The 115,343-nt window shown below is 40.8% G+C and carries 107 protein-coding genes and 1 pseudogene (1 of these 108 running past the window's edge); 52 read left to right on the top strand and 56 right to left on the bottom strand.

Features of this window, described 5'->3' with window-relative positions; genetic code table 11:
- Window positions 1-1,187: the 3' portion of a hypothetical protein gene (locus V7K41_RS07920; protein WP_334847013.1), read on the top strand. The gene continues 325 nt to the left of window position 1, outside the view; the window shows 1,187 of its 1,512 coding nt (coding positions 326-1,512); its start codon lies beyond the left edge, outside the window; the stop codon is at window positions 1,185-1,187.
- 237 nt (window positions 1,188-1,424) lie between these two features.
- Here V7K41_RS07920 and V7K41_RS07915 read toward each other — a convergent pair whose 3' ends face one another.
- A complete protein-coding gene (locus V7K41_RS07915; protein WP_334847011.1) occupies window positions 1,425-1,691 on the bottom strand; it encodes an NIL domain-containing protein in 267 nt (88 codons plus the stop codon).
- Between the two features lie 307 nt (window positions 1,692-1,998).
- Here V7K41_RS07915 and V7K41_RS07910 point away from each other — a divergent pair, with 307 nt between their 5' ends.
- The 5 genes from V7K41_RS07910 (at window position 1,999) to V7K41_RS07890 (ending at window position 5,169) form a co-directional block, all read left to right on the top strand.
- Entirely contained in the window at window positions 1,999-2,136 is a 138-nt protein-coding gene (locus V7K41_RS07910; protein WP_334847009.1) for a hypothetical protein, read from the top strand.
- A 109-nt stretch (window positions 2,137-2,245) separates the two neighbouring features.
- Window positions 2,246-2,551, top strand: a complete 306-nt coding sequence (locus V7K41_RS07905; protein ID WP_334847007.1) for a hypothetical protein — start codon at window positions 2,246-2,248, stop codon at window positions 2,549-2,551.
- Between the two features lie 247 nt (window positions 2,552-2,798).
- Complete coding sequence (locus tag V7K41_RS07900; protein WP_199784771.1) at window positions 2,799-3,359, top strand: methylmalonic aciduria and homocystinuria type D protein; 561 nt, start codon at window positions 2,799-2,801, stop codon at window positions 3,357-3,359.
- Between the two features lie 111 nt (window positions 3,360-3,470).
- Window positions 3,471-3,641 (top strand): hypothetical protein, encoded by a 171-nt coding sequence (locus V7K41_RS07895; RefSeq protein ID WP_334847005.1) that lies wholly within the window; start codon window positions 3,471-3,473, stop codon window positions 3,639-3,641.
- 409 nt (window positions 3,642-4,050) lie between these two features.
- Window positions 4,051-5,169 carry a glycosyltransferase family 4 protein gene (locus V7K41_RS07890; protein WP_334847003.1) on the top strand — a complete coding sequence of 373 codons (1,119 nt, stop codon included), beginning with the start codon at window positions 4,051-4,053 and terminating at the stop codon, window positions 5,167-5,169.
- A 220-nt stretch (window positions 5,170-5,389) separates the two neighbouring features.
- Here the strand turns inward: V7K41_RS07890 and V7K41_RS07885 are convergent, their stop codons facing one another.
- Together V7K41_RS07885 and V7K41_RS07880 are read right to left on the bottom strand one after the other, a co-directional pair.
- The gene (locus V7K41_RS07885) at window positions 5,390-5,662 is read right to left on the bottom strand and encodes a DUF3143 domain-containing protein (RefSeq protein ID WP_334847001.1); all 273 of its coding nucleotides are present in this window, start codon (window positions 5,660-5,662) and stop codon (window positions 5,390-5,392) included.
- A 99-nt stretch (window positions 5,663-5,761) separates the two neighbouring features.
- A complete protein-coding gene (locus V7K41_RS07880) occupies window positions 5,762-6,286 on the bottom strand; it encodes a J domain-containing protein (RefSeq protein WP_334847106.1) in 525 nt (174 codons plus the stop codon).
- A gap of 139 nt (window positions 6,287-6,425) precedes the next feature.
- Here V7K41_RS07880 and V7K41_RS07875 point away from each other — a divergent pair, with 139 nt between their 5' ends.
- The gene (locus V7K41_RS07875) at window positions 6,426-6,785 is read left to right on the top strand and encodes a type II toxin-antitoxin system Phd/YefM family antitoxin (RefSeq protein WP_334846999.1); all 360 of its coding nucleotides are present in this window, start codon (window positions 6,426-6,428) and stop codon (window positions 6,783-6,785) included.
- Window positions 6,782-7,069 (top strand): type II toxin-antitoxin system RelE/ParE family toxin, encoded by a 288-nt coding sequence (locus V7K41_RS07870; RefSeq protein WP_334846997.1) that lies wholly within the window; start codon window positions 6,782-6,784, stop codon window positions 7,067-7,069. Before V7K41_RS07875 ends, V7K41_RS07870 begins: the two co-directional genes overlap by 4 nt.
- A gap of 70 nt (window positions 7,070-7,139) precedes the next feature.
- Here V7K41_RS07870 and V7K41_RS07865 read toward each other — a convergent pair whose 3' ends face one another.
- Together V7K41_RS07865 and dnaK are read right to left on the bottom strand one after the other, a co-directional pair.
- Window positions 7,140-8,135: a J domain-containing protein gene (locus tag V7K41_RS07865; RefSeq protein WP_334846995.1), complete on the bottom strand. Its 996-nt coding sequence runs from the start codon at window positions 8,133-8,135 to the stop codon at window positions 7,140-7,142.
- A 118-nt stretch (window positions 8,136-8,253) separates the two neighbouring features.
- Complete coding sequence (gene dnaK / locus V7K41_RS07860) at window positions 8,254-10,335, bottom strand: molecular chaperone DnaK (RefSeq protein WP_334846993.1); 2,082 nt, start codon at window positions 10,333-10,335, stop codon at window positions 8,254-8,256.
- A gap of 318 nt (window positions 10,336-10,653) precedes the next feature.
- Here dnaK and V7K41_RS07855 point away from each other — a divergent pair, with 318 nt between their 5' ends.
- Complete coding sequence (locus tag V7K41_RS07855; protein ID WP_334846991.1) at window positions 10,654-11,502, top strand: M28 family peptidase; 849 nt, start codon at window positions 10,654-10,656, stop codon at window positions 11,500-11,502.
- A gap of 109 nt (window positions 11,503-11,611) precedes the next feature.
- Here V7K41_RS07855 and V7K41_RS07850 read toward each other — a convergent pair whose 3' ends face one another.
- Window positions 11,612-12,526, bottom strand: a complete 915-nt coding sequence (locus V7K41_RS07850; RefSeq protein ID WP_334846989.1) for a bestrophin family protein — start codon at window positions 12,524-12,526, stop codon at window positions 11,612-11,614.
- Between the two features lie 473 nt (window positions 12,527-12,999).
- The gene (locus V7K41_RS07845) at window positions 13,000-13,404 is read right to left on the bottom strand and encodes a VOC family protein (RefSeq protein ID WP_334846987.1); all 405 of its coding nucleotides are present in this window, start codon (window positions 13,402-13,404) and stop codon (window positions 13,000-13,002) included.
- A 587-nt stretch (window positions 13,405-13,991) separates the two neighbouring features.
- Between V7K41_RS07845 and V7K41_RS07840 the strand changes: the two genes are divergently transcribed.
- Entirely contained in the window at window positions 13,992-14,210 is a 219-nt protein-coding gene (locus V7K41_RS07840) for a hypothetical protein (protein WP_334846986.1), read from the top strand.
- Between the two features lie 87 nt (window positions 14,211-14,297).
- Here V7K41_RS07840 and V7K41_RS07835 read toward each other — a convergent pair whose 3' ends face one another.
- From V7K41_RS07835 to V7K41_RS07820, 4 genes and pseudogenes are all read right to left on the bottom strand, one after another.
- A complete protein-coding gene (locus V7K41_RS07835; RefSeq protein WP_334846984.1) occupies window positions 14,298-14,819 on the bottom strand; it encodes a lecithin retinol acyltransferase family protein in 522 nt (173 codons plus the stop codon).
- Between the two features lie 338 nt (window positions 14,820-15,157).
- Window positions 15,158-16,018, bottom strand: a complete 861-nt coding sequence (locus V7K41_RS07830; RefSeq protein ID WP_334846982.1) for an SIMPL domain-containing protein — start codon at window positions 16,016-16,018, stop codon at window positions 15,158-15,160.
- Between the two features lie 289 nt (window positions 16,019-16,307).
- Window positions 16,308-16,685, bottom strand: a complete 378-nt coding sequence (locus V7K41_RS07825; protein ID WP_334846981.1) for a hypothetical protein — start codon at window positions 16,683-16,685, stop codon at window positions 16,308-16,310.
- Between the two features lie 607 nt (window positions 16,686-17,292).
- Window positions 17,293-17,643 (bottom strand): annotated as a pseudogene (locus V7K41_RS07820) (FAD-dependent oxidoreductase); the annotation flags it as partial.
- A gap of 134 nt (window positions 17,644-17,777) precedes the next feature.
- Between V7K41_RS07820 and V7K41_RS07815 the strand changes: the two are divergent.
- From V7K41_RS07815 to V7K41_RS07790, 6 genes are all read left to right on the top strand, one after another.
- Window positions 17,778-18,620 carry a hypothetical protein gene (locus V7K41_RS07815; RefSeq protein ID WP_334846979.1) on the top strand — a complete coding sequence of 281 codons (843 nt, stop codon included), beginning with the start codon at window positions 17,778-17,780 and terminating at the stop codon, window positions 18,618-18,620.
- Window positions 18,602-19,969 carry an O-antigen ligase family protein gene (locus V7K41_RS07810; protein ID WP_334846977.1) on the top strand — a complete coding sequence of 456 codons (1,368 nt, stop codon included), beginning with the start codon at window positions 18,602-18,604 and terminating at the stop codon, window positions 19,967-19,969. Before V7K41_RS07815 ends, V7K41_RS07810 begins: the two co-directional genes overlap by 19 nt.
- Window positions 19,970-20,249: 280 nt before the next feature.
- A complete protein-coding gene (locus tag V7K41_RS07805) occupies window positions 20,250-20,762 on the top strand; it encodes a hypothetical protein (RefSeq protein ID WP_334846976.1) in 513 nt (170 codons plus the stop codon).
- 304 nt (window positions 20,763-21,066) lie between these two features.
- Window positions 21,067-21,588, top strand: a complete 522-nt coding sequence (locus V7K41_RS07800) for a Ycf51 family protein (RefSeq protein ID WP_334846974.1) — start codon at window positions 21,067-21,069, stop codon at window positions 21,586-21,588.
- Window positions 21,589-22,297: 709 nt separating this feature from the next.
- Window positions 22,298-23,488, top strand: coding sequence for an iron-containing alcohol dehydrogenase family protein (locus V7K41_RS07795; protein ID WP_334847105.1), 1,191 nt, complete (start codon window positions 22,298-22,300; stop codon window positions 23,486-23,488).
- Window positions 23,485-24,717: an aspartate aminotransferase gene (locus V7K41_RS07790; RefSeq protein WP_334846972.1), complete on the top strand. Its 1,233-nt coding sequence runs from the start codon at window positions 23,485-23,487 to the stop codon at window positions 24,715-24,717. Before V7K41_RS07795 ends, V7K41_RS07790 begins: the two co-directional genes overlap by 4 nt.
- Before the next feature lie 710 nt (window positions 24,718-25,427).
- Here the strand turns inward: V7K41_RS07790 and V7K41_RS07785 are convergent.
- Window positions 25,428-25,832, bottom strand: a complete 405-nt coding sequence (locus V7K41_RS07785; RefSeq protein WP_334847103.1) for a hypothetical protein — start codon at window positions 25,830-25,832, stop codon at window positions 25,428-25,430.
- 196 nt (window positions 25,833-26,028) lie between these two features.
- Between V7K41_RS07785 and ppsA the strand changes: the two genes are divergently transcribed.
- From ppsA to V7K41_RS07740, 9 genes are all read left to right on the top strand, one after another.
- A complete protein-coding gene (ppsA, locus tag V7K41_RS07780; protein WP_334846971.1) occupies window positions 26,029-28,527 on the top strand; it encodes a phosphoenolpyruvate synthase in 2,499 nt (832 codons plus the stop codon).
- Between the two features lie 12 nt (window positions 28,528-28,539).
- Window positions 28,540-28,977 (top strand): element excision factor XisH family protein, encoded by a 438-nt coding sequence (locus V7K41_RS07775; protein ID WP_334846969.1) that lies wholly within the window; start codon window positions 28,540-28,542, stop codon window positions 28,975-28,977.
- Window positions 28,947-29,306: a XisI protein gene (locus V7K41_RS07770; protein WP_334846967.1), complete on the top strand. Its 360-nt coding sequence runs from the start codon at window positions 28,947-28,949 to the stop codon at window positions 29,304-29,306. The genes V7K41_RS07775 and V7K41_RS07770 overlap by 31 nt, the downstream gene beginning before the upstream one ends.
- Before the next feature lie 147 nt (window positions 29,307-29,453).
- Window positions 29,454-30,077, top strand: a complete 624-nt coding sequence (locus tag V7K41_RS07765; protein ID WP_334846966.1) for a GNAT family N-acetyltransferase — start codon at window positions 29,454-29,456, stop codon at window positions 30,075-30,077.
- Between the two features lie 342 nt (window positions 30,078-30,419).
- Window positions 30,420-31,952: a dolichyl-phosphate-mannose--protein mannosyltransferase gene (locus tag V7K41_RS07760; RefSeq protein WP_334846964.1), complete on the top strand. Its 1,533-nt coding sequence runs from the start codon at window positions 30,420-30,422 to the stop codon at window positions 31,950-31,952.
- Window positions 31,953-33,434: 1,482 nt separating this feature from the next.
- Window positions 33,435-34,160, top strand: coding sequence for a helix-turn-helix domain-containing protein (locus V7K41_RS07755; protein ID WP_334846962.1), 726 nt, complete (start codon window positions 33,435-33,437; stop codon window positions 34,158-34,160).
- Window positions 34,054-36,774 (top strand): peptidase domain-containing ABC transporter, encoded by a 2,721-nt coding sequence (locus V7K41_RS07750; protein ID WP_334846961.1) that lies wholly within the window; start codon window positions 34,054-34,056, stop codon window positions 36,772-36,774. Before V7K41_RS07755 ends, V7K41_RS07750 begins: the two co-directional genes overlap by 107 nt.
- Before the next feature lie 65 nt (window positions 36,775-36,839).
- A complete protein-coding gene (locus V7K41_RS07745) occupies window positions 36,840-38,363 on the top strand; it encodes an HlyD family efflux transporter periplasmic adaptor subunit (protein WP_334846959.1) in 1,524 nt (507 codons plus the stop codon).
- Window positions 38,364-38,451: 88 nt separating this feature from the next.
- Window positions 38,452-39,213: a peptidylprolyl isomerase gene (locus V7K41_RS07740; protein WP_334846957.1), complete on the top strand. Its 762-nt coding sequence runs from the start codon at window positions 38,452-38,454 to the stop codon at window positions 39,211-39,213.
- 177 nt (window positions 39,214-39,390) lie between these two features.
- On the opposite strand, the gene V7K41_RS07735 is transcribed toward V7K41_RS07740, so the two are convergent.
- The 9 genes from V7K41_RS07735 to trmB all read right to left on the bottom strand — a co-directional run bounded on the left by V7K41_RS07735 (window position 39,391) and on the right by trmB (window position 46,155).
- The gene (locus V7K41_RS07735; RefSeq protein ID WP_334846955.1) at window positions 39,391-39,573 is read right to left on the bottom strand and encodes a hypothetical protein; all 183 of its coding nucleotides are present in this window, start codon (window positions 39,571-39,573) and stop codon (window positions 39,391-39,393) included.
- Between the two features lie 29 nt (window positions 39,574-39,602).
- Complete coding sequence (locus V7K41_RS07730; protein ID WP_334846953.1) at window positions 39,603-39,812, bottom strand: hypothetical protein; 210 nt, start codon at window positions 39,810-39,812, stop codon at window positions 39,603-39,605.
- 1,018 nt (window positions 39,813-40,830) lie between these two features.
- Window positions 40,831-41,001, bottom strand: a complete 171-nt coding sequence (locus tag V7K41_RS07725) for a hypothetical protein (RefSeq protein WP_334846951.1) — start codon at window positions 40,999-41,001, stop codon at window positions 40,831-40,833.
- Between the two features lie 488 nt (window positions 41,002-41,489).
- Window positions 41,490-42,587 carry a T3SS effector HopA1 family protein gene (locus V7K41_RS07720; RefSeq protein WP_334846949.1) on the bottom strand — a complete coding sequence of 366 codons (1,098 nt, stop codon included), beginning with the start codon at window positions 42,585-42,587 and terminating at the stop codon, window positions 41,490-41,492.
- A gap of 26 nt (window positions 42,588-42,613) precedes the next feature.
- Entirely contained in the window at window positions 42,614-43,774 is a 1,161-nt protein-coding gene (locus V7K41_RS07715) for an aminoglycoside phosphotransferase family protein (protein WP_334846947.1), read from the bottom strand.
- Window positions 43,775-43,950: 176 nt separating this feature from the next.
- Window positions 43,951-44,172, bottom strand: a complete 222-nt coding sequence (locus V7K41_RS07710) for a hypothetical protein (protein ID WP_334846945.1) — start codon at window positions 44,170-44,172, stop codon at window positions 43,951-43,953.
- A gap of 42 nt (window positions 44,173-44,214) precedes the next feature.
- Window positions 44,215-44,652: a nitrogen fixation protein gene (locus V7K41_RS07705; RefSeq protein WP_334846943.1), complete on the bottom strand. Its 438-nt coding sequence runs from the start codon at window positions 44,650-44,652 to the stop codon at window positions 44,215-44,217.
- A gap of 127 nt (window positions 44,653-44,779) precedes the next feature.
- Complete coding sequence (locus tag V7K41_RS07700) at window positions 44,780-45,052, bottom strand: hypothetical protein (RefSeq protein ID WP_334846941.1); 273 nt, start codon at window positions 45,050-45,052, stop codon at window positions 44,780-44,782.
- Between the two features lie 434 nt (window positions 45,053-45,486).
- Window positions 45,487-46,155, bottom strand: coding sequence for a tRNA (guanosine(46)-N7)-methyltransferase TrmB (gene trmB, locus V7K41_RS07695; protein WP_334846939.1), 669 nt, complete (start codon window positions 46,153-46,155; stop codon window positions 45,487-45,489).
- Window positions 46,156-46,553: 398 nt separating this feature from the next.
- Between trmB and V7K41_RS07690 the strand changes: the two genes are divergently transcribed.
- The 3 genes from V7K41_RS07690 to V7K41_RS07680 all read left to right on the top strand — a co-directional run bounded on the left by V7K41_RS07690 (window position 46,554) and on the right by V7K41_RS07680 (window position 48,759).
- Window positions 46,554-47,282, top strand: a complete 729-nt coding sequence (locus V7K41_RS07690) for a MotA/TolQ/ExbB proton channel family protein (protein WP_334846937.1) — start codon at window positions 46,554-46,556, stop codon at window positions 47,280-47,282.
- Between the two features lie 42 nt (window positions 47,283-47,324).
- Complete coding sequence (locus V7K41_RS07685; RefSeq protein ID WP_334846936.1) at window positions 47,325-48,005, top strand: ExbD/TolR family protein; 681 nt, start codon at window positions 47,325-47,327, stop codon at window positions 48,003-48,005.
- A 391-nt stretch (window positions 48,006-48,396) separates the two neighbouring features.
- Window positions 48,397-48,759 carry a phage holin family protein gene (locus V7K41_RS07680; protein WP_289798955.1) on the top strand — a complete coding sequence of 121 codons (363 nt, stop codon included), beginning with the start codon at window positions 48,397-48,399 and terminating at the stop codon, window positions 48,757-48,759.
- Between the two features lie 75 nt (window positions 48,760-48,834).
- Here the strand turns inward: V7K41_RS07680 and psb29 are convergent, their stop codons facing one another.
- Window positions 48,835-49,542: a photosystem II biogenesis protein Psp29 gene (gene psb29 / locus V7K41_RS07675; RefSeq protein WP_334846934.1), complete on the bottom strand. Its 708-nt coding sequence runs from the start codon at window positions 49,540-49,542 to the stop codon at window positions 48,835-48,837.
- 208 nt (window positions 49,543-49,750) lie between these two features.
- Between psb29 and V7K41_RS07670 the strand changes: the two genes are divergently transcribed.
- Window positions 49,751-50,353, top strand: a complete 603-nt coding sequence (locus V7K41_RS07670; protein WP_334846932.1) for a chromophore lyase CpcT/CpeT — start codon at window positions 49,751-49,753, stop codon at window positions 50,351-50,353.
- Between the two features lie 87 nt (window positions 50,354-50,440).
- Here V7K41_RS07670 and V7K41_RS07665 read toward each other — a convergent pair whose 3' ends face one another.
- Entirely contained in the window at window positions 50,441-50,809 is a 369-nt protein-coding gene (locus tag V7K41_RS07665; protein ID WP_094351701.1) for an STAS domain-containing protein, read from the bottom strand.
- A gap of 242 nt (window positions 50,810-51,051) precedes the next feature.
- Window positions 51,052-52,092, bottom strand: a complete 1,041-nt coding sequence (hemF, locus tag V7K41_RS07660) for an oxygen-dependent coproporphyrinogen oxidase (protein WP_334846930.1) — start codon at window positions 52,090-52,092, stop codon at window positions 51,052-51,054.
- A 450-nt stretch (window positions 52,093-52,542) separates the two neighbouring features.
- On the opposite strand from hemF, the gene V7K41_RS07655 reads away from it, so the two are divergent.
- From V7K41_RS07655 to V7K41_RS07620, 8 genes are all read left to right on the top strand, one after another.
- Window positions 52,543-53,067, top strand: coding sequence for an SRPBCC family protein (locus V7K41_RS07655; protein ID WP_334846929.1), 525 nt, complete (start codon window positions 52,543-52,545; stop codon window positions 53,065-53,067).
- Between the two features lie 296 nt (window positions 53,068-53,363).
- Window positions 53,364-54,434 (top strand): Mrp/NBP35 family ATP-binding protein, encoded by a 1,071-nt coding sequence (locus V7K41_RS07650; RefSeq protein ID WP_334846927.1) that lies wholly within the window; start codon window positions 53,364-53,366, stop codon window positions 54,432-54,434.
- A 152-nt stretch (window positions 54,435-54,586) separates the two neighbouring features.
- Window positions 54,587-55,900 carry a rod shape-determining protein RodA gene (gene rodA / locus V7K41_RS07645; protein WP_334846925.1) on the top strand — a complete coding sequence of 438 codons (1,314 nt, stop codon included), beginning with the start codon at window positions 54,587-54,589 and terminating at the stop codon, window positions 55,898-55,900.
- 159 nt (window positions 55,901-56,059) lie between these two features.
- Window positions 56,060-56,257, top strand: a complete 198-nt coding sequence (locus V7K41_RS07640; RefSeq protein WP_100898602.1) for an NAD(P)H dehydrogenase subunit NdhS — start codon at window positions 56,060-56,062, stop codon at window positions 56,255-56,257.
- 134 nt (window positions 56,258-56,391) lie between these two features.
- Window positions 56,392-57,048, top strand: coding sequence for an HAS-barrel domain-containing protein (locus V7K41_RS07635; protein WP_334846924.1), 657 nt, complete (start codon window positions 56,392-56,394; stop codon window positions 57,046-57,048).
- Between the two features lie 144 nt (window positions 57,049-57,192).
- The gene (locus tag V7K41_RS07630) at window positions 57,193-59,331 is read left to right on the top strand and encodes a cation:proton antiporter domain-containing protein (RefSeq protein WP_334846922.1); all 2,139 of its coding nucleotides are present in this window, start codon (window positions 57,193-57,195) and stop codon (window positions 59,329-59,331) included.
- 469 nt (window positions 59,332-59,800) lie between these two features.
- The gene (locus tag V7K41_RS07625) at window positions 59,801-60,751 is read left to right on the top strand and encodes a UDP-glucuronic acid decarboxylase family protein (protein ID WP_334846920.1); all 951 of its coding nucleotides are present in this window, start codon (window positions 59,801-59,803) and stop codon (window positions 60,749-60,751) included.
- A 147-nt stretch (window positions 60,752-60,898) separates the two neighbouring features.
- Window positions 60,899-62,290: a UDP-glucose dehydrogenase family protein gene (locus V7K41_RS07620; RefSeq protein WP_334846919.1), complete on the top strand. Its 1,392-nt coding sequence runs from the start codon at window positions 60,899-60,901 to the stop codon at window positions 62,288-62,290.
- A 169-nt stretch (window positions 62,291-62,459) separates the two neighbouring features.
- Here V7K41_RS07620 and V7K41_RS07615 read toward each other — a convergent pair whose 3' ends face one another.
- Window positions 62,460-63,254, bottom strand: a complete 795-nt coding sequence (locus V7K41_RS07615; RefSeq protein WP_334846918.1) for an LmeA family phospholipid-binding protein — start codon at window positions 63,252-63,254, stop codon at window positions 62,460-62,462.
- Between the two features lie 331 nt (window positions 63,255-63,585).
- On the opposite strand from V7K41_RS07615, the gene V7K41_RS07610 reads away from it, so the two are divergent.
- Entirely contained in the window at window positions 63,586-64,323 is a 738-nt protein-coding gene (locus V7K41_RS07610) for a hypothetical protein (protein ID WP_334846917.1), read from the top strand.
- 107 nt (window positions 64,324-64,430) lie between these two features.
- On the opposite strand, the gene V7K41_RS07605 is transcribed toward V7K41_RS07610, so the two are convergent.
- The gene (locus tag V7K41_RS07605) at window positions 64,431-64,625 is read right to left on the bottom strand and encodes a type II toxin-antitoxin system HicB family antitoxin (protein WP_334846915.1); all 195 of its coding nucleotides are present in this window, start codon (window positions 64,623-64,625) and stop codon (window positions 64,431-64,433) included.
- Window positions 64,626-64,738: 113 nt separating this feature from the next.
- On the opposite strand from V7K41_RS07605, the gene V7K41_RS07600 reads away from it, so the two are divergent.
- On the top strand, window positions 64,739-65,020 hold the full coding sequence (locus V7K41_RS07600) for a DUF6883 domain-containing protein (protein WP_334846914.1): 282 nt from the start codon (window positions 64,739-64,741) through the stop codon (window positions 65,018-65,020).
- Entirely contained in the window at window positions 65,010-65,264 is a 255-nt protein-coding gene (locus tag V7K41_RS07595; protein ID WP_334846912.1) for a hypothetical protein, read from the top strand. The genes V7K41_RS07600 and V7K41_RS07595 overlap by 11 nt, the downstream gene beginning before the upstream one ends.
- A 64-nt stretch (window positions 65,265-65,328) precedes the next feature.
- On the opposite strand, the gene V7K41_RS07590 is transcribed toward V7K41_RS07595, so the two are convergent.
- From V7K41_RS07590 to V7K41_RS07565, 6 genes are all read right to left on the bottom strand, one after another.
- Window positions 65,329-66,579, bottom strand: coding sequence for a competence/damage-inducible protein A (locus V7K41_RS07590; RefSeq protein WP_334846910.1), 1,251 nt, complete (start codon window positions 66,577-66,579; stop codon window positions 65,329-65,331).
- An 84-nt stretch (window positions 66,580-66,663) separates the two neighbouring features.
- Complete coding sequence (glyA, locus tag V7K41_RS07585; protein WP_334846908.1) at window positions 66,664-67,947, bottom strand: serine hydroxymethyltransferase; 1,284 nt, start codon at window positions 67,945-67,947, stop codon at window positions 66,664-66,666.
- A gap of 528 nt (window positions 67,948-68,475) precedes the next feature.
- Window positions 68,476-68,727, bottom strand: a complete 252-nt coding sequence (locus tag V7K41_RS07580; RefSeq protein WP_334846906.1) for a hypothetical protein — start codon at window positions 68,725-68,727, stop codon at window positions 68,476-68,478.
- 2 nt (window positions 68,728-68,729) lie between these two features.
- Window positions 68,730-69,593, bottom strand: a complete 864-nt coding sequence (locus tag V7K41_RS07575) for a hypothetical protein (protein WP_334846904.1) — start codon at window positions 69,591-69,593, stop codon at window positions 68,730-68,732.
- 166 nt (window positions 69,594-69,759) lie between these two features.
- The gene (locus V7K41_RS07570) at window positions 69,760-70,536 is read right to left on the bottom strand and encodes an RNA polymerase sigma factor SigF (protein WP_104905652.1); all 777 of its coding nucleotides are present in this window, start codon (window positions 70,534-70,536) and stop codon (window positions 69,760-69,762) included.
- Window positions 70,537-71,300: 764 nt separating this feature from the next.
- On the bottom strand, window positions 71,301-72,137 hold the full coding sequence (locus tag V7K41_RS07565; RefSeq protein WP_334846902.1) for a photosystem II manganese-stabilizing polypeptide: 837 nt from the start codon (window positions 72,135-72,137) through the stop codon (window positions 71,301-71,303).
- A 785-nt stretch (window positions 72,138-72,922) separates the two neighbouring features.
- Between V7K41_RS07565 and V7K41_RS07560 the strand changes: the two genes are divergently transcribed.
- Window positions 72,923-73,270, top strand: a complete 348-nt coding sequence (locus tag V7K41_RS07560) for a hypothetical protein (protein ID WP_334846900.1) — start codon at window positions 72,923-72,925, stop codon at window positions 73,268-73,270.
- Between the two features lie 117 nt (window positions 73,271-73,387).
- Here V7K41_RS07560 and V7K41_RS07555 read toward each other — a convergent pair whose 3' ends face one another.
- Window positions 73,388-78,436, bottom strand: a complete 5,049-nt coding sequence (locus V7K41_RS07555) for an nSTAND1 domain-containing NTPase (protein WP_334847101.1) — start codon at window positions 78,434-78,436, stop codon at window positions 73,388-73,390.
- Between the two features lie 105 nt (window positions 78,437-78,541).
- Window positions 78,542-79,873 carry a P-loop NTPase fold protein gene (locus tag V7K41_RS07550; RefSeq protein ID WP_334846899.1) on the bottom strand — a complete coding sequence of 444 codons (1,332 nt, stop codon included), beginning with the start codon at window positions 79,871-79,873 and terminating at the stop codon, window positions 78,542-78,544.
- Between the two features lie 903 nt (window positions 79,874-80,776).
- Between V7K41_RS07550 and V7K41_RS07545 the strand changes: the two genes are divergently transcribed.
- The 3 genes from V7K41_RS07545 (at window position 80,777) to ftsZ (ending at window position 84,256) form a co-directional block, all read left to right on the top strand.
- Window positions 80,777-81,610 (top strand): cell division protein FtsQ/DivIB, encoded by an 834-nt coding sequence (locus tag V7K41_RS07545; protein WP_334846897.1) that lies wholly within the window; start codon window positions 80,777-80,779, stop codon window positions 81,608-81,610.
- 981 nt (window positions 81,611-82,591) lie between these two features.
- The gene (locus tag V7K41_RS07540; protein ID WP_334846896.1) at window positions 82,592-82,879 is read left to right on the top strand and encodes a hypothetical protein; all 288 of its coding nucleotides are present in this window, start codon (window positions 82,592-82,594) and stop codon (window positions 82,877-82,879) included.
- 60 nt (window positions 82,880-82,939) lie between these two features.
- Complete coding sequence (gene ftsZ / locus V7K41_RS07535; RefSeq protein WP_334846894.1) at window positions 82,940-84,256, top strand: cell division protein FtsZ; 1,317 nt, start codon at window positions 82,940-82,942, stop codon at window positions 84,254-84,256.
- Window positions 84,257-84,498: 242 nt separating this feature from the next.
- On the opposite strand, the gene gshB is transcribed toward ftsZ, so the two are convergent.
- The 14 genes from gshB to V7K41_RS07465 all read right to left on the bottom strand — a co-directional run bounded on the left by gshB (window position 84,499) and on the right by V7K41_RS07465 (window position 98,143).
- On the bottom strand, window positions 84,499-85,473 hold the full coding sequence (gshB, locus tag V7K41_RS07530; protein ID WP_334846893.1) for a glutathione synthase: 975 nt from the start codon (window positions 85,471-85,473) through the stop codon (window positions 84,499-84,501).
- Window positions 85,474-85,706: 233 nt separating this feature from the next.
- A complete protein-coding gene (gene grxC, locus V7K41_RS07525) occupies window positions 85,707-85,979 on the bottom strand; it encodes a glutaredoxin 3 (protein ID WP_196512997.1) in 273 nt (90 codons plus the stop codon).
- Window positions 85,980-86,598: 619 nt separating this feature from the next.
- On the bottom strand, window positions 86,599-88,344 hold the full coding sequence (gene hflX, locus V7K41_RS07520; RefSeq protein ID WP_334847100.1) for a GTPase HflX: 1,746 nt from the start codon (window positions 88,342-88,344) through the stop codon (window positions 86,599-86,601).
- A 195-nt stretch (window positions 88,345-88,539) separates the two neighbouring features.
- Window positions 88,540-88,683 carry a DUF3368 domain-containing protein gene (locus V7K41_RS07515; RefSeq protein WP_334847099.1) on the bottom strand — a complete coding sequence of 48 codons (144 nt, stop codon included), beginning with the start codon at window positions 88,681-88,683 and terminating at the stop codon, window positions 88,540-88,542.
- A 355-nt stretch (window positions 88,684-89,038) separates the two neighbouring features.
- Window positions 89,039-89,293: a UPF0175 family protein gene (locus V7K41_RS07510; RefSeq protein WP_334847097.1), complete on the bottom strand. Its 255-nt coding sequence runs from the start codon at window positions 89,291-89,293 to the stop codon at window positions 89,039-89,041.
- 26 nt (window positions 89,294-89,319) lie between these two features.
- On the bottom strand, window positions 89,320-89,598 hold the full coding sequence (locus V7K41_RS07505) for a hypothetical protein (RefSeq protein WP_334846890.1): 279 nt from the start codon (window positions 89,596-89,598) through the stop codon (window positions 89,320-89,322).
- 181 nt (window positions 89,599-89,779) lie between these two features.
- On the bottom strand, window positions 89,780-91,384 hold the full coding sequence (locus V7K41_RS07500; protein WP_334846888.1) for a tetratricopeptide repeat protein: 1,605 nt from the start codon (window positions 91,382-91,384) through the stop codon (window positions 89,780-89,782).
- Entirely contained in the window at window positions 91,381-92,565 is a 1,185-nt protein-coding gene (locus tag V7K41_RS07495; protein ID WP_334846886.1) for an ATP-binding protein, read from the bottom strand. Before V7K41_RS07495 ends, V7K41_RS07500 begins: the two co-directional genes overlap by 4 nt.
- 559 nt (window positions 92,566-93,124) lie before the next feature.
- Window positions 93,125-94,105, bottom strand: a complete 981-nt coding sequence (cofG, locus tag V7K41_RS07490; protein WP_334846885.1) for a 7,8-didemethyl-8-hydroxy-5-deazariboflavin synthase subunit CofG — start codon at window positions 94,103-94,105, stop codon at window positions 93,125-93,127.
- A 113-nt stretch (window positions 94,106-94,218) separates the two neighbouring features.
- Window positions 94,219-94,980 (bottom strand): beta-carotene ketolase CrtW, encoded by a 762-nt coding sequence (gene crtW / locus V7K41_RS07485; RefSeq protein ID WP_334846883.1) that lies wholly within the window; start codon window positions 94,978-94,980, stop codon window positions 94,219-94,221.
- A gap of 634 nt (window positions 94,981-95,614) precedes the next feature.
- Window positions 95,615-96,058 (bottom strand): SRPBCC family protein, encoded by a 444-nt coding sequence (locus V7K41_RS07480; RefSeq protein ID WP_334846882.1) that lies wholly within the window; start codon window positions 96,056-96,058, stop codon window positions 95,615-95,617.
- A 19-nt stretch (window positions 96,059-96,077) separates the two neighbouring features.
- Window positions 96,078-96,266 (bottom strand): CPXCG motif-containing cysteine-rich protein, encoded by a 189-nt coding sequence (locus V7K41_RS07475; protein WP_012411100.1) that lies wholly within the window; start codon window positions 96,264-96,266, stop codon window positions 96,078-96,080.
- Between the two features lie 11 nt (window positions 96,267-96,277).
- Window positions 96,278-97,924, bottom strand: coding sequence for a B12-binding domain-containing radical SAM protein (locus V7K41_RS07470; RefSeq protein WP_334846880.1), 1,647 nt, complete (start codon window positions 97,922-97,924; stop codon window positions 96,278-96,280).
- Window positions 97,925-97,945: 21 nt separating this feature from the next.
- A complete protein-coding gene (locus V7K41_RS07465) occupies window positions 97,946-98,143 on the bottom strand; it encodes a SemiSWEET transporter (RefSeq protein WP_292862738.1) in 198 nt (65 codons plus the stop codon).
- On the opposite strand from V7K41_RS07465, the gene V7K41_RS07460 reads away from it, so the two are divergent.
- Window positions 98,070-98,222, top strand: a complete 153-nt coding sequence (locus tag V7K41_RS07460; RefSeq protein WP_334847113.1) for a hypothetical protein — start codon at window positions 98,070-98,072, stop codon at window positions 98,220-98,222. The two genes, V7K41_RS07465 and V7K41_RS07460, sit on opposite strands and share 74 nt — an antisense overlap.
- Window positions 98,223-98,529: 307 nt before the next feature.
- On the opposite strand, the gene V7K41_RS07455 is transcribed toward V7K41_RS07460, so the two are convergent.
- The 4 genes from V7K41_RS07455 to psbA all read right to left on the bottom strand — a co-directional run bounded on the left by V7K41_RS07455 (window position 98,530) and on the right by psbA (window position 102,795).
- Window positions 98,530-99,150, bottom strand: coding sequence for a hypothetical protein (locus V7K41_RS07455; RefSeq protein WP_334846878.1), 621 nt, complete (start codon window positions 99,148-99,150; stop codon window positions 98,530-98,532).
- A gap of 147 nt (window positions 99,151-99,297) precedes the next feature.
- On the bottom strand, window positions 99,298-100,323 hold the full coding sequence (locus V7K41_RS07450) for a hypothetical protein (RefSeq protein WP_334846876.1): 1,026 nt from the start codon (window positions 100,321-100,323) through the stop codon (window positions 99,298-99,300).
- 128 nt (window positions 100,324-100,451) lie between these two features.
- On the bottom strand, window positions 100,452-101,540 hold the full coding sequence (aroC, locus tag V7K41_RS07445; RefSeq protein ID WP_334846874.1) for a chorismate synthase: 1,089 nt from the start codon (window positions 101,538-101,540) through the stop codon (window positions 100,452-100,454).
- 172 nt (window positions 101,541-101,712) lie between these two features.
- Window positions 101,713-102,795, bottom strand: a complete 1,083-nt coding sequence (gene psbA / locus V7K41_RS07440; protein WP_334846872.1) for a photosystem II q(b) protein — start codon at window positions 102,793-102,795, stop codon at window positions 101,713-101,715.
- Between the two features lie 309 nt (window positions 102,796-103,104).
- Here psbA and V7K41_RS07435 point away from each other — a divergent pair, with 309 nt between their 5' ends.
- A complete protein-coding gene (locus tag V7K41_RS07435; protein ID WP_334846870.1) occupies window positions 103,105-103,470 on the top strand; it encodes a VOC family protein in 366 nt (121 codons plus the stop codon).
- 23 nt (window positions 103,471-103,493) lie between these two features.
- Here V7K41_RS07435 and V7K41_RS07430 read toward each other — a convergent pair whose 3' ends face one another.
- Both V7K41_RS07430 and murG read right to left on the bottom strand, forming a co-directional pair.
- Window positions 103,494-104,840 carry a hypothetical protein gene (locus V7K41_RS07430; RefSeq protein WP_334846869.1) on the bottom strand — a complete coding sequence of 449 codons (1,347 nt, stop codon included), beginning with the start codon at window positions 104,838-104,840 and terminating at the stop codon, window positions 103,494-103,496.
- Window positions 104,841-104,900: 60 nt separating this feature from the next.
- Window positions 104,901-105,974: an undecaprenyldiphospho-muramoylpentapeptide beta-N-acetylglucosaminyltransferase gene (murG, locus tag V7K41_RS07425; protein ID WP_334846867.1), complete on the bottom strand. Its 1,074-nt coding sequence runs from the start codon at window positions 105,972-105,974 to the stop codon at window positions 104,901-104,903.
- Between the two features lie 84 nt (window positions 105,975-106,058).
- Between murG and V7K41_RS07420 the strand changes: the two genes are divergently transcribed.
- From V7K41_RS07420 to V7K41_RS07400, 5 genes are all read left to right on the top strand, one after another.
- Window positions 106,059-106,898: a nuclear transport factor 2 family protein gene (locus tag V7K41_RS07420; RefSeq protein ID WP_334846865.1), complete on the top strand. Its 840-nt coding sequence runs from the start codon at window positions 106,059-106,061 to the stop codon at window positions 106,896-106,898.
- 129 nt (window positions 106,899-107,027) lie between these two features.
- Entirely contained in the window at window positions 107,028-107,801 is a 774-nt protein-coding gene (locus tag V7K41_RS07415; RefSeq protein WP_334846864.1) for an SDR family oxidoreductase, read from the top strand.
- A 249-nt stretch (window positions 107,802-108,050) separates the two neighbouring features.
- Window positions 108,051-108,521: an N-glycosidase gene (locus V7K41_RS07410; protein WP_334846862.1), complete on the top strand. Its 471-nt coding sequence runs from the start codon at window positions 108,051-108,053 to the stop codon at window positions 108,519-108,521.
- A gap of 554 nt (window positions 108,522-109,075) precedes the next feature.
- The gene (locus V7K41_RS07405) at window positions 109,076-111,817 is read left to right on the top strand and encodes a GAF domain-containing sensor histidine kinase (RefSeq protein ID WP_334846861.1); all 2,742 of its coding nucleotides are present in this window, start codon (window positions 109,076-109,078) and stop codon (window positions 111,815-111,817) included.
- 630 nt (window positions 111,818-112,447) lie between these two features.
- Window positions 112,448-113,218, top strand: coding sequence for a hypothetical protein (locus V7K41_RS07400; RefSeq protein WP_334846859.1), 771 nt, complete (start codon window positions 112,448-112,450; stop codon window positions 113,216-113,218).
- 78 nt (window positions 113,219-113,296) lie between these two features.
- On the opposite strand, the gene V7K41_RS07395 is transcribed toward V7K41_RS07400, so the two are convergent.
- A complete protein-coding gene (locus V7K41_RS07395) occupies window positions 113,297-113,485 on the bottom strand; it encodes a hypothetical protein (protein ID WP_292769464.1) in 189 nt (62 codons plus the stop codon).
- A 127-nt stretch (window positions 113,486-113,612) separates the two neighbouring features.
- Between V7K41_RS07395 and V7K41_RS07390 the strand changes: the two genes are divergently transcribed.
- Window positions 113,613-113,990, top strand: a complete 378-nt coding sequence (locus tag V7K41_RS07390; protein ID WP_334846857.1) for a hypothetical protein — start codon at window positions 113,613-113,615, stop codon at window positions 113,988-113,990.
- A gap of 173 nt (window positions 113,991-114,163) precedes the next feature.
- On the opposite strand, the gene V7K41_RS07385 is transcribed toward V7K41_RS07390, so the two are convergent.
- On the bottom strand, window positions 114,164-115,018 hold the full coding sequence (locus V7K41_RS07385) for a phosphate/phosphite/phosphonate ABC transporter substrate-binding protein (protein WP_334847095.1): 855 nt from the start codon (window positions 115,016-115,018) through the stop codon (window positions 114,164-114,166).
- Window positions 115,019-115,343: the final 325 nt, after the last annotated feature.

Genomic DNA, 115,343 nt, shown 5'->3' with positions numbered 1-115,343 from the left:
CAAGTCTAGTACCTTTGTTAACGGTTGGCGTTTACTATACTGTTTCACAGCCTTGGCATCTTACTCAAGTGGAAGCACTGGTTAGTTTTCCTTTGTTCATTTGTCTTTGGCTGACTTATCAATCTTTCAAATATGAAGGAAAGCAAAGATTCTTTCTACTTTTACTGTCAGGTTTTATTGGTGGAATTGTCCTCATTTTTAAATTAATACTTCTGCTAATATTAATTTCATTTTGGCTAACTATTTTGATATATTCTATGCTAATAAAGCAAGAAAAAATTCAAAAAGTTTTTGTAGAAATATTTATTCCAATTTTAATGGGGATTATATTTCCTATTTTAATTATTGTTAGCTATTTTGCCTGGTTTAATAGTTTACCAATTTTGTATCAAACATTCTTTTTATATCCACCTCGAATTGTTGCTAATTCCCAATTTGACCCAAGTGGGCTTTTGGCAGGAATAAAATGGTTTTTAAATCATTTTTACCCTCTACTTTTAGCCGCTACTGTTGCAGTAGACGTATCATTGCGTAAGTCTAAGAATATATTGACTTTGCTACTTGTGATTTGGTGTATTTTTGCTTGGGGCGTAATTGTTCTACAACGTGGGGCATTTTGGGAATACCATTATTTACTATTGTTTGTACCTTTAGGTATTTTAGCAACTAAAGGATTAGATATTTTATGGGAGTCTTTAAAAAAATTGAGTTCCCCATTTACTACAATACTGCTGATATTTTTGTTTTTCTTGCCTTTATCGAACACTCTTATAAAAAAGAGTGTTGTTCTGGTTAATAATAACTTTGCTTTAGCTGAAGATACACGATTTAAATATCAGACTGTTTTTAGAGAAAAATATCCATCTTTTCGTTCAGAGGCTGAATTTATCTCCCAACCAGGAAATCTTCCTGGTAAGATTTATGTAGCTGGCGATCCATCTATTTACTACTTCTCCAATCGGACTCAGGCAACATCAATACGTGGTTGGGCACTTGAATATTTTCTGCCTGAGCAATGGACAAAACTTCTAGAAGAGTTAGATTCATCTAAGCCTCCTTATATCTTTATTGATTATATTCAGCAGCCTACTATCAACAAAAATTTTCCAAGAATGCTAGAATTTATTGAGGGAAGATACCGCATTTTACATCAAAATAATAACGGGATTTGGTATATTCTTTTGTAGACAAACCACTACAGCAATCCTGAATCATTGATGAGAAACAAGATCCCCGACAACTTTTACGAAGTCGGGGATTTGCGGGTTTAGAGGCAGGAGGCAGGATAGTGCAGCGGTAGCGAGTCCGCGAGCGTCGGCAACAGGCAGAGGTAGGAACTGTTTATATCTGATTTGGAGTTCTGCATTTTGTACTTCATTTGCTTGCAAACTGCTATAAGTAAACTGTTTGTGTTGCTATAACCCCTACCAATCATTTGTTTTAGGATCATCCCAGACTTCCAATTCCAAATCGCGGAGATAAGTTAATCCGCTTTGAATTTGTGCATCTGTTCCTTGTAGTTCAAGGTCAAACCAACCATCTCCAACAGCATTGGCTCCCAAAATCGCTGCCGTGATATTCACAATCAGTCCATAGTCAGACACCAGGCGAGAAATAACAGGTTCCTGGTGATAATCTTTAGGAATTCTGAGTCGAATCCGTTTTTTGGTAAGTGTATTGTCAGTAGCCATATCTGAATTATTTCAATTCCTAATCGGGATAGGTACAGAACTACTTTTAACCCTAACGGTAATTTCCTGATAGGTACTAAGTAGATCGTACCATGTCCCATGATTTGCTTGTATCCTATTCAAAAGATAGGCGTTGCTGAATAAAAGTATGAATCATGCGATCGCCTCAAGCTTGAATTCATACTTCAATTATGCAACGCCAAAAGATAACTATAATCGCTTGATTTTTCACTCTCACTTACTGGGGAATGGAGAGTTCCCAAAAGTTGGGGGGATGAGTATCTCTACTTATCACCTTCGGTTTTAAATGCTACCGTTTCGGCTACTGTGTCAGGTAGCCCGCGCTGTAGTAGCGCGATCGCAATTACGAATTACAATTCATCAGGCGTTTCAATCGGGATTCAGATATCGTGCCCGATCGCAGTTTCAATTTTTCTCATCTTGAAAACTCGTTCCAATTCTGGAGTACGTAATCTGGGGTCAACATCCTCGATGTGATTGCGATCTTTAGCGATCGCCGTAACTAATAACTAATAACCAATGACCAATGACCAATGACTAAACTAAAAACCTCAGAACTAGAATCAGCTAGACTTTTAGCCATCCTTGAGCTAGAGGGACTAATAGAATTTATCCGCACAACAAACCCAAGCTTAAATCTCGCTCAGGTCTGGACGCTAGCAGCATTTACATTGAATCAAATGCCACAGCTATTCCGAGAGAACCCCGAACTGTTCAACAAGCCTTGGTGGGAGATTCCAGAAAATATTAAGGATGCTATCACCTTAAAAGACGCTTCACAAAAATTACACTTGCACTATAACATCGTAAAATTACGAGTAGATTTCGATGTAGCTTAAATACACTTACCTCGATCGCTTGTCTACCACAAGCTGCATCTCTGCCAATGCCTACAGCGATCGCAGCAAATTCCATCAGAACAGGTTAATAAAGGATAAAATTCGGATTAAAATTCTCAAATTATTAGTAATTGCTTCCAAAAAAAGTAACATAATTATAGGAAAATGATGATTTTTCTTAACTTTTAAGAGCTATCATCTATACCGTAGATTAAATCAAAAAACTTGTATAAGCCGAATCAATTTAGTGAACTATCCCAAAGTTTACACTTCGGAGCAAGCCTGTCCCATTAATTTAGTTGGCGAAACAGGACAAGCGGTTCAAATTTCAATTCATGCTCCCAGTCAATATATCTGTGCCAACTGCGAACGGATATTACCAGATTGGAAACGGCAGCAGCCATTTTTACGAGTAGTGATTGTTTTACAGCAATCGCGTTATCAATTAGTCGAAAAGACAGCAGAAGTAGAGTTAGAGAAAGAACGCTTACGAGAAAAGTTTATGAGATTTGGCTGTGATTTAGCATTTAATTTGCGCGATCGCGGCTATTTAACTGACCTGATTGACCCTCGTACAGGCTACCCTTTACTCTCCCATCCAGGAGCAATTCCTCACGACGACACAGCAGTTGTCAAAGCTTTGCTCAACTATCCAGTGATTAAAAATCAATGCCGTGTGTTAATTCATCCCGATTGGGGTGCAGCAGTTTATCCTGGTATTTTGATATCAGAAGCTCCCCCAATTGCGATCGAATGGGTTACAAAAGGTATAGCATCCATGCATGGGTGGAAAGAAATTAATTATTAGTCATTGGTCATTAGTCATTAGTCATTGGTCATTGGGTATTGTAAAGACGTATATCAGCACTTGTATTTCCAAATAAATAGCTAGAACAGTCGAAGCCTCTGATAATACGGCTTGTTACTTCCTCTCATAAGTGGACGCTACGAAGTCAAGCCGGGAATGATAGCTTTTGGTTTTTGTTTGGGTGAAACTCAGGCCGATCGCCAGGTATTTCAAATTGATGATAATTTTACACACTACTGTCAGACTAAACTTTTAGCCGGTGCAAAGAGAATGGTACTTTAGCAGCATCTACGGGAATTATATAACTATCGGGAAAAATCCTTTTCCCAACTTTCTGCATATAAGTAGATGGGTGGAAAAATTTATAACTATAGCCGTAGTCCCACAGGTTAGAACATTTTGAAAGCATGAAAGCTAGGAATAGTAATACTTTTACCTCCTGCCTCCTGCCTCCTGCCTTCTGCCTCCTGCTATATGTCCGTCGCAGTGTTCGCAAAGAGTGTCTTGTTGGGACTCAGCGAAGTGAAGCAATCACAGGGGTTTCAAGCTTTTTATATCTCGTTAGATAGTTAGATTTATTTGTGCTTACCTAACTTAGAAACCAAATTGATTCTGAGCAAAGTGAAATACTTGTTTCATCGTTATGCTCAACCACAATTCCCATAAATACAAAATTTCCCATACCTGATGTATGAAAATATTAATTCAACACCGTCATTACGACAATGAAATTAGTGGAGTTTTAACTTATATTTATTCTATTATTCCAGAGTTGGAAGCTAGATTAATTGAAGTTAAAACTATTTCTACCAGACAAGATAATATTGCCAAATGGTTTAGTTATATTGTTTGGGCAGATATAGTACACATGAATTCAAATGACTTATTTTTTACTTTGTTATGTAAAGCCTTGCGAAAAAAGATAATTATTAAATACCATTATTCCCTTTATCAATCTACTCATACTAGTTATGAGCAGATGAAGTTGACGCAACGTTTAAAAGCTGAATTTAAACACACATTGCCGAAAGCTAATTATCCATTAAAGTGGAAATTACACACTCTTATCAAATGGGCACGCCTAACCACCCGGCTTTCTACTGCCTTCTTAGCCGATTATCATACAGCTTGTAGTAACTTTTTAGGAGAATCTTCTGCTTTTCCTTGGCCAGTTGATACTTTATATAATCCGATTGAAATCAAGTCGGAAAACCAGCTTAAAACTTTAGAAAATTTATCTCAGCCATATAATTTTATTTTTGTCGGTAGATTAGCTACAGACAAAGGCGTAGATATTTTATTAAAAGCAGCGCAGATTTTACAAGATGAAAATAAAGAATTTAAAATTACTATTATTGGCGATGGCGAACAATTTCAGCAATTAAAACAGCTAACGTCTGATTTAGGAATTGCCAACAAAGTTAATTTTTTAGGTAAAGTTTCTCAAAAAGAAGTACTTCTAAAAGTTCAAGATGCTTTGGCTTTAATTGCTCCGTCTCGTTGGCAAGAACCGGCAGGTTACGTAGTGTTAGAAGCCTCTAGCGTTCAAACCTGCTCAATTGTCTCAAAAATGGGAGGATTGTCAGAAGTGGCAGGACCACACAGCCTATTTTTTGAAAATGAAGATGCAGAAGAATTAGCCAAATGTATGCGATACTGCTTAGATAATCCAGATGAAGCAATTAACCGGGGTTTTCAGTCCAGCCAATACGTTGCAAAAAAGTTTTCAGCTGCGCGTGCTGTTGCTCGACTGCTGGAAATTTGTAGTGAACTTACTCCTAAAGCATTGGTAACAAAATCTGATACATAATTCTTGTTATAGGGCAGCAACCCTGTAACGGAGTTATTAGAAGCTCTACCAGCTAGAACCCCTACTTTTTGGTTTAATCTAATATAGGACTTACGCACACTCTACGATTCTTCTCTCAAAGACGCTACGCATTGGTGGAAGCATATTGCAGATCGGGCGATTCGATAAATTAAGCTTTTTGGGGATTTTTGCGTAAGTCCCATAATACATTAGCAGTTCCTTATGGCCCAGAAAACACAGCTTGTTCTACATCATTTCGACTAAGAGAATACTTGAATGAGCGTTGGATATCTTGTCCATTTTCCCCAGATTGAACATATCGCACTATAATTTGCTCAACATCGAGCCATAATTCAGCTTGCCAACTAGGTCGCTGTACGCGCCAGCAATGCCTTTGTGTTTCGTCTTGTTGACAGCCTTGATCTTTTAGCCACTGCTCAATTTGTGGCAGGGGATGATTATATAGCGGAGTATCAGAAGGAAGAAGAGCCATAGGAATTTTAGATTTTGGATTTTGGACTTCGTTGTGAGTGCGGTTCAACTGAGCGCTCGCCGAACGTCTCAGTCGAATGATTTTGGATCGGGGAATTGTTTAATTTTTAATTCTCAGATAGGTAATTAGTTGCGACATATAGGTAATCTGCTGTTGTACAAATGCAGCTGATTGCAGCTTATGGGAATGGATCGCAGCCTCACCACGAGTTAAGCCAATGGCAACTGCTAATAACAGACAACCTACAAATGTTAACACCAGCATAAATAAAGCAAATATTTCGCCAGATGATAAGGGGCGATCGCTCGCATCGAGGTAAGCTGATTTTGACCAGTTATACGAACGCGAGACGGGATGATTCAAATCAGGGGGTGGTTGAATTACTCCAAAGCGGGAATAGCCAATTTTTAAATCGTAGTGGAAGCGCCGTTCTGGATGGCTAAGGGTGGCGTAGGCTTCGTTGATTTGCTGAAATTTCAGAGTGGCGATCGCAGTCGGCAAGTCTGTAGTATCAGGATGATAGCGTTTGCTCAGTTGCCGATAAGCGCGACGAATGTCAATTACCGATGCCCAAGGATGCAGTCCTAGCAGGGAGTAATAAGTTGGTTCGCTGCTTTGTGGCATTGCCCCGTTTTGATTCACATCTGTTTGAGTCACTTTGCTCAAAGATATTTTTTCTATTTTAAATCCTTTGTGAATTGGAGAAGACATAGCAGGTCTAGCATCTGATAAGATATCTTAATAAAGCATTTAATTAGATGCGATGCAGATCAAAATTAATCTTGAAAATATTCAAACTCTTACCGACTTCAAGCGCAATGCCAAAGATTATGTAGAGCGGATCAAGGCAACAAAGTCCCCGCTTGTACTAACTGTGAATGGGAAAGCTGAGGTTGTGGTGCATGAGGCACAGGCATTTCAGCAGATGATAGATGAACTCCAGCGCCTTGAGGAAGAACTGCAAAAACTCAAGTTAGAAGCGTTACACAGTCAGATTGACATTGGTATTAAGCAACTTGATAGCGGACAGTATAGTGAATATAACAACGAGTCACTTCCAGCTTTTTTTGCAAATATTAAAGCACGAGGACAGCAAAATTTGGCTAACAGCGATTCTCTATGAGTCGATTTCGGATTTCTACTCAAGCAGCGCGAGATATTGAGGATATATGGAAATATCTTGCCCCAAATAACTTAAAAGCTGCTGACACACTTTTTGATACTCTGCGAGAAAGCTTTCCAAAACTGGCCAAATTCCCTAAAATGGGCAGACTACGAGATGAATTGGCTCATTTGTTGCGGAGTTTCCCGGTGAAAAATTATTTAATTTTTTATCGTCCAATAGACGAAGGCATAGAAATTGTACGTATCTTGCACAGATCACAAGATATAGAAACTATTTTTTAAGATGACGAAGACTAATTAGAAATTAGTCATTGTTCTGGTCAATAGCTTCATTAAAATTGATATTTTATCCCTAACGTATTAAATCAGCACGGGGTTTAAAGGTTTCAATTTGCCGTAACTTTTCGTAAAGCTCCCGTTCTTCTTGACTAATATTTTTCGGTGTAACTATTTGAATTTCTACTAGTTGATCGCCACGTTTCCCGGCATCGTTAGGATAACCTTTATTGCCTAGTCGAAATTTTTGACCAGACCTAACTCCGGGAGGGGTGGTCATTTTCACAGGCCCGTCAAGAGTAGGTGCTTCTACCTGTCCTCCTAAAACTGCTTCGCTAGGAGTAACAGGTACTTGGCAGACGATATTTAAACCTTCTAGCTTAAATAATCGATGAGGTTCAACAGTAATTTTTAAGTATAGATCGCCACCACCAACGCCTTGGTTCCGCAAACGGATGGTTTGACCTGTTACCATCCCTGGAGGCATATTAACTTCTAGCGATCGCCCATCTTCCAAACGAATGCGTTCATTACCACCTTGATAAGCTTTTTCTAGTGGAAGCGTTAATCTGGCTTCTATATCTCGACGGGTTGTGCGAGGTGGAGTGTTAACTGTGTAGGCAACTTTTGTTCTGGGGGTACGAAACGGATCGCTAGTATTGCCATTACTAGAATTACTTGCTGCACTCTTATTTTTGACACCGATAACTTGATTAATAAAGCTTTCAAAATCGGAGAATTGGCTGGGATCTACGTCTTGATTGCCATTGCGATCGCTAGCACTACTCTGCCAAGTTTTAGCCTTTGGCGTTTGTTTGTTGCCTGCAAAGCCTTTTTGCTTCCAGTAGCGGCTAAACTGGTCGTACTGCGATCGCTTGGCTGGATCGGAAAGAACTTCATAAGCTTCGCCAATATCCTTAAATTTTTCCTCAGATTCTTTGTTACCCGGATTCAGATCGGGGTGATATTGCCTTGCTAACCGCCGATAAACCTTTTTAATTTCCTCACCAGAGGCATCTTTAGATATTCCTAAAATCTCGTAGTAATCGCGAAAGTTCGGCAAATTTTGCATAGTTCAGTTATTTAAATTTTCGATTTTCGATTTTGGATTAATTAGGAGTTAGGAGTTATGAGTTGAAAGATTTAATTTTTAACTCCTCACTTCTCACTCCTAACTTTTAATAAAAGTACTACAACCAATCATTGTCTTCTTCATCATCCCAGTTATCTTGGTAGCTGGGGCGGGATTTACGTGGAGGACGGCTTTCATAAGAGGAAGAACGATTATCGCGGCTATAATCTCTGCCATAGTCTCTGCCGTAATCTTTGCCATAGTCTTTACTGTATGAGTCGCGTTCTCGATATGTATCTCTGGGAGATTCGCGTTCTCGTTCTTTATCACCGCCAGTAAAGATGTCGCGGATAGTACCAAACAAGTCATCGTCTTCATCTTCAGCATAAGTCTGGCGAACTTCCCGATTTAGCTCATAGAGAGCATCTTGCAAGTCGGCGTAGGCTTGATCGATACCGCGATCGCTATTTTCCTGAAGACTTTCTCGTAGTTGTCGGCAAATATTATCAATTCTTTGGCGACGGCTGCGGGCAAACTGCATACCAAATTCCAGCGCGACTTCTCTAAGCTGTCGTTCTGCTTGGAAAATCAACGCCTCAGAACGAGTCCGCTTTTCTATTCTCTCTTTACGTTCGCGATCGACATCAGCATATTTTTGAGCATCTTGAATCATCCGATTCACTTCCGACTCGTTCAAGGTGGAAGCGCCTTGAATGGTGATACTCTGCTCTCGCCCAGTGGTTCTATCTAAGGCTGTTACCTGTAAAATACCATTAGCATCAATATCAAATGATACCTGAACTTGAGGAATTCCTCGTGGCGCTGGTGGAATACCATACAGCTTGAACCGTCCTAAAGACTTGTTGCTTGCTGCCATTTCCCGTTCGCCCTGAACTACGTGAATTTCCACAGTATTTTGGTTATTTTCAGACGTAGAAAAAATGTCAGAACGACGTACGGGGATGGTGGTATTGCGGGGAATAAGTTTTTTCATCACACCGCCGATGGTTTCCAATCCCAAAGAAAGGGGTGTGACATCTAAAAGCAGCACATCTTTGAGTTCGCCTGCGAGAATGCCTGCTTGAATTGCTGCACCCACTCCTACCACTTCATCGGGATTGACGTTTTCATTGGGTTCCATACCAATCAAGTCCCGCACTAGCTGCTTCACCATTGGCATCCGTGTAGAACCGCCAACTAACACAACTTCTTCAATGTCTCTAGGTGAAAGTCCGGCATCTTTGAGCGCTCGTTTCACTGGTGTCCGCAAGCGCCCCACCAAATCACCACACAAACCTTCAAACTGGGAACGAGTTAAACGAGTTTCGAGATGTTTGGGGCCATCTTCTGTGGCAGTGATGAAGGGTAAATTAATGTCGGTGACACTGACAGCAGAAAGTTCTTTTTTGACTTTCTCTGCTGCTTCCATCAAACGTTGTAAGGCTTGGCGATCGCGTCTTAAGTCTACCTCTTCTGTTTCCAGAAATTGCTCTGCTAGCCAATCTACAATTTTTTTGTCAAAGTCGTTACCACCAAGTTGCGTATCTCCACTGGTAGCTTTGACTTCAAATATGCCATCGCCAACTTCCAGAATCGATACGTCAAAGGTACCGCCACCCAAGTCAAATACTAAGATAGTTTCCGTCTCACCTCGATCAAATCCATAAGCTAAAGATGCAGCAGTTGGTTCATTGAGAATCCGCAGCACCTCTAAACCGGCAATTCTGCCAGCATCACGGGTTGCCTGCCGCTGAGAATCGTTAAAATAAGCGGGTACTGTAATCACTGCCCCTGTGACTTGTTCACCCAAATAGCGACTAGCATCGTCTGCCAATTTCTTCAGCACCATTGCCGAAATTTCTTCTGAGGCGAAATCCTTATTGAGACGGGGACAGGCAACTTTAATATTACCTACTTCATCTTTGCGGATGGTGTAGGGTACACGCTTGGAATCTGGACTAAGTTCGCCATATTTGCGCCCAATGAAGCGTTTAACTGCAAAAAAAGTATTTTGGGGATTGAGGACAGTTTGTCGCCGTGCCATTTCCCCAACCACCCTTTCACCTTCTTTGCTGAAGCCAACTACGGAGGGGGTTGTTCGCTCTCCTTCTGCATTGGCAATCACCACCGGCTTGCCACCCTCCATAACGGCGACTACTGAGTTGGTTGTACCCAAGTCGATGCCGACTACCTTGCCCATGCGTTACTCTTCTCCTAAAGTGTCTTATATATTTATTATGATTGGGCGGAACTACCTCTAGCTTTGTGCTACAAGATAAAAACACCTCAATGTATAATACTCATCATTAAAGCAGTAAGCTAAGAAGTGCAGCTAGAGGAGATAGTTGCAAGACTAGGATAGCATTGAGATGGTTGGTGTGCCCAAGCAGCCTCAATTCTTGTTATCCGCCTACTTCTGTTTACGGTATCTGCAAATTGCTAAATTCACTTTAATGATGCTTGCTCTGCTTTTTTGAGTACCTGAAAATTCTAATATTATTGCTACTACTTTAAAGATTTGAATTTAACAGAGCGATTACAAACTTCCCTGAATGAGATAGCGCGAGAACGCGATCCTTACATGGCAACGGCTGGACATTTTTTTGTCCAAGAATACATCCGGCAGCAATTTTCCCAATGGGGGAGTGTGGAAATCCACACCTTTAAAGTCAGAAGTAAAGCTTGTAATAACTTGATATTAAATTTACCCTCCCAAGCGAGAGGGCAAAAAAAGGATTTACTACCAATTTTAATTGGTGCTCATTATGATGGCGTTCCGGGAACACCAGCGGCTGATGATAATGCTACAGGTGTGGCGGTGTTGCTGGAATTGGCAAGAAAGTTTGCTGCCGAACCTGTCAGATATCCCTTAAGGCTGGTTGCTTTCGATATGGAAGAATACGGCTTATTGGGTAGTGCTGATTATGCAGCCCTGTTGCATCAACAAAAGCAACAGCTACGCTTAATGATCTCCTTAGAAATGCTGGGCTATAAAAATTCTACACCTGGTTCCCAAAGTTACCCCGCTCCTCTAGAACGCTTCTACCCAGATACAGGTGATTTTATTGCTTTAATTGGCAACTTGCGGACATTGCCTGACTTAATTGGGATGAGCCGTAATATTCGTAAAGCTGGCGTATCTAGTCAATGGCTACCCGTGCCAAATCGAGGTTTAATAGTTCCCCAAACCAGACTTAGCGATCATGCACCTTTTTGGGATTTGGGTTATCCAGCAATGATGGTGACAGATACGGCATTCTTGCGAAATCCACATTATCACAAAGCTAGTGATGCGATCGCTACTTTGGATTTAGATTTTCTTACTCGTGTATGTGAAGGTTTAGAGATGGCGATTCGGCGGTTGTGAAAAGATATTTTATATTATATCTGATGCGTAAGTCTTGCATTTTTCACCTCACTTACTTGTTGCAAACTGCTGTATATTATTTTTTATTAATCAATCTCCTCAACTTTTTTCAATTGGTTATACTATCTTGCTGATGCGATCGCGTATTGGGAGTCAAAGTAATTAAATCGTCAATATTGCGCTTCATTGTCTCGCAAATTGCATCTAATGGTAAATCATTAGCGTCATAACCAAAAGGGTTTTCTATCTCTAAGCCAATGGCTTCAATCCCAAACACAGTGAACCCAACCAAAGCAGAAATTAAACCTGTCCACCAACCGAGTTCTTTTACTATTTGAAATGGTAGCAGAAAGCAATATAGTATTAGCAACTGCTTCAAATGAATAGCATAAGCAAGCGGCATAGGCGTTTTTAAAATACGTTCGCAAGCACCTAAATTATCCACAAGATTATTCAATAATTCTTGCATAGATGTTAGTTGGTAGCTATTAAGGCAATTACGATTATACTGCTCCTGTAAATAATCTCCTATCCAAAAGGCAACCTCTATGGGAGGATTATTCATAATCTTCAGTTTTATATACTTAGTAGATGGCATTAAATTTTCTAACTCGCTATTGACAGCTTCTCCTCGCAAATGTAATTTAGTTGTTATAGCAAAAGCTGCTAATAAGTTTAATGCTGTAATTTTCTTGTCTTTATCTTCTGGTGAAATTTCATCAACTGATACCCAAATTTGCCGCGCTAGATTTCGGACGTTATTTACTATAGATCCCCAGCATTTTCTCCCTTCCCAAAATCGCTCATAAGCAGTATTTGTACGAAAGACAAGTAATAAACCTAAAACAATGCTAGGAATAACACTTCCTAGACTAGGATGGGATACAGGTTTGTCAAAATGGTAAAGCAAAGAAATTAAAAATCCGAAAGCTCCACACCATAAAATATGTTTGAAAATTGCTTTCATTACTGAACCTTTAAATTGTAGTGCTGTGCGTAACAATTTGATTTTTTCGATTATCATATATTCACCCTAATAAATATGATTTATTGAATCGATACATTTAGCGTTTGTTACGCTTAAAAATAATCATTATAAAAGTAGCACAATTAGCAAAAAGATACTTGAAAAACTATTCTTGCTAAGAACATGATATCCTGACGGTTATGTATTGTATTCTAGTTTCTGTTATACAATTTCAAGCCTGGTTAAATACTTATTATTAGTACTGACACAAAGAGCTTTTTGATCGTCAATTAGGTAAATTTTATATAAAAGTCAAAAGCGATGCCTACATGGCAATTGTAAATAAATGTAAAAAAATTTACGTGGCTGCATAAACTCCACATTTCATTCCGATAAATCTATGGAAGAAAAGGTATATTCCTATCGATAATGTTCATACAGCATTAGTCGGTATCATGTACCCCAGTAAATCAAAAAGTTCTAGCCTGTAAAAATCCTGCCCTGTAAATTAAACGTCTAGACATAACTTATTAGGTTATGTCTTTTTTGTTGTCGTTAATCTCGAAACGTTGAATTTCAATCAAATAACCATCAGGATCGCGGAAAAAACAATGATAAATGTTGTACTTTTGATTTAATGTAGGAGGCTTTTCAAATTCGACGCCACGTTTTTTGAGATATTCAAACCATTCATCCACCTGCTGTGTTACTAGGGTAAAAATAACACTTGATTGCTTATCGGTTGGAGGAGCCGATGTTTCGCTTGCTTGACAAAATCCTAAGTATCCAGAACCACTAACAGTATAAATTCGGCAGGTTCCTTGGTCAAGCCATAACTCCAAGCCTAGCTTTTGTTCGTAGAATTCTGTAGATACATTGAGGTTATGGGTAGAAAAGAAGGTAACTTGTTGGTCGATTTGCGGATGAGTAGACATAAAACACATTTGAGTATATACCCTAACGACATTGGGCGATCGCATAGGTAAAAATTAATTGATGTTAGAAACCTGTTACTGCTCCAGAATGCCTTAAGTGCATCTGGAGTTTCTTTTTGGAATAAAGCCATAAAAATTTTCCCAATCATCCTGATATGGCAAAACATGGTTGAATAAGGATGCATACTGAATTATCTATATTTAACACGGGCATCACTTATTGATGTACCCTGCCTGCCAAACAACTCTCGCAAAACAGCCTCAGCTTATCTGGGGCTGTTTTGCGTTACTTGTAACAGAGAAGGAGTTTAAACGAGAATCCTCAAATACTTTTATCTACATTTGAGTGTATACCCTGATGACGTAGGATTTTCTCAGGGTGAAAATTTGGTATAGGTAAATGCGTATCTTTCCTGACTCCAGATTTGTCACAAACATTTCTGGAGTTTTTTCATTACTGAAGTTTGAAATCAGTAATCTAGTCTAGACTCAAGTAAATATTTTATTTTGATTATAAACACGCATATTATAGCTGTGCAGTAAGATAAATATAAATTAGGAATTGTTATAAAAATTACTGAGAAAGTATGGAAATCTCCAATTCTACTCCTCAGAGAGATATGCCACAGCTACAAGCTTCGGAAACACTTGTACAAACGAAGAGTATCAGCCGTCGGGAGTTTATGAAATTGTCATTAGAAGAACGGCGATGCATATTGGCAGCACAAGCTGAGTTAATGTTATTACATTACGAGCAAGATAGAGAATGGCAGGAGTTGCAGACAGGAGACTTGATTGATTATTAAATATCCATCTCCTAAACGGGGTAATATTCGGCTTGCTATTTCCGATCCTACAGTGAGAGCAGAAATTAAAAAAAGTTTGCCCTATTTTTAAAGTAATGTAAAAAAATTATTATCACTGTCATCGTCATCTTTATTTTTCCAAAAATTTAATGTATTCTCGATACTTTTATGTATATTATGTATAGATTTTTTACTTGTATCGGTTGCTGATTGGAAGAACTTGAAAACATTATCAGCGACAGCAATACCATTATATCCTATGAATTCCTTAGCCTTTTCTACTTGCAGACTACTTGGTTCGCCTATTTTACAATAACGTGCAAAATGTTCACAGTTATTAAAACAAAGATTGTAGCTTTTCTCTCCTAACTTTCGTTTTGCTCTCATGAAAACAACTATCGGAGGGTCGCATTTATCATATTTCTCAATATAAACTTTCCTATTTTTAGCAAACTCAGTCATGGAAACCCAGAGGATTATTGCATCCTTCTCCTGTTTATAATTCTTTTGGTAATGAATAACAGTGTCGTTACCACAATCGATTCCATGATGATAGGGAAAATTATCATTATGATAAACACTACAGTATATATGATCTCCTTGTGCCATTATTTATCTCCAGATAGAACTATATCTTTTGTAATCTGTTAGGCTCATTTTATTAAAAGCATTATTTATTTGTCAGTAGTAAAAGCCGTAAAAATTTACTATATAGTTAGAGCAAACTATTCAAGTATACAGTTGTAAATACTAGAATTTTACCTAAGTAAATTTTGGTTTATATCAAGAAAAAAATATGAAACCTTATAAAAAAATTGCAAAATATGAAGTCAATAAGAAGTGCGGTCGCACCTATCTTTATTTATTCGACTCAGAAGAAAAATAGTTAAGCGATCGCATTTCTAATTTTGACTAAATCAAAGTGCGATCGCACTAAATATAAATGTTTATTTCGTTGTGTATGTCACAAAAATATCCTTTTTCATTTCAACTTCTGCTGGAGCATCTGGATTATAAACTGGTGATAATAAAAAACTAGCAAATGATGGTAAAGCAACTCCAGTTTTAGAACTACATGAGGGATAAAATAATGTGTAAAATGGCTCGGCTACAGAAGGAGTACTAAGTTTAACTTCCATCGCAGTTGCTAAAGCCTGAGCGCGGCTTTGAGCATCTTTCATCGCTGATTGATAAACTGAACTCTGCAAAGCCTGACAGTCATTTACTGCATATTCAACACCCACACTCTTGACAGAAAGGTTTTCAATTTGGCTTGTGGACTTGTTCGCTGTACCAACAATTTCCTGGACGCGATCGCGCGTTGGTTTTTCTAGTCTCACCAATATCTTGGCGTTATTTTCACTGGAATTAGGGTTAATTTGCACTTGAATTTTATCAGCACTAATGCCTTTAGCAACGAGGCTATTAACTATAGGCTGAAGAGTTGCTTTAGTTAGGGATTTTTTACTTGGTAAAGATTCTGCTGCTGTTTTGTAATTTAAAAGTAGAGTTTGTGAGGATATGCGGCGGGTTTGGGGGAGAGATGATGGTTGCGTTTGTAACTCATCATTGCTACCTCCGCTACTGAATACCAATTCAATATCCGCTGTATCTGCTGGCACTCTTACTACCCCTTGACCGATTACCATTAATGAATGGCGATCGCTTGCTGGTGGGTAAAATAATTGGGCGTTAGTGACTTTGGGTGTTAATGTCCCTATCCCAACAGTCACACTAATATTTACCAGTATTAAAGCAGTTATTTTTTTCATATCCTGGGAATGTCCTTTGAACTTAGTAATTGTCAAAGTTTACACCTCAAGAGGAATACACTGAATCCTTTATCCAAATAATTGACTAAAAAAGGTACTGGTGATTGGGAATTGGGGATTAGGGGCTGGGGAAGAATTATTCTAATCCTCATCCCTAATTCTACGTATAGTGCCAACCATCAAAGAAGGGTTGCGCTTTGACAAAAAATATTGAACCAATCCCACGTTTTTTACACTGACTTTAGTCGTGAGATTAGCTCAATATTCAAAAATTAACTGCGGACATGATTATATCTCAGCAGAGAGCCAAATTTTATTAGAGATATTAACCAAACCAGTGGGAAGGTTCACAAGCTGGTTCAACTGTTTCACAAACATGATGGTTAATCCAATCTGACTTTTCTTGAACGATTAGACAAATGCCTTGGTGAATCAAATTCTGTAAGTGTAGCTGTTGCTCTAAGGGTTTACGAGACAATTTGTAATAAGCCAAGCTTCTTTGTTCAGCCTCCGTTAGCGGAATCTGTTCGTCAGACATGACGCTGTAAAAGGAGGGAATGCGGTTGAGGACAAAAGTAATTAGCTCTTGGCGTAAATTAGGAATTGCAAAGGCTTGTTGATATGGATGGGATGGATATGTATTCAAAACACTTTCAATTTCTTCCACTATTGATTGTTGTGTTAAATTGACTACCGTTTTCATGATTTTTAAACTCCTTTTTTAATCAAGTCAATGCTTAGTTGAGAAAATAACTTTTTTAGATGGCCATGTCCTGATGACAACCAGTCAAATTACTTTTAGCTGATAGATGCAATCAACTCTGAAACTAGCCTCTTATCTTGGTACAATATCAGACATTTGGCTTTGCTTATTTTAGTTAAATTTTATACTGTTTCACAGTATCAATTATTAAAATAGCATCCAACAATCTGGTAAGTTTCCGACATTTTATATTTATAATCTTAATTATTTCAAATTTCTGCCTTTTTGGCAGAAATCTACATAAAACGCAGCATAAAAGCTAAGGGATCAAGGTTAACAGCAATAAAATAACTTGAATTAGGAAGAAGCTTTGAATGAAGTTAAGCTTTTTGAGTAATTGACATCACTTTTTAGGCTTGGGGCAAAATTTGCTATTTCATCTAAAAAACTTATTTGTTGCACTTTGATTTAGTCAGTCAGAAAAGTGACGACTCACTATAGTGCAGAATCAGTCTAGCGACAGATGAAATGAACAAGCAAAAACGTTTAAAAAGTTCACATTCTCGAAAGGGAGATGACGCAACTGATTGTTAATTTCATCAGCCGCAGCTAATCCAGAAAGCATCGCACTCATTCCCCCAGGTGCAACATAATGCGGACTGCGGTTATTGGGTTCAGAGAAAGGAACACCTGTTGTGAGTTCGTAAACCTCATCTGTCCAAATTTCGAGGATATTGCGCGATCGCAATATCTCCACAAAACGTTTCAATAATTCACTCTTTGGCTTCAGGTAACAAGCCCCACGATCTGCCAAAGTTCCATGCAAGCGGCGTGTAGCTAGTCTCCCTCCCAAACCACGCGACTTTTCCACCACTACCACCGAATATCCAGCTTGACTTAACTGCTGGGCGCAGACTAAACCGGCAATTCCGGCACCAATCACTGCAATATCAGTCATGAGTCAATAGTCCCTAGTTAATTATTGGTCATTAGTTATTGGTTATTATCAAAGGACAAAATTACTACTAATGACTGCTGAAAGCTAATAGTAGAATAAGGTACAGAAAGCTGCACGGAAGGGAGGAAGGGAAATTGGATGAAATGAGGGCGGCGCTAGAGTTAGCGACCGAAGAAGAATTGCAAGACTTAACGGCAATTCTATTTAGTCGTAAGTTCAATCCCTTAGACTATGTACACACACCCGAACCCATCGAAGTACAAAGCCAAGACCGCAAAGCTTGGTTAGATGCACTAGAGGGCCGCTTTCGTTTTTTGGCGGCAGATGGGATGACAGTATTACGGGGACGCACAGGGCAGGTAACTTACCGACAAGCGTTAGTTCAAGTATGTAAGTATCTAAAAATTCCCTATTCTCATCAGCTGGCAACTATTGATTTAGAAGCAGAAGTATTTTTGCATTTGTTAGGACAGGTGTGGAAAAAATTGCCGGAACAGGAAAAGCAAAAATTGACTATACAGGTGCAGCGTCAGCTGCTGAAATCAGAACTAAAACAACCCCTACCACTTTTATTACAACGCGATCCCTTGGGATTGCTTTTCAAAGGCGGTAGTGCGATCGCGGTTACTTCTCTTCTCCAGCCACTTGTACTTAAGCAAATTGCCCGTCAATTTGCCATCCACTTTGCTACTTATGAAGTAGCCAAACAAGCGGCAATTACAGGCTCAGAAGCAGCTGCAACCCAATTTCAAAGTTATGTAACGATGCAAATGGCGCAACGGGGTATGACAGTAAGTGCAGCTCGTTATGGGGCAGCCCGCACGATGTTTGCCGTGATTGGGCCGATGATGTGGACTTGGTTTATTGCGGATTTAGGCTGGAGAGCGATCGCTACTAACTATGGTCGAATCATCCCCACTATCTTCGCCTTAGCTCAAATTCGCCTCACTCGTGAGGAATGTTGGGAGCCAGCTTGAACAAGGTTTTTGACTATTTCAAATCTCGTTGGCAATCTTCTTGGAACTACTCTCTATGGGCACTGTTAATCTTCCCATTGAGTCCTTTGGTGGGGGCTGTGACTGTAGGTTTTGTCTCATTAATAACTTGGCTGAAACAATCCCGCAAAATTAATCGCCGCCCCCTCAACTGGGGATTTGCCCTATTGAGTGTATTACTGATCGTGAGTGCTGGGTTTGCCCAAGACAAAACAGCAGCTTTCCTCGGCTTATTTAATTTATTACCATTCTTTTTACTTTTCGCTGCCCATAGCGCTCTGATTCAAACATTTACCCAATTGCGGCAAATGGCTTGGGTTTTGGTGATTGGTTCCATGCCAGTAGCAATTATGGGTTTGGGACAGTTATTTTTAGGCTGGAGTTTCAAGTTCCAGTTTGTGTGGGTTGTGTTTAGTTGGACAATCAGATCAGGCGGAAACCCGCCAGGTCGTATCGCTTCACTTTTCTTGCACGCTAACACCTTCGCAGCTTATCTAGTAATAGTTTTCATCCTTGGTCTAGGGTTGTGGATCGAACAATGGCGATTGAATATAAAAGGCAGAGGGGCAGAGGGGCAGAGGGGCAGAGGGGAAAGACTTACTGCGCCCCAGTCCCCAGTTCCCTTTATCTTCCTAACCCTGGCGGTGATTACGAATTTTATTACCTTGATTTTCACCAACTCACGCAATGGGTGGGCGATCGCTATTTTTGCCTGTTTAGCTTATGCACTCTACCAAGGTTGGCGCATTCTTGTAGGTAGCGTTGCTGCGATCGTCTCTAGTGTGTTTTTGGCAGCTTTTGCTCCCTCATCAGTCGCTCAAATTTTTCGCTTGGTAGTTCCTGCATTCTTTTGGGCAAGGTTAAATGACGATATGTATCCAGATAGACCAATCGCTTTAATGCGAACAACTCAATGGGAGTTTGCCTGGTCTTTAGCTCAACAACATCCTTGGACTGGCTGGGGGTTACGCAGTTTTAGTGAACTTTACAAAGCAAAGATGCAGATTCCCTTGGGTCATCCCCATAACTTGTTTTTGATGTTATCTGCTGAAACTGGTTTTCCCAGTACTTTTTTATTTTGTGGCTTACTAGCTTGGATTTTGATTACAAGTGTCCAATTACTGCAAAAGTCAAAATATATAAATACAGGAGACAAATTGATATTTTTCAGTTATCTTCTGTCCTTTATTGGGTGGATTTTATTGAATACAGTAGATGTAACCCTCTTCGATTTTCGTTTGAATGCGCTTTCATGGCTAATTTTGGCTGCGATTTCTGGAATAGTACATCGTTATCACGAAAAAGACAGGCTTGCATCTCATCAAAATTAGCTATTAATTTTTTCAGTGTATGCACTGGGGACATTGAGAGTTTTAAGTTAATAAGATTGTTACATTCACGTCTGTGAGTGTGACTAATACCTAATTAGTCACTGTTGCTGATTGTTGGGAAGGTGTAGGAACAACCCTTTGGGGTTTTCCTGCATGACGGGCATCTCTTGTAGATGCCCTTTTGTATGTTTATTATTTCTCTTTAGTTAAACACTATCTTAAAAATATTGAATTTGACCAATATCTGAAAAATTTTATCTTTGATAAAGGAACATAAAACATGATTGCCGAAATTAAACTAGGTCTTTGTAACCCACCAGAACCTATTTATTTATATGTGAAAAAAGGAGAATTAAGTGGGGAATCATACTTGTGGTATAACTACAATAATGATAAAACTATTCCTGTACAACAAACAGGGTTGACTGGGTATATATCTGAACTTAAATTAACGACGAAAGAATTTAAAGAAAAAGACAACAATAAGTTAGATATCGTTGTTAGAGCGGATGAAGTTTATATTGTTAGGACTGGGAGAGAAACGAACTTTGCCAAAAGTTTTCTTTTAGCTGCATCACTAATCCAGGACTTTTCCAAGCCCTTGATTATCGCTGCAACTGCTGGAGAAGAGAATGTGGTTTTTTGTAACCTCTATGACGCAGCAACTAAAACCAGGATTCACTCTGAATGGAACAGAGATGCTGATTGGCTAGCAATAATTGATAGTATTCAAACTAGATTGCAGACATCAAAAAATTCCCATATCGTCTCTGGTGAACCAATACTGTTCTAGGAAAACTAGGGAGACGGGGAAGTTAGTTAAGGAATTTATTTTCCAGATTTATTAGCTACAACTGTTCTGAGGTTGGCTCCATTCACCGCTAAACTTAGGCTAAACACAAGTTGAAACTTTATTATGACCGATAACCTTTATGGTGTAGTACCAATTCTTTGTGAAACTGCACAAAATTAGGCTTAGTGATACCAGAGGCTTGAGCAAGTTGTTCTATCTATGCAACCTCACAGATAATCGATGTAAGCTCTCGGTAAAATGGGTGTGTCGGTAACGAAAAAAAGACACTTCCATAACCAACTTTATGCTCACAACAGCTAACTTTCTTCAGTACACCCAATGGTCAGGCATCGCTACCTTGGTATTTGCTGCCTTAACATTTTTGGCTTTTATTCTCAAATGGGGCATCCGCTTTCGTCTGGTGGGTACGACTGGCTTTATGCTGGTGCTGACTGCTGGTTTATTTGGACTCTCAATAGTCCCCTTGAGCCGGACTGTGATTCCAGGAGCAACCAAGTACACTTTAGTTTATGACAATGGCTCAACACAAGCGGTGATTTCTACATCACCCCAAATTACACCCACACAATTAGAAGCAACTTTACGTCAAGCAGCTAGTAATCTGTTTTCTTATGGTCGCTCAGGTACACGGGAAGACGACAAGTTGACAGTTCGCGCCCGTACCATTCTCCACCCAGAACCAGGGGTTTCTGTACCAGTTTACTTAGGTGAGGCCAAGCGATCGCTCATTTCTCATCAAAATTCCCCAGTAACAGTCAAAATTTACACAGACAATTTTACCAAATTGCCAAAACCCAACGCTTAAGAAGCAGGGAGCAGGGGGAGCAAAAGAGAAGAGAGCAGGGGAGCAGGGGAGCAGGGGGAGCAGAGGAGAGAAAGAACCAATGCCCCATGCCCTATGCCCCATGCTCAGAGAAAAAAAGTAATTTACCTGTTATCAGGATGACAAAAATTATTTTGTATTTACTGATACATTATTGGTTATTTTTAGATTAAGATATTCACACTTTAGTGGTTATACTGTGGGAAAAAGTTAATCAGCGTGGGGTAATGGGTACTAATAGTTGTAATTTGTCATGTTGTTATCCTAATTGCCCCTGTTGCCATTTTCAAAATTCTTTGCAGCAAATCAAGGGGTTGCAGGGGCATATATTTGCATACTTTACATATATATCTGTAGCTAAAAATTGCATGAAATAGCACGATCGCCTACACATTATCAATTCTCGATTGCTTTTCTTGAGAATCTGACGATGGTAATGTTAATTAATTATACGGTTATTCAAAACTTTGATAGTTCGGAATTTCAGGTCAATGGGTATTTATAGATTCAAGCAATGTCGTCAAACTACCCAATCAGTCGGCAACAGGACTTGTCTATTTAATTGCTTGGCTAAAATCTAGATAAGGCGGGCGGAAGATTGGAGCCATCCAAAAACCAGCTTGGCAACAAGTATCCTCGATCGCTAGTCTATTTGATTAAGAAATATCAAGGTTTTGGTAAACGAGATTATATGCCCAATAATTTTTCTACTCAACCTTCTTTGTCTACTCAAACCTCTAGTTCATTATTTACGCTCACAGTTTCCCCTGCAAAAGTAATCCGTGGTTCTGGGGTGTTGCAAACAGCGGCAGCAGAAATCGCCTGTTTGGGAAGTCGTCCTTTAATTGTGGCAGGTAAGTCTACTCTCGGCATCAGCCAACAAAATTTACAACCAATTTTAGAAGCGCAGCAGTTAGATACTGTCCAAGCTTCTTATGGTGCAGATTGCTGCGAAGCTAGTCTGAAATCTTTACAGAAGAAGGCAAAAGAACATAAAGCTGATGTAATTATCGGTGTTGGTGGCGGCAAAGCCTTAGATACAGCGAAATTAGTCGCACAGCAGTTACAGCTGCCAGTGGTGACAATTCCCACTTCCGGGGCTACTTGTGCAGCTTGGAGTGCCTTATCGAATGTTTATTCGGAAGATGGGGCTTTTCTCTACGATGTGGGGCTATCTCGTTGTCCCGATTTATTGATACTCGATTATGACTTGATTAAAACTGCACCACAACGTACCTTAGTAGCTGGAATTGGTGATGCGATCGCTAAGTGGTACGAAGCCTCAGTTAGCAGTGGACATTTGCAAGACACTTTAATTATTGCTGCGGTGCAACAAGCACGAGTTTTGCGAGATATCCTCTTGCAAAAGTCAGCCGCCGCCCTCGAAGAACCAGATTGTGAGGTTTGGCGAGAAGTGGTAGATGCCACTGTTTTACTCGCTGGGGTAGTTGGGGGACTTGGGGGGGCACAATGTCGCACAGTTGCCGCCCATGCCGTGCATAACGGTTTAACTCATATTTCAGGACATGGCAGTATTCATGGCGAAAAAGTTGCTTTTGGGATTTTGGTGCAACTGCGTTTAGAAGAAATGCTACAAGGCAATCAACTTGCTGCATCGGCACGGCAACAGTTGTTAAAGTTCTACACAGAAATTGGACTACCACAAAAATTAAGCGATTTGGGATTGGGCAATATTACATTAGGCGAATTGCAAACAGCCGCCGAAATGGCTCTAGTTCCTAATTCTGACATCCATCGACTACCGTTTAAAGTCGCGCCAGAACAGCTGATGGCGGCAATGGTTTCTACCACTGCACCTATAGATAGTAGAGATACTACAAATCGAGTTTCGCCCAAGGGAATGAGTGACGAGGTTTTATGAGTTTAAATTGGATTGTCCCAGCAGAACGCATACAAAAACTACCACCTTATGTATTTGCCCGTTTAGATGAACTGAAAGCTAAAGCACGGGAACAAGGGTTAGATTTGATTGATTTGGGTATGGGAAACCCCGATGGTGCAACGCCAGCACCAGTAGTAGAAGCGGCGATCGCAGCTTTAAAAGATCCCGCTAATCACGGTTATCCACCCTTTGAGGGCACAGCTAGTTTCCGCCGTGCCATCACTAACTGGTATCGTCGCCGTTATGATGTGGTTCTCGATCCTGATAGCGAAGCCTTGCCACTTCTCGGTTCTAAAGAAGGATTAACCCATTTAGCACTCGCCTACGTTAACCCTGGTGATTTAGTTCTGGTTCCTTCCCCAGCTTATCCAGCACATTTTCGCGGTCCGGCGATCGCTGGTGGGAAAATCCACAGCTTGATTCTTAAACCCGAAAATGACTGGTTAATTGATTTAGCTGCCATTCCTGACGAGGTTGCTAGACTTGCCAAAATACTCTATTTCAACTATCCTAGCAATCCCACCGCCGCCACCGCCCCGCGCGAATTTTTTGAAGAAATCGTCGCCTTCGCCCGCAAATATGAAATTTTGCTGGTGCATGATTTGTGTTACGCCGAGTTAGCTTTTGATGGTTATCAACCCACTAGCTTGCTAGAAATTCCCGGTGCGAAAGATATTGGTGTGGAATTTCACACCTTATCTAAAACCTACAATATGGCTGGTTGGCGCGTCGGGTTTGTCGTGGGTAATCGCCATGTAATTCAAGGTTTACGGACACTGAAAACTAACTTGGATTATGGCATTTTTGCCGCATTACAAACAGCAGCCGAAACAGCTTTGCAACTGCCAGATGTGTATTTGCACGAGGTACAACAACGTTACCGTACCCGCCGCGATTTCCTCATTCACGGGTTAGGAGAGTTGGGTTGGGATATCCCCAAAACCAAAGCGACGATGTATCTTTGGGTGAAGTGTCCCGTTGGCGTTGGTTCTACAGATTTTGCCCTGAACGTGTTGCAACAAACAGGTGTTGTGGTTACTCCAGGTAATGCCTTTGGGGTTGCAGGTGAGGGTTATGTCAGGATCAGTTTGATTGCAGAGTGCGATCGCTTGGGTGAAGTTTTACATCGCTTCAAGCAAGCTGGCATCCGCTATCAGCCTGAAGCTGTAGTCCCTGCTTCAGAGGCGATCGCCGATCTCGTTAGTTGATTATAGAAAGGAAAACCAATATTACATGACTAAAATTTTTGCTGACGATCTTTGAGATCGTGTAAAAAAGTAGAAAAAGTTAACAATGATTGGTACTAATATTTACATCAGTTAAGAAACTCAAGAATCTTGAGTTAAAGCGGCTGCTTTAAAAAAAGTATCTGTTAAAAAACTAGTTTTTTCTCTTTTGAGAGAAAGTATTCAAAAAAGTTTTGGGCAAATTCGCTATTAGACCTCTTGCAAAAATCCTTGAATCACCCCTCCCCAACCCTCCCCAACACAAGGGGAGGGGGCAAGATTTTAAGTTTCCCCCCTTTATAAGGGCAGGGCTGTTTCATTCCATTTCAAACAGGATTTGTCAAGATGGTTAGCGAGAAAATTGTAAGTAAGGGTGGCGATGAAATGAACATTTAATCACTGAGATATCAGTAAAATAGTTTATTTTTTCGGCACGCTGGTAACAAAATAACCAATTTTTAATTGCTATAACCCTTGATTTTTAAAGCTCTTTGGGGAATGAAACAGCCCTGCTTTATAAGGGGGGTCTATTCGACTTATGCAAGAGGTCTAATATCTAATTTTTTTGCTATGGTAATCCCAAAGGAATTATTAAGTGCTTACGAGATGTAAATTAAGTAATTAACTACTTAGTAAGTACATTAAAATACAAGTCAACGTAAGTAAATTATAGATAAAATACATCTTTATTATTACTTAGTGGGTTGAGTAATACGCATTTCAATATCTTCCAATGTTTGTAACAATAAACGATTTGCCTGCAATTTCCAACCCCATTTCTGAATTCTGTAAGCTAATACAGTTCCAACTACAGACGCTAACAAGCCTATGGGTTGATTTAAAGAAATTCCGAGTAACAAACCTAATCCAGCAATTCCCCAAAATGGTAAGGCTACTGCTTGTCTTTGTTCTTCCACAACTTGGGTAATTATATTAGATTTCATCGTAGCCAGTAATGCCTCTTTGACCTGCTGCTGTTCTGTTAGCGACACTGTTAAACTTATTTTACGGCGTAGTTTTTCTATTTTGCGGGCATCAGTGCTGTATTCAGTTAGTTCATCTTCTGCCATTTTTAGGAGTCGTTCTAGCTGCGCCATCATGTATTACATCCGGTATTTTGATCGAGTTATTAAACTGAATAATGGTTAATTTTTATTGCTTATAGTTTTGTATTTCATCGCCAAATATCAAACTACGCGACAGAACCAAAAATCTCAAGTTGAATATGGCAAAAATAAATATAGTAGGAGTTATGCACTTACAAGTTGAGTATAAACTTAAAAGGTAATATTTATGACTATAGTATCTAAAAGCACTTTGTCTCTATTTGCCCAAGAACGATCGCTCATTCTCTGGTTTGATGAAATTGGTATTGCTGATATACCAGTAGTTGGTGGTAAAAATGCCTCACTAGGGGAAATGATTCAACAGTTAACACCTAAAGGCATTAACGTTCCCACAGGATTTGCTACTACTGCTTACGCTTATCGTCATTTCATTCAATCAGCGGGGTTAGAAGCAAAACTACGTAAACTCTTTGCTGACTTGGATGTTGAAGATGTCAAAAATTTACGAGAACGCGGAAAAAAAGCGCGATCGCTATTAATCCACACACCATTTCCTGTAGAATTGCGCGAGGCGATCGCCACAGCATACCATAGTCTCTGCGAACGATACCATGCAGACACAGATGTGGCAGTCCGTTCCAGCGCCACTGCTGAAGACCTTCCTGATGCTAGTTTTGCTGGACAGCAGGAAACTTACCTCAATGTTGTCGGTGTCGAAGGAGTTTTAGCAGCTTGTCATAAATGCTTTGCTTCTCTATTTACCGATCGCGCTATTTCTTATCGCCACGTCAAGGGATTTGACCACTTTAGCATTGCTCTGGCTGTGGGTGTGCAAAAAATGGTGCGCTCTGACTTAGCAACCTCTGGGGTGATGTTCTCCATTGATACAGAAACAGGTTTTAAGGATGCAGCACTAATTACAGCCGCCTACGGTTTAGGTGAAAACGTTGTCCAGGGGTCTGTCAATCCCGATGAATATTATGTTTTTAAACCAACTTTAAAAGCTGGTTTCCGCCCAATTATCGATAAAAAATTGGGCAGTAAAGAACTGAAAATGATTTATGATGACGGCTCAAAATTTACGAAAAACGTTTCGGTTTCGCCCAGCGAAAGAGGTAAATTCGCTCTGAGTGATGAAGAGATTTTACAACTAGGAAGTTGGGCATGTTTAATTGAAGACCATTATTCTCAAGTCCACGGCATTTTCACTCCAATGGATATCGAGTGGGCAAAAGATGGGATTACTAACCAACTTTTTATTGTGCAAGCGCGTCCCGAAACCGTCCAATCGCAGAAGACGGGAAATGTGTTGCGGAGTTATCGGTTGGTATTGGGGAATAGAGAATGGGGAATAGGGAATGGGGAAAATTCCCACTCCTCACTTCCTGATTCCCAATCCCCAACCCCTCTGGTTACGGGACGTGCGATTGGGGAAGCAATTAGTCAGGGAAAAGTACGCCTAATTTTAGATGTTCAGAAACTAGAACAGTTCCAAGTTGGGGAAGTTTTGGTGACAGAGAGAACCGATCCCGATTGGGAACCAATTATGAAACGCGCCAGTGCAATTGTCACCAATTCTGGAGGCCGCACGTGCCATGCAGCAATTATTGCGCGAGAATTGGGTGTACCTGCGATCGTCGGATGCGGCAATGCTACGGAAATCTTGAAACCTGGTCAGGAGGTAACAATTTCTTGCGCTGAAGGGGAAGAAGGAAAAGTTTATGCAGGCTTATTACCTTTTGAAGTGGAAGAAGTTCCTTTAGAAAATTTGCCCCGCACCCGCACTCAAATTTTAATGAATGTGGGTAATCCTCAAGAAGCATTAAGTTTATCGGCAATTCCCAACGATGGCGTAGGTTTAGCGCGGACAGAATTTATCATCGCTAACCAAATTCAAATTCATCCAATGGCGTTGATTCACTATGACTTGTTAAAAGATGAATTTGTCAAAGCTAAAATTGCTGACATTACCGCACTTTACGAGGATAAACCCCAATATTTTGTAGATAAATTAGCCCAAGGTATAGGTAGAATTGCGGCAGCATTTTATCCCAAACCAGTAATTGTGCGAATGTCAGATTTCAAAAGTAATGAATATGCCAATTTGTTAGGTGGGCGACAGTTTGAACCCCATGAAGAAAACCCAATGCTGGGTTGGCGAGGGGCGGCACGTTACTATGATGAAGGCTACAGAGAAGCTTTTGCCTTAGAATGTCATGCCATCAAACGGGTACGGGAAGAAATGGGTTTAACGAATGTTATTCCGATGATTCCCTTTTGTCGCACTCCCGATGAAGGGCGTTTAGTTTTGGCAGAGATGGCAAAAAATGATTTAAAGCAAGGTGTTAACGACTTGCAGGTTTATGTAATGTGCGAGTTGCCGAATAATGTGATTATGGCTGAGGAGTTTGCTGATGTATTTGACGGCTTCTCCATTGGTTCCAACGACCTAACTCAGTTGACACTGGGGATAGACAGGGATTCGGCGTTAGTGGCACGCTTATTTGATGAGCGCAGTCAGGGTGTAAAGCGAATGGTGAAAATGGCCATAGAAGCGGCGAAAAAATGCGATTGCAAAATCGGCATTTGTGGGCAAGCTCCCAGCGACTATCCAGAATTTGCCCAGTTTTTGGTGGAACAAGGAATTGACTCGATTAGCCTGAATCCAGATTCAGTTTTAAAGACGATGCTGGAAGTGGCAAAAGTCGAGGGTACTAATTCGTAATTCGAGTAATTTATGCCAGTTAGAGACCGTTACCACGAAAACTTGAAGAATGCCCTAATTAAAGATGGCTGGAATGTTACCGACGATCCCTTTCATCTCAAGTGGGGAAAAAAGGATCTTTACGTGGATTTGGCAGCCGAAAAGTTGCTCATAGCAGAAAAAGGAACGCAGAAGATTGCTGTAGAAATCAAAACCTTTAGTGGCGACTCAGAAGTAGCAGACTTAGAACAGGCTATTGGTCAGTACTTTACCTACCTTGCTGTCATAAGCCGCAATTATCAAGATAGGGTTTTGTATATCGCAGTTCATGAGGATGTTTTTACTGATATTTTTGAGGAAGAGCCGCTTGGTAAACTTATATTGGAAGACTACAAAATTCCTCTAATTGTTTTTAATCCAAAGCGGGAGGTTATTGTCCGATGGCTAATCTGGAGCAATACAGGCAGCTAATTTGCAGCATTCTTACTGAACACACAAAGATTCCTTACTCTTACGGCAATATTCAGCATGAAACTATCTTTGATCGAGAACAGGATCGATATTTGGTAATGATTCTTGGTCGAGAGCCAGTGCCAGAACTTTCTCCAACTGCAACGCGCCGCGTTCACGGCTGTCTGATTCACATTGATATTATTGATGGCAAAATTTGGATTCAACGTGATGGCACTGAAGAGGGGGTAGCAACGGAATTGGTGAGGGCAGGTATACCAAAGGATCGGATTGTGTTAGGGTTCCGATCTGAAGAACTGCGGAAAGATTCAGAATTTGCGATCGCATAACCAACGGTAGTTGAACTTCTGGATAACTGCCGTTGGTTATGCGATCGCCATATTTTGTTTGTGTAATTGTCTATAAAACTTTTGACTGCTCAACCATAAATATCTTAGTATTTTGCAGAATGGCGATTTATTTTAGCCAAAAGCAAGATGACAAATCTTTTGCAAACCGAACGCTTGATCGTTCGCAGTTGGATACCCGAACGCGATGCCGAACAAGCGTTTGTAATTTATAATGACCCTGAAGTTACGCACTTTCTTGGTAAAGCTTCTCGCGTCACTAGCATTGAGTCACAGCGTCAGCGCTTGATTGAAAACAGCGATCGCTCCCACCGACGCAATAATGGTACTGGATCTTGGGCAATTGTCGAAAAGGAAACTACAACAATTGTGGGAACTATTCTTCTGTTACAATTGCCCGACAAAGATGGTTTACCCACTCTAGATTATGAGGTAGGCTGGCACTTGAGGCGAGCTTCTTGGGGTAAAGGGTATGCAACAGAAGCAGGACAAGTTATGCTCAACTACGGGTTTAGTGTGCTGAACTTGCCAGTGATTTATGCCGTAGTGAAGCCAGAAAATCATGCTTCAATCCGTGTAACTCAAAGACTGGGTATGAAACCAATAGGGCGAACAAACAAGTATTACGGTATTGAACTACTCTTGTTTCAACTAGATGCACTTAAAGAGTGCAGGGAGAACAAGGGAGCAGTTCTTGAGCAGAGGGTAGGGGGGCAAAGGAGTGGAGTTCAAAGACTCGTCGGCGAGTATTAAAGACTCATTCACGAGTATCAAAGACTCATCGGCGAGTATCAAAGACTCATTCACGAGTATTAAAGACTCATCGGCGAGTATTAAAGACTCATTCACGAGTATCAAAGACTCGTCGGCGAGTATCAAAGACTCATTCACGAGTATCAAAGACTCATTCACGAGTATCAAAGACTCATCGGCGAGTATCAAAGACTCATTCACGAGTATCAAAGACTCATCGGCGAGTCTCAAAGACTCATCCCCTATTTCCCATGCCCCATGCCCAATGACCAATGCCTAATGACAAATGACAAATGACAAATGACAAATGACAAATGACAAATGACAAATGACAAATGACAAATGACTAAAAAATGGTTCCGAATTGGGATGGTGAGTGTATTTCTTCTCTCACTCGCTTTACGGTTTTGGGGACTGGAGCGATTCAACACTCTGGTATTTGATGAAGTTTACTTTGCCAAATTTGGTAATAATTATCTTACGCATACGCCATTCTTTAATGCTCATCCGCCGCTAAGTCAATATATGATTGGTATCGGCATTTGGATTGGCAGTCACATTCCTTTTTGGCACGATACGGTGAATGGGCTGACAGGTTCATTGCGATCGCCTTGGACTTATCGTTGGTTCAATGCCCTCACCGGCTCATTTATTCCTGTAGTTGTGGCTGCGATCGCTTATCAGTTAAGTTATCGTCGTACCTTTGCAATACTTGCAGGATTATTCACAGCTTGTGATGGTATTTTTTTAGTTGAGTCTCGGTATGCTCTAAGTAATATTTATATCGTCATTTTTGGTTTGTTAGGGCACTGGTTTTTATTATTGGCATTAGATAACCAAAATCGGCGACGTTCTTTTTGGTTAGTTTTTGCTGGCATTGGTTTTGGTGCCTCAGTCGGTACTAAGTGGAATGGTTTATGGTTTCTATCAGGTGCTTATCTAATTTGGATAGTAGCTTGGGTAATTCATTTAACATATTCTTTTGCTAACCTCAAACTATTTTTTACATCCCCCTTATTAGAGCAGAAGGCAGGAGGCAGGAGGCAGGAGGCAGAAGTCAGGAGTCAGGAGTCAGGGGTTAGTATTTATTCTCCTTCATCTCAGACACCACTACAAAACTTGACTCAGCTCAATATTTTTCAGATGCTGTTTTATCTAGGAATCATCCCAGCTTTTATCTACAGTATCATCTGGATTCCTCATCTTCAACTAGATAAAACTTATGGATTTATTGCAGTACATCAGCAAATTTTGAAGTTTCACTTACATTTAGGGGGAAATAGTCCTAACGTACATCCTTACTGTGCTGCCTGGTATAAATGGCCTTTGATGACTCGACCAATGGCATATTATTATCAAACGGCTGAAAGTATCACTGAACCATTACCTGTGATGGGCCCGCCTTTACCTGCCGGTGCTGGACAAGTTATTTATGATGTCCATGCAATGGGCAATCCATTTTTGTGGTGGTTTGGTGTCGCTGCTATGTTGTTTTTAATAGGGATGCTGGTGTTACAAGCGGTAATTCCTTGTGTGAAAGAAAAGCGTTTTTCTATGCCTGCAACCCTGAGTGTTGATACTTGGATTGCCTTATATTTAGTTATAAATTATGCTGCTAACTTATTACCTTGGGTGAAAGTGACAAGGTGCGTTTTTATCTACCACTATATGTGTGCAGTAGTGTTTGTCTTTTTAGCGATCGCTTGGTTTGTCGATCGATGTCTTTGCAGTTATTATCAACAACTCCGGGCGCTAGGTGTCACCATTACTTTTATTATTGTGGCTGCTTTTATTTTCTGGATGCCCATTTATTTGGGTTTACCCCTCTCTCATGAGGGTTATAAATTGCGGATGTGGTTCAACTCTTGGATTTGATGAATCAACTACTATTGATACATTTTACTGTCAGAAGTAGCATTAATACTGTTAAGTTGTCCGATAGCACCGATGACGGTTTCAACAAAATCTTTAAAAGTGTCAGTTCCAATTGCACTTTTTTGGATAACCACTGGTCGGATTATTACAGGTTGTCCTAAACTGCTGTAGTCAACAACATCGTTACTATTTCCACCAGTAATCGTATCATTACCTGCACTGTACTTAATTCTGGGCTTTAAGTCCCTCTTTTTGAAGCAGATTTAGAGTAACGCTTTCCTAAGGAACAAGGCAGGAGGCAGGAGGCAGGAGGCAGAAGGCAGAAGGGAAGAGGATTTGACTTGTTTCTTCCATCCATAACGGAAGCGAGCGCGTCCGTAAACAGCTTCCATCACTCTCTCCAGAGTAAAAAACAATAATTCCTGCTAAATAAGACTTTCAGGCAAAACTGATGATTTTAGCCATAATGTTAGAAAACAAAGCTCTAAACCTATGGCGGTTCTCGTTTGAGTGCAGTACAGTTTTGACCTCACTTCCATTCCTCTCTCCTAAGAGGAGAGAGGCTTTGAATCTTACTCCCCTTCCCTGCTAGGGAAGCAGGGTGGTTTCATACAAGCAAAGAAAAATTAAAACTGGGTTTCAAAGCCTCTCCCCCCGTGGGGGAGAGGAATGGAAGTGAGGGAAAAAGCCATGCCACTTTCACGAGAAATCAAGACTTATGTATTTTTCTTTTTTCGTATGAAACCACCCTGCCCTTCCCTGCTAGGGAAGGGGTTGGGGGTTAGGTCTGTATTGGACTCAACTGCAAACCGCTATATATAGGAATCCTATCTGATTTCTGAACAGGATTTCAGATGAAACCCTTATAAAACAGACTTTTTAGTCTCAGTATTTTTTAAAAACTCAAATCGGAGTCCGATCATTCGTGAGAATTAAGGTCAGGTACTATTTGTCAATAAGCAATAATACTTAAAATATCGCTAGAATCGGGCTAAAATTGGGGTTGAAAACACAATTTTTGAGCAGGCGATGCCTACGGTTTTTGCTAGCCTACGCGTAATTTTGATACGCATCTTTTATTCTTATTCCATTGGTTCAGTACAAGAGTTAACTTCATACCTCTGCTTGTTCCAAATTTTCAGCATAATTTTTAATTGACAAACGTAATATTATTTTAACCTCTCACCGATGGAGTCTTATATATCCTTTTGAATTACAAAAGTATTTTACTTGTAAAGAAAATGTACAGTGATTGTCGTATTCAGCCTAACATTTCATAAAAGTTTTACGGTTAATTTACCGAATTCACATATATGATTTGTAGCTTGATATATACCTGCCATACAATACATATAATACATAAAAATTGTGCGTTATTAGGGTAATCACTAGCCCCTAAATAAATTGGTTTGTGAGTGCTTGAGAAATTATATCCCAAGCACAAGGCTTTTATGCGTTTACAAAACTAACAATTTTACGTTTATGTCTGACTACCAAGGTAAACCTGAAACTAACTACTTAAGTGGATGTACTGGTAAGTATTTAACAGCGTTTCAGCGGAAACTGTTATTACAAAATTTGCAAAAAAGTTTACTTGAATCCTACCGCCAACGCATTGAAATCATCTTGTTGGCAGATGAGGGAAAAACTCAAACGGAGATTTGTCAAAGCTTGGGATGTTGTGCAGCAACAGTACGACATTGGACACACATAGCCCGAACTGGGATGGCGCACCAATGGCAAGATTGCCCCCTTGGTCGCCCGAAGACAGTAAATGACGAGTATTTACAACGTTTGAAAGAACTGATTAATAGTAGTCCCCGCGATCATGGCTATTCTTTTCGACGCTGGACAGCAAACTGGCTAGGCAAACATCTAGCAAAAGAATTTGGGATTGAAGTGAGCGATCGCCATATCAAGCGATTGCTCAAACAGATGGGATTATCCACACTACCAAAACCCAGCAATTCGGAAGCAAACAGCAACAAACAAGCTCAGGGTTCCAAAATTTTGATTAGTGACCTCAAATCCGCAGTTCTTCCCGATGATACCGAATTTTTACCTATTAACTTTGCAAAATTAGGAAAAGATTTAGACATTTATGGCGCAAGATATATCCACTCAGTTAGTAACTCTGCAACTGTTCAACAATACTCTGGGTTATTCTCTTTCGACAGAGGAATTTCAACACTGTCTTCAACAAATTAAATTTATCAATCCGAAAGTTGGCAAGTTCTGGCAAGGAAGCGATGCCAAAGTGGGTATTTATATTGCGATCGCTGGTAAGGTCAGATTGCTAGATAGCGCCGATGAGTTAATTGCCACTTTGGAGGCAGGTGACTCATTTGGGGAATTTACCTTATTTAAGGAGGGTGACTTTAAACCTTACGCTGCCAGGGCTTCAGTAAACTTGCAACTATGCTTTGTTCCGGGTGAAGTATTGTGGCCATTAATGGCTAAATATCCCCAAATTCGAGAGCATTTATGGGCTAAGGCGCTATCTCGTAACCCTCAACAGGTGGACTCAGATAATTCCCCATCTGACTCAAAACGTGTGCATGAAACGAAGATTATGTCAACCCCAGCAGTAAAGCCACGCGAGAAAAAGATTAGCAAAGCCTATTTTCCCAATTCCACGCAGCGAGTGGGGCATTTATTACAGCGTGTGATTCGGCGCTATCCGTTTTTTGCCCAACAGAGTGGATCGGATTGCGGTGCAGCTTGTTTAGTGATGGTGTCTCGCTATTGGGGGAAAAACTTTAGTGTAAATCGCCTGCGGGATATCGCCAATGTTGACCGCAATGGCTCGTCACTGCGGGGGTTATCGGCGGCGGCGGAAAGTATTGGGTTTGCCACGCGACCGGTGAAAGCGAGTCTTGACCAATTGGCGAAGCAAAAATTGCCTGCGATCGCCCACTGGGAAGGCAAGCATTACATCGTTGTCTACGAAATCACTCCTAAACAAGTGATTGTGGCAGATCCTGGTATTGGTCAACGCACCCTCACCCACCAGGAATTTAAAGCCAACTGGACTGGCTATACACTGCTGCTGCAACCCACAGCCTGGTTAAAAGATGCCAAAGAGACTACAACTCCTTTTTGGCAATTCTTTGAGTTAATCAAGCCTCACTCTTTAGTAATGCTGGAAGTGTTTGTTGCTTCCTTATTTATCCAGATTTTTGGACTTGTTACTCCCCTATTTACCCAGTTAATTTTAGACCGTGTAGTGGTGCAGCGTTCTGAATTAACCTTAACAGCAGTGGGGTTAGGGTTACTGATTTTTAGTTTATTCCGTGTAGGGATGACGGGGTTGCGGCAATATCTGTTAGACCACACGGCGAATAAGCTCGATTTAGCACTGATTGTAGGATTTATTCGCCATACCCTGCGGCTACCCTTGAGTTACTTCGAGTCGCGTTATGTGGGGGATATTATCTCTCGTGTACAAGAAAACCGCAAAATTCAACGCTTCCTCTCCGGTGAGGCGTTGTCCATCCTGCTGGATTTAGTCACTGTCTTTATCTATTTAGGATTGATGTTTTGGTACAGTTGGAAAATGGCACTGCTGGTGTTAGTGATTATACCGCCTTTTTTGCTGCTGGCATTGATTGCCACACCTTTTTTACAAAAGATTTCTAGAGAAATCTTTAATGCTGTTGCTAATGAAAGTAGCTATCTAATTGAAGCCCTTTCTGGTGTGCGAACGGTTAAATCCACAGCAGTAGAACAGACAGTGCGTTGGCATTGGGAAGAGTTATTAAGTAAGGAAATAAAAACTAACTTTTCCGGGCAAATTATCAGCAATCGCCTGCAAATATTCAGTAACACAATTGAAGCAGTGGTAACTACAGTATTGCTGTGGTTTGGGGCGTACCAAGTGATTCACAACGAGTTAACTATTGGGCAATTGGTAGCATTTAATATGCTGCTGGGAAATATTATTAGACCCTTCCAACGATTAACAGTTTTGTGGAATCAATTGCAAGAAGTAGTGATTGCGGTGGAACGGATTAATGATGTGTTGGATGCGGAACCAGAAGAGGATTTGCAGCATCAGGCGCGGCAATCTTTACCACCCATTCAAGGTAACATTCGCTTTGACAACGTGACGTTTCGCTATCACCCTGAAAGCGATATCAATGTTTTGGAAAATCTCAGTTTTGAAGTCCACAGTGGGCAAATGGTTGCCCTGGTGGGACGGAGTGGTTCGGGGAAAACCACGATTTCTAAGCTGGTTTTGGGGTTATATCCGCCCACAGATGGCAAAGTGTTGATTGATGGACAGGATATTACCAGTCTTTCGTTGCGTTCTCTACGCGAACAAGTTGGGGTAGTTGACCAAGATACCTTTTTGTTTGGCGGAACGATTCGGGAAAATATTAGCTTGGCACATCCTGGGGCAACTTTAGCAGAGATTATTGAGGCGGCGCGATTGGCGGGTGCTGATGAGTTTATTAAAAAGTTACCTATGGGTTATGAAACCCAGATTGGTGAAGGAGGGGGGATGTTGTCTGGAGGACAGCGACAAAGAATTGCGATCGCTAAGGCGTTGTTAGGTAATCCCAAGCTGTTGATTTTGGATGAGGCGACTTCCCATCTGGATGCAGAGTCAGAAAGGATTATTCAGACGAATTTAAACACCATTCTTAAGGACAGAACCACCTTAGTAATCGCCCATCGTCTTTCAACTGTGCGTCATGCAGATTTGATTTTGGTACTGGATCGCGGCGTGTTGGTTGAGAGTGGGACTCACCAAGAGTTGATGGCAAAGCGGGGACATTATTTTTATCTCAATCATCAGCAGATGGATATTGCGGGGTGAAAGAAGAGGACAAAGAGGAAGCTTTTCTTGTCTCCCAAAATCCAAAATTGATATCAGGAAAAATTATGCCAAACACATTAAATGGAAGGGTTCAAACCCAAATCTATGAGGTAGAACAGCACGAGGAAATTTTAAGCGAACAAACACCAGCTAGAGCAACTGATGATTGGGCTTACGCAACCAAGGATTTACTTGATAGCTTACCTCAAGTTTGGACAAGGGGATTACTGTATTTTTTGGTGGTGTTTGTGTCGATTATTTTACCTTGGGCGATGCTATCTAAGGTGGATGAAACGGGTACGGCAAGAGGACGACTTGAGCCAAGGGGAAAGACAGTTAGGCTAGATGCTGCTGTAGCCGGCACTGTTGCCGAAATTCGGGTAAAGGAAGGTGATTCAGTTAAAGTTGGGCAGACTTTGTTGGTGTTGGAATCGGAATTAGTTAAAGCGGAATTGCGGCAGGTACAGGATAAATTGGAGGGACAATTAAATCGACTTTCTCAGTTAAATTCATCTAAAAGTCAGTTAGTTGTATCTTTGACAACGCAGCAGCAACAAAATCAATCTCAACAGTTAGAAAAGCAGGCTCAAATTGACCAAGCGCGACAGAATATGAATACTCTTAGGAATTCTTATGATTTACAAAAAGACGAAAAATTAGCTCAAGTCAATCAGGCACGGCAAACTCTTGAGCATAGTCAAACAGCTAATAAGTTAGTAAACAGTAGTTTAGCGAGTACCGAGCGAGAAGTTGAACGCTATCGCAGTCTTTGGCAGTCAGGAGTTGTTCCAGAAATTAATGTTGTCCAGAAGCAAGATATAGCTAAAGACAAGCAACAGTTATACGAACAAAATCAGTCAGATATTCAGCAGGCTAAACTACGTTTGGTAGAACAACAGAGTAGTTATGAGCGGACTATTCGGCAAGCAAATGCAGATATTGAGCAGGCACAGTTGCGACTGAAAGAACAGGAAAGGAGTTATCAGACTTTAACTCGTTCCAGCAAGCTGGCTCTGCTAAAAATCGACGAACAACAGAAGAATTTAGAGACAGAAATTACTACGCTTCAGGCAGAAATTGCTCAGAGTAAGAGTCAAATTGTCTCCTTAAAGTTTCAGTTAGGACAACGAGAGTTAAGAGCCACCGTAAATGGTAGAGTGTTTCAGCTACCGATACAACGGGCTGGGTCTGTGGTGCAGCCTGGAGCAATGATTGCGGAGATTGCACCCCAAGGTTCGCCTTTAATAATTCGGGCGCAAATGGCGACATCTGAGAGTGGTTTTTTGCGAAGAAAATTGCCAGCAAAGTTAAAATTTGATGCTTATCCGTTTCAGGATTATGGAATAGTAGAAGGAGAATTGTTAGAAATTTCTCCTTCTACTATAGAGGTGGAAACAGCTAATGGAAAGGTAGCAGCTTATGACTTGGAAATTGCCCTAAAACAAAATTGTATTCCCTCAGCTAATAAATGTATTACCTTGCGGCCTGGGGATACAGCGACAGCTGAAGTAATCGTGCGCCAGCGTCGGATTATTGATTTTCTGCTTGACCCATTTAAGCAGTTGCAGCAGGGTGGGGTGAAATTGTAGAGCGATCGCGGTAATTATGCATTTCTAAACCTAACGTCCCTTTTTTATTTCACGTTTAATTTCGTCTACTTAATTTAGGAGTAACATGATGTCACAAACTATCACGATTACTAGCGAAGATATTCTTGCTCAAGTCAAGCTATCCTGCAAAATTCCTGAGATAATTGAAGAGATTGTTAACCGCAAGTTTGTTGAAAAAGCCGCAGATGAGGCGGGTATCAAAGTAGAGATTGAGGAACTTCAGCAAGCAGCAAATAAATTCCGATTAATGAATCAACTTATAAATGCTGACGATACCTGGGTATGGCTGGAAAAACATCGTCTTTCTTTAGATGATTTTGAAAGAATTGTCTACAACAGCCTTATTTCTACCAAATTAGCTGCTTATCTGTTTGCGGATAAAATTGAACCCTACTTTTTTGAAAACAAACTGAGCTATGCTGGTGTGGTTATGTATGAGGTTGTCTTAGATGATGAAGACTTGGCAATAGAACTCTTCTACGCCATTCAAGAAGGTGAAATGAGTTTCTATGATGTTGCTCACAAATACATCCAGGATACGGAATTACGCCGAAAAGGGGGATATCAAGGAATAGTCAAGCGCAAGGAGTTGAAACCGGAAATTTCTGCTGCTATTTTTACTGCTAAACCACCACAGTTACTCAAACCAGTTGTGACATCTTCGGGAGTACACCTAATTTTGGTAGAGGAGATTATTCAAGCAGACTTGAATAATTTATTACGCCATAAAATTTTTTCAAACTTATTTTGCGACTGGCTAAAGCAGCAAATTGCTCAAGTTGAGATTGTCAGCAACATTGACTCTATCAATCAGGTTTTTGGCATTTAGTTGTTCTTGAGGTGCATAAAGAATGGGTGTCTGCACCAGTTTAGCAAACAGTTTGCTTGTGCTCAAGCCGATAATAAGCAGACCAAGACAAAAAATCTTGGTCTGCACTTTCAAGGGTTTCTTATGGATGCTTAAAAGTGATAGTAACTTTTAGTTGCTAATAAATCACATCTAGGATTACCAATACAGGCATATCCCACTCCATAGAAGTACGATTCCACCATTTGCTTGTCCAGGTGCAATAGCTCCTCCAAAAATGTCTCCTATTTCCTGTTCTTTTAGGTCATTGAAAAAGCTTTCGGAATCCATAAATAGGTTGCTACCAACGGGACATAGGTTAGAGATTGTAATGTTAGTCATTTGCAAATTACCTCTTAAGTAAAGTTGTTTCAGTTAAATATTTTGTCTATTGCTATTACGACTAACAATCCACATGCTTCTGAAGAGGCAATAGCATACTCTGCTGCAACATAAAGAGCAGGCGTAATTCCTCCTTGGATATTAAGCTCTTCATCAGATAAATCTTTCATGTAGCTCTCATAGTCAAAAAACAGATCATAACCAGTGGGACGTAGGTCAGAGATTGAAATGTTAGCCATACTCAAATGTACTCCTAAATCAATATCTTTAAGTTGTGATTAGACTGTGAATCACCTTTTTCTATTATCTATTATTTAATTTATTATTTTAATATTGTATTTTTTAAAAAAGGATAGAATTAATGCATTTATACACCAGCTTTTTATCAAATTTACTATATTATTTTCAAAAAGATAGATGTCCAGCATTTTATTAGTAAAAAAACCAGCTATTGGATGATTAATATGAAATAATTATGTCTCTTTTTTTTGATTTATTGCTGATTTTATTTCTACCAATTAGAAAACCCAATAAAAAATCAGTCCAAGAATCCTCTTAGACTGAACGATAAAAATTTAGGGCTATTTTATTCTGACGATAAAAGCAAACCCCATGCTATTCGCTACAATATGTCTCACTCAGGTGAGATGTGCCGCAAACTGCGCGATCGCTTTCCACAGCCGCTCTAAAATTTACTCTCTCGTCAATCCCTGAGAGTCGCAGACGCTCTGCGTTGGTATTCAAACTATAGACTGATCGCAACTCCTAAATGGTTACATTGGCAAAAATGCGTAGGCGTTGGCGTAGCTTCTCGTAAATAAGCCCGTCGTAGACATCGCATCAATTGTGTCAATTATATGAGTCTAATATACTCATATTGTACTTACCAAGCTAATTCCTAGTTATGAGGTAACATGACTACGCTAATATCATCTAATCCAGAAATGGTAGAAACCAAGCGGCAGAACTTTAACATTACTCCAGAACAAAAAGCAAAGCTCAACTGGCTACGTGATGCGATCGCGATGTTATAACAGTCAACGAAGTAATCAAATTCTCAATGATTTGTTTGATGAGTGGATTAAGCAACAAATTTAGCTAGTTTAATTGGTGAGGAATTTTTACTCATATAGTTAAATAGATGGATTTACAAGTTAATTTAAAAAGTCAGTTTGACTTACTGAATTTACTCTTTTAATGTTATCAAAAACCCCTCAAATTTGCTGAGGGGTTTATTAGTCTAGTTTGTATCTCCCTTTAACCTAGTATAAATGGAGTTAAAGTTATAATAATAATAGGTGTTATTCCGCCTTTAATGCTGAGAGCATCGCTTTCTGACAATTCTGTTAAGCGATCCAAATAGCTTTCGGAATCAGAAAAGAATTCGCTGCCAGTCACGGATAAGTTATCGATTTTGATTGTAGCCATTGGTTTATCTCCTTTGAGATTTTCTATTATTATGTTTAACAAGTATTAGCTTATATTTTGCCTAACTCCTGTAATTATATACTTGCACTTAAAATCTTTAAAAGCAACTTTTGGAAGTATTTTTTGAGGACATAATTGTTTTAATTTTGACCCAAGATAAAATAAAAAATGTTTGATATTATTGAAGTCGCTAATGTTAGTTTTAACATAAAATAATTATTTGTAGTTATATAGTTTTTCATTATTGTATTGATTGAAAATACTAAAAATTTTCTTAATTAAGTAGGTAAGAATAAATCAATGTATGTTGGCTTATTATTGAGGTCAATTTTAAAGATCCGCGCTGCGTTATCTGGATTAGGATACCCCGTGTATTCTCCTACATATAAAGCATCATCAGGGTCAGATACGATCGCATCTGACCCTGATTACATTCCAATAGTTACAACTTTTTCAACATTTTTTTAGTTTACTTTGGAATGAAAATTTTACAGTTCTAAAAGTGTATAAATATCTTCAGAATTGGCATTAAGATATGAACGCTGCAATTCGATTCCCAAAGAATAAAATTGCTCAATTATAGCCCTCATTCGCCCCTCAATTGACTTATCCCCTTGATACCAAGCTTCCAGCAATCCATTCGCCACAATCTGACAGCGATTCATCCCAAAGCTTTCCTGAACACCAAACTTTTGGTCTGGTTCTTCTGCCAACCCTAACCCTGGTGCAAGTTGCATCGTGAATAGCGGTACTTCTGGCTGAAAATGCGATTGGTTTTCTGCATAGACACCCTCAAGGACTTGCCGGACAGCTTCATAGTTACCTTTTTCAAAGTACAGTACCCCTGAATCGTAACGCTTGTAGTCATCTGGGTTATACAACACCTTAAAGTGGAAGAAAATGGGAATGACATTCAACCGATGCGTCAGGCTACTCATCACTGCCACTGCACCTTCTGGGCTGAAATTAAAGTACACCCGTACCAGATTTTTATGGCTTTCAGATGCAACATTGCTAACTGCCATGTAAAAGCCATTTTGCATCAGATTCTTTGGCATCTTGATAGCCACAGAATCACCTACCACAGCTGCCACTTCAGTAGATTGAAGATGCTTATTCCGTTCAATATGCAGTCTCAAACCGCCTTTAGTCACAGCTAAACTGCCATCACTTTCTTCTCTCAAAACAGACCAACCACGGTCAAAGTAGCCCTCTCCAAAATTACTTTCATGCAATCGCTTATAAAACCCCACATCTACCCCTAAAACAGTATTATTCTCCAAATCTAGGGGCAAACCATTTCCCTCTCCATCTAGTGCCAACGTACTTTGCATAGAACCGTTGTAATAGATACCGTAAAGAAAAGTCCGCAATTGCAGACTCAGATATTTCTGTTGCATCTGGGTTGGCATCTTCTGAAAACGTTCAACTGCCTCAGATGGTAATTCCAAAGGTTTGTAATCTGGATGGTGGATGGAAAAATCAGATTTTATTTCAATTTTTTGAACAATATCTTGCAAAACATCTAGTAATTGCTCAGTTAAACCAGTTTTTACCTGAGTTTGAGGAGAATTTAATAATTGCATAACTACTTTAGTAATAACAAAATGATTTAAACAGCAGAACTACTTAGGTGAGTTAATTCAACAGCAGCAGCACCAAAAATTGTTGGCATTGATTGTACAGGACGGCTTAATAACGTCTTAGCAACCTGAAGCATAGCAATCCCCATATTGCCAAAAGATTTTTGATATTGAATCATCGCCTGAATCTGTTGAATCAAAGCAAAACCTGTAAATTGCACCACGCGTTGCAAGAAATCAGAGCGGTGTTCTAGAATTTCTGGAAAAGTGTTTAAATAAGCTTGGGTTAATGTAGCAATTGAAGGCTGAAGTAGTTCTAAAGGTGTTATTGCCAAGCGTAGAGATTCGTCAATACTCAAAGAATTACTGATAACTAAGCTACCCAGCCAGATTTGTACATAGCTGCCAATAAGTGTTCCCAAATCAAAAGCTGGATCTCCCCAAGCCGAGCGTTCCCAATCAATTAGCTGGATAATATTATTACTGGAATTTTGCCAATCTTTGTACAGGAGAATATTATTTAGTTTCAAATCATTGTGGGTGAGACAAGAAGGCGTTACAGCATTACCTAATTCTGCGATCGCCTGTCCCAAACTATCATAACGTTGATATAAAGCAAAAAACTTTAACCCATCGCCAGGAACTAGACCAAAAATTTCCGGTTCAACCCGTTCTAATCTCCGAATTAAATGTGATACTCGATCAGCCATTGAATTCTCAGAATTTTTAGAAAATAATTCCTGATATTCTTGGCGGTTGAAAGTATCACGATGGATAGTCCCTAAAATATTACCAATTGCCGTAGCAATTTCTGTAGAAAAGCTATTTTCTTTGGTGTAGAAATCCATTAAATCCCGATAGTCATCCAGATATCTAAAGACAATAATGGAATTCTCAGCATCAAAATGCAGTACCTTTGGTAAAAATGAGCGGTAGTTACCAAGGTTTGGAAATCGTTGTAAAAACTCTTGAATTCGCCACTCACTTAAAAACTCACCGGCCGCTTTCCCTTCTTGATTGTGTCGTTCTTGTTTAACTAGAAGTTTGCGATCGCCTGGTAAAGTAACTAATAAATTAAAGTTTTTAGCTGCAACTATTTCTACCTTAATCGGTGGTTGTTCTGACTGATTACATAACCCCTGTTCAACTAAATAATTGACAACATTATGAGAGTTTAAGAGAAATGTCATAACTTTTTTATTTATAAACCAATTTTGATGTAGAGAAAACTGTGGTAGTTGAGCTCCTACCACAGGCTGTTTTTGCAAGGATTATTAAAACTAGTACCGCACATTGGAAATAAACCATCCATTCCAAATTAATCAAATGTCTGCGGTATATAAATTACAAATTACGCGCAGCATTACTAACCCAGTAGATAGCCGCCTAATAAAATTATCGCATCTCTCACATCTGTTGCTACTCCACTACCCGTAATGTTTTTCTGTTCTTCTTCAGACAGTTCTGAGAGCGAGTTTTGTTCTAAAACTTGTTTTCGTCTTGCAGATGCATTCACAACAGCTTCTTCAATCAAGTTCGTAATTTCAATTTGACTTGTGAGATATTTCTGATGAATGTTCATTGACATGATATTCTCCTTAAATTACTTAAATAAACTTTGTAGCTTCGTTTAGCCAACAGTCGGTGTCGCCACCTTAACTAGTAGTTCAGAGGGATTGTAGTTATCTGTAATAACTTGTGGACAACGCATACAAGCTGCCTTGCCTTCTTGTTGCCACCATTGGCAATCTCGGCGTATGGAACAAGGTGGTAGATCGTCTACTACCGTCGGGAAATTTTCTACAACTCGCATTGCCAGACGACAATCTTTACCATCAAAATGTTGACAACCCTTAGTTGCACAGGGTGCAGCCGTCCGAAAAATTTCAGTGGGTGTTACTGGACTAGCCTTTGCTATTAGTTCATCTGTGACAGGTTGGGGGTGCTTAAGATAAGCTACGCGGGGTTCTGTGACTGTGCCACCAACGACGCCGAAAACAACACTGTTCTGCCAATCTGGTCTTGCACTAGGGCAAAGTGTAGTCTTTTCTGTAGCGATGTCTTCCATAAATTGAACCTATAGTGAATTGTATTTTTAAGCTGATGGAGATTTACACCTAGTTTTGAGTCGGACTGCTCTCCATCAACCTAAATAAGCAAATTAAATGTCCAAGAGTTTAATAGTTACTACCAACTTAAAAGGCTTGTGCGCTCAAGTTTGGGTCTTGTGCAATTATTCCACAAGTAATCGGTTCTCTCACAAAAATACCACCTGCAATGGTTGGATCGAATTTTGTAACCGTTACAAAACCACCTGCAACGTTTGCCATTTCTTCATCAGACAGAGTTAGCAAAGCATCTTCTGAATCCTCAGCTAGATTCCGTCGTGCTACTGCATTGTTAACAGCATTATCAATTAGATTGCTAATGTCCAATTGAATATCTGAATTATTTTTATTCCTTTCCATTGTGCTTTTCCTCAGAATATATAACTAGATATAGGCTAAATCACTAAGTACTGTAATTACCTAATCTGTCTATATTCTAGGGATGAAAAAAATGGTTTAATTGTGTTCTGCCAATTTTTAATAGATATAAATAAAACTTTTATGTCATCAACTAATAAATCGATAGTTTTTAGTCAAAACTATTTCTTGAGCAAGGTTATATATCTATCAATTACTTCAGCATCAAGCTTTTTCACCAATTATTAGAGAGTATTTCACTCACTTTTTGACCCTTAATGAAACATTTATGTCCCAAAAACTTTCCCAAATGATGGGCAATGTCTAACAACAAGATAACAAATAAGACTTAAGTCTATAGTACTAAATAGTTTGAAGGCTGATCGAGAAAACTTCCAATCCCCAATTGTGGGACAGAGTTGATACTACAAACATCTCTAATCTGTAATTCTCACCCTTTCAAACAAAGCCCGATAAACAGGCTCACCCTTTTTTTGCGTGCCTATTTCCCGTTCTGTGGGGACTGGTAGTGGATTTTCGGCTAACCATTCTCCCGTACCAACTTTCTGATAAGCTGGGTGAAAAGCAAAGCGATCGCGCATTTCTACAGCAACAAATTCCATATCTGATTGCAGAAATACCAATCCTCCAACCGCGAGATAATTAGCTAAGTCTGCCACTAGTTCTGGTTGAACTACACGACGTTTAGCGTGGCGGGTTTTAAACCAAGGATCGGGGAATTGAATTGTAACGCGTTGTAAACTTCCTGGAGGGAGGGAAGATAAAAGCGATGCCTGCGGCGGGCTTTGCCTACGCAGTGAGTTATTCACATTGCAAAATAAATAGTGCAGGTTTGTTAAATCAAACTCAGAACGTAATTTATTCGCCTCCATCACCAGCGGTTCCCGAATTTCTAAGCCGAGAAAATTCCAGTTAGGTTCTATCTTGGACATATTCAACAAAAACAGTCCCTTAGCGCAGCCAATATCTAAATGTAGTGGTTGATTTGGCTTTGCATAAATTTTTTCCCAGTCTTGGGGACTTGCTGGTGTTTGATACTTTTTACCAAGTGGATTAACATGCTGACGGACTCGGACTGCTGCCAAAATTTTTTCTCCTTTACGTGAAAATATTCTGTGGTGATTCAGGTTATATCAATTCAAAAAATGTTTGCGATCGGACACCCCATCCTCACTGACGCGCACCCTCCCTCAAGCTTTAGGAAGGGTTAGGTGGGGTCTTATCTATGTATTGCATTCTTTTTTCAAATTGGTATTACAAGGAAGTCTAGCAAAAGTATGCCAAAAATTACCGATCTATCATTGCAATTGCCTACCCAGCAGCAAGTTTGTACAACAGTCTCAGTCAAATACGTCATGCTTACACTATTTTTTTTAGGTTATCGAGAAATTTATATTTTGGAAGTCCCTCATTTTGCATTAATCTCTAGAATTAAAATGCCTTAACACATTTGCTTTAGTCGTGGAGGGAGGAAACTTAAACAGTGGATATTTTAGATTTATTTTACAAGGGTGGGCCAGCGATGTGGCCATTGCTAGTTCTATCGATTCTGGCTTTGAGTGTGATTTTCGAGCGTTTGTGGTTCTGGTTGCGAATTTTGACTCAGGAAAAGCAAATAGTCGATCGCATCTTGGATGCTGCCCAGGATAATTGGGAAGTAGCTGCGGACATGGCAAGACAAGCAACCCATCAGCCTGTCGGGCGTTTTCTCTATGCCCCTCTACGTTTTGCGAAAAGTGATACGGAAACTTTTCGACTAGCACTGGAGGCTACGGCAGAAGACGAATTAGCTGGGATGCGGCGGGGCGAAAAACTTTTAGAAGCCGTGATTGCTTTAGCGCCGTTGCTAGGATTGTTGGGCACGGTTTTGGGTTTAATCCAGTCTCTGCGCTCAATTCGGATTGGCGATTTGGGAACTGAATCTACTGCTGGCGTGACTACTGGTATTGGTGAATCCTTAATTAGTACGGCAAGTGGGCTAATAGTTGCCATCATTAGTTTGGTATTTTACCGCCTATTTCAAAGTTTTGTAGTCAACCAAGTCAAAGTTTTTCGCAAGGCAGGGAATGAGATGGAATTGCTCTATCGCCAGTCTCCTCCTGACTTTAGCAATAGGACATCAGCAATTGTGCCAGAAAATTTCACTCCACCCCGCAAGCCAGGAAAGACTAGAGTTTCTGAACCTCCTGAACCCCCGAATACACCTAATTAATAGTCAATAATTCAACCCCTGAACCAGGCTTGAGAGTGAGACATGAAAGTTAATCTACATACTCCAATTGAAGAAGTCCAAATTCAAATCATCCCTTTAATTGATGTCGTTTTTTGTATCCTGACATTTTTTTTATTAGCGGCTTTGCAATTTACGCGGCAACAGGCAATAAATGTTGATTTGCCTAAAGCTAGCCCTAGTTCAATTTCTGGAATAACATCACAGAGTGGAAGTGTGATTGTGACTATCGATGCTGTGGGCAATACTTACATAGAAAAACAGCCTGTAAAACAGGAAAATTTGAGACAGAGTTTAAAACAGTATCTCCAAGCAAACCCCAGTGCCATTGTGGTGCTGAATGCTTCGCGCACAGCAACTTACAACGATGTGATTGAGACATTGGATTTGCTACGACAAGTAGGGGGCGATCGCGTTTCTTTGGGAATTATTCCTGGCCCATCTCAACCATCCATAAACTTGCCTAACCAGCCTACTATCCCCTCTTTCCCAATCAATCCTGGTGCTGCACCAGTTCCAGGCATCAATTCCGAAGGAAATATTACCCCAAAATTCCCCTTAGCACCTAATTCTGTACCCTTTCCTAGCATCAAGCCTCCAACTGGGCAAGGCATCAATCCTGGTATTTCTCCCGTGGTTCCTAACTCACCAGCGCCTCAAGCACCTGTAGCACCCAAAAAAACCCAACCTCCTCTTAAAAGATGAGATAGGGAAATGGGGGAATTGGGGATGGTGGGGTCCCCTCTGGGGATAAGGGGTAAGGGGCATTGGGCATGGGTTATTCTCCTTGTCTCTTTTGTCCCCTTATCCCCCACTCATGACTCCCCATTTTCCCTTCCAGTCTTTTCCAAAACCTAAAGATATCTAGAATAAATCTTGGCTAGAGAAAAAAAAGCTGCTAATTTACAAATAATTGGTTGAGCTTTAAAGATTTTTCCACCTATAGACTGAGCAATTCATCACCAATTACCATCCACATTTCATACCAAATTGGGGAAGGATGTCCAAATAGGTTAACAGATTGAAAAGCGCTTATATCAAGCGTTTTTCAGTCTGTCCTAATTACAAATTACTAATTAATATCAGGGGTTGTGGCATGAATATCGTGACGCTTTTAATTGTTTGGGTCGTAACAGCTATCAGCTTGTTGATAATTAGTAAGTTGCCTTTAGGAGTTGAAATTGATACTCCTGGTAAAGCGTTTCTTTCTGCCGCAGTGCTTGGTATCGTGACGGCAATAGTCAGACCGATTTTAAGCCTCATTTTTGCAGTACCAAATCTACTAACATTGGACTTATTATCTGGCATTTTCACATTTATGATTGCCGTGGTTTGTTTTAGTATTGCTGCTTGGTTAGTAGAGGGCTTTCGCTTGCGTTACGGGATTTGGAGTGCTGTTATTGGGGCATTTACGCTGACAATAATTAACAGTTTAATCTACAAAATATTGGGTGTCTAAAGCTAAGAGTTAGGAGTTAGGAGTTATTAACAATTCCTCACTCATAACTCCTAATTCATCACTACCAAATTGTAACTATTCGTTGGAACTTGGGGGAGCAACTGGGGTAGTTGATTGTTGTTTACGTTGCTCGCGTTTTTTGCGATCGGCTGAGAGGATATCTGCCATCACCACTAGCGCTTGCGCCATTTTGTCTAGGTTAGAACGGTATAGTTCCAAATCCTTGTTGAGTTTGTCATCAGAGAGGTGCAAGCCAGCAGCGATCGCTTTCAGCGCCTCAGTGAGTTGCTTTTCGTCTTTGACTAATTCGGGATCTGACTGTTCTAATAACGAAAATACACCAATTGCGAACAAACGGTTGTATTTAAAGTTAGGATTGTTGGCGATCGCTTGCAGGTGTGCTTGCAAGTCAGCATCTCGATCTAAGTAAGTAGTTTGGCCCAGCCACGCAATTAAATCTTTAACTGGCAAACCTTTAGCTACAGTTTGCAATCTTTGCGCATCCTGTCGATAGCGTTGCGGATCTTGTTCTATAGCCTGACATAAGGCGTTAAAAATTGATTCTTGATCCCGTTCTGGTTGATAGCCTTCCATGAAGCGATCAAAAGTAGTGACGACACCCAAGGCATAAATTGGATTGTAGCTAAAATCGATATTTACTGACAGCAGATGCATTTCCACCATCAATTCTTCTACTACCCGACGATAAATAGTGTTAATCGGACGGGTGTGAAGATTATAGAAAGTTCGCTTTGTATCAGAGACTGTACGGACGTTATTCACAAACAAAAAAGAAATGTTAAGGGCGACGTATCTTTATTTTCTCGCTTAAAGGCTACTTTGCCAAGTTGAGCTTTTAGCAGGTGACGGTTTCATTTACAATATATACAGATCAGAAGTATTTTATAAACTGGCAGCTACAGCAAATAAGACCTTTTCTCCTAAAAAATAGCCAAAAATTATTATCTTTGATGATTTATTTATTGTACTTATGAACTTCTCGCCACAGTTAATTGCTTTAGGTGAATACCTAGCTGGTAAATTTGATAATCAAGAACAAGCCATAGCAGAACCAGTTTGGTATGTCCACCTCTGCTTGTGGCAAAGACGAGTTAATCTATTCGCAGAAGATAGCATCACTTTATTTGCTGAACAGGCTAACGTTATTACCCTAGATCAACCTTACCGCCAACGAATTATCCGGTTGCGTCAAAGCAGCGATGACGCAACTGTGGAAGTACAATATTATATGCCTCAAGATCCAGGTGCATTAAGAGGTGCAGGTGATAACCCTGCTCTACTAAACACACTAACACCCGAACAATTAGATTTACTACCAGGTTGTATCCTCACAGTTACTGGGGAGAAACTAGCTGGCGATCGCTATAAGTTTACCGCTACCCCACTACCAGAGACTCGTTGTAGCTTTACTTATCTTGGCAATAGCATCTATGTTTCTTTAGGTTTTGCAGCTACAGCGACAGAATTTCACAGCTACGACAAAGGAATTGATCCCGCAACTGGAAAAGCAACCTGGGGAGCGATTATGGGGCCTTATCGCTACACCAAGCGAAATCAGTATTTAATAAGATAAAGTTATGAGTTATGAATTTTTAATTTTGAATTAACTCCTGTAGAGACGCGATTAATCGCGTCTCTACTTCTAACTTCTAACTCTTTTTTAGCTGGCAATGCTACGCGGTACACCTTCTAAAGCTTCCTCTTCTGTTTCAAAGATTTCAAAAACAGTATCCATCATCGTCACTTCAAACACGAGTTTGGCTTCTGGGTGTACATTGCAGATGCGAAAACTGCCCTTGACTTTATCAGCATCACGCATTCCAGCTACCAAAGACGTGAGGCCAGAACTATCAATAAAATTAACCTGAGCCAGATTTACAACTACATGGCGACTGAGTTTGGAAATACACTCCTGTAACTTCAGACGAAATTGCCAAGCAGTGGTGATATCCAGACGGCCTGATGGTGTCAGGACGATAACAGTGTTTCCGTCTTGGGTTGTATAAGTTTTTTGGTCTATATGAATCACTAAAGCCCTCCCCGTGGCATTCCTTTTAAGATTAACTGGTGACAGAATTTTCTAATGCTGTCACTTGAGATTAACAAGCTATAGCTAAATTTGTCACCTTTTTTGGCTAAGTGCTTAACTTTAATAGTTTAACTCACCAAAATAGTGGGCAGTGGGGAGTGGGGAAATGAGACAGCAGGGGAAGATCACTATTCTTATAACTCCTAACTCCTAACTCAGCACTCAGCACTCAACACTCAGAACTATTTGGGTGTCCAATCGATCCAATCTTGAGGTTTAAGGAAGGTTTCATACAACTCGGCTTCGGGGGAATTCGGTTCCGGTTGATAGCCGTATTCCCAGCGCACTAGGGGAGGTAGGGACATGAGAATTGATTCGGTACGTCCGTTGGTTTGCAGACCAAAAATAGTACCTCGGTCATAAACCAAGTTAAATTCTACATACCGTCCTCGCCGGTAGAGTTGAAAATTCCGTTGGCGATCGCCATACTCTATGCCATGTCGCCGTTCTACAATTGGTACGTAGGCTGGTAAAAATGCTCTGCCACAGCCTTGTACAAAGCCAAACAAATCTTCCCAATTGCGGGTTGCTGGTGTTCCCACCTGGTTGCTATAAATAGCCGCTTCCCCATTGGGATTTGGGCCGCGATATAAAGCACCCTGGCCATCTTGGTAATCAAAAAATAGACCACCGACGCCCCGTGTCTCATCACGATGCTTCAGGTAGAAATATTCATCACACCACTTCTTAAACACTGGGTAATACTCTGGGTGGTGTTGGTCGCAAGCCTGCTTTAATGTTTTGTGTAAATGTGCCGCATCTTCTGCAAAGGGGTAATAAGGTGTCAAGTCAATACCACCACCAAACCACCACACTGGCCCTGCTTCAAAGTAGCGATAATTTAGATGAACTGTGGGCACATAAGGATTGCGAGGATGTAATACCATTGAAGTGCCTGTAGCATAAAAGCCATGCCCTGCTGCTTCCGGGCGTTGGGTTAAAATTGAGGCTGGCAAATGGGAACCCTGAACTTCAGAAAAATTTACACCTGCTTGTTCAAATATCGCACCATCTCGCAGTACGCGCGATCGCCCTCCACCTCCTTCTGGGCGTTCCCAACTATCTTCATGAAACTTAGCCACACCATCTAGTTTTGCCAATGATTCGGTAATTTCGTCTTGCAGTTGTTTCATAAACTGACTGACCCTAATCTGAGCATCAGTTGCTGGCAAAGACTTGGATGATTCTGCTTCTACAGTTGGTATTTGCGAGTTGGTCAACATAGATTCCCGAACCTAAATTACAATTTCTAGAAAGCCACAAATTTTTCATTTTAAAATTTGGGGGAAATATGCGCCAACAATCTAGCTCTATTTGCCCAACCCACTTTTTTCTTACTGGGTTAAGCATTTATAAGATTGATGGGCATCACTAGAGTTATTTTCCCTCAAATGCGTATAGGCTTGTATATTGAATGAGTTTTTTTTGAAATTCTTAATTGGAATATTCTGGTATAAAGACTAAATTTTAGTCTTAAGCTTAAGGTATCAAGGATTTGACTGGTCTACTCAGAACTTTTTTGGCATATTGCTGATGTCGGCTGTTAGAGTCTGTACCTAGTCGAGGCTTGCTATGTTTAGGGCATTTTTGAGAAAGTTTTAATTTAAAGGTTGAATGTAGTTGCACACCATACCAGAGTTACCAGAAAGTATCTAGGGAGGAGGATTAGGAAAATGCAAGGTTGGTTATCCAAATTCATCCGCCGCAAACGTCGTCGGTTTTGTGCTTCTCTGGTGTGGACGTATCGAGAGATTAGTTCTGCTTCTGTAGATGAACTGTGGCAAAAAGTGGTTGACTTAACAGATGTTTCTTGGCATCCACAACTTAAGAGTACTAACGTCCCCCACGGATTAGTACCCAAACCAGGATTAATTTTTCAAGCTGTAACACGCTTTTCGCCGATTCCCATCAGAATTTTTGTAGAACGCGTCAATCCCAGAGAGATGCTGAGTATCCGAGTGATGGCGATTCCTGGAATAGAGGAACGGGTAACTTACCAAGTAGAGTCAACGGTTTGTGGTACTTGTTTATCTTATTCTGTAACCCTACGGGGTTGGTTATCGCCCCTGATTTGGTCTTTATCCCGTCCTTATGCAGACCGCGTTGCACGATCTTTAGTCGAAGCAGTAGAAAAGACGGCATTACCAGCGGTATCTGGTAAGAAAAAATCTCTTAATGACAGTTGTTTTGATTTTTAGGTACTGGGGCATTGGGCATAGGGGAATGGGGACTGGGGATTGGGCATTGGGGATTGGGCATGGTTATTCTCCTTGTCCCCTTGTCTCCCTCTGCTCCCCCTGCTCCCTCATCTCCCATGCCCAATGCCTAATGCCCAAAGAAAGTTAAGATTCTATTAGGTAATAATGCAATTTGCTAAGTTTTATCACGGCAGTGACAGTGATAACACTAAGCTGACCTTACTTAAGAAGGCATCCAGTTAATAGCTAAGATGTTCCCCACAAGTGTATTTATTCATTTTGAATTTTGAATTTTTATGTACGATGTCCTCAATTCCCGCTCTGTCTTAGAAGTTTTGCGACCAGTAGAAGACCCAGAACTCCGCAAAAGTCTGGTAGAACTGAATATGATTCGCAACGTAAAAATTGACGGTGGTAAGGTTAGTTTGACTTTAGTGTTAACCACTCCTGCCTGTCCTTTACGTGAATTTATTGTCGAAGACTGTCAGAAAGCTGTCAAAAAACTCCCAGGCGTTACAGATGTCAGCATAGAAGTGACGGCAGAAACACCGCAACAAAAAAGTTTACCTGACCGCACTGGCATTTCTGGAGTCAAAAATATCATTGCTGTTTCTAGCGGCAAAGGTGGCGTTGGTAAAAGTACGGTGGCAGTGAATGTAGCAGTGGCTCTAGCCCAAACTGGGGCGAAAGTCGGCTTGCTAGATGCTGATATTTATGGCCCCAATGACCCTACCATGCTGGGTTTGTCTGATGCTCAAATTACTGTGCGTTCTACTGAAACAGGTGACATCCTAGAACCTGCTTTTAATCACGGCGTGAAATTAGTTTCAATGGGCTTTTTGATTGACCGAGATCAACCAGTAATTTGGCGGGGGCCTATGCTCAATGGCGTAATTCGCCAGTTTCTCTATCAAGTGCAATGGGGTGAACTGGACTATCTGATTGTAGATATGCCACCGGGAACCGGAGATGCTCAGTTAACTTTAACCCAAGCAGTGCCGATGGCAGGGGCAGTAATTGTTACCACGCCACAAAATGTAGCTCTGTTAGATTCTCGCAAAGGATTGCGGATGTTCCAGCAGATGAATGTTCCAGTATTGGGGATCGTGGAAAATATGAGCTATTTTATTCCCCCCGATCGACCAGATAAACAATATGACATCTTTGGTTCCGGTGGTGGCTCCAAAACAGCTGCTGAATTGGGAGTACCACTGTTGGGGTGTGTACCGCTAGAGATTTCCACACGAGTTGGTGGTGACAGCGGTGTGCCAATAGTAGTTGGCGATCCAGATTCAGCTTCAGCAAAAGCATTAACAGCGATCGCTCTTACCATTGCTGGTAAAGTATCAGTTGCTGCCCTGACATAATTATAAATTTTAATTTCTATCTATTCCTGGGCTATAGCTTGGGAATACTAGGGACTGGGTGTTAGGGATTAGGGAAGTTGGGGAAGAATAACTATTGAATATTGACTAATTCCCAATTCCCAACAATTAAAGCTAAAGTCTAAACTGGCACAATGTTGTTAAAACGATCGCTCCCCAAAATTCGCTGGAAGTCTTGGGTTAAGCCCTGGCAGCATGTAGATTGGTTACTTTTTTGTATGCCGATTGCTGTCAGTATCTTTGGCGGCCTGATGATTCTCAGTACGGAACTGAAGCAGCCAGTAACTGACTGGTGGTGGCACTGGATGGTAGCGGGTATCGGCGTGCTTATAGCCCTGCTTTTATCTCGCATCCGTTACGAACTCTTGATGCAGTGGCACTGGGTAACTTATTCATTAACAAACTTCAGCTTAATCGCCGTGATGATTGCTGGTACTAGTGCCAAAGGGGCGCAGCGGTGGATTAGTATCGCCGGCTTTAACGTGCAACCCTCAGAATTTGCCAAAGTCGGCATGATTGTTACCTTAGCAGCCTTGTTACACAGGCGGACTGCTTCTAGCCTCGAAGGTGTTTTCCGCGTTCTGGCAATCACCGCTATACCTTGGGGATTAGTATTTTTACAGCCAGATTTAGCAACATCACTAGTATTTGGTGCGATCGTCTTAGGAATGCTTTACTGGGCAAATGCTAACCCAGGCTGGTTAATTCTGATGATTTCTCCGGTGGTTGCCGCCATTTTGTTTAGTATATCTTGGCCTTTAACAGAGCCGATAGTTTTATTCAAAGAACTATCTTTTGGCCCATTAGGACTAATTTGGTCAGTTGCAATGGCTATTGTGGGCTGGCAAACTCTTCCCTGGCGTCGATTTGGTTTAGGTACTATCGGTGCGTGGACTCTTAATATACTGGGTGGCGAATTAGGAGTCTTCGCCTGGAACCATGTTTTAAAAGAGTATCAAAAAGATCGCCTAACTGTATTCATGAATCCCGATCACGATCCACTAGGTGCTGGATATCATTTAATCCAATCTCGCATTGCTATTGGTGCTGGTGAGATATGGGGATGGGGTCTGTTCAAGGGGCCAATGACGCAACTGAATTTCGTACCCGAACAGCATACAGACTTTATTTTCTCAGCAGTGGGAGAAGAATTTGGTTTTGTTGGTTGTTTGGTAGTGCTATTTGTTTTCTGCTTAATTTGCTTGCGCCTACTACATATTGCCCAAACCGCCAAAGATAACTTTGGTTCCTTGTTGGCTATTGGCGTTTTGTCAATGATTGTGTTTCAGGTGATTGTGAACGTTGGCATGACTGTAGGTTTAGCGCCTGTGGCAGGAATTCCCCTACCTTGGATGAGTTATGGGCGTTCTGCGATGCTGACCAACTTCATTTCCTTGGGAATAGTAGAATCAGTAGCAAATTTTCGCCAAAGGCAGAAGTATTATTGATTCGTTATTTGTCATTGGTCATTGGTCATTTGTCCTTTGTCCTTTGCTAATGACCACTGACAAATGACAAATGACTATTATGCTAATGACCACTGACAAATGACAAATGACTATTAACAAGTATTAAGCTATTAAAAGGAAACAAGCGAGGCTATAAACATGATTCTGCCTGGAGCAACTGTTCGCGTCAAGAATCCCGCAGATACTTATTATCGCTACGAAGGACTCGTGCAACGACTTACTGATGGCAAAGTAGCCGTATTATTTGAGGGTGGTAACTGGGATAAATTAGTTACCTTTCGCCTAAGCGAATTGGAACTCGTAGAGACCACCGCCGGACGTAAAAAAGCCAAATAAAATTAGTCATTAGTCATTTGTTCTTTCTCATTTGGCAAAAACTAATGACTAATGACCCTTCGGGTTCGCCAGTTGCTCATGGGGGAAACCCCCAAGACCGCACTGGCTCACCAATGACTAATGACTAAATTACTATGCGCCTCCCCCTACCACAGTTTGCCACTGGCGATCGCCATCCGAACCATATTGCTGAGGTAATTGAAACTACCAGTACTGAATTCTTAGCTCAGTGTTTGGAACCGGAAGATTTAAGCTTTCCCTCCATGCCACCCTTTGGTAGTTGGGTCTGTTCTGTAGATGAAGAATCTGGCAATCAAATTTATGCTGTAGTGTATTATGCCACAACTATGCCGATAGATTCTATCCATCGGGCGAGAGCGTTGGGGTTGTCCTTGCAAGACTTACGGGAGGAACAACCCCAAATATTTGCCATGCTTCGCACAGAATTCCGGGCTGCGATCGTGGGATTTGAACTATCTTCGCAAAATCAAAGTTATAACCAAAGAGTATATCAGTATCTTCCACCCCGTCCCCCGCAAATTCATCAAGCTGTTTATCGATGTGAACCAGAAGCTATCATTAAATTTACTGAAGAACTAGATTTTTTACGGACACTCCTTTGTATAAATGGTGCGCCAATAGAGTCTTTAACCGCAGCTGCCATTCGAGATGTATACCAGTTACGTAAAGCTGACCGAGAATGGCTAATTAAAGCTGGACGTAGCTTAAGTGTTTTACTTAAAGATGACTACGATCGCTTACGGTTTATTTTGAGTCAAATCCACCCGTAGGTAGTTAATTATTAAATAATTGCCTAGTTAGTGTAAATTAAGATTTTTGATTTTTCGTCAGGTGGCTTCTCTATTATTCATATTGATCGGGCGATCGCCCCCAAGGTAATCGCTGTTTTACCATAGCCCCTTCAATTACTATATATGGAACTAATATCACAAGTTCTTGTTCTGGAACCAACTTCCCAAGTTCTTGGCAAAGAACCAATTGTTCCCTTTGCTGTTTTGCTGACGATCATCTTAGTTATACCGATCGTGTTTGAGCGGTTAAGATTACCAGGATTAGTGGGTTTGGTTTTATCAGGGCTAGTACTTGGGCCTTCGGGTTGGAATCTTGTTCAGTCTGACTCACCGATGATTAACCTACTATCAGACATTGGGTTAATTTATTTGCTGTTTGTCGCAGGGCTAGAAGTCGATCTAGAACAGTTCCGCCGCAGAAAAAGTCGTGCCTTTGGGTTCGCTAGCTTGACTTTCAGTGTACCCCTAGTCATGGGAACCTTATTAGGTCTGATTTTAGGCTATGGCTGGAATACTTCAATCTTAATTGGCTCTTTATTCACTTCCTATACCCTTTTGGCATATCCCATAATCAGCCGTTTGGGAGTAGTAAACAACGAAGCTGTTATTGTCACCATTGGAGCTACGATTTTTACAAATATTGGCGCAGTACTGATATTAGCCGTTTGTGTAGCTGTCGCTCATGCTGGAGTATTCAGCTTTGCTAAACTACTCACCTTGTCAGGTTGGTTAACTATTTACTCTGTTGCTGTTGTTACAGGCTTTGATTGGGCAGGCAAAGAATTTTTCAAGCGGTCTGGAGACGATGAAGGAAACAAGTTTTTGTTTGTGTTGCTTTCTGTGTTTCTGGCAGCTATGGGCGCTCAATTGATTGGAGTAGAAAAAATTGTTGGTGCTTTTTTAGCGGGTTTGGCAGTGAATGAAGCTGTGGGTGAAGGCCCTGTCAAAGAAAAGGTGGTATTTATTGGCAGTGTGCTGTTCATTCCCATTTTCTTTGTTGACCTTGGCTTACTGATAGATTTACCCACTTTTGTGAACAATTTGAACACGCTCAAGTTAACACTGTCGATGGTAGTTGGTTTGATTGTCAGTAAATTGATTGCAGTTTTGTTGACAAAACTGGTTTACCACTATAGATGGCAAGAAATTCTAACGATGTGGTCGCTGTCACTTCCCCAAGTTGGTACAACGTTAGCAGTTACGTTAGTGGGATATCAGGCTGGGTTGCTGCCACTAGAAGTATTACATAGCGTTATTGCTGTAATGCTTGTCACATCAACCTTGGGGCCGTTGATGACCAGTCGAATAGCTGTTGGTTTGAATTCCCCGCCAGCCGAAGATCCAGTACCACCTCTACCTGAGGAGAACGCATTACAAACAAACAGTGCTTTTACTATAGTCGTGCCTGTATATAATCCTCAGACCCAGCAGTATTTGATTGAAATGGCGGCGTTATTAGCGCGTCAGTCTCAGGGCAAAATTATACCTTTGGCGATCGCTACTGCTGCTGCTCACATGGATGCGCCCCAGTTAGAAGCGTCTCTACAACGGAGTGAGTGGTTATTGAATAAAGCCACGATACAAAGTCGAGCCTTGGGCGTAGCCGCAGAATCGGTGCTGCGAATTGATGATGCCTTTGCTGAAGGAATTAGCAGAGCGGCTCGCGAACAAAAGGCTAATTTAATTGTTATGGGTTGGGGTAAACGGACTGGGTTACGAGCGCGTTTATTTGGGAATGTGATTGATGGTGTGCTTTGGGCATCCCATTGTCCAGTAGCGGTGACACGTCTAGTAGAATCACCGAAAAAAATTCAGCGGATCTTAGTACCAATAGAAAACTTAACAGCACCGACATTACAACCTGTACAATTTGCCCAGATGCTAGCCGAGGCAAATCAGAGCCACATTACTGTGCTGAATGTGTGCGATCGCCGCACTAGTTCTAGTAAAATTGCTTGGAGGCGATCGCATCTCTCCCTATTGGTATCTAAATTGGCTTTGGCCAATGCCCCAGAAATTCAAATCATGGCTCACGAAAATGTTGCCCAAGCAATTTTGCAGGCAGCAAGATTATATGATTTAGTAGTTTTACCTTTTATACGTAATCGTACCAGTCCTGGAGGGTTAGCCATTAGCGATGTCACAACCCAGTTAGCCAGACAACTCACCTGCTCAATTATCATGCTTGGAGAACCGCAACGCACTCAAACCACAAATTTAATTATGTCTACCACGGTTAGCAGCATTACATCTGCTGTATGATGTAAGGCAGAATACAGTTCAAGTAAGTGGACTTGGGCTGCGTTAGCGTAGTCCACCGGAGGTATCACATTTCCAAAAATCTTGGCAATAAATGAATCGGCTGTAGGATGTACATCTGTATTATTGGTATGTATTTGTAGCACGAGTGTCACCCCAATCTCGACTAACTTGTTGTATCCTAATAAAACCTTAATAACCGTAAAAATACTTTATATGTTTGAAGATTTGATAAAGATCGGCTAAACAATAAACAATTTTTAAACAATTTTTGTTATTTTGCTAATTAAATTCTTAAGAAAACAGGTAAAAATATAACAAAACTACAACTGTGAAAAAATAGGTAAGTTCAACAATACTTTTTGATTGAGCATTGTTCTTTTTTTTTTGTTTTGTATTTTTGTACCCAAGGTGGGTAATCTAAAAGTAAGTGCAATAGCTACTGAAAATATTTGTAAGTAACTGGGAAACTATGAGAATTTTGGTTACGGGCGGTGCTGGGTTTATTGGTTCCCATCTCATCGACCGACTAATGGCTGCTGGGCATGAAATAATATGCTTGGATAATTTTTACACTGGTCATAAACGTAACATCCTCAAATGGTTAGATCATCCGTACTTTGAATTGATCCGCCACGATATTACCGAACCAATTCGGTTAGAAGTCGATCAAATTTATCATTTAGCTTGTCCGGCTTCACCAGTACATTACCAGTACAACCCAGTTAAAACCGTTAAAACTAACGTGATGGGAACACTGAATATGTTGGGGCTAGCTAAACGTGTGAAAGCGAGGTTTTTCTTAGCTTCCACTAGTGAAGTATACGGAGATCCAGAAGTTCATCCCCAAACTGAAGAGTATAGAGGTAGCGTCAATCCCATTGGGATACGTTCATGCTACGACGAAGGTAAAAGAATTGCTGAGACTCTAGCATTTGATTATTACAGGCAAAATAAAGTTGATATTCGAGTTGTTCGGATATTCAACACCTACGGGCCGAGAATGTTAGAAAATGATGGTCGGGTGGTGAGCAACTTTATAGTTCAAGCCTTGCGCGGTAATCCTTTAACTGTGTACGGTGATGGTTCGCAAACCCGGAGTTTCTGCTACGTTTCTGATTTGGTAGAAGGATTCATCCGCCTAATGAATAGCGACTACGTTGGCCCAGTCAACCTGGGCAATCCTGGTGAATACACGATTTTACAATTGGCACAAACTGTGCAAAATATGATCGATCCAGACGCGCAGATTAAGTTCGAGGCACTACCTTCGGACGATCCCCGACGTCGCCAGCCTGATATCACAAAGGCAAAAACTTGGTTAAATTGGGAACCTACCATTCCTCTGCAAGACGGGTTAAAACTAACAATAGAAGATTTTCGCGATCGCATTCAAAGCGATGTCAATAATTTAACCACCTGAGTGGCCCCTAGCGTCGCTCTGAATTTTCATGCAGGCTAACCTGAACGGTAGCTAGTATATTAAGTTGCAGAGTTTTTGTAAGTGTGTAAGTGTAAAATTGAGAACTTCTTTTTGAAGATTAAGTCCAAAAAAGTGAGGAGTTAAAAAATGCGTGTTTGTGTGATTGGTACTGGTTACGTTGGTTTAGTTACAGGTGCTTGCTTGGCTCATATTGGACATGATGTCATTTGCGTAGACAACAATGAAGAAAAAGTTAAGTTAATGAAGTCTGGGCAGTCTCCAATTTTTGAGCCGGGACTCTCAGAAATTATGCAGTCAGCAATTCAAACAGAGAAGATTCATTTTACAAGCGATCTCGCTGCTGGAGTTTCTCATGGAGAAATTCTGTTTATTGCTGTGGGAACGCCACCTTTACCCACTGGTGAAAGTGATACTCGTTATGTTGAAGCTGTAGCCCGTGGGATTGGGGAAAATCTCAACGGTGGTTATAAAGTCATAGTAAATAAATCTACAGTACCCATTGGCTCAGGTGACTGGGTGCGGATGCTTATTCTGGATGGTGTTGCAGAGCGGCAGAAAACACTGATACCCGCAGGTGGAGTACCGAGTGATGAGAAATTATCTGAGTTTGCAGCCGAGTTTGATGTAGTCAGCAATCCAGAGTTTTTGCGAGAAGGTTCAGCAGTTTACGACACCTTCAACCCCGATCGCATTGTATTAGGGGGCAATAGTCAAAGAGCAGTAGCATTGATGCAACAACTGTATAGCCCAATTGTAGAACGCAAGTTCGCTGCCGATCAATCTCTTCCTGCTGTGCCAATTTTAGCAACAGACCTCAGTTCGGCGGAGATGATTAAATACGCCGCTAATGCCTTTTTAGCCACTAAGATTAGTTTTATTAACGAAGTTGCTAATATTTGCGATCGCGTCGGTGCTGATGTTACTCAAGTAGCCAGAGGTATCGGTCTAGATTCCCGCATTGGTAACAAGTTTTTACAAGCTGGTATTGGTTGGGGTGGTTCTTGTTTCCCCAAAGATGTCTCCGCACTGATTCACACTGCTGATGACTATGGTTATGAAGCCCAGCTGCTGAAATCTGCTGTCAGTGTCAACGAACGCCAGCGATTGATTGCTTTGGAGAAACTCCAACAAGTTCTGAAAATTCTCAAAGGCAAAACAGTCGGACTACTCGGACTGACCTTCAAGCCCGATACCGACGATTTGCGTGACGCCCCAGCACTCAACCTAATTGAGCAGCTAAACCGACTGGGAGCCAAAGTCAAAGCCTATGACCCCATTGTTTCCCAAACAGGTCTACGTCATGGGCTTTCTGGCGTGCTAGTAGAAACCGATGCCGAAAGACTCGCTGACGGCTGTGATGCCTTGGTACTTGTCACCGAATGGCAGCAGTTCAGCACTCTCGACTATGTGAAGATGGCAAAATTGATGGCCCACCCCGTTATCATTGACGGTCGTAACTTCCTCGACCCCGAAGCAATGATCCGCGCTGGATTCCAATATGTAGGTGTGGGAAGATAAAAAGTTAGGAGTTAAGAATGATAATAAAAATTAATTACAACCTAGTAATTAATAACTCCTAACTCCCTTCAAAACCTAAAGAATTAAGCTACCGCCTAGAATCAATCTAGGCGGTAGTTTAATTTGTTTAAAGTTTCACTTTGCTTTGATTTTTGCGTGTAATATTGCATCAAGCGCTGTTTGGAATACGTTCAATTTCAGCATATCCACTGAAAATAAGTTTTTGACCTTCAGTTTCTAATCGGTTGAGCCGCATTTTCACTCCATCGAGGTCAAAACGATCGAGATCAACCATATTATCTAAAATTTCTACCAATGCTACGCTCAAGGTTTGCGAGATTTCGCGTTGTGCTTCTGGTACTTGGTCAAGTTCGATTTTTGGATCTTTGAAAGAAACTCGCCGCCGCCTTTCAATGCCTATAGTTAGGATCATGCTCAGGGGTACAAGTTCGCCATTGTTTAAATCTGCTTTTGCTACAAGCTGCAACCGATTTTCAGGTAATAGCTGTACCTGAACTTCCGTAAAGGAGACTGGTTTTCCGCCAGATAATGCTGTCAGTGATGGTACGGTGAGGTTAAGCAGGCGCTTTTTCACCAGTTCCGCATTAAAGGCTTGGTTGATGCCTGCTTCTGATAAGATTACTTGAGCGATCGCTTGAGTGGGTTGCTTAAGACTGAGTTTGCCCTTTAAAACCGAGCCGAAGTCAATGGCAACCGCATCAGTTTCAAAAGACATTTCCTCAACCGCGAAATCTTTCCGAATCACCAAGCCACGACCGCTCATTTTGAAGCTATCAATGCTGCCTTGCAAGAGCTTGCTGGAGGGATAGCAGCGCACAAAGACTTCTACTGACTCGCTCATGCTAAACAGGTGGCGAATCGTTTGGCTAGCGACCGTGTTGAGCATCCGCTCTCCCCAATCAGTGCCTTTAGGATCTTGTAAACCAGTAAGTCCGCCGAACATGTGGTTTTGGGTCTCTAGAAGTTCTTTGTACTTTTGTAACAAATTGTGAAGAATACAGCAAGCGATCCCGTGATTAATTGTGCTGATGAGTAGAAGTTGGATAACTGATGGTAAATAGCTAAATGTGTCAAATATTACTGACTTTATTAAATACTATGAATGCTAGCATTATATTTAGTGCAAATTTAATGCATAATCAAAGTCATGCTGAACATCGTTTTGGTTAAATCCTTTAATTCAACAGGTTGATTTAGTTAAAGCCGAGGCTTCTGTTAGAAAGTTACAGCAAGAACACCCAAATGAACAACCAGCACAAATTGCCCATTATCTTATGCTAGAAAAAGCTGTTTTAGCAGGAGGAACAGGGCTTGCTAGTAGTCTTGCGCCAGGACAAGCAGCTGCAATGTTTATGGTCGATTGGGCTGCTACATCTGCATTATCAGTGGAGTTAGTTTATCAAATTGCTGCTGCCTATGGAATGAATTTAAATGATTCCGAGCGCAGAGGAGAAGCAGTAGCAATTTTTGGTTTAGGGGTAGGTGGGAAAACAGCAATCAAAGCAGGTTTGGGTTTACTACGAAATCTGCCAGTAGCGGGAGCCGTCATTGGTGCTAGTTCAAATGCAGTAATGATCTACGCATTAGGTTATGCGGCTTGTCAGTTTTATGAAGCAAAGCAGAATCCATTAACTTTAGAAGCAACTTTAGTAGATGCTCAGGTAGAGAGTGAAAAATTTCTTGAAGCTGCTATTTCCCAAGAAAAGATTATGGATCAGATTTTGGTTCATATTATCTTAGCAGGTAATCCAGATAAATCTTGGGAGGATATTTTACCAGAATTACAAGCTGCCAACCTTAGCCCTGCCTCCATCGATGCGATCGCTTCTCATATCAAATCTCCACCATCTTTAGAAACCTTACTTGAGCAAATTAATAGTGATTTTGCCGTACCTTTACTAGCGCAATGTCAAAAAATTGCTCATCTAGATGGGGTAATTACACCAGCAGAAGCTAAGGTTATAGATTCTATTAACAAAAAGTTAAACTGTGATTTGGCTGCAATCAAGTAACCTGAGTATCGGTGTTAAGATTTCTTACCAAAGGCGATCGCAACCTATATGTAAAAGTGCGATCGCACCATATCCATTAATCATCAGGCTATTTGGTAAATTACAGGTCAATATCTTGGTTCAGGAATTAGTTTACCCTCCACTTTAGCAGCATCTAACCATGCTGCTTTTGCTTGCAAGACTTCACGAAGCGCTTCCTCTTCAGTTGAACCAAATGCTGAACAGTATTTCAGATCAGGAATATCAGCAATGTAGCCATCATCTTCTTCACTGTAGAAAATATTAATGTGATAATGTTTCATCCTGAACTCAGTATCGCCACTAAAATATGCAGCAAGTCCTCTATATCAGCAGGAACACGATATAAATTGAGGTCTTGACTTATTTGTTTACTTTCTCGATTCAATAAACCAAATTGCCAAATATCTACGATGTACAAAATGCCGAGGCTCGTAAGGCTGCGACAGAGGATGTAATCAGACAACTGCGTGAAGGTCTTACCAATGCACCAGCCGTAAAAGGTCAGACAAGTATTTATGGTTTTCGATTTCAGTTAAGAATGAGGATTCGGGGATTAAATAAAACAGAGGGAACTCTTGTAACTAACTGGCAGATTGATAATGGAAAAGAGATTCCCCGACTAATCACAAACTGGCTCTTAGTAAACCAATCGAAACAAGATAACAATGAAAGCTAAACTTTACGATCAAATAAAAACATTGGAAGAAGTGCAACCAGACTTTGCCGACCAGATGATTCCTAAAAATGCCCTGGGAACAATTGTAGAATGCTACGAAAATCCCGAAGGTTATGCAGTAGATATTGCCATTCCCAATCAAAAGTTAGTTGGAAACTATGAATACGTAAATGTCATTCTTACTTCTGACCAATTCGTGCTTGTGAATACTGCCTCGCAACCACTGAATGTCGTTACTCAGTAATGGCCAAATGTGATGAAGTCATCTGTAGGAGTATAGAGACGCGGATACCGCGCTCTTAAGTTACCTACCTCGCCAACAACTTCCGCCGCAGATTATCCAACGCTGCATTTGCACTCACATGGCGAATTAAAGCTCGACCTCGCACTGTACCAAACTGATACTCAAAACTTGCCACTTCATCCTTTGGCCCAGCTAAACCAACGTAAACTAAACCCACCAGCTTTGTATCTGTCCCTCCAGTTGGACCAGCAATACCAGTGATACTCAATCCCCAAGTTGTTGCAAGGCGGGTTTTGACTCCAATTGCCATTTGCTCTGCAACGGTAGCACTTACCGCCCCAAATTTATCTAAATCTTCCTGGTTAACCCCCAGTAATCTAACCTTCACCGAATTGTCATAAGAAATTACGCCACCCCAAAAGTAATCAGAACTCCCAGAAATCTCGGTCAACATTTGCCCTAAACCACCACCAGTGCAAGATTCTGCCACCGAAAGCGTTTCTTTTGATGCCCGTAACAACTCACCAACTACGGAAGCAAGGGTATCATTATTAACGCCGTAAAAATCGAGTCCGGCAATTTCTTTAAGTTGTTTCTCAATGGGCGCAATTAGGGCTTCTGCTGCTGCTTCTGAATTTGCTTTAGCAGAAACTCGCAATCTTACTTCCCCCTTACCTGCATAAGGGGCTACTGTGGGATTTGGCAACTTCAAATAAGAAGCAACCTTTTCCGCCAAAGCAGATTCACCAATACCCCAAAACTTTAAACTTCGACTATAAATAATTTCTTTACCCCAGCCTTGACTTTTGAGAAATGGGACGGCTGTTTCTTGCCACATCGGGTACATTTCACTGGGAACACCGGGAAAGGTAAAAATCGTAATTTCAGGACGGGGTTGCCAAATGATACCGGGTGCTGTTCCAGTGGGGTTGGGGAGAATTTCTGCACCTTGGGGAATCAAAGCCTGTTTGCGGTTACTTGGTGACATCACCCGACCGCGTTGGGCGAATTTCTGGGTTATGTCTTCGATGATTTCTGGGTTTTCTAGCAAAGGGGTTTTAAAAAAATCGGCGATGGTTTCGCAGGTGAGATCGTCTGGTGTCGGGCCGAGTCCACCAGTGAAAATGAGAATTTGCGCTCTGGAAATAGCAATTTCTATAACTTGCTTCAACCGTTCTGGATTATCCCCAACCACTGTTTGATAGTAGTGGGGGATACCTAGCTTAGCTAATTGTTGCGCCAAAAATTGAGCATTGCCGTTGAGGATATCTCCCAACAGTAGTTCAGTACCAACACAAATAATTTCTGCACTCATTGGATTGGGAAAAGGGAGAAGGAGTAGGGAGCAGGGGAGGCAGGGGGAGAAATAACCAATGCCCCATGCCCAATGCCCCATCCCCTATGCTAATGCTGGTACAGGAATTTCCAGGTGAGGATATAAGGGGAAGCGATCGCACAATGCCGCTACCCGTTGCCGACAATCTTGGGTTACTACGTCGGAATCTGGAGAAAGTAGGCGATCGCTAATAATATTTGCAATCTCGGTAAATTCTGCTATTCCTAAGCCCCGTGTAGTCATTGCTGGCGAACCTAACCTCAGACCGCTGGTAACAAATGGTGACTGCGGATCAAAGGGAATAGTATTCTTGTTAGCAGTAATATTCACAGTACTGACTAACTGATCTGCCTGCTTACCAGTTAGACTTACAGAGCGTAAATCCACGAGAATTAAATGGTTGTCAGTGCCATTTGACACTAGCTTTAAACCCCGACTTTGTAGTTGTTCTGCTAAAGCACGAGCATTTTCAATTACTTGGGCAGAATAGGTTTTAAACTCAGGCTTAAGAGCTTCTCCAAAAGCCACTGCCTTACCAGCAATGACGTGTTCTAATGGCCCGCCTTGGCTGCCAGGAAAAACAGATTTATCTAGCTTTTTACCTAGTTCTGCGTCACCAGTCAAGATTAAACCACCTCTAGGGCCGCGTAGAGTCTTATGGGTAGTTGTTGTTACTACATGACAATGAGGAATGGGATCGGGATGAAGACCACTAGCAACTAAACCAGCAATGTGGGCAATATCGGCAAGTAAGTAAGCGCCGATTTCATCAGCAATGCTACGGAACTTTTCAAAATCAATCACACGGGGATAAGCCGAATAACCACAAATCAGCAGCTTAGGACGCTCCCTCAGCGCCAGCTCCCGAATTTGGTCGTAGTCAAGTTGTTCTGTTTGTTGACTGACACCATAGTGGCTAACTTGGAACCACTTACCTGAGAAATTTACAGGTGAACCGTGGGTGAGATGTCCTCCATGAGACAAATCCATTCCCATAAATTTGTCCCCTGGTTGCAGCAGCGACAGGAACACAGCAAAATTGGCCTGTGCGCCAGAATGAGGTTGCACATTCGCATGAGCAGCGCCAAATATCTGTTTAGCACGGTCGATCGCTAGTTGTTCGATTTTGTCGATAAACTTACAACCGCCATAGTAGCGTTTACCAGGTAATCCCTCGGCATATTTATTTGTCAGTACCGAACCTTGAGCCGCCAGAACAGCAGCAGAGGTAAAGTTTTCACTAGCAATCAACTCCAAGTGGTCTTGCTGACGCTGTAGTTCGTCGTTGATTAACCCCGCAATCGCCGGATCGCTGGAAGAAAGAAAGTCTGAATTAGTCCTAGTCACTTGAATTATCCTTATGGAAATTTGTACAACGGCTGATTTTGGTTGGACGCAGCACCTAGATATACAGTCAAAAACCATTGCTCTTGACTGCTGTACAAAGGCGATTAATCGTCTCCGTACTCTAGAGGTCTATTTGTGCCAACTTATTTATTATTAGACCCAAGCTCGATTAATGCATTAATTATCATAACGTTGCTTTTTGAAATCCTCACCTTGCTGCGTGTTGTGAGGTCGTTAGACAGTATTTTTTATGAACTTACGCGATGTGCAACTTATTCTTAAAACCCCTCTCCAAACCTCTCCCCGAAACGGAGAGAGGCTTTGATTCTTGCTCCCCTTCCCTGGTAGGGAAGGGGTTGGGGGTTAGGTTTGAGAGTAAAGTTGCACATGGCGTAAACTTATGTTAAATAATGCTTACTGCGATCGCTGCTCTGTGAAATGAACTTCAGCATGATTCATAAACAACAAGAACCCCGACTTCTTTAATAGTCGGGGTTCTGCGGGTTGCAATTCTCACAAATCAAAAAATCAAATAGAATTCATATAGCGATTTTGATAGTAAGCCAAAATCTGGTTAACTCGTTGCCGACTTTCTAAGCTAGAATTTGCTGTCCACGAGAGGCTCAAGCCAGCAATTTGACTTTGATTGTAATCAAACTGTTGGGATGATTGAGGAATTAAATCCACTTCCACCCCTTCGACTTGACGTAAATGAGCTGCTATTTCTCTATAAACAGCCAAAGGCAAACCAGCAAATTCAACTTTTTCCTTAGTCTCCATTTTTATGAAGCTCCCACATTAAAGGTATTTGGGGGGGGCGTTGTCGCTGAAATAGGATTGCCGGTAGCAGATGCAGCTGACGGCGTTGAGTTGACAGCCCCTTCCCCTACCATTTTGGCAACTTCAATACCATATTGTTCCAAAATCACAATGGGATTGTAGCCTTGATTCATTTCAATACGTTTAATCAGTACCCCATTTGCCAATCGCTGTCCCGCCTGTACATAGCGACTTGTCGGCTCATCGGGTACTTTGATAATTGCCTGTGGTTCTTTACTAATTAGAACTACACCAGTCACAACCACTGCCCTTGCTAACTCAGGCTGTGCTGGCGGTGGCAATACAGAGACTAAAGTGGGGTTGGGGATAACTTGAGGCAAAACTTTAGGCAATACTGAAGTCAAGGTAGGATTGACTTTTTTTGGTAGAGAAGAAACGTTATTTTTCTTTGGATTTAAAGGTATGCTGCGTGCTATGGTGCGCGTTGGAAGTTTTCGTCTTGCTAGTGATGGAGTAGGTAGCTTAGGCAACACGGGAACTGGTCTTCCAGATGTTTTAGCCATTCCGGGAAGAGTCTGCCCGAAAAGTTGTGCAAAAGGATCGCTTCGAGCTTTTGATACCACAAGTTCTCGTGCCCGCTCTGTAGCATTAGTGGATTGAATCAAGTTAACAGATGCAAGATTAAGTTGTGAGACCTGTTTGGCAGGTATCACTGGATTCTTAAAGGATTGAGCCGCTGGTGGCGACTTTTTGGCTATTTTGGGAATTGGCACAGGATTGATAGCTTGTTGTGTATCTTCAGAAGCACATCCAGCGATCGCCAAAGTTAGAATAGCTGCAATTGTAATTTTTGAAGTTCTGCCCATGAGCCTTTCTCAAAAGCCATTGGAAAATTGAAAATTGGAAATCAACATGCCTAAAATTTTGATCAAAGGCAAAGTATGTTCCCTTTATAACCTAATTTTTTAAATTTCAAGGGTGATTTTTAGCACTGCCCACGCAGTATAACTGCGGTTTTGTGTTTGTTTGCAGTCAATCTTCTGCCACACCCATAAGCTCTTTCATCAAATCCAGTCCTTTCTTGACTCTACGGGAAACCGTTACTACACTGATGCCCAGATGTTCTGCAACTTGTTTTTGAGTCAAATCTTGCAAAAATACACATTCCAACACGTCGCGGGTGCGTTTTTCTAGCTGAACCAACGCTTGTTGTAAGCGAAGTTGGTCTTCTTGTGCCAGTTGAAAGCTGCGATAGTGAGGATCTGGAACCAATTCTCCCAAGCAGGTAGAACCTTCTTCTCCATCTTGGATTGGCACATCAAGACTCAAAGGAGCGCGATTCACCCATGCTAATTTAATTTCTTGCCATTCGTTTGGAGAAATTTCCAGTGCTGCTGCTAATTCCGAGTCGGTTGGTTGACGATTGTGTTTTTCACGCCAAGAACGTGATACTCCTATTGCTTGCTGTTGGAGCGCTAACCATCTGCGAGGAATTCGCACGGTGACACCTTTATCTCGGAGATAGTGTTGAATTTCACCCCGAATATAGGGAAGAGCGTAGGAACTGAAGGCATGTCCCTTGGAAATTTCAAATCTTTCAATAGCTCTGATTAAACCCAAACATCCAACTTGGAGCAAATCATCGTAGGTTTCATGACATTGATTTGTCCAGTAGTGAGCTTCTTTTCTCACCAGTCCAAAATTGAGTTTTACCAGTTGATTGCGGATATTTTCTGACGGAGATTGCTGATATTCTCGCAACAACTGCCAAATTTCGTGCTTTAATTCAGTGGTGACTGTGGTAGGCATAGCACCGGGTTTATTGAGCAAATAAAGAATCAATTATTGGCTTTTAAATTCAGCTGCGATCGCACGATATTAAAGGAAATATTGCGCTATATTTCCTAAGCATTTGCTATGGTAGATAATAAAAATTTTCTATCAAAATTCCATAGGTTACTTGACAATCGAGCAAAATTTAAATGGGCGAAATCGCTATTTACTTGGTTATTTATCTTTGGTATGACCTGTAGCTTTTTTAGAACCACATAGGAATAAAATATAAAATTAATCACTAAATATCAAACCGAGATTGTACTTAACTTTAATTAATTAATGATGAAATTAATTTCGAGAAACAAAACAATAGTAGTCGAGCTTTTGTTTGATCAGCAAAAGTTGGATTTACAGTAAAATTACGTACTTATTCAACTGAGATTTATCCAATAATTAAAAATTAATAATAATTAAAAAAAATACTATGTATATTTACGCAAGTCAATAAAAAAAGGGCATCTCACCCTTTTTTATACTTAGGTCTATAGTCTTTTAATGAAAGGAAAAAGGTTAATAAGGATGAATCAATTGACCCACAAGACTGAGGGATAGAAATTTCCCCAATTGTCAGGCCTATTTTGCCCCCAATTTTGCTTATATTTAATTTTTTCCCATTTTTGTAAAAAATCTATCTACCCTCTTGAAAAAGAGGGTAGATAGGTTATCTTTTGCGATCAAGTCTGATACTTACAGAATTGTCATTCTGAGTGCCAGTCAGTTACCTTACTTTCGAGGATTTAGCCACGAGTCGGTTCAACCCGCCCATAAAATAGACCGCGAATCTTGACTTCTTTAGGTTCGCCAGCACCTAAATCTGTATCAGATGGCTGTTCGCTCTCGAAAGTACCAGCAATTTCACCACTAGAGCCATCTATTTTAGCGATTTGCAGAGAAATCTTGCCATTAAGATTTTCAGCACGCTTGACATTAGTGCGGGTAAGTTCTTCATCATCTGCTTGGGCGGGGAGAGCCACAGCATTATCGTAGCCACTGACGACACCACGACCTTTGGGATCTAGGAAAGCAGCACCACGATAGGAAGGAACTTTGAAAGTGCCTTCAAAGTCCGTGGAGGTGTTAATACTGGTCAAACTGGGTTGGGTTTGAGCAACCAAGTTTTTGATAGTGAAGAGGAAAGGTACTCGCTCACCACCAGGAAGTTGCACAGTGATGGCTTGGAAGTCAAGACCATCAGTTTCCACAAAGGTCAGGCTATTATCTGAGTTGATTTTTAGATTACCTTGCACCTGGTCAATGGTGGAAGTATATCTGGTCAACAATTTGCCAGCAACAAATTCTGCTTCTTGGCGTTTATTAGCAGGTTCTTCTTTGATGAAGAAGCTAGTTGGTTCCAAGCAAAGTTCTTTGATGGCATAGGACTGGCTAGAATCAATGGGAATGGAGCCACGGCGTGTTTCTCCTAGTTGGGGGCATTTGTTAGCCAAGCCAGTCCCGCGAATTTGATCGTAAGTGAGTACATCTCTACCACTACTACTAGCAGGAGCATCACTACAAGCAGTTATTAGCCCCAGGCACAAAGCCAAGAATGCAATAATTAAAGCGCGATACCTCATGGTCAACCTCAATCTCAAAAATTAATATCTAAGTTGTAAAACTGCATCGAAGCTTTGATCTCTGATGAGAAGCCGCTACTTTGCGAAAAGCTACCTTTGTTCGGACACGGCTTTGCTCTGATTAAAACAGTTGAAGCAAGTGTTCGGGTGTTTAGTTGTCAGCCGCTGCTCAAACTTTTCTGTTGCTAAACGTAGTTAAACGTGTCGCTCTCTTGAGCTTGGGGTGTAAACCCCAAACTAAGTAGCACACTGCATCCATTTTGGATGTGTGTCACTAGGGGAGCAAAAAACCAGCAGTTTTACTGTTGGTGGCATTTGTTAAAGTTGGGCGGGTGGATGAGTAAGCCTCACACAGAGCAGCATAAATGCTTGCCTCGAAAAGTGCGAACAGGGGTGTCTGCTTCGCACTTTGCTTTTGCTGATGGCAAAAGCGTCGTCGCCCAAGTCTTTTTGTATCATGTATGTGACGCCACTACATACAGTCCATTTTTGGATAGGTAAATCAGCCAGATCATACGATTTTTTTTAACTCAAAATCAAAGTTCTCAAAATCAAAGAAAGTCTCGTCTTGATCGCATCTAACTTCTGTAGAGCCTATGCTAAAGGTTACTACGCTCTTTTTGGAGTGATCGCAATTGCTTTTGATAAAGATACAAATCTAGTTATATTCACCCCTAACTAAGGCAAATGACGAAATGCGGTAACAGGGAGACAACTGACAAACTAGGGAAAATTAAAAATCTCCGGTAAATTTGAGTTGACCTCATTTATACGGAAAAGGTGGCATGAACGATCGCAAAAATATTGAATCAGAGAAGTTGCCTGGTAAACTGCAAGCGATCGCAACTGTGGTGTATGATACAGCTACTGCTTGTGAAGGCGATACTGTAGCTCTTTTGGCTTTGCTGCGGCAATTGGAGCAGTTGCACCGAGAGATCCGGGATGGAGTTTTTCAAGAGAGTTTGCCTGTTAACCGTCGGCAACTCTACTCACTGCTGAAAGATATTGAGTCTGAGGGAGGCTGGCCTTACATCGAGCGCATGAGGCTACAAGCCTTTTTAGCAAATTTGCCACAAGAGGCTCCCGAAGAAAATAGCCATGAAGTTTTGGAGAGCGATCGCTCTTTTGGTTGATTAGCTCAAAATTTATTTCTAGTTTTGAATTAACAACTCCGATCGCCTCATCAACTGCTAAACCAAGAACGGTTGCTCATTGAGGCTTCAACCTAATTCATAATTCGTAATTCGTAATTAAAAAGGGTTTGTACGGGTTATGCCATCACAAAGAAGGCGATCGCGCTCTTCAAGATTGTGGTTGTGCTTAAGGTAATCATCTACCCAATCGCAACCACGAATAAGCAGATCGTCAACATGTAAATTCCACAGAATGATCGTGTTGTCATCACTAGCTGATGCTAGTGTTTGACCGTCTGGGCTAAAACTGACACTTAATACCGGAGCGCGATGCCCATTGAGACTTTTAATTAATTTACCATCACGGCTCCAGAGTTTCACTGTACTGTCCCAACTGGCGGCGGCGAGTAATTCACCATTGGGGCTGAAAGTCACGGCGTTGACGCTATCACTGTACCCCTTTAATAAAGTTTTTAACAACGTCCCATCCCGTCGCCACAGTTTCACGGTGTTATCCCAGCTAGCAGAAGCCAGCAATTCGTCAGTGGGACTAAAGCTGACACCCAACACCCAGCTATCATGGGGCGAGAAAGTTTTGAGCAAAGTACCATCTTGCCGCCAAAGTTTCACAGTTTGATCGTCACTGGCTGAGGCTAAAACCTGACCATCAGGGCTGAAATTGACGCTATTTACCCAACCTTGATGTCCTACTAAGGTTTTGAGCAACTTGCCCTCACGGTTCCAAAGTTTCACTGTTTTATCTTTGCTAGCTGATGCTAAAAACTGACCATCAGGGCTGAAATTGACGCTCATGACACTATCGCTATGCCCGTGGAGAGTCATGATTAAAGTACCGTCAAGCCGCCAAAGTTTCACAGTTTTGTCATAACTTCCTGAAGCTAGCATTTGACCTTTTGGGTCAAAACTGACACTAGGAACTTTATTTGTATGCCCCACCAAAGTTTTGTAAAGTCGGGTTTTGACCTCGCCACTACTGGTGTATCGTTGCCAAAGTTTTACAGTGCGATCGCTACTACCAGAAGCTAGCATCTGACCGTCGGGACTCCAAGCAACGCTCAAAACTCGATCTCGATGCCCTTGAAGAATAGACGGTCTTGGAGCATCTAAACTCCATAGTTTTACGCTTTTGTCGAAACTTCCTGAAGCTAGCAATTTGTTTTTTGGACTGAAAGCGATACTAACGACAGCATCGCTGTGCCCCTTGAAGGTTTTGAGTAAAGTACCAGTGATACTCCAGAGGTTTATGGTATTGTCTTCACCTGCGGAAGCTAACTTTTTACTATCGGAACTAAAGCTCAAACTCCACACTGTACCGTTATGCTGCCGTAAAGTTTTGTAAGGAAAAAAGTCAAAACCGTCTTTATTGTTGTTATTTTCCCGCCGCCAAAGTTTCACTGTCTTATCTCGACCTGCTGACGCCAAAAATTTACCGTCTGGGCTGAAAACAGCCACAATCACACCTTGCTTATGTCCTTGCAAAGTTGTAACCAGGCTACCATCCCGCCGCCAGATTTTCACTGTTTTGTCGTCGCTGGCTGAGGCAATGAATTGACCATCAGGACTGAAGTTTACCCAGTTAACCCACCCTTGATGTCCTCTCAGGATTTTTACTAAGCTACCGTCTTTACGCCAGAGCTTTACGGTTTTATCCTTACTGCCAGTAGCTAATAATTCGCCATCAGGACTAAAATTAACGCTGTAAACCCAATCTTCATGTCCTCTCAGGGTTTTATATGGTTTGGGGTCAAATTCACCTGTAACCGAGTTTTTATGCCAGATTTGCACTGTTTTGTCGAGACTAGCGGAGGCTAGGGTTTGACCATCAGGGCTAAAACTTATACAACTAACTGCATCAGTGTGACCTTTGAGAGTTTGGAGTAAAGTACCGTCAAGATGCCAAAGTTTTACCGTCTGATCTCGGCTACCTGATGCTAGCAACTGACCATCTGGGCTGAAAGTTACTCCCCAGACGATATCAGTGTGCCCTTCCAGGCGATTAACCTCCGTTACCCCGTAAACTGCTTGTTGCAGGGCTGTTATCACCCGCATTCGGGTATCTGGCTGAACTCCATCTGCTTGTTTAAGTCCTCTCCAAGCCCGCAAACTTTCTAATAGGGCATCAAATTCTTTATTAGATGCGAACAGAGCTTCACTAGCAGCAGCGATCGCACTAATTTTCAAGTTGGTTTCACTGCTTTCAGCTCGTAGAGTTTGGCGGACTGCTGCTCTTTTTTGTAAGTCGGCTTGCCACCATAACGCTGCTATTGTTCCCCCCATTATTGCTAGGATTGCACCTGCTATCCGTGCTTCCCGCAGTCGTCGTTGCAATATCAAATTTAGTTGCTTTTGACTAAGTTGTTGGGCTGCTTCAGCTCTAGTTTTTTCAAGTTTGATTTTTTCTAATTCAGCGAGCATACCATAGTTGTTCTTTTGGCGAATTGGTTCAACTAAATAATCGTGAACCAACTGGTAGCGATCGCCTAACTCTTCTCTGACTCGCAATACCAATCCTGAACCTACCAATATTTCTAAGATCAGTTCTCCAACTTTGTCAAAACTTGATATCGTATCTATATCATAATTATTAACTAATGCAGCCGCTAAATCAGCTTTAGTTTTTAAAGGCCGCGTCCCCTTTTCATCTGTTAACTCAAATAATAATTTCCAACTTAACTCTTCGTTCTCTTGACCGCAGTCTTTGATAACTTCTCCCAACCAGCGTTCCACCAATTTTGCCGAGCCACCACAAAGCTTATATTCTGCAAGTGTCGTAATGTTTTCTATTTGTAGTTGAGCACCGACTATTTGTAATTCAATTGGATGTACTTCGTCTAGTTCTCCCGTCAAATCCTGGACTAATCGGTTAATTAATTCCTCACTTAGTTCATAATGTGAACGTTGAGTAAGACTGTGAATTATGGCTTTTGCATCTTGGCTAGAGAATTTTCCTAAATAGTAGCGAATATCCTTATCAAGGATATTTTTATTAATTACTCCTAAATCATATAATCCAGTACTATTTTTCTGACTCAAACGTTCAAACTCTAATAAATGATGTAGGTAATCTTCTCGTAATGAAAGAATAATTTTTACATAAGAAATATTTAAACATTCACTAAAAAATTTATAAAACGCTATTCTTTGTGTAGGAGGATTACTAACAAAGAAAAATTCTTCAAACTGGTCTAATATGATAACTATCGTATAATTGCGCTCAGATGCTAACCGGATTCTTTCTAGTATTATGGTGGGTGTAGAGTCAATATTAACCGATATTCCCGTGTATGCTAGCGCTTGGTTGATACTGCTGCTCAAGATTGTTATCCAATCAGTATAAACAGACAAAACAATCGGTATAGGAATGCGTTCACCGATAACTTTTCCCTTAAGTGCTGGGACTAAACCAGCTTTGAGAATTGAACTTTTCCCTACACCTGATGGACCATACATAACTGTGAGTTTGTAGTCAGCGCGGGCAATTCTTTCAATGAAGCGATTGACATCTTGTTGCCTTCCAGAAGCAGATATTTCTTGAGCGATTTCTTCAGGAATAATTGGTATTTTATGAGGTTCCAGTACTGGGTTAATTCTGGGGCGTTGTGGCTGTAATTGACTTGCTCCAATGAAGGCGCGAAAGCCATACTGATGTTCTATTTTAATTTTTTCTTGCTTTAGTTTAAAGGCTTCTGTATAGTCATGGCGCTCAAAAAAGTAAAGCGATCGCAGCTCCTCTAAAATCTCTAAGTAAAGTAATGGCTGATGTTGTAGCTCACAAACTACCCTCGCCCATTCCAAGTTATTGATAGCTTCCTCGCACTCACCCAAATGCCGTTGTGTGCGTGCTAGCAAGAGAAGATACCAACTTTCTTGTCGTCGTCTTCGCAAAGCGTCTCGCAGAGAAACTTGTGTTACTTCTTCGGAGATAGAAAGCGCTGTATTTGCTAATTCATGAGCCAGTACCCAATTCGATTCTGAAGCCGCCACATTTGCCAAAAATCCATAATTTTGAGCAACTTGTGCGGGAGTTCCATAAGTTTTATGTAAGTGTAATGACTTTTGAGCTAATTCTTTTAAGTCATCCCAAGCTTGTAGACGTTGCAGCATTTCACAAGCAGGCAAAATGAATTTAGCAACTAAGTCTTCTCTTTGTACCTCCTCCAATAGCTGCAAGCATTGTTTAAACCACGACAGAGCATGATCGCAATAGCTACTAGTATTCTGGTATAAGTCTGCCATTCGATGATAACAAAGCCCCAGGTGGAATAGTACTATTGCTTGCTTGAGTAAAGATGAGGGGGGCATAGGTTGAGGACATAAGAGAGGCAAAGAAGAATTACTCTCCCATTCTGCTAATCTCCTCGCTTCTTGCTGCCATAATGCTAGGCTTCTTTGGTAATTGGCTAAAGCACCATTAATTTGATCGTTGGCGTATTTATCTCGCCCCAACACAAATTCTAAACTAGCTTCTAATCCTGGTGTTAATTTAACGCCATACAGGCGTAGTAAATCATTACGGGCTGATTCTATTTCGTGGCGGTGTTGGGATTTTGGATCTAAATCTAGGAAGGCATTAGATAAAAATATTTCAGCACCTGCTTCTAAAACTTTGGCAAATAGAGATTCTTCCTCTTGAGAGATCAAAGCAATTAAATCTGCTTTGGCCATTTCAAATTTAATAGTGGTTGCAGCCCAGCTTTTGAAATCAGGCGCTAATCTTGAAAGCAATGATGCTACTTCATCCTGTAGCCACAACACCACTGGAAATGGAAAAGTAGCAGCATAGATATCTCGTGCTTGGTTGATGCCTGTAAGTAAGTTTTCTAGGTCGGTAGTTGACTCAATACCGAAAATCATTACAGCAGAGGGTAAAGAGTCTGTAAGTACGGCAGGATTATCTAAAGATAGTTCTGAGATTATTGTGTTGTGTAAAGAAGTAGTTGATGGATTGAGAACGATTTCTCTGATATTAATTTCTTGGGTGTTCGAGCGAATATTGTCTAACATTTGCTCGCGTAATCGCCCATAGTTGCATCGAACTAAAATCAGAGCAAATTGACCTTCAGAAAGTGCGATCGCTCTAATCAGTCTTTGCAAAGTATGCTGATTTTCTTTGGTGTAGACGCGTAGCTGTTTGTCATTAGTCATTGGATATGGGGCATTAGTCATTGGATATAGGGCATTAGTCATTGGATATGGGGCATTGGTCATTAGTTCACTAACAAATGACCAATGACAAATGACAATTGACTGTTACTTGCTTTGTTGCCAAGCCAAAACTTTTTCTGTTTCTGCCAAGGCTGGACTTATGCCAAACCAACGCCCCACAGGATCGCGATATTCAAACAGATACATGCTTCTTAATAAGCTCTGATAGTCAGACTCACCCTTAACTCTCTGTTGCTGTACCACTTCAAACAATAATTCCCACTGGGACTCATCAATAGCTAATAGCAGATCGTCGCGGTAGTCCTTAATCACTGCTTCTAAGCAATCCCTAGAAAAAGGGGGATCTTGTCGTTGCAGGCAGCTATAAAGTAAGCCTAATAAGTTACGAATGTGACCACCGCTAACACGACATAGACGATCCAAGGTTTGGGAGTGATCGAATAATTCTGTAATTAATAAAAGTCTGCTATTCAAAGGAACTTCTGGAAAAGCTCTAGCTAGAACTAACTGGCGTACTAGTGACATCCCTGGTTCGTAGTCACTGCCATCTCTTTGCCGCACTAATACCATCGGCAGTACTTTTGGTGCAATCCCTCCCCCCAAACGATTTTTTAGTGTCTCATACTCATTGGAGAAAATTAACGTTAGGGGAATTGTGTAAACTAGGTGGCATTTAAGTCGGCGTAACTGTTCGCCTCGGTCGATGAAAAGATATTCTGGTTGCGATCGCCCGGATGCTAAGGGACGCATATCCACTCGATCCAAATTATCTACAATCACTACCAGTCCTTTTTGACCTCTTAGCTTTAGCTGTTCAACAGCCTTTTCTAAAATTTCTTCGTTAATCGCTTGCAAAATACTATTGGTTCGTGGTTCCAGATATTGCCTCAGCTGATTCCGCATCTGGTTGCTATCTTTGGTTTTGGCGGTAATTTTGGCAATACCCAAGGACAACTCTGCTTGTCCAGAAAGCTCTATGGGGCTTTGCAAAAAATCGCCTACTTCTTTAAACAAATTGGTAAAGTAACCAGGTTTGAGTTTGATGCTAATCCCTTCTAAACTGGCACTGACTTGACGGGCTACACTCAGCAAAATATCGCTGATATCAATATCTGCCATGTCTAAGTCTTGACTGGACTCAAAATAAACCACATGAAATCCTGCCAATTCTAGTTCTGTCTTGAGGCGCTGCAATTCCGTTGACTTACCGCAGCCTATATGACCCGTAAATAACTGACAGGTTGGCTCGTCAGGAGAAATACGAACGATCGTTCGTTGCAATTCTTCGACAATCTTGCAACCACGTACATCAGCAAAATCTATGTAATACTGCCGATCTAGTACGTTACTTATATTTAGCGTGTAGCTAGGGTTACATGCTTTATAAAAACGTGACAGATTTAATGTCGTTTTCATGTATGTAGAGGTTTATGTAGATGCAGTTTGGTTTGGATTTTTTATACAATTAATCCTGATCTAGGATGTAGACACAGGATTAACTCGCAAGGTGGTAGTGTCTTGCAAAAGACAGCACTTGTTGCCAGATTACTGTCAGTAGTATGTTAAAGATTTAATTGACCCTAATAGCGAATGGGACTAAGATAATGCAAACCCATTATCTGCAAAGCTTTTGGGTGTGGGGTGTAGGGTGTGGGGTATAGTGACGTTCGCGCCAGCGTTGCGTAGCAAAGAAATTTTTTTATGTTCGCACTTATTTTTAATTTTCTTGATTTTTTCCGAACCTACACCCTATCCCCTATACCCATGTCTGGCAAGGATTTCATCTTTGATTCGTACCATTCGATCCCTCAATCTTTAAGCATATCTGTCCTTTTTACACCTGCTATTGAGGTTTTGACAATCTCTCGCTTCTGTTTGGCCTGCCACAAAATTATATGGCTTAGGAAGTAAGTAAAAAAAGCTACAAAATTTCATGCTCTCAGTTTGGATAGCTAATGAGTCTAACTAGTATGAATTATAGCAAGGTATACAGAGATCCAGGAATACTTATGTATCATTTCACATTCTATTTGTCAAGAAGGCAAAATCCCATACATCTCAATTAATATTTTGTAATCTTTAAGGAAAAATCTTCAAAAATAACTTGTCAAAAAGACTAGAGTCAGTTAAAAATGGACACCGTAAACTTTAAATAGGAATAATGACTACCGCCATAATCCTTGTGTAGTTACTGTAAAGTGTTACTAAAAATAAAAAAGTCTTGAGGAGAGCGGTTAAAAAATGCCAACAGTGTTTACTGAAATTAATAATGATACGAGCTTGTCAAGGAATTTAGATTGCAACCAAAAAGGGGTGTGAATGGCTGGCATAATATCAGTTTCCCGCACGCATCTAGCCCAGCGTCGTCAGAAATTGCGTCGGCAGCGGCGGATGAGAATTATTCAAGCTATTTGGCGAACCTTTGCCATTACTGGTTTGGCGGGTGGATTGTTGTGGGTGGCAGTCCAACCAGTGTGGATGCTAAAGGCTCCCAAACAAATAGTGATGAAATCAGGCAATAAATTATTGTCGGATCAAACAACTCAGTCATTGTTGGTGCTGTCTTACCCTCAGTCTTTGTGGCGGATTGAACCGTCGGCGATCGCTAACTCTTTGAAGAAACAACCAACTATTGCCCAAGCGATCGTCAGACGACGCCTGTTTCCTCCTGGATTAATCATTGAAATCCAAGAACGAGTACCTGTAGCGGTAACTCAAACACGTGGCAACAAAAAAGTAACAATCGGCTTACTAGATGCAAGTGGGGCCTGGATGCCTTTAGAAAAATATACATCATTGAATCCCACTAAAAAATTACCCAATCTCAGAGTAATTGGTTCGCCAAATCAATACTGCCTTTACTGGACTCAACTCCATGAAGCTGTGAGCCAAAGTCCCGTGAAAGTTATAGAAATTGATTGCCAAAATCCAACAAATTTAATTTTGAAAACAGAATTAGGAAACGTGCATCTTGGTGTGCCAGGCCCCCAGTTATCTGAACAAATTAAGGTACTCGCCCAAATGCGCCATTTAACAACAAAATTTAATTCCGGTCAAATAGAGTATATTGATCTAAAAAATCCCGATTTTCCATTAGTACAGATGAACCAAAAAGACCAAAAATTAACTCCCAAAATCCCTAAAAACATTTAGCAAGTTTATTATTTTGATAGCTCCTAGTAAATAAAGAAGCTTTATGCTGATAAATATATGTATTATTTTCAGTTTTCCAGCAAATCGCACGGAAATCGGCATTAACTTCTAATTAAAATGAAAAGATCAATCATAAAATCTTTATTGGGAGTAACAGACCCTTACTTGTTACCCTAACATCTAATAGTAGGGTGCAAGATGTCAGACAATCTAATGATGGTCTATGGCGTACAAAACGCCTTGTGTCCATACATTCTTTGACTAAACCCAGTGCAAAAACGAGAAAGTTGCTTGAGCTTTTAATTCAGATTCAGACTCGTGAGCAGAGGGCACTAATGAGAACGGTTTACGCCGCCATTCAAGTGTAGAGGCAAAAAGGCTCTGACTTTGGTCTGTTGAGGACACTTCCAAAGACAGTTTACCGAAGTTTCAATCTGTAACGAAAAATGCCACCCCAAAGTTGCGTAAGCATTGCTTCTGGGCAATAAGTTTGGACTGCTCTGTGCTGTAATTCCTATTAGGTGACCAAAGAAGGCAGAGGGCAGGAGGCAGAAGGCAGAAGGCAGGAGGAAAGAATTTATTTTCCCTCTGCAAGCGAGGGTTTCAGAGCAAGTAAATTTATTTATGAAAAAAGGTAAAAAATGTATTTCAGCGAGTAGGCGCAAAAAAATACAGCGCTCAATTGTTAAATCCCCTAAATTTATTTATGGGGATTCCCTCCAGCAAGAACTGCCTTCTCTTCGAGACGCTACGCGAACGTCCTCCTGCCTCCTTAAGAAATCTCTTAGGAAATCTTGATTTGTTGGCCGCACTAGTGAGGATTCTTGTAGGATAGACTATTGCTCCAACAAAGTGTCCATTGAGACCACCCAAACAACAAATTAATCAGGTATAGTCTGACAAGTAAATTCTTGCTTAGTTTAACCTTAAGGATAAGTAAGTAGAAGGTAAATTTTGTGTCTAAAGTTGCAATCATCCCCAATGGTGAAACCTATTAACAATATTATTATTGAGGCAGAGAAGATACGCTGTAGTGTGTCTTTACAAGTTATGCCCGCCGCTGAGAATAATGAAGAGATTAATGTCTGGTTGAAGTTATACAGGTCAGTTTTAGATAAATATAGGTATACTTCTCTAGAATTGGCTGTGCGATCGGCTGTGTTAACAGCTTATCCCATAGCAAATTTTCGCACTGCCAATTCTGTTAGGCTTGGCAGTAGTGAAAACAATAAAGAACAACGCCATAGTATTGTGGCATTGTCAAACTAAAGTTGACTCTTAGGTGAATAACACCTGAAAAAGTCGTTTATCTACCCTTTCACAAATCCAATGACACTTGATAATAACCAAGAACTTAACTATAAAAATTCCCAATCTACGGGACAGCCGGGGTTCTCTCTGGCAGTTAACTCGACCAATCCCTTTAATAACTCTGGACTGAACTTCGGGCAAAATCACGATAATAAGAAAATTTCTCCAGAAAATAGCCGAATTGGCGAGATTGTTCCTGGTCGGGTCGCCAACATCAAAGTAATTGGTGTCGGTGGTGGTGGTGGCAATGCTGTTAACCGCATGATCGAGTCTGATGTCTCTGGGGTAGAGTTTTGGTCAATTAACACTGATGCCCAAGCTCTTACCTTAGCTGGTGCTCCAAGTCGATTGCAAATTGGACAGAAGCTAACACGGGGTTTAGGAGCAGGTGGTAATCCTGCTATCGGTCAAAAAGCAGCTGAGGAATCACGAGACGAAATTGCTACAGCTTTAGAGGGTGCAGATTTAGTATTTATCACTGCTGGTATGGGGGGTGGTACTGGGACAGGTGCAGCACCAATCGTGGCAGAAGTGGCCAAAGAAATGGGCGCTCTCACTGTTGGTGTAGTCACACGTCCATTTGTTTTTGAGGGACGCCGCCGCACCAGTCAAGCAGAACAAGGTATTGAAGGACTAAAAAGTAGAGTAGATACACTGATCATTATCCCTAACAACAAACTGCTGGAAGTGATCCCCGAACAAACGCCTGTGCAAGAAGCTTTTCGCTATGCAGATGATGTGCTGCGTCAAGGGGTGCAAGGTATTTCTGATATCATCACAATCCCCGGTTTGGTAAATGTTGACTTTGCTGATGTCCGAGCAGTTATGGCAGATGCGGGTTCGGCATTGATGGGAATAGGCGTTAGCTCTGGAAAATCCAGAGCTAGAGAAGCAGCGATCGCAGCTATTTCTTCACCATTACTAGAGTGTTCTATTGAAGGCGCCAGGGGAGTTGTATTTAATATCACAGGTGGTACTGACCTGACTTTGCATGAAGTGAATGCAGCCGCAGAAGCAATCTATGAAGTAGTTGATCCCAATGCCAATATTATTTTTGGGGCTGTAATTGATGACAGGCTTCAAGGTGAGGTAAGAATTACTGTAATTGCTACCGGATTTACAGGTGAAGTGCAAGCTGCGGTACAACAAAGTGTAGCTAACGTTCGAGTAGCACCTAATACCTCGAAGCGTCCAACAACACAGCAACCCCCTGTTAATCCCCCAACCTCAACTCCAAGTTCAACTCCAACTCCAACTCCAATTCCAGAACCAAAAGAAAAACCTGGATTAGATATACCTGATTTTCTGAGAAACCGACGTACACCAAGGAATTAAAAGATTTTGGATTTGAGATTTTAGATTAACTTAGCAGTCTCAGGTCAAGCTGAACGCTGTATAAAATCTGCTACTTCCACCAGGGTTTTACCAAGGGCAGGGATAAGCAATCTTTTGCCATCCCCAATTTTGCCAATTGGTAAAAAAACTTGTCAACGCTACTTTATAGAATGAATTTGGGCATGTCAGAAAGAAGTCTGTTTGCTGAAGAATAGGACATCAAACTAAAAAATAAATGTAAATTATTTTTGGATTTTTAGTGTCTGTTCAATCCATTGAATAACCTGATGACCAAGGCGAGTACCATCTAGGCGGTCAATCTCACGAATGCCGGTAGGACTAGTGACGTTAACTTCAGTTAGGTAGCCACCGATAACGTCAATACCGACAAAAATTAAGCCGTCTTGGCGTAAACGTTCGGCTACTTGGGTACAAATTTCATACTCTCTTGGGGTAATTTCGGTTCGAGCAACTGTACCACCAGTTGCCATATTATTGCGAAAATCAGTTCCACTAGAGAGGCGATTGAGCGCACCAATTGGTTCACCATTGAGCAGGATAATTCGTTTATCTCCTTCTTTTGCCTGTGGTAAATAGGTTTGTACCATTACTGGCACTTTACCTTGGAGGGTACTGAGTTCAACAATAGAGTTAAAATTGCGATCGCCTGATTGCAAAAACAAAATTCCTTCGCCAGCTTTGTTACCCAATGGTTTGAGAACTGCTGCCCCCTTTGCTTCCACAAATTGCCGGATAAATTGCTTATCAGCACTGACAATCGTTTCAGGAATCGCTTTAGTAAACTGGAGGGCGTACATTTTTTCATTTGCCCCTCGGATGCCACTGGCACTGTTAATCACCAGGGTTTTATTTTGGTCAATGTAATCGAGAATGTAGGTGGCATATAGGTAAGAATCATTGACAGGTGGATCTGTCCGCATAAATACGGCGTCCATTGTCTCTAAAGAAGTTAAGGAGGAATCGCTCAACTTATACCAAGGATTCGCCGCTACCCAGCGTCCCTCGACTAACTGTACTGGTACAAGTTCGACTCGCTGTAGGACAGCCCAAGCTTTGCCCTTTGCCACACTCAGCAGATTTGCTTGAGTCACCCAAACTTCGTGTCCCAGGATTTGCGCTGCTTCAATTAGGGCAACACTAGTATCATGACACGGGTCAAGTAGATGGATGGGATCAATGATAAAAGCCAGTTTCACCCTTTATACCTCAATCACCAAGAAATTAAATGGTTATTCAATTATTATCTCTTGATGCTCTCACCAATTGATGTACATGTGTACTGCTGAGTAGAACCTGGAGGGTAAAGTCTTGTGGACAGATTAGTTTTGTGAGGAAGCCCGTAGACAAGGCAGCGCGTTGTTTTTCTAGAGTTATAGCGACTTGCCGTGTAATTTGCAGTGGCTTGTCGCTAGCGCAATACCTTCTGAACCTATACGCTATTGCTAGAAGTTAGTAGCTCATCCAGCTTGCCTTGACTGTCTAAAGCGTGGATATCATCACAACCACCAACATGATCGTCGTTGATGAAAATTTGCGGTAAAGAACGGCGTCCATTTGCTCTTTGAGCCATTTTATTTCTGGCTGCTTCATCTCCATCAATGCTGTATTCGATAAATTCAACTCCCTTGTTCTTCAGCAAGCTTTTAGCACGAATGCAAAACGGGCAAGTCCTCCAAGTGTAAATTTCTACTTTTGCAGCCATGATGTCCTCAACTTGATTTAATACTTTTTAATTTTAGAGCTTTTTAAGGAGGCAGGAGGACGTTCGCGTAGCGTCTCGAAGAGAAGGCAGTTCTTGCTGGAGGGAATCCCCATAAATAAATTTAGGGGATTTAACAATTGAGCGCTGTATTTTTTGGCGCCTACTCGCTGAAATACATTTTTTACCTTTTTTCATAAATAAATTTATTTGCTCTGAAACCCTCGCTTGCAGAGGGAAAATAAATTCTTTCCTCCTGCCTCCAGCAAGAACTGCCCTCTGCCTTCTTTGGTCACTGACTGTGGCTGCTTTATCTCTTCATAACCTAATCTACAGAAGCCGTTGATGTAAGTAGGCAAAAATAAATAAATAAAAGTAGTGTTAAGTAATGTAAAAAATATTGATATTAGTTTGTAGTGTACCCCTTTGGAGAGGCAAGTACAGAAAAATACCATTAATCAATTGTTCTAGCACGTCTTTTATAAAATTGTCATTCAGCAAATTCCACATAACCCTATAAAGCTTGAGTAAAGTAGAAATATATATTATTTTCAATAGAAAATGCCATAGTTACTATTAACTACGGCATTTTAAACTAGCAATTAAAAATTTATTTCAGTATTTACTGGGAGTCAACAGCGTATTCAATCAGCTTGGCAAGGCGCTGACGTAGGGTTTCTAATCCCAAGCGCTGACTGGCTGAAATAAATACCGCTAGGGGAAATTCTTCTCTAGCTAGAGCTAGTGTCTCACTATTGGCTCGATCGATTTTGTTAAAAACAACTAGTGCTGGGCCAGGAGTTATTGGCATTTGTGCCAAAATTTCTCTGACTGAGCGAATATGACGCAACCAAGCAGGATGAGACAAATCTACCAAATGTAGTAGGGCATCGGCTTCTGTAACTTCCTCTAAGGTGGCGCGGAAGGCATCCATTAACGATGCAGGCAGTTCGTGTATAAACCCTACTGTATCTGTAATCAGAATTTCCTGATGTTCATTTGTTTCGCCATAAGGAATCGTCAGGCGGCGGGTGGTAGGATCGAGAGTGGCAAATAACTGGTCGGCTGTATAAACTTCTGCATTAGTGAGAGCATTCAGCAAAGTGGACTTACCAGCGTTGGTATATCCAACTAAAGCGACTGAAGGAACTTCTCGATGCTGTCTTCGTTGCCGTAACCGCGAACGATGGGCTTGCAACTGGTTCACTTCTTTTTGCAGTCGGGAAATACGCTGCCCAATGGCACGGCGTTCAGTTTCCAGTTTGGTTTCACCAGGGCCACGAGTCCCAATACCACCACCCAATCGGGACATGGTGCGACCTCTACCAGCCAGTCGCGGCTGCATATATTCTAACTGTGCTAGTTCTACTTGCAACTTACCGGCACGAGATTGAGCGCGTTGGGCAAAGATATCTAAAATTACTTCGGTACGATCAACTACCCGGATACCAATTTGCATTTCTAAGTTGCGGACTTGGGAGGGTGAAAGGTCGCGGTCGAAGACAACGAGGTTGACTCCTAGTGTTTGGGCAGTTAGGGCAATTTCTTGCACCTTACCTTCGCCAACTACCGTCTGGGGATGAACGCGCGATCGCTTTTGTTGTATTGTCTGTAATACATCTCCCCCAGCAGTATCAACTAACCGTGCCAATTCTAGTAGGGTGTCTTGGAATTGTAGGGGAGTCATCTCACTCGTCATCAGCCCCACAATCAGCACGCGATCGTGGTCAGCATCTACTTCCTGGGCGATAAATTCGCGCTGGAATTCCGCTTCCAGATTTTCCACCAAGTCTACTAAATCCTGGTCTGCCAAATCATCCAAATCCATAGGTGGCGATATATTCCAACTTGGAGATTGGATTTGGCTCTCCTCTACCTTGAGAGCAGCAGGACTAGTAATCAGGGTGCGAGACTCTTGGGGTGTCAAATGAGCTAGATAAGCTTCTTTGACATATCCAGTCACACCGCCTCCCCGCCGTGTAAATCCGGTTCCGGTAATATTTAGGACAACTAGGGCATCTAAGCGTTGCAGTGCCATAGCCGTAAGCGCCGCTTCGTTGGGCGGTTCTGGCTTGAGATGGGTGGCAATACAACGAATACCACTGAGTCGTTCTGCACCGTAACGGGGCAATTCCATCGGTGGTATTTGCGTTTGACGCGGTGTGCCTACCCCGACGCGAATCACTTGTCCGCGACGGTTGATGTAGGCACACACAGGCTGATTGACTTCTGTGCTAATTGCTGCCATACGCTGGGAAAACTCAGGCGTGGTGATGCGATCGCCTGGTATGCGCTGGTGATACAGCCGCTGTAGTTGCTTCAGCTGGCTGGACTTCAGACCTTGGAGATTTCCAAAAATAGTTTCTATAGGCGTTTATGACCAGTTAAATGGCCCCCCGAATCCTTATATGTCTATTTTACAACAGGGTTTAGGCTCCTATCTCTCTCCTTTGAGGGATGCGTTAGTAATTTGTTCACGGTGGGTATTTATTTGAAGCGATTTTGGTGGTAATAACTCACAAATCGAGCAATGGTAACAACACGCGCCGCTTCCGAACAAAATTTAAGGATCTATTTCACCAGTTTGTTGAAATGCAAAATTGATAATAGTTTCACTTAGCCTAATTCCACGAGCAATCATTCTATCAATTGCTTGTTTAATATCAATAGGGTATCCTTCTCGCTGTGCACGCAACAAAATACCGATAGTACCTGTAACAGAAAGACCGCTTAACCTGGCAACTCGTCTACCAGCTGCTTCATCAATGCAAACAGTCTGGATATTTTCATTGAGCGCAAGTTGGATAACAGAAGCTTCTCCTAAATCTAAAGAATTAAGTAAGAATGGAGAAATATTAGTTAAGGGTATTTGCGATTTTTGTAGCCAATCGGCATCCTCAAATTCACTTACCGCAAATCCGCTTGCACCTCCAGCAAGTATTTATTGACAAACTTCAAAGGGAACCAAAACCTGAGTATACAAAGATTGAAGAATTCTTAAATCTCCTATTGCCGCTATTCTAGAAATAATGGGTGCTGTGTTGATAACAATTATATTAGTTTCAAGCATTCGCTAAATCAGATACAAGTTCCTCTTCTGTTAAATCAATCATCGCCACACTATAACGGTGTAAATTAAGTAAAAAAGTCACTCTATCTATACCTGCTAATTGTGCGGCTAAACCAGAAGAAATGCGTTTCATTTCAAATAGTTTAACTGCCATCGCCATTTTTGCTTCTTGTTCAAACTGTTCTCGCGTTTGCTGTAAGGCATCTGGTAAAGTTTCTGGATAGTCAATTTTAAGTTGTGACATGATTTTTATCAGGATGTTCGCTTTTAATTTCAGTCTTGATAAAGTCTTTCGTCTTCTGGTGCGTAGCCGTTCAAAAAAGCATCATGGCTACGAATGCTTTCGGGTTCTTCCACATGAATTATGTTTTCATTCTCAGTTTCCCAATCTTCACCATCTAAAACTGAGAATTCTGTTAATTCGGGATCGTTCAAAAAATCTTCGGCTGTGGCGGCGATAAAAGGTTCTAGTATTTTGTGACGTTCTGCCAAAAATAGGCTAACAATTTCTTTGAGAGATAACTGTTTTTGCTCTTGCGCGTTTTCTGACATCTGATTTGTGTTCCTGAAGATGGATTAACTTTATATTTAGTAATGTATCATATCGCTTTTCATTTTCAGTTGAAGTGTGAAGGCGATCGCTACTAATAAATTATTCAATATTAACTAAATAGTAGACAATGATAGTAATTTCTTTTAATCAGTGTCTCTAAATAATTAACTTTAACAAAATTTAAAAAAAATTAATTATCTTGTATATAAATTTTACTACTAATATTCCAAATACTACTATTATTAGTAGTAGTATTTGGAATATTTCAAATACAATAATTCGGATATAATTAATTTTGTAGAAACCAGGGTCATTTTTCACAGCTTGTTTAAAGGAGTTGATCGCTTCTTTGTAATGTCCTAACTTCCTTAGTATATGGCTTTTTTCGTACCAAGCATTGTGGTAGTCAGGTTTAAATTTCAGTGCTTGGTTATAGGATACGATTGCTTCTTTATTGCGTCCTAAACTGCCTAGCACATAGCCTCGATTGTACCAAGCTTTGTAGTAATCAGGTTTAAATATTAGTGCTTGGTCATAGGATGCAATCGCTTCTTCATTGCGTCTTAATTTGCGTAATCTAATGCCCCGATTGTACCAAGCTTTGTAGTAATCAGGTTTAAATATTAGTGCTTGGTCATAGGCTACGATCGCTTCTTCATTGCTTCCTAAAATGCCTAGTACAATGCCCCGATTGTTCCAAGCTGTGTGGTGATCAGGTTTAAATATTAGTGCTTGGTCATAGGATGCAATCGCTTCTTGATAGCATCCTGAATTGCCTAGCGCAATGCCCCGATTGTTCCAAGCTTGGTGGTAATCAGGTTTAAATTTAACTGCTTGGTTATAGGATGCGATCGCTTCTTCATTGCGTCCTAATTTGCGTAGCACATTGCCCCGATTGTTCCAAACTTGGTGGTAATCAGGTTTAAACTTAAGTGCTTGATCGTAGGACGCCATGGCTTCTTTATAGTGTCCTAATTTGTGTAGCGCATAGCCACGATTGTACCAAGCTTCGTAGTAATCTTGTTTAATTTCCAGTGCTTTGTTGTAGGAAGTGATCGCGGCTTTAAATTCATCAGCAGAATGTAACAACCTACCCCGTTCACGTAGTAAACTAGCCTTGAGACTTTTTGCTTGGTGTTCTTCTGCAAGCAAGTCTTGAATTTCTAGCATTTTCTCTATCTTTTTGTCTGGGCTGAGTTTAAAATATTCCTCATAGTCTGTTTCATTTAGTAGGCGAAATGACTCTTTATTTACTACTTCTGGCGTTATAGGTAATTCAAAAACCCCAGAACGCCAATCAAAAAAATCTGGGGCGCGATGAATAAAATAGTTGATCGAAAATGACCGCAAAAGAAAAACAAAGGTAATTGGGAAATCATCCCTAAAGCGTTCTCGTTGTTGGTTTAAGTGGTTTAAAATATGCGGAACACTGGTTAAATTACTAAATTGTCCTTCTGTAATTTCCCCAAAACTTCTTTTTTCATACTTATATAAAGAATATTCCAGACCTTTAATTAATAAAATATCAACTTGCTTGTCTTTAACAAACTCTGCCACGGGCTGATATAAATTGTCAATCGACTCGACAAAGCGTAAAACTTCAATCTTCTTCTGCGGAATCTCCTGGGGAAGTTTGACAATGAACTTGTCTGCTTCCGCAGGTGTAGATTGGACAAAAAACAAACCAAATCCTGATTTACGCTTCAGTGCGCGAAGCAAGTCTTGATAAGCCTCTTCTGGTTCTGGGGGTAAATCATCATCCCAATCACTTAAATTTGGGTTCATGAAAGTTTTGCTACGGCTTCTTTAAATTCTGGAATTCCTTGAATCAATGGATGAATATCATACCAACGCTGCATCTCTCCATCATCATTAAAATATCGGTATTCTAAAAGACAGCGATTATACATCAAACTCCGATACAAGTCATCATTAACAATGCGCTTAGAACAAGACACTTTCGCTAACAGATCCCATTGATGATTTTCCACTGCGCGGCGATAAGTATCTCTGGCTTGAGTAATTGCTCGTCGTACCGCCTTTTCCGAAACAGGTAATTCTTCAGTGCGTCCAATGGCATCTTGAGTTAACAATAGCAAATTCCTCACATGACCTCCACTCATCAAACAAAGTCTGTCTAAGGTTTGGGGACTATCAAAAATTTCCTTCTCTAGTGATAGTTCCGGTGCAATTTGCCGGACTCGCTTGTTAATTACTTCCTTAACTTTCTTGAGTCCTGGCTGATAAATGTCTCCCTTGAGAGTATTTACCATAATCATCGGCAAAATTTGGGGGTCGCCGTAGATATCTCTAAGGTCTGTTGCCCTGGTAGAATAGACCATTGAAATGGGGACAGTGTAAATCAAATGGCAATCTAAAGCTTGGAGTTGTTCGCTGCGGTCTAAAAAGACTTCCTCATAGTTAGTGCGTTCTCCTTCTTTGACTAACACCATCCGGTCTAAGTTATCGACAATTACCGCCAGTTGAGTTTTACCTGTAGGTAAGTTCTTTTTTGCATCCACCAGGAACTCATTCAACACCTGAATTAAAGTGACAGTGTAAGGATCAATTTTTTGGCGAATCTTCTGGCGTAATTCAGGAACAGCTCTTAAATTTGCGGTCAACTTGGCGAATTGAGCAAGCTGGGCTTCTACTTCCAGACTCTCAAACTCTATGGGAGTCTGCGCCAAATCTTTTAAATCTTCCCAACGACTTTTTAACCAGTTAAGTATCGGACGAGGACTGGCAATTTCTTTTAAATCTTTGAGCAAACGGCGGGTACAGGCGAGGAGAATATCTGTATATTGGGCATCTTCAGAATCGATATCCTCTTCATCAGCCGCAAAATACACAACATAAAATTGGCGATTTTCTAAATACTTCTTTAACTTAAGTAATTCTGTAGACTTCCCCGCACCCCGATGACCAGAATACAATTGGCAAGTATTTGTATTTGCTAGTCGCATTCGATTTCCCAACTCTTGCTCAATATCCGCATCTCCCCGCACATCCTGACAATCTACATATTTTGGATCACCTGCGGGTAAGGGTTCAAAGGGGTTAAAGGCGTTGTAGAGGTTTGAGAGTAAGTCAGTACTATAGGACTCATATTTGATTTTTGAAAAAAACTCAGTACACTTTATTCCTTCTTAAGAGTCCCCAGTCCCCAGTCCCCAGTCCCTAGTCTCTACAAGTAATTCAGGAATCAAATCGGATTGCTATATTAACCATAGGTAAAAAATATAGCAATGATGCTTATAATAATCGAGATTATAGAGAATTTAGATGCGTTCATCTAGTTCAAAGACTCGTTAACGGAGTTCAAAGGTGGATTCATCCAGTTCAAAGACTCGTTAACGGAGTTCAAAGGTGGATTCATCCAGTTCAAAGACTCGTTAACGGAGTTCAAAGGTGGATTCATCTAGTTCAAAGACTCGTCAACGAGTTCAGAGGTGGATGAACGCACCTCAAATACTCGTCAGCAAAAAATTACTACGAGATGGGAAAATCTTTACTTCCCTGTTCTTACAAAAGAGAAACTGGGGTTAGAGTCTTTCGCCAGTGCATCACTGCTGTTTGTAATTCTTTCGACAACCAGCGATCAAATTGGGGATAAACTGGCAAACGGGGTATCAATTCCCACCCCGCAGGCTGTAAAATTTCTCTTAATGCCTGTTCTTGAACATGAGGATAATCGGGATTCACTTCATCTTTTGGCCCAATTCCGCCCAAATCTCGCGCACCAGCTTCGATACAAGCGAGTAACCATCGGTCATCTTTAACTAAATTCGGCGGAATTTGAATAGTAATATCTGGCGGTAAAATCTGACGCGCCCTGAAAATTACTTCTGGTAACTGATGAGGGTCAAAAGGTGGTGCATCAAAGGTTTGCTGATATCCTGGACTATGAGGTTGCAGGATAACTTCTTGAATGTGGTGATAACGTTGATGCAGTTGAGATATAGCTATTAATGTTTCCCACCAATCATCAACTGTTTCCCCAATTCCCAACAGTAACCCAGTTGTAAAGGGAATCTGCAACTCTCCCGCCCATTGCAATTGCTGTAAACGAACTTCTGGTAATTTACTCGGTGCGTGCCGATGTACACTATTAAACAATGTTGGTGTTAACTGTTCCAACATCAGCCCCATCGAAACATTCACACGCTTGAGCTTTTGCATTTCTTCAAAACTCAGTGGCCCCGCGTTTGTATGAGGTAAAAACCCCATTGAAAGCGCTAATTCACACAAATCATAAATTCGTCCAAACCACGCCTGACGCTTTGGCGAATGAGGATGCACTTCACCGCTAAGTATAAGAATTTCACAGACTTTTTCGCTTTGAAGTGGTTTTAAAATACTGTCTGCATCTGAAAGACTCATCCAGGGACTTTTACCTGGTTCGCTGCGAAAGTTGCAGTAACTACACCGATTAAAGCACTCGTAAGTAGGAACGATTGTATAAGCAGGGCTATAGGTGACAAGACGAGAATTATTAATTGGCATAAGCAGAATAAATTTGCTCTTAGTAAGCAGCCCCAGACTTATTTTAAGGGCTGGAGACGCTGACTACAAACCTTTAATTATTCACGCCCACTTATTTATTAGATAAACAAGAACTATTTTGCTTGGTAAATTTCTGGTAACTGCCACCAAGCAACATGGGGATACTCGTGATGTTCCTCGTGGTAGCCGAAATGATAGCACGTGATAAATGACCACCAAATTGGACGGCTAATCGTTTGGGCATAGTGAGGCTGAATATACCCTGTGATTGGTTCGCTATGTGGAAGGAAAGTACCAAAATAAAATAATTGGAATGAACTTAGAAGTGAAGGAAGCACCCAAAAAGTTATTAGATTAGCATGGGGTATATGAAGAATGCGATTAGCAAATTGATAGATAAGAGTTAGAGCAATAATTTGTCCCCAACTCCAGTAACCTTTCATAAAATGGAAATACCAAGCAAAGAAGTTTTTGTGTTTACCATTATGAAAATCTGGGTCTATTGGAGTTGCTGGATTTTGGTGGTGTAACCAATGCTTATTCAATAATTTTTTATATGGTAAAAGACCATAAAGAGATAGGGTTAATCTCCCAACAAGATGATTAATTTTGCTGTTTTGGGGAAACACTACCCCATGCATAGCATCATGAGATGTAATAAATAATCCCGTATATAAAAATGTTTGCCAAGCTATGCTAGGCAATAGCATCCAAAATTGTAATTTTGAGATGTTAAGGGCAAGTAATAAACTCAAGCTAATCACCCATGCACTAACAATGACAAGAGCGATGAAAAGTCCTTGAAACTGAGATTGACTTTTCACTACTGGAGTCAGTTTTATTTGATAACTGGGTGGTTGTTCTAATTGAATCACGCTTTTACTCCGCCTAGTATTCAGGTGAAAACTCCTAAAATATAGTCACCACAAAAAGCACTAACCACCAGCCAGAAAACTTTATTAGTGGTAAGTGTTTTGCATTGGATAGTGCTAACACTTTAAGATGTTTATAAATATTAAGATACTTGAACTATTATTACACATACAACCTCCATACCAACAACTGTTTTTGGTATAGGGATTGGGCTAAGTAAGTAATAGTACTGCGGATTCTAGTACTTATAAAAACTAGTGTTTTTAATATGGGGCTTTTTAAACAGCCGAAGTCTGGGAAAAAGGCGGTAACATAATTAGCGGCAAGAGTTGGGAATGAAGTGGAGTATTCGTGTATGATGCTGTAGCTGTTGAGATCCCAAACTAATGTAGGCTAGAAAGCGATCGCTCCAAAGTTCAGACTGAGGATTAAACCTCGACTCTAAGGATGAGATTTTCAAGCTTTTCAGCAAACACTTTGAAATTAGCGAAATAGTATTTATATTGTCAAAAAAATCTAATGTAAATTAGAAAACTTATTGGTTTTTCTTATCTAAACTAATAAAGATAAAATAATAAATATGGCTCCTAGTAAGCTAAAAATCTGGAGCCACCTACTACAAGAGAATGCTCATAATTACTCGCATTCTCGTTTAGTCACATAGTGGCGGTAGCGAAACATTGCTTCTAATTGCGCTTGCACTAGCCAACCACTGATAAATTCAACTGCTCCTCCACCAGGCATAGAGAAGGAAATAGCGTCAGTTAATTTGGTTTTGCCATTTTCCGGTTCAAATTCATGTCGATGTACCCAAGATTCAAAGGGGCCAGATATCTGTTCGTCGGTAAACAGGCGATATTTTTCACATTCAGTATGACGGGCTAACCAAGTTAAGGGTAATGGGCCGAGAAACAAGCGAAATTCGGTGATAGCGCCCACGTTTAACCCTCCCTCACGACGAACCACTTGGACTGGCTGCCAAGGTGGATTCAACAGTTGCAAAATATCTGGCCTTTCGTGAAATTTCCAAACTACTTCTGGTGAGGTATTAATTACTGAGGAATGTTTAAAGTGCAGCATGGAAAGAAAAACCTAAAATTTAGCTTTCAGATTCGGTATCAATTTCGATATCTAGGGTATCTTCATCAACCCGCACATACAAAATATTTGGGTTACAACAAACTTGACAATCTTCAACGTAAGATTGCTGTCCTCCAGCACTCAAATCAATAAAAGTTAAGTTCGGTTCGCCGCAATAGGCGCAGTAATACTCAGCTGTGTTTTGCATCAAGTTTTCAGCTATGAATTCAATGGCTGTAATTCTTTTGGGGATGGATTGATATAACTCTTAGCATCAGCCAAATGTTTTAGTAGTGTAGACTGTGGCAGAGGCCCTTGCAAGTGGCTCCACGGTAATACTTGTTCTGTTGACCATTCGGCGTGGACGTAGAAATCTAAGTCGGGGATTTGCCCTTTGAGTTGCTTGAAAGCACGTTTGTAGCTACCCAAGGAATCGCCAAAGTCACGAGTAAGTTCGAGAAGCTGGGACACTCTGCGATCGCCTCTCGATAACAAAGCTTGTATAATCGACCAATTATAGCTTTCTGGACGAAACTCTATCCCCTGTGGTTTTAGCTGTTTTTGCAAAAACTGCAACCGCTTTTCGGCTTGGCGATTCACCCCAAACCATTGAAACGGCGTATGTGCTTTGGGTACAAAGGTGCTGCATCCGTATGTTAAGCGTAATCCCGGTGCAGCTTTTTTGATATTACGCATCATTACCACGGTTTGCTCTAAATCTTCTGCTTCTTCACCAGGAATTCCTGCCATTCCATAGAGTTTCAAGCTTTTTAAGCCACCAGCTTTGGCATTTATGGCTGCTTGGATGATTTCATCGTTATGCAGCTTTTTGTTGACGATTTGCCGGATTTTCTCAGAACCACTTTCTACTGCAATGGTAAGCGATCGCGTGTCTCGTTTTGTCAAAGTTTCTGCTAACTGGACTGTTACAGTATTAGTTCGGACTGAGGCAATACTGAGACGGACATCATCATACTTTGGCTGACTAATATAGTCTAGCAAAGCCTCAAATTCTGGATGTTGAGTGACTGAAGCCCCCAATAATCCTAACCGATTTGTGACTTCTAAACCTCTTTCAATGGCTGGAATTAATGAATTTTCCAGACTAGCTGTTCTAAAAGGTAACGTGAGATAACTCGCTAAACAAAAGCGGCACATTTCTGGGCAACTTCTCACCACTTCCACCATGTAAATATTTTCCCATGCCGCTTTTTCGGTGACTACAGTAGAAGCCGATAGGGTATTTCCTCTGTAAGTTTGCTTTTGCACCACTGCAGGAATTTCGGAAGAAATTGGTTTAATAGACTTTACTTCACCATCTTTTGTGTGATATTCCACCTGATACAAACTTGGTACATAAATTCCTGGTATTTGTGCAAGTCTTTTTAGTTGAGTTTGTCTTGAGGCATTTCTTACTTCTTTGTAAGCCTCAATAAAATTCCCTAACAGGGTTTCGCCATCCCCCAGCAAAATTACATCAAAAAAATCTGCAAAAGGTTCGGGGTTAGCAGTGAGAACGGGGCCACCACCAAAAATTATCGGATGAGAATCATCACGAGAGGTTCCTCGAATTGGAATATCTAAAGATTCCAGCAAATTTAAAATATTTACATAATCCAGTTCCCACGAAATAGAAAATCCCGCAATTTCCGGCGTTCTGGGGAGTTGTTCGTGAGTATCTGTAAACAGGCGACTTACCTGCACATCATCACGCATTGCCAAAGTTGCCCACACTACTTGATAGCCAAGGCTAGTGATACCTACGCTGTACTCGTTGGGAAAGGCGAAGATTATGGGGATAGCGTTAGTATCTGGGGTGGTGGGTGTAAATAGAAGGTGTTCAGAGTCAAATACAGATGATGTCACAGGTATTTATTAGAGGCAAGTTTATCTATATTTAATTTTAAGCCATAGAATAATTAAGTTAAAAATCAATGTTATGGCGTTAGCAAGAATAATTGGCAACGATTGTAAATAAATTCCATAGATTAACCACAAAAAAACACCACTTATGAATGTAATCAGCGTAACCAAAGAAACATCTTTTGCTGATTTTGTTTGCCAAGTTTTAAACATCTGTGGCAAAAAAGAGATTGTGGTTATTGTGGCGGCAGCTAATCCTAAAATTGTTATAAAATCCATGCGATGCAAACCTATAAAATAAAGTTTTCATTGGTTAAAAAACTTATAAACTGATTTTTATTATCCTGGATCAATGTCTTATATTTTACATTTTAACGTGAAGAAGAAAGTATAAAAAAGAAAAAGGGAAAAGAGTTTGACTCTGTTCCCTTCTCCTTTAAGCTCTACGCTAATCATTAAAGGATATGTGATTGACACTAGCAAAAGCGATTAATTAATTCTTCATGGGATAACTGCAATAGTAAAGGCGTAAAGTCTTCTGGTGATAGTTTGGCAAGTTAGTCGTGAATAAATCTGGTCATGTTAGTAGTTTGGTGATGCAAACCAGTTTATTTGCGATTGTCTGACGATTTTTTGAGATAAGCCTTAGCCCAAGCATATCGTTGTGAATCTTTTTTTAGTAAATATTCTGCTGCTTCGTGCCGTTTTTTCTCATCTTTTGTACTCCTGATTACTCGTTTCCTTTCAGCATCTATATCTTCAGGTTCAGCCCCACGGTCGATTGCTTGATCAAACCAATAATCTCCTTTTGGATAGTCACCTTTGTCATAATATATAGCACCCATTAAGGTATAAGGTTGATGACTATCAGGGTGATACTCCATAGCTTTTTTCGCACAAATCTCTGCATCAGCTAAGTTATCCATATCTCTGAATGCTGCACCTCTAGTAACTGAAATTGCTGACTTTAGCTTGCTTTCTCTGATTTTGCTTAAGTCTAAGTTAGTAAGTTTTAATGCCTGTTCAGGTTCATCTGCTTTGCGCCAATAACTACTAGCAGTGGGAATATCCCATTTATTTCCAGTGCGGTGAAATTCCTGTTCATAAAACTCTGCTTCTAGTCTGTAATACGCAAGAGCAATTTTCCCGCCAGGAGATAATAGTTCCTCTTCCATAAGCTGCAAAACCAACTTAGGATCTAGTCGTTCTTTTTTCTCTAATTTGACCATGATCGCATAAAATTGCTCTAGCGGAAGTGAAGGATCTATCAATCCATATTTTCTTTTGAGAATAGCGAAGTGCTTTTGTTGAGCGAGAATAATGATATCTTCACGTCTATTATTTTGTAGCCAATCAATTTCTGATTCATTAAGTAGTTATCCCAAATCTATCTTAGATTTTAGGATAGAGATGTATTTTTCATTTGCAATTTCTATAATCTCAGTCAGCTTGCGTTTTTTGAGAAAGTTAATATCCTGTTCACCTAACTGATTGGACAACTCAAGCCTTTTGAGAATTTTATACAGGTAACTCTTAGGCGATGAATCCTTATAATGAGTTACTTTATACTTAGCTCTCAAAGTAGCAAACTCTCGTGTTTCTTTCAGATATTGAGCAATGGAAATAGTTTCGCTAAGTCCTTGCTGTTCCAACCACTTAATTTCTGACTCACGCAAATTTTTGTTTGCATCAATATTTTGCAATATTGGATATAGTGGACTGGATAATGATAAATCATAGTCTAGATTCGCTTGATATTTATCTCTTAACTGAGCAAAGTCAGCTTCTTTTACTGACTCTTGTTGTTTAAAAATTTCTGCTGTTTCCAAAAGTTGGTAATCGATCAACCAATTATATTCAGAATTACTTAAACGTTCTGTTAACTCTAATTTTTTGAGAATTTGATAAAGTGGACTATCAGGATATAAGTCTTGATATTGAGTAGCTTTATATTTAGATTTAAGTTGACTAAATAATTTTACCTCTTGAGCAATTTTATTGGTTTCATCTAAACCATTTGCTCTTAGCCATTTAACCTCTGAATCAGTAAGGAAATTTCCTGACTCCAGTTTCAAAAGAATGAAATAGAGATGACTAGATTGCCAGGAAGCGTTATAACTTGTAACTTTGTACTTAGACTTCAATTTGGAGAATTCAAATTCTAAATTTCCAAATTCTTGTACTTTATATTTCTGGTTTTGCTTGATAGCTTCTAAAGTCTCCTCAAGCCGAGATTCTCTCAACCAATTAGATTCTAAGTCAAGGAGTTCAATTCCTAAGTCAAGTTTTCGTAGTATGAGATACAACAGACTAGTGGGTGATGAATCTTGATATTGAGTTGCTTGGTACTTGGACTTTAAAGCAGCAAAGTGTTTTAACCGATTTTGAGACTCTTTATCCATATTGATAGTAGATGCGATCGCACATAGTTAAATGTGTTATCCGCTACTATAACAATACCAGTAAAAAAGGGCGAGTCAGAAACCCACCCTTGAAGCATAAATATTTTCTGAAAGTCAAAGTGTAATCCTTACAACACCTTACACTGTCCATGATGTCGTAATAAATGGTCACACAATACCAGTGCTACCATCGCCTCAACCATTGGAACTGCACGCGGTAACACACAAGGATCGTGTCGTCCTTTCGCAGCCAATAGCGTTTCTTCACCTTCACGAGTTACTGTTTTTTGCTCTTTTCTAATTGTTGCTGTCGGCTTAAATGCAACTCGTAAAATGATATTTTCCCCGTTGGAAATTCCCCCCTGAATACCACCAGAACGGTTAGTTACAGTGCGAATTTCACCATTTTCATCAATATAATATTCGTCGTTATGCTCAATTCCCGTTAACAGCGTCCCTCCGAAACCGGAACCAATTTCAAAGCCTTTGCTAGCAGGGAGAGACATCACACCTTTAGCGATATCAGCTTCCAATTTATCAAATACTGGTTCGCCCAAACCTTTCGGCACATTACGAGCTACACATTCTACGACACCGCCGATAGAATCACCAAGTCTCCCAACTTGCTCAATTAATTCAATCATGCGATCGCTACATTCAGCATCAGGACAGCGAACGATGTTGCTTTCCACTTGTTCTAAGGTGACAGTATTTGGATCGACTACACCTTCCAAGTCCTTGATGCGCTTGACATAACCGATAACTTCAATATTGGCAACTTGACGGAGAATTTTTTTAGCGATCGCACCTGCTGCTACTCTGCCAATTGTCTCACGCGCTGACGACCTACCCCCGCCTTGCCAATTACGAATGCCATATTTTGCATCATAAGTTGCATCTGCATGAGAAGGGCGATACTTCTCGGCCATCTCGTCGTAGTCTTGCGACCGAGCGTCTTTGTTCCGTACCAAAATCCCTATAGGTGTTCCTAGTGTTTTGCCTTCAAACACACCTGATAAAATCTCGCAGGTATCGGCTTCTTTGCGAGGTGTGGTAATTTTACTTTGTCCCGGACGCCTTCTATCTAATTCTACTTGAATTTCTTCCGCCGAAATTTCTAGTTGCGGAGGACAACCATCAATCACAACCCCCACACCACCGCCGTGAGATTCACCAAAAGTAGTTATACGAAATAGATGACCAAAAGTGTTGCCCATGATCTTAAAGAAAAAGGATGAGGCTTATGTATTTTACCTAGAGTTTGTGCAAAAGTTAATTTTATGCTTTGGCACTTGGAATATTTGACGTATAGCCTATCTTTTACCTATACAAATAAGAAAGCGCCCTCCGTTACCAGAAGGCGCTTTCTCACTTAGCTAAACTTCAGAATTAACCGTTGATAGCAGGAGCAGTTAGAGCTACAGGAGCAACATCACCAGCAGCCAAATCTAAGGGGAAGTTGTGAGCGTTACGCTCGTGCATTACTTCCATACCCAGGTTAGCGCGGTTGATTACATCTGCCCAGGTGCTGATGACACGACCTTCAGAATCAATGATTGATTGGTTGAAGTTGAAACCGTTCAAGTTGAACGCCATTGTGCTGACACCCAAGGCGGTGAACCAGATACCGATTACAGGCCATGCTGCTAAGAAGAAGTGCAATGAACGGCTGTTGTTGAAAGAAGCGTATTGGAAGATTAGACGACCGAAGTAGCCGTGGGCTGCAACGATGTTGTAGGTTTCTTCTTCTTGACCGAATTTGTAACCGTAGTTAAGGGACTCGGTTTCGGTGGTTTCACGAACCAAAGAAGAAGTTACTAGTGATCCGTGCATTGCACTGAACAAACTTCCGCCAAATACACCTGCTACACCTAATTGGTGGAAGGGGTGCATCAAGATGTTGTGTTCTGCTTGGAACACAATCATGAAGTTGAATGTTCCGCTTATTCCCAAAGGCATACCATCAGAGAATGAACCTTGTCCGATGGGGTATACCAAGAATACTGCACTTGCTGCTGCTACTGGTGCTGAGTATGCGATCGCAATCCAAGGGCGCATTCCTAAGCGGTAGGATAGTTCCCATTCACGACCCATGTAGCAGAATACGCCAATCAGGAAGTGGAAGATTACCAGTTGGTAAGGACCGCCGTTGTACAACCACTCATCAAGAGATGCTGCTTCCCAAATTGGGTAGAAGTGCAAACCGATGGCGTTGGAGGAAGGTACTACTGCACCAGAGATGATGTTGTTTCCGTAAATCAAGGAACCTGCTACTGGTTCGCGGATACCATCGATGTCTACTGGAGGTGCGGCGATGAAGGCGATTACGAAGCAAGCGGTAGCTGCTAGTAAGGTGGGGATCATTACTACGCCGAACCAACCGATGTAGATCCGGTTGTTGGTGCTGGTGATCCATTCGCAGAATCGATCCCATACGTTGGCGCTTTCGCGACGTTGTAAGGCTGTTGTCATTGTTTTATGATTGCGGTTATTTATGAATCAGGCGGTTTTGTTTTTGCCTGTGAAACTACTTTACACTGCTTTACAATTTTTAATCAAGTTTTATTACTTCAGTAAACCTGATGTAAGTCATTAGGTTTGCTTATTGAAGCGTTGTGTTTTAGTGTTTGCGGTTGTTCCAAATACAGCGAACACAGAATTTCGATATATTTACTCTGGTGTTAGCGCTGAAAAGATAAAATAGAAAGGAACATTGTTGCGATCAACTCTAAATAGAGAGTTGATATGGATTACTACCAAAATTAGGAGGGGAGGTGTGACATGACAATTACTCTAAATCACACCATAGTGCCCGTACATGAGAAAGAGGTATCGGCGCGGTTCTTTGCAAAAATTTTTGGTTTAGAGGTCGAGCTTCCCGTTGGTCACTTCGCTGCTGTGCATATAAATGATGCATTAACGCTCGACTTCGCTGACGCTGAAGCGTTTGAGCCACATCATTATGCGTTCCATGTCAGTGATGAAGAATTTGATGCAATTTTTGCACGCGTCAAAGAGGTAGGTATTGAATACACTAGCGACCCCATGCATCAGAATAAAGGACAAATTAACCACTGGAATGAAGGTCGTGGCTTCTATTTCTATGACTTTAATGGCCATAACTTAGAATTGTTAACCCGTGCATAGATTTTTGACATCAGGTCAATGCATTACTTCTTGACTAAAAAATATGCTGTAGCATAGTCTGGTAATTGGCTGATATTCTGCCCAAATTCTTTTTTATTCTGAAAAATACCTGCTAAAAAATCGAGCTGATAAAGATTGGGTAAAAATGCTCCGCCTGTATCTGCGATGACTCCCATTTGCAGATGTTTACGACCACCTTGATTATGCTCAATTACAATAACTTTACCTAAACCGATATTCAAAACATCTCCAGCAAAAGTCACTCCAGGTTTGATAGAAATTTTTGCATCTATTTTGTATCCATAGCCTTTAATAGCATCAACTTCTCTAAAATACCAATAACGCTTTTGTGCTGTTGCCTTTAATCCACGGATATAAGCCATTCCATTGTTTCTATCTACATTAAAAAATGCCTTATAACCATCTGTAAAATTAATCAGGATTGTTCCTTCCATAATTGCTTCTTCTAAGCCATTTCTGGTTAGATAAGCAAGAGTGGTAACTTTTCCAAATTCTCTACCCCCTGGTTCATAAATACCAGACAAAACATCTTGCTTTGTGTAGCGAGTGTAGAACTTATCGTTATTAGAGTTTTCTTTTAAGCTATAAATTGGTATATTAAAAGTAGAGGTTTTCTTGCGGGAACCAGAGTGAGTAAAAACAGCATATTTGGTAATTCGTAATTGTTTTTGCTGTTTAGTTTTGGGGTTGTAGGCAGACCATTTGATAACTCGAAAATTGGTATTAATAAATTTAGAGTCTTGTAAACGAGTAGCCCGATTATTAGCAATATCCTCTTTCAAAACAGCAATCATGAAATCCAAAGTTTTGAGGACATCTGCTACAGTAACTCCTTGAGTAGCAAGCACTCCTGTACGCATAATATCTGGGTCTTCTGAAGCATAATCTTGAAAATATTTTCTAGTATTAACGAGAACGGTTAATAAATCTCCTTGATTGAAGTTAACCTTACTGTTTGGTAGTTTTACTGAAGTAGCAATCTGGCTGCCATTAATACTAAATTTGTATTTTTTGAATTCATCGACAACTGAATAGGGTGCAGATGCTGCTAAGAGATGATGCTGAGATAAAAAATAGTTTTGCTTGCCTAAAAATTCTTCAGATATTTGTTGATTTAAAAAATGATTTTGAAACTTTAAGTTAATTGGATCAGGAACTTGATTTGAAGTAAAGGAAATCTCTGATTGAAGTGGGACAAAATTTTCTTGCTGATTATTAAAAGACCGATCTTGTTCGGCTAGCTGTTTAATTTTTGGCTGAGTAAATATATGGCTACTGGCTAAACTGACAAGTAACAAACCAGCACAACCTATTGTGAGACGAAATTTTTGCTTAAATAAAATATTCATAACTTGGAAAATAAATTCCTATTGTCTCTTACTATTTTCAATGCATGAATTTTGAATTGTTTAAGTTTCTATCACCTCACGCACTAACTGCGCCAATTTTTCGGCACTATCAGGAGCTGCGATCGCTTTTGCTTTTTCCCCCATTTTTGCTAACTCTTGAGGTGACTGCAATAAATTCAACACATTACTTTGCAATACTTCAGTCGTCAACTCAGATTGCTTCAACGTTAATGCTGCACCCGCTTTTGTAAATACGTCTGCATTGTATGATTGATGGTCTTCTGCGGCAAAGGGGTAAGGAATCAAAATCGCTGGGGTTCCACACACTGCCAATTCTGTCAAGCTACCTGCGCCAGAACGGCTAATAGCAAGAGTTGCTCGTTGCAACAACGCTGCCATATTGTTGTAAAAAGGTAAGGCTATGTACTGTGGATGTTTGAGACTATCTGCTTCCGGATCGCGATCGCCAGTTAAGTGTACTACATAAACACCAGCATCAAACCAAGCTTTTGCAGATTCGCGCACCAACTTATTGATTGCAATTGCACCTTGGCTACCGCCAAAAACAACAATTAAAGGAACACCATCAGGAATACCTAAATCCAGTGGTGCATTAATTGCTCCATCAAGAAATTGCGCTCTTACGGGAGTACCAACATAGACATTTTTGGCACGGGGCAAATACTTAGCAGCTACTTCAAATCCCAAGGCTACCGCACTACACCAAGGGCCAAAAAAGCGAGTAACTTTACCAGGTAAGGCGTTAGATTCGTGGAAAATCACGGGTAAACCGAGAGAACGCGCCGCAATGACGGCTGGCCCGGCAATGTAACCCCCTGTGGTAAACACCCCTTGAAAATTTCCCTGTTTGAGAATTCGTCTGACTTCTAGAATCGAAAGGGCAAGTTTACCCAAAATGCGAATCGAGGAAAGTCCAAACCCTTGCTGAAACCCTTCAACTGCAATAGTATTCAAGGGATACTGTTTGGGGACAAGTTGAGTTTCTAGCCGATTGGGTACTCCCAGCCATTCTATTTGATAATCTGGAAGTTTTTGGGCCAGGGCGATCGCTGGAAACAAATGTCCACCAGTCCCACTGGCAGCTATTAATAATCGTATCGGTGCGTTTGCCATCAAACCTCTACCGTTTAGCGTCTAGCTTAACTAAGATAAAACAATTTGCTTACTTTCTCTAATCAAATCAGTAAACTCTTACCAATGACTAACATTATTACCGCCTTAGTGAAACGCCAACTCAGATTTCCAGCAAATATCTGGCTAGTTTCGGTCTTGCTGACCATTGGTTTAACAAGTGGTTGGCAACGTACTCAGGCGACGACACCACAGCAATTATCCCAAGCCACTACACCCCAAAATGCACCAGCCAATCTGAAAAATCTATTGACACAAGTTGATACCGCCGCCAGCCGAGGCGATGTCAAAGGGGTGTTGCAATTCTATAGTCCCAATTTCACTCATGGCGATGGATTAAACCTCCAAACCCTAGAAAAGTCTTTGACTTCACTTTGGCAACGATATCCGAAATTGCAATACAGTACGAAACTGCTATCTTCAAAACCTGAAGCCAATGGGATTATTGCTGAAACAGAAACGAAGATAACTGGCTTACCCTCCGGTAACGGTAATAAGTTAGCTCTCAATGCGACGATTAAATCGCGTCAGCGCATTGAAGGCGGAAAAATAGTCCGCCAAGACATTTTGTCAGAACGCACCCTGCTAACTTCTGGTAGCAATCCGCCCCAAATTGATATTAAATTACCCCAGCAAGTGCAAGTCGGTCAGAAATATAGTTTTGATGCGATCGTTCAACAGCCACTTGGGGATGATTTTTTACTAGGAACGGCGTTAGAAGAATCTATCCAACCAGATAAATTTCTTAATCCTACACCCGTGGATTTAGAATTACTAACATCTGGCGGACTGTTTAAAACGGGACAAGCACCATCTACCCCAGGTAGCCAATGGGTTTCTGCTGTCATCCTGCGAGGTAATGGAATGACAATGGTAACTCAGCGCCTGCAAGTGGTGAAGAAGTAGTAAAAACGCGATTAATCGCGTCTCTATAGGAGTTAGGAGTTATAGACCGACTGATGATAAATTATGAACGATGAAACTTGTGCTAATTCATAATTCATAACTGTTAACTCCTCACTCCTAACTATCCTAATGACTTCCTTACAAAATCAAATCATTTTGATCACTGGTGCAAGTAGTGGTATCGGTACTGCTTGTGCAAAAATCTTTGCTGGTGCAGGTGCAAAACTGATGTTAGCAGCACGAAGGTTAGAACGTTTGCAGCAGCTAGCAGATACCCTTAGTAAAGATTTTAGTACTGAAATTCATTTATTACAGCTAGATGTACGCGATCGCAATGCTGTTGAATCTGCCATTGCGACTCTACCCTCTGCCTGGTCTGACATTGACATTCTCATTAATAATGCTGGTCTAAGTCGTGGTTTAGACAAGTTGCACGAAGGCAGCTTTCAAGACTGGGAAGACATGATTGATACTAACGTTAAAGGTTTACTTTATGTCTCCCGCTATGTTGTTCCGGGAATGGTAAGTCGCGATCGCGGTCATGTGGTAAATTTAGGTTCCATCGCCGGACATCAAACCTATCCCGGTGGTAATGTCTACTGTGCTACCAAAGCTGCTGTCAGAGCAATTTCTGAAGGTTTAAAACAAGACCTTTTGGGTACGCGAGTACGTATAACCTCCGTTGACCCTGGTATGGTAGAAACGGAATTTAGCGAGGTGCGCTTTCACGGAAATACTGAACGCGCCAATAAAGTCTACCAGGGAGTTACACCCCTAACAGCAGATGATGTAGCTGATGTAATATTTTTCTGTGTAACGCGATCGCCCCATGTAAATATTAATGAAGTTGTGCTAATGCCTGTTGACCAAGCTAGCGCTACCCTAGTTAATCGACGAACATAAAACTAACCTATCTCATACCATTCTAAAAGAACTTACCCCTTTCACTTACTCTACTCAAGAGACATTTGGTAGAAAAAATGTAGAGACGTAGTAGTGCTACGTCTCTACAAGGGTTCTGGATAACGCATATTTAATTTCACCAAATATCTAAAGTTTTACAGTATATGTTTCAGTTTACGTCTAGAGAGTTTGTTAAGGCTTTACCTACTCAGCTAGAGTGAAATTGATATATAAAAGAGCAATTTTCAAATGACCATTTACTTTTATAAGGTTTGGCAGCCTTATGGCTGTTTTTCTAACTTTTCTCTCCACGGAATCCACATCGAGGCTGCTTACTGGCCAACGGTTGAGCATTATTATCAAGCGCAAAAGTTTGTCGGCAGCACAGATGCGGCAATTATACCTCTTATCCATGCTGCCGCCACCCCAGAAGAAGCTGCCACTTTGGGAAGATGTAGTACTCGCCAACTCCGACGAGACTGGGATTTGGTCAAAACTCAAATTATGCGAGAAGCTGTACTCAAAAAGTTTCTCACTCATGCCGATATTAGAGAAGTTCTCCTGAAGACAGGTGATGAGATTTTGGTTGAAAACTCCCCAACCGATTCTTTTTGGGGCTGTGGTGCTAATAAAAGCGGTCAAAACCATCTCGGTAAAACTCTCATGAGTGTGCGTGAAGAAATTCGTAATTTACTATCTTTAACAGTAATTTACGAATAATTTAATCAAAATAGTTACGTTCAATATAAAGTCAGCAATTAGACGGGGAATAATAAAATTCCCCAACAAAAAATATTTTAAAAAATTACTAATAATTTAGTTATTGCTTTGAAGAAGTTTGAATTAATTGAATTAATGGGCAAAAATGTTAAGAAAATATTTTTAATTTCAAGAAATTATTCCAGATTTAAATTAAGTAAAATTACTGGAATAGTTTAATGATTGAGAATATAAAATTAGTAAATGTCAATGATTAAAAATTTCTTAACTTTAGACTTGGGATGAAATTAGGTAAGTATTTAATGATACAGCGGTTTTCTATTTCCCCTAAATCCACTTTATAAGGGCTACAGGGAACAAGCAAAATATCTGTTACTTTTCAAACATCCTCGAATCCATTTCCAAAAATATTTGTAATATATGTATGCCATTAGCAATGCATTAGTAGCAAGAATTTATTGAAATAGGATGAAAATCAAAGCATTATGAGTTGACAATTCTTATCAGGGACAAGTATATAAAAAATTATACTTTTATAATGGTATATATAAACAATGATACGTAGGTACAAACCAAACGAGTTGCAGCAAAACTTCGATCGAGAAAGTTTACTGCACCGGATGACAAAACAGATCAGGCGATCGCTCGACCTTCAAGAGATATTAACGACTACTGTTAGCGAAGTGCGTTTATTTTTGGGTGCAGATCGCGTGAAAGTGTATCGCTTTGATGCTGATGGTAGTGGTGAAGTCATTGCAGAATCTATTCATGAGCAACGTCTGCCATCCTTATTGGGTCAACGCTTCCCAGCTGATGATATTCCAGAAGCCGCCAGAGAGATGTTTTTGTTAGCGGGGCAACGTTCGATTGTCGATGTGGCAAATGAGAAGATTGGGCTATCGCCTCTACAGTCAAAAGAAACTGGCAAACGTCTAGAAACTAATATCTACTATCGTCAAGTAGACCAGTGCCATATTCAATACCTAAAAGCAATGGGTGTGCAGTCTTCGTTGGTAGTACCAATTTTAGATTGCGACCCACAAGAACCATTGGCAAAGCCTAAATTATGGGGATTGTTGGTAGCTCACCACAGTGAACCGCAAAAGATTTTGAAGCGGCAACTAAAAGTATTGCAGCAAGTTGCTGACCAAGTAGCGATCGCGATCGCTCAAAGTAATCTACTCACTGAAGCTCAAGCCAAGCAAAAGCGAGAAGCTACTATTAATCGAGTCACCACACTATTGCATAAACTGCCGACAATCCAATTACAAGCAGCACTAGAAGAAGTTATTACTGCCTTGTGTGGAGTAGGTGGCAGGCTTTACATTGCAGAGAGTCAAGAACTATACACCTGGGGCGACCAACCAACACTCTCCTACGAGTTAGATAACAGTATTCTCGAACAGCATCCTATTTGGGAAAACTGGATGGCTGAGTTTCAACAAGGTAATATTTGGGCAACTACTGACCTCTATAAAGAATCATGTTTGCGAGTTTTGGCTTTAGCATTCCGTTCTACTCAAATTCGCGGACTCATGGTGATTCCCCTACATTACCGCGAAAAATTTATCGGTGTATTAAGTATTTTTCGCTCTGAATTTGAAACAGAAATCTTGTGGGCGGGACGATGCGAACAAAATCGGCGACAACTGTTACCCCAGCTTTCCTTTGAGGTTTGGCGAGAGCAGAAAAAGGGGCAAGCACCTGAGTGGAAGTTAGAAGACTTCTTATTGGCGCAAGCCTTATACGATCATTTCTCAATGGCAATTCAGCAGCAGCAAATGTATAAACAGGTACAATCCCTGAATGGCAACCTAGAACTGCGGGTGCAAGAGCAAACTGCTGAACTCGAAAAATCATTAATGTTTACCAAAGTAATCAAGCAAGTGACAGAGCATATTCGCCGCACATTGGACTTGCAGGCAACTCTGCAATCCATCGTTCGGGAAGTCCGTCCCCTGCTAAATTCAGACCGAGTGCTGATTTTATGCCTAAAGACTAAATTAGTGATTGTGGAAGAGATTAATGGCACTTGGCAGTCAGTTTTGGGAGTGAATCCACCACCGGAATGCTTTCCTGATGAGTATACCCGTCTATACTGTCAGGGTAGGGTAAGAGCAATTAACAACCTTTCAACGGCTTCTTTAAGTGATTGTCATCGAGAGTTTTTGCAGAGTCTGCAAGTGCAAGCAAACTTAATAGTTCCAATTAATATGGGTATGGAACTATGGGGCTTACTAATTGCCCACGAGTGTGAGGCTCCTAGAAATTGGCAGGATATAGAAATTGATTTATTGCAGCAGGTAGCAGATCAGGCTGCGATCGCTATTCAACAAGCACAACTCTACGAACAAACCTCTGAGGCCGAAACTGAAGCCAGAAATCAAGCTGCTCAGTTAGAGCATACCCTACATGAACTCCAAGAAACACAGACAAGATTGATTCAGACCGAAAAAATGTCCGGCTTAGGACAATTGGTAGCGGGTGTCGCCCACGAAATCAACAACCCCGTTAACTTTATCTACGGGAACCTGTGCCACGCCACTGATTACACCGAACAACTGCTAGAAATTTTACGTCTCTACCAGCTACACTATCCTCATCCTCATACTGAAATTAGCACCGCGATCAAAGCAATCGATTTTGAATTTTTGGTAGAAGACCTCCCAAAAATCATGACCTCAATGCAAGTAGGAACCGATCGCATCCGCTCAATAGTGCTATCGTTACGCAATTTTTCTCGCTTGGATGAGGCTGAAAATAAGCGTGTTGACCTGCATGAAGGCATTGACAACACCTTATTAATTTTACAACATCGGCTGAAAGGAAATGCTGAATTTCCACGCATTGAGATCGTAAAAGATTATGGCAACATCCCACTGGTGGAATGTTATGCCGGCCAAATGAATCAAGTCTTCATGAATATTTTCAGCAATGCCATAGATGCTCTGGAAGTAGGGAGTGGCGAGTGGCAAAGTCAGGGTGACAAAGAGAATAACTCATGCCCAATTCCAACTATCCAGATTTCCACTAAAGTCTCAGCGGACAACTCTCGTCTGTTAATTCGGATTACTGACAACGGGCCTGGAATGAATGAAGATGTGAAAAAGCGAATTTTTGATCCGTTTTACACTACCAAGCCTGTAGGTAAGGGAACAGGATTGGGACTAGCAATCAGCTATCAGATTATTGTCGAAAAACATGGGGGAATAATGGAGTGTATTTCAGAACCTGGCAAAGGTACAGAGTTTTGGATTGAGATTCCCATCAAGCCTCCAGCTAAAATAGTTAACTAGCAATAGTGAGTAGAGGATGAAGACGTAGCAGGCGAAGAATCACTATTGGTTATTGACCAATGCTCAATTGTTAGTTTCAAAACTTAAAAATTGACTCAGTAATTTTTAAATTCATCCAAAAGGTCGATGATAATTTTCTTAAGAATAGACTAAACAAAATATCTCTCAGTTATCTAGAGTGTGCAATATATTGAATTTGATTAAAAATCATTTAAAAGTAAAGTTTAGTTGCAAAACAAATTCTTCTTATCCACAAATGATAATCTGATAGTTGAAGCTAGAAAACAAGCTTCCTTGGCAGATATAACAGCTGCATGTGAAATGTTAGTAAGAGGTATAAGACGCTGTTTAACTTACATCTGTCTCGTCAAAATACAGCAACACCCAACGCGAAAACTGCTATTTCCTCAAAGATGGAAGATTAGGGGGCACTGTCGCCGATTTTCATTACTTGTTTACAAAAGTAACGAAAGTTAGTACATCCCTGGCTAGGATACACAAGGAGAGGGGATAGTTCAGCGAGTAGAGGTTTGGGTGTTGTTGTGTTTAAAGAGAAGTCTAAAATAGGGCCTCCTCTGGGTGTAAGATTATACGAAGTTGAATAGCGAGAAACAGTTGAAATAGCGCCTTATGTCAATAATTGCGCTCAGAGCGTGGTATCTACAGGATTATGAGCCGATTCCAGAACTGGAAAAACGTCCGCCAGACATTCGTTTAAGTAAAAAAAGCCTGCTGAAATCAGCATTGCGAGCAGACTTTTTGGAAGACAGTGACGAAGTTAAGACATCAACTTGGTTTGGGCGTTATTTGGAAGGGGAAAATATTGAATTTTATATTGAAGGTAGTGGTGGCTATTGCGTCTCTAACATTGACTTAATTAGTCATGAAATTTATTTCACCAAGCAGGCGGTGTTGGCTCAGTTAGAACCAACGATTTTTTTATCCTATCAAACTGAGTATGGCGCAGCGACGAATATTCTCAAAGAAGAACTGCGAAAAAGTTTGGACAATTTAAACTTGCGATCGCGTCTTCCCCTAACATTAGTAGAATCCTCTCGTCCTAGCGGTGCTACTTTCCGAATTAACCGCACAATCATGCGGAAAATCCGTAAGAGTTTGTTATTTATAGCTGACACCACACCTATTGCTAGTATTGATGGTAAAGAAACCGTCCAATTAATTCCCAGTCCGAATGTCTGTATTGAGATTGGCTATGCCATCCAAAGTAAGCGGTCTGAGCAGATTCTACTAACGCAAATGCAACGCCCAGATTTTGAAGGTGAATTTCCCTTCGACTTACCAACACAGCAAATTTTGCAATTCCAAGACACTACAGAACTGAATAAAATCCTGACAGAGACGATTAAAAACCAGCTAGCACGATTCAAATTATTTTTTTGAGCAAGATAATACAAGATAATACTTACTTACCAAAAATAAAACTATAGCACTCCTAAAACATTTGTGAGTTTTTTGGAATTATTTCTTTTTATCCTTATCTAGTTTTTCTTGGATAGCTTGGCGACAAAATTCTGGTGGATCGTCCTTAGTGGACAATTCTTCTTTCATTGTCTTAGTGACACGCAAATTCACTTGCTCAGTCAATGGTTCATCACCTTTTCTTTTTCCAGGTTCTAAATTTTCAGGAGTTCCTCTAGGGTTAGGCATTGTTTAGAGATGTAAATATAGATTGAATCGATTGCTAGCAATCGATTAGAGTTTAAAATCGGTGAGCATATTGTCTGGAAAACTTGTAGCTCACCGATACCACTTTTACAAGAGGTAACTCTATTTTATGTTTACGCATTCCGAGTTAGAAATCAAAACCATCAAAGAACTCAGTGAGCTATGCTTACGCTACGGCATCAAACCTACTGGGAATAAAGGGTACAAGACCTCATGGATTACATCCTTGATAGTATTCCCTCAAATGGCGTTATCCCAGTTTGAGGCAGGTAAAGGGTTAAAACCTCCTACTTTTGCTTTTATGCAAGCACTGAGTAACGCTATAGATGAGATGAATGCTCCTACAGATGAGCAAGCAGCGCTCATCAAAATTACGATGGAAGGGAGAATCATGAATTACCCAGATAGGTACACTCAAGAAAAACTGCTAGCTTTGCATAAAGCAAAAATGTATCTAGAGTTAGCACTTGGATTATTGAGTAAATAAGTTAATTCTTTAATCAGTACTGCAAGACCCTTTAAAGGGTCTTTTTTGTGAATGGATTAATAGGTATAGTTTAACACGTATTAAATGTGCTTAAATACTGAAATTAGGGTATCTGAGCATTAGATGAGCATTTTAGATAAAACAAAGGCTGAAAGTATTGTTATTGCTTTAACTTAGAATAAACGAACAGGTTTATTTTGCAGCTTGGAACTAATTGAGCTTAACCGATCGACCATAGAAATCATGTATTTGTAATCTGGTACTTGTCCATTGGGTACATACCCCACTTCTTGAGCTAAACCTGAAGGTGAATCACTCATCACTTTGCGGATAAACTCTTGACGGTTACGTTCTACATTCGGCCCAATCAAGACCACACCTAATGGTACATAATGAGGGTCTTTAAATAATATGCGAAATTCAGTTGGGGCCAACTGTGAACCGTAGAGACTTAATTCCGCCTCTGATACGGCACAGGCGATCGCTTTTTCTTGAGCAACCAATTCCAGTGCGGCTTTGGGTGTGGGTGCAAATAGTATTTCAGCTAGTGTTGTACCAAAAAGATTGTAAAGAGGAAAATAATATCCTGTTGCTGAACCTAGCTGTCCTAAAGCCACTGTTTTACCTTGTAGCTGTTTCAAGTCGGTTATCGGATTATCTTTGCGAACAACAAAGATGGAACGCAAATTACTAATACCTATTAAAGGAAATAGGGGAACATATTGGTAGCGTGCGATCGCAATAGCCGCTAAACCAGGTGGAGCAAATACTAATGACCAAGCACGAGCCTCAAGACGCTCAACCGCTCTATTTTCATTAAAAACAGGCTCTAGCTGAATATATGAGTTCGTTTTTTCGCCTAAGTAACTATTAAATTTAGCATATTGATTAATAATCTGTTCGCCTCCACCATAGTTGATCGCACCAATAGTTAAGGTGCCCTCAAACTCCTTTCGTGGTTGGCAGGCAGCAAATGTCAAACCTAGCAGATTAAACAGAAAGAAACGCCTGGGAAATCGCAAAAACATCATTAATTATGGTTAAAGAAATAACTTGGCTTTCAGGACTAATTTAGATAAGTTTGACTGCTGCCTAAATAGGTTACATTGCAACAAAAAATTAATATTTATTTAAATATTGTTGAGATGCTTTCTAACAGGTATAAATAAATATTAGACAAACTCAGATACCAGCTTCCTTAGTTAGGTTAAACCTCGTCCATTTTCAAACCTGGAGTTTTTAAGGAAAGTATATTATTCGCAGGGTTAGCGCGTCTCAAACCCTATTGACAAATGGATTCTATGAGAGAGTTGAGTTAGGGAGAGCCGCCGCCAAAACAGAAACCATATACTG

The organism is Nostoc sp. (assembly GCF_036917415.1).
In the GTDB taxonomy this organism is placed as follows: Bacteria; Cyanobacteriota; Cyanobacteriia; order Cyanobacteriales; family Nostocaceae; genus Nostoc.
The sequence above is the reverse complement of the archived record's forward strand: the minus strand, read 5'-3'. Positions and strand labels throughout refer to the sequence as shown.

What these genes read in the sequence shown, in the direction of transcription:
- V7K41_RS07915 (WP_334847011.1), bottom strand. Translation starts at nt 1,691, where the DNA reads ATGGCTACTGACAATACACTTACCAAAAAACGGATTCGACTCAGAATT.
- V7K41_RS07910 (WP_334847009.1), top strand. Translation starts at nt 1,999, where the DNA reads ATGCTACCGTTTCGGCTACTGTGTCAGGTAGCCCGCGCTGTAGTAGCG.
- V7K41_RS07905 (WP_334847007.1), top strand. Translation starts at nt 2,246, where the DNA reads ATGACTAAACTAAAAACCTCAGAACTAGAATCAGCTAGACTTTTAGCC.
- V7K41_RS07890 (WP_334847003.1), top strand. Translation starts at nt 4,051, where the DNA reads ATGAAAATATTAATTCAACACCGTCATTACGACAATGAAATTAGTGGA.
- V7K41_RS07885 (WP_334847001.1), bottom strand. Translation starts at nt 5,662, where the DNA reads ATGGCTCTTCTTCCTTCTGATACTCCGCTATATAATCATCCCCTGCCA.
- V7K41_RS07880 (WP_334847106.1), bottom strand. Translation starts at nt 6,286, where the DNA reads ATGCCACAAAGCAGCGAACCAACTTATTACTCCCTGCTAGGACTGCAT.
- V7K41_RS07875 (WP_334846999.1), top strand. Translation starts at nt 6,426, where the DNA reads ATGCAGATCAAAATTAATCTTGAAAATATTCAAACTCTTACCGACTTC.
- V7K41_RS07870 (WP_334846997.1), top strand. Translation starts at nt 6,782, where the DNA reads ATGAGTCGATTTCGGATTTCTACTCAAGCAGCGCGAGATATTGAGGAT.
- V7K41_RS07865 (WP_334846995.1), bottom strand. Translation starts at nt 8,135, where the DNA reads ATGCAAAATTTGCCGAACTTTCGCGATTACTACGAGATTTTAGGAATA.
- dnaK (WP_334846993.1), bottom strand. Translation starts at nt 10,335, where the DNA reads ATGGGCAAGGTAGTCGGCATCGACTTGGGTACAACCAACTCAGTAGTC.
- V7K41_RS07850 (WP_334846989.1), bottom strand. Translation starts at nt 12,526, where the DNA reads ATGATAATCGAAAAAATCAAATTGTTACGCACAGCACTACAATTTAAA.
- V7K41_RS07845 (WP_334846987.1), bottom strand. Translation starts at nt 13,404, where the DNA reads ATGTCTACTCATCCGCAAATCGACCAACAAGTTACCTTCTTTTCTACC.
- V7K41_RS07840 (WP_334846986.1), top strand. Translation starts at nt 13,992, where the DNA reads ATGGAAATCTCCAATTCTACTCCTCAGAGAGATATGCCACAGCTACAA.
- V7K41_RS07835 (WP_334846984.1), bottom strand. Translation starts at nt 14,819, where the DNA reads ATGGCACAAGGAGATCATATATACTGTAGTGTTTATCATAATGATAAT.
- V7K41_RS07825 (WP_334846981.1), bottom strand. Translation starts at nt 16,685, where the DNA reads ATGAAAACGGTAGTCAATTTAACACAACAATCAATAGTGGAAGAAATT.
- V7K41_RS07810 (WP_334846977.1), top strand. Translation starts at nt 18,602, where the DNA reads ATGTTGGGAGCCAGCTTGAACAAGGTTTTTGACTATTTCAAATCTCGT.
- V7K41_RS07805 (WP_334846976.1), top strand. Translation starts at nt 20,250, where the DNA reads ATGATTGCCGAAATTAAACTAGGTCTTTGTAACCCACCAGAACCTATT.
- V7K41_RS07800 (WP_334846974.1), top strand. Translation starts at nt 21,067, where the DNA reads ATGCTCACAACAGCTAACTTTCTTCAGTACACCCAATGGTCAGGCATC.
- V7K41_RS07795 (WP_334847105.1), top strand. Translation starts at nt 22,298, where the DNA reads ATGCCCAATAATTTTTCTACTCAACCTTCTTTGTCTACTCAAACCTCT.
- V7K41_RS07790 (WP_334846972.1), top strand. Translation starts at nt 23,485, where the DNA reads ATGAGTTTAAATTGGATTGTCCCAGCAGAACGCATACAAAAACTACCA.
- V7K41_RS07785 (WP_334847103.1), bottom strand. Translation starts at nt 25,832, where the DNA reads ATGGCGCAGCTAGAACGACTCCTAAAAATGGCAGAAGATGAACTAACT.
- ppsA (WP_334846971.1), top strand. Translation starts at nt 26,029, where the DNA reads ATGACTATAGTATCTAAAAGCACTTTGTCTCTATTTGCCCAAGAACGA.
- V7K41_RS07775 (WP_334846969.1), top strand. Translation starts at nt 28,540, where the DNA reads ATGCCAGTTAGAGACCGTTACCACGAAAACTTGAAGAATGCCCTAATT.
- V7K41_RS07770 (WP_334846967.1), top strand. Translation starts at nt 28,947, where the DNA reads ATGGCTAATCTGGAGCAATACAGGCAGCTAATTTGCAGCATTCTTACT.
- V7K41_RS07765 (WP_334846966.1), top strand. Translation starts at nt 29,454, where the DNA reads ATGACAAATCTTTTGCAAACCGAACGCTTGATCGTTCGCAGTTGGATA.
- V7K41_RS07760 (WP_334846964.1), top strand. Translation starts at nt 30,420, where the DNA reads ATGACTAAAAAATGGTTCCGAATTGGGATGGTGAGTGTATTTCTTCTC.
- V7K41_RS07755 (WP_334846962.1), top strand. Translation starts at nt 33,435, where the DNA reads ATGTCTGACTACCAAGGTAAACCTGAAACTAACTACTTAAGTGGATGT.
- V7K41_RS07750 (WP_334846961.1), top strand. Translation starts at nt 34,054, where the DNA reads ATGGCGCAAGATATATCCACTCAGTTAGTAACTCTGCAACTGTTCAAC.
- V7K41_RS07745 (WP_334846959.1), top strand. Translation starts at nt 36,840, where the DNA reads ATGCCAAACACATTAAATGGAAGGGTTCAAACCCAAATCTATGAGGTA.
- V7K41_RS07740 (WP_334846957.1), top strand. Translation starts at nt 38,452, where the DNA reads ATGTCACAAACTATCACGATTACTAGCGAAGATATTCTTGCTCAAGTC.
- V7K41_RS07735 (WP_334846955.1), bottom strand. Translation starts at nt 39,573, where the DNA reads ATGACTAACATTACAATCTCTAACCTATGTCCCGTTGGTAGCAACCTA.
- V7K41_RS07730 (WP_334846953.1), bottom strand. Translation starts at nt 39,812, where the DNA reads ATGGCTAACATTTCAATCTCTGACCTACGTCCCACTGGTTATGATCTG.
- V7K41_RS07725 (WP_334846951.1), bottom strand. Translation starts at nt 41,001, where the DNA reads ATGGCTACAATCAAAATCGATAACTTATCCGTGACTGGCAGCGAATTC.
- V7K41_RS07720 (WP_334846949.1), bottom strand. Translation starts at nt 42,587, where the DNA reads ATGCAATTATTAAATTCTCCTCAAACTCAGGTAAAAACTGGTTTAACT.
- V7K41_RS07715 (WP_334846947.1), bottom strand. Translation starts at nt 43,774, where the DNA reads ATGACATTTCTCTTAAACTCTCATAATGTTGTCAATTATTTAGTTGAA.
- V7K41_RS07710 (WP_334846945.1), bottom strand. Translation starts at nt 44,172, where the DNA reads ATGTCAATGAACATTCATCAGAAATATCTCACAAGTCAAATTGAAATT.
- V7K41_RS07705 (WP_334846943.1), bottom strand. Translation starts at nt 44,652, where the DNA reads ATGGAAGACATCGCTACAGAAAAGACTACACTTTGCCCTAGTGCAAGA.
- V7K41_RS07700 (WP_334846941.1), bottom strand. Translation starts at nt 45,052, where the DNA reads ATGGAAAGGAATAAAAATAATTCAGATATTCAATTGGACATTAGCAAT.
- V7K41_RS07685 (WP_334846936.1), top strand. Translation starts at nt 47,325, where the DNA reads ATGAAAGTTAATCTACATACTCCAATTGAAGAAGTCCAAATTCAAATC.
- V7K41_RS07680 (WP_289798955.1), top strand. Translation starts at nt 48,397, where the DNA reads ATGAATATCGTGACGCTTTTAATTGTTTGGGTCGTAACAGCTATCAGC.
- V7K41_RS07670 (WP_334846932.1), top strand. Translation starts at nt 49,751, where the DNA reads ATGAACTTCTCGCCACAGTTAATTGCTTTAGGTGAATACCTAGCTGGT.
- hemF (WP_334846930.1), bottom strand. Translation starts at nt 52,092, where the DNA reads ATGTTGACCAACTCGCAAATACCAACTGTAGAAGCAGAATCATCCAAG.
- V7K41_RS07655 (WP_334846929.1), top strand. Translation starts at nt 52,543, where the DNA reads ATGCAAGGTTGGTTATCCAAATTCATCCGCCGCAAACGTCGTCGGTTT.
- V7K41_RS07650 (WP_334846927.1), top strand. Translation starts at nt 53,364, where the DNA reads ATGTACGATGTCCTCAATTCCCGCTCTGTCTTAGAAGTTTTGCGACCA.
- rodA (WP_334846925.1), top strand. Translation starts at nt 54,587, where the DNA reads ATGTTGTTAAAACGATCGCTCCCCAAAATTCGCTGGAAGTCTTGGGTT.
- V7K41_RS07640 (WP_100898602.1), top strand. Translation starts at nt 56,060, where the DNA reads ATGATTCTGCCTGGAGCAACTGTTCGCGTCAAGAATCCCGCAGATACT.
- V7K41_RS07635 (WP_334846924.1), top strand. Translation starts at nt 56,392, where the DNA reads ATGCGCCTCCCCCTACCACAGTTTGCCACTGGCGATCGCCATCCGAAC.
- V7K41_RS07630 (WP_334846922.1), top strand. Translation starts at nt 57,193, where the DNA reads ATGGAACTAATATCACAAGTTCTTGTTCTGGAACCAACTTCCCAAGTT.
- V7K41_RS07625 (WP_334846920.1), top strand. Translation starts at nt 59,801, where the DNA reads ATGAGAATTTTGGTTACGGGCGGTGCTGGGTTTATTGGTTCCCATCTC.
- V7K41_RS07620 (WP_334846919.1), top strand. Translation starts at nt 60,899, where the DNA reads ATGCGTGTTTGTGTGATTGGTACTGGTTACGTTGGTTTAGTTACAGGT.
- V7K41_RS07615 (WP_334846918.1), bottom strand. Translation starts at nt 63,254, where the DNA reads ATGTTCGGCGGACTTACTGGTTTACAAGATCCTAAAGGCACTGATTGG.
- V7K41_RS07610 (WP_334846917.1), top strand. Translation starts at nt 63,586, where the DNA reads ATGCTAGAAAAAGCTGTTTTAGCAGGAGGAACAGGGCTTGCTAGTAGT.
- V7K41_RS07605 (WP_334846915.1), bottom strand. Translation starts at nt 64,625, where the DNA reads ATGAAACATTATCACATTAATATTTTCTACAGTGAAGAAGATGATGGC.
- V7K41_RS07595 (WP_334846912.1), top strand. Translation starts at nt 65,010, where the DNA reads ATGAAAGCTAAACTTTACGATCAAATAAAAACATTGGAAGAAGTGCAA.
- V7K41_RS07590 (WP_334846910.1), bottom strand. Translation starts at nt 66,579, where the DNA reads ATGAGTGCAGAAATTATTTGTGTTGGTACTGAACTACTGTTGGGAGAT.
- V7K41_RS07580 (WP_334846906.1), bottom strand. Translation starts at nt 68,727, where the DNA reads ATGGAGACTAAGGAAAAAGTTGAATTTGCTGGTTTGCCTTTGGCTGTT.
- V7K41_RS07575 (WP_334846904.1), bottom strand. Translation starts at nt 69,593, where the DNA reads ATGGGCAGAACTTCAAAAATTACAATTGCAGCTATTCTAACTTTGGCG.
- V7K41_RS07570 (WP_104905652.1), bottom strand. Translation starts at nt 70,536, where the DNA reads ATGCCTACCACAGTCACCACTGAATTAAAGCACGAAATTTGGCAGTTG.
- V7K41_RS07565 (WP_334846902.1), bottom strand. Translation starts at nt 72,137, where the DNA reads ATGAGGTATCGCGCTTTAATTATTGCATTCTTGGCTTTGTGCCTGGGG.
- V7K41_RS07560 (WP_334846900.1), top strand. Translation starts at nt 72,923, where the DNA reads ATGAACGATCGCAAAAATATTGAATCAGAGAAGTTGCCTGGTAAACTG.
- V7K41_RS07555 (WP_334847101.1), bottom strand. Translation starts at nt 78,436, where the DNA reads ATGACTAATGACAAACAGCTACGCGTCTACACCAAAGAAAATCAGCAT.
- V7K41_RS07550 (WP_334846899.1), bottom strand. Translation starts at nt 79,873, where the DNA reads ATGAAAACGACATTAAATCTGTCACGTTTTTATAAAGCATGTAACCCT.
- V7K41_RS07545 (WP_334846897.1), top strand. Translation starts at nt 80,777, where the DNA reads ATGGCTGGCATAATATCAGTTTCCCGCACGCATCTAGCCCAGCGTCGT.
- V7K41_RS07540 (WP_334846896.1), top strand. Translation starts at nt 82,592, where the DNA reads ATGGTGAAACCTATTAACAATATTATTATTGAGGCAGAGAAGATACGC.
- ftsZ (WP_334846894.1), top strand. Translation starts at nt 82,940, where the DNA reads ATGACACTTGATAATAACCAAGAACTTAACTATAAAAATTCCCAATCT.
- grxC (WP_196512997.1), bottom strand. Translation starts at nt 85,979, where the DNA reads ATGGCTGCAAAAGTAGAAATTTACACTTGGAGGACTTGCCCGTTTTGC.
- V7K41_RS07505 (WP_334846890.1), bottom strand. Translation starts at nt 89,598, where the DNA reads ATGTCAGAAAACGCGCAAGAGCAAAAACAGTTATCTCTCAAAGAAATT.
- V7K41_RS07500 (WP_334846888.1), bottom strand. Translation starts at nt 91,384, where the DNA reads ATGAACCCAAATTTAAGTGATTGGGATGATGATTTACCCCCAGAACCA.
- V7K41_RS07495 (WP_334846886.1), bottom strand. Translation starts at nt 92,565, where the DNA reads ATGCGACTAGCAAATACAAATACTTGCCAATTGTATTCTGGTCATCGG.
- cofG (WP_334846885.1), bottom strand. Translation starts at nt 94,105, where the DNA reads ATGCCAATTAATAATTCTCGTCTTGTCACCTATAGCCCTGCTTATACA.
- V7K41_RS07480 (WP_334846882.1), bottom strand. Translation starts at nt 96,058, where the DNA reads ATGCTGCACTTTAAACATTCCTCAGTAATTAATACCTCACCAGAAGTA.
- V7K41_RS07475 (WP_012411100.1), bottom strand. Translation starts at nt 96,266, where the DNA reads ATGCAAAACACAGCTGAGTATTACTGCGCCTATTGCGGCGAACCGAAC.
- V7K41_RS07460 (WP_334847113.1), top strand. Translation starts at nt 98,070, where the DNA reads ATGAATGTAATCAGCGTAACCAAAGAAACATCTTTTGCTGATTTTGTT.
- V7K41_RS07455 (WP_334846878.1), bottom strand. Translation starts at nt 99,150, where the DNA reads ATGGTCAAATTAGAGAAAAAAGAACGACTAGATCCTAAGTTGGTTTTG.
- V7K41_RS07450 (WP_334846876.1), bottom strand. Translation starts at nt 100,323, where the DNA reads ATGGATAAAGAGTCTCAAAATCGGTTAAAACACTTTGCTGCTTTAAAG.
- aroC (WP_334846874.1), bottom strand. Translation starts at nt 101,540, where the DNA reads ATGGGCAACACTTTTGGTCATCTATTTCGTATAACTACTTTTGGTGAA.
- psbA (WP_334846872.1), bottom strand. Translation starts at nt 102,795, where the DNA reads ATGACAACAGCCTTACAACGTCGCGAAAGCGCCAACGTATGGGATCGA.
- V7K41_RS07435 (WP_334846870.1), top strand. Translation starts at nt 103,105, where the DNA reads ATGACAATTACTCTAAATCACACCATAGTGCCCGTACATGAGAAAGAG.
- V7K41_RS07430 (WP_334846869.1), bottom strand. Translation starts at nt 104,840, where the DNA reads ATGAATATTTTATTTAAGCAAAAATTTCGTCTCACAATAGGTTGTGCT.
- murG (WP_334846867.1), bottom strand. Translation starts at nt 105,974, where the DNA reads ATGGCAAACGCACCGATACGATTATTAATAGCTGCCAGTGGGACTGGT.
- V7K41_RS07420 (WP_334846865.1), top strand. Translation starts at nt 106,059, where the DNA reads ATGACTAACATTATTACCGCCTTAGTGAAACGCCAACTCAGATTTCCA.
- V7K41_RS07415 (WP_334846864.1), top strand. Translation starts at nt 107,028, where the DNA reads ATGACTTCCTTACAAAATCAAATCATTTTGATCACTGGTGCAAGTAGT.
- V7K41_RS07410 (WP_334846862.1), top strand. Translation starts at nt 108,051, where the DNA reads ATGACCATTTACTTTTATAAGGTTTGGCAGCCTTATGGCTGTTTTTCT.
- V7K41_RS07405 (WP_334846861.1), top strand. Translation starts at nt 109,076, where the DNA reads ATGATACGTAGGTACAAACCAAACGAGTTGCAGCAAAACTTCGATCGA.
- V7K41_RS07400 (WP_334846859.1), top strand. Translation starts at nt 112,448, where the DNA reads ATGTCAATAATTGCGCTCAGAGCGTGGTATCTACAGGATTATGAGCCG.
- V7K41_RS07395 (WP_292769464.1), bottom strand. Translation starts at nt 113,485, where the DNA reads ATGCCTAACCCTAGAGGAACTCCTGAAAATTTAGAACCTGGAAAAAGA.
- V7K41_RS07390 (WP_334846857.1), top strand. Translation starts at nt 113,613, where the DNA reads ATGTTTACGCATTCCGAGTTAGAAATCAAAACCATCAAAGAACTCAGT.
- V7K41_RS07385 (WP_334847095.1), bottom strand. Translation starts at nt 115,018, where the DNA reads ATGTTTTTGCGATTTCCCAGGCGTTTCTTTCTGTTTAATCTGCTAGGT.